This window comes from Ralstonia sp. Ralssp135, from assembly GCF_047304345.1.
Classification (GTDB): domain Bacteria; phylum Pseudomonadota; class Gammaproteobacteria; order Burkholderiales; family Burkholderiaceae; genus Ralstonia; species Ralstonia chuxiongensis.
The window spans coordinates 1-114895 of sequence record NZ_JBGLYZ010000012.1 but is presented as its reverse complement, the minus strand read 5'-3'; the positions used below and the strand labels follow the sequence as shown (position 1 = coordinate 114895).

100 protein-coding genes (1 of these 100 cut by a window edge) are annotated in these 114895 nt (G+C 63.9%); 40 read left to right on the top strand and 60 right to left on the bottom strand.

Features of this window, described 5'->3' with window-relative positions; genetic code table 11:
* Window positions 1–28, bottom strand: partial view of a LemA family protein gene (locus tag ACCD03_RS11330; RefSeq protein WP_316676173.1) — the start only. Its footprint begins 593 nt before the window's first position; only the first 28 of its 621 coding nucleotides appear in the window; its start codon is at window positions 26–28; the stop codon falls past the left edge of the window.
* Between the two features lie 225 nt (window positions 29–253).
* Between ACCD03_RS11330 and ACCD03_RS11325 the strand changes: the two genes are divergently transcribed.
* Entirely contained in the window at window positions 254–424 is a 171-nt protein-coding gene (locus tag ACCD03_RS11325; RefSeq protein ID WP_413411582.1) for a hypothetical protein, read from the top strand.
* 6 nt (window positions 425–430) lie between these two features.
* Here ACCD03_RS11325 and ACCD03_RS11320 read toward each other — a convergent pair whose 3' ends face one another.
* The 5 genes from ACCD03_RS11320 to ACCD03_RS11300 all read right to left on the bottom strand — a co-directional run bounded on the left by ACCD03_RS11320 (window position 431) and on the right by ACCD03_RS11300 (window position 5467).
* The gene (locus ACCD03_RS11320) at window positions 431–2818 is read right to left on the bottom strand and encodes a heavy metal translocating P-type ATPase (RefSeq protein WP_413411581.1); all 2388 of its coding nucleotides are present in this window, start codon (window positions 2816–2818) and stop codon (window positions 431–433) included.
* Between the two features lie 217 nt (window positions 2819–3035).
* On the bottom strand, window positions 3036–3980 hold the full coding sequence (locus ACCD03_RS11315; RefSeq protein WP_413411580.1) for a copper resistance D family protein: 945 nt from the start codon (window positions 3978–3980) through the stop codon (window positions 3036–3038).
* Window positions 3980–4348 (bottom strand): copper resistance protein CopC, encoded by a 369-nt coding sequence (locus ACCD03_RS11310; RefSeq protein WP_413411579.1) that lies wholly within the window; start codon window positions 4346–4348, stop codon window positions 3980–3982. Before ACCD03_RS11310 ends, ACCD03_RS11315 begins: the two co-directional genes overlap by 1 nt.
* Window positions 4349–4405: 57 nt before the next feature.
* Window positions 4406–4735, bottom strand: coding sequence for a copper-binding protein (locus ACCD03_RS11305; RefSeq protein ID WP_413411578.1), 330 nt, complete (start codon window positions 4733–4735; stop codon window positions 4406–4408).
* A gap of 333 nt (window positions 4736–5068) precedes the next feature.
* The gene (locus tag ACCD03_RS11300; RefSeq protein WP_413411577.1) at window positions 5069–5467 is read right to left on the bottom strand and encodes a hypothetical protein; all 399 of its coding nucleotides are present in this window, start codon (window positions 5465–5467) and stop codon (window positions 5069–5071) included.
* A 139-nt stretch (window positions 5468–5606) separates the two neighbouring features.
* Between ACCD03_RS11300 and ACCD03_RS11295 the strand changes: the two genes are divergently transcribed.
* Both ACCD03_RS11295 and ACCD03_RS11290 read left to right on the top strand, forming a co-directional pair.
* Window positions 5607–6860, top strand: a complete 1254-nt coding sequence (locus ACCD03_RS11295) for an Hsp70 family protein (RefSeq protein WP_253541590.1) — start codon at window positions 5607–5609, stop codon at window positions 6858–6860.
* 1200 nt (window positions 6861–8060) lie between these two features.
* The gene (locus tag ACCD03_RS11290) at window positions 8061–9080 is read left to right on the top strand and encodes a GGDEF domain-containing protein (RefSeq protein WP_413411576.1); all 1020 of its coding nucleotides are present in this window, start codon (window positions 8061–8063) and stop codon (window positions 9078–9080) included.
* 380 nt (window positions 9081–9460) lie between these two features.
* Here ACCD03_RS11290 and ACCD03_RS11285 read toward each other — a convergent pair whose 3' ends face one another.
* The gene (locus ACCD03_RS11285) at window positions 9461–9856 is read right to left on the bottom strand and encodes a hypothetical protein (protein ID WP_413411575.1); all 396 of its coding nucleotides are present in this window, start codon (window positions 9854–9856) and stop codon (window positions 9461–9463) included.
* 260 nt (window positions 9857–10116) lie between these two features.
* On the opposite strand from ACCD03_RS11285, the gene ACCD03_RS11280 reads away from it, so the two are divergent.
* Complete coding sequence (locus tag ACCD03_RS11280; RefSeq protein ID WP_253541587.1) at window positions 10117–10848, top strand: helix-turn-helix domain-containing protein; 732 nt, start codon at window positions 10117–10119, stop codon at window positions 10846–10848.
* 67 nt (window positions 10849–10915) lie between these two features.
* Here ACCD03_RS11280 and ACCD03_RS11275 read toward each other — a convergent pair whose 3' ends face one another.
* The gene (locus ACCD03_RS11275; RefSeq protein WP_413411574.1) at window positions 10916–11233 is read right to left on the bottom strand and encodes a hypothetical protein; all 318 of its coding nucleotides are present in this window, start codon (window positions 11231–11233) and stop codon (window positions 10916–10918) included.
* 334 nt (window positions 11234–11567) lie between these two features.
* Here ACCD03_RS11275 and arsD point away from each other — a divergent pair, with 334 nt between their 5' ends.
* The 3 genes from arsD to ACCD03_RS11260 all read left to right on the top strand — a co-directional run bounded on the left by arsD (window position 11568) and on the right by ACCD03_RS11260 (window position 17023).
* The gene (gene arsD, locus ACCD03_RS11270; RefSeq protein WP_413411573.1) at window positions 11568–11936 is read left to right on the top strand and encodes an arsenite efflux transporter metallochaperone ArsD; all 369 of its coding nucleotides are present in this window, start codon (window positions 11568–11570) and stop codon (window positions 11934–11936) included.
* 12 nt (window positions 11937–11948) lie between these two features.
* A complete protein-coding gene (gene arsA, locus ACCD03_RS11265; protein WP_413411572.1) occupies window positions 11949–13736 on the top strand; it encodes an arsenical pump-driving ATPase in 1788 nt (595 codons plus the stop codon).
* Between the two features lie 626 nt (window positions 13737–14362).
* Complete coding sequence (locus ACCD03_RS11260; RefSeq protein ID WP_413411571.1) at window positions 14363–17023, top strand: PAS domain-containing protein; 2661 nt, start codon at window positions 14363–14365, stop codon at window positions 17021–17023.
* A 145-nt stretch (window positions 17024–17168) separates the two neighbouring features.
* On the opposite strand, the gene ACCD03_RS11255 is transcribed toward ACCD03_RS11260, so the two are convergent.
* Window positions 17169–17555, bottom strand: a complete 387-nt coding sequence (locus ACCD03_RS11255) for a hypothetical protein (RefSeq protein ID WP_045203385.1) — start codon at window positions 17553–17555, stop codon at window positions 17169–17171.
* Window positions 17556–17710: 155 nt separating this feature from the next.
* Window positions 17711–18163, bottom strand: a complete 453-nt coding sequence (locus ACCD03_RS11250; RefSeq protein WP_082076019.1) for a hypothetical protein — start codon at window positions 18161–18163, stop codon at window positions 17711–17713.
* A gap of 617 nt (window positions 18164–18780) precedes the next feature.
* On the opposite strand from ACCD03_RS11250, the gene ACCD03_RS11245 reads away from it, so the two are divergent.
* The 4 genes from ACCD03_RS11245 to pdeM are packed head-to-tail and all read left to right on the top strand — an operon-like array spanning window position 18781 to window position 24747.
* On the top strand, window positions 18781–19836 hold the full coding sequence (locus ACCD03_RS11245; protein WP_413411570.1) for a ligase-associated DNA damage response exonuclease: 1056 nt from the start codon (window positions 18781–18783) through the stop codon (window positions 19834–19836).
* Window positions 19833–21479: an ATP-dependent DNA ligase gene (locus tag ACCD03_RS11240; protein WP_413411569.1), complete on the top strand. Its 1647-nt coding sequence runs from the start codon at window positions 19833–19835 to the stop codon at window positions 21477–21479. The genes ACCD03_RS11245 and ACCD03_RS11240 overlap by 4 nt, the downstream gene beginning before the upstream one ends.
* Complete coding sequence (locus ACCD03_RS11235) at window positions 21476–24091, top strand: ligase-associated DNA damage response DEXH box helicase (protein ID WP_413411568.1); 2616 nt, start codon at window positions 21476–21478, stop codon at window positions 24089–24091. Before ACCD03_RS11240 ends, ACCD03_RS11235 begins: the two co-directional genes overlap by 4 nt.
* The gene (gene pdeM, locus ACCD03_RS11230) at window positions 24088–24747 is read left to right on the top strand and encodes a ligase-associated DNA damage response endonuclease PdeM (RefSeq protein ID WP_413411567.1); all 660 of its coding nucleotides are present in this window, start codon (window positions 24088–24090) and stop codon (window positions 24745–24747) included. Before ACCD03_RS11235 ends, pdeM begins: the two co-directional genes overlap by 4 nt.
* A gap of 42 nt (window positions 24748–24789) precedes the next feature.
* Here the strand turns inward: pdeM and ACCD03_RS11225 are convergent, their stop codons facing one another.
* The 3 genes from ACCD03_RS11225 to ACCD03_RS11215 all read right to left on the bottom strand — a co-directional run bounded on the left by ACCD03_RS11225 (window position 24790) and on the right by ACCD03_RS11215 (window position 26171).
* Window positions 24790–25032, bottom strand: coding sequence for a DUF6566 family protein (locus ACCD03_RS11225; protein WP_316676211.1), 243 nt, complete (start codon window positions 25030–25032; stop codon window positions 24790–24792).
* Window positions 25032–25214, bottom strand: a complete 183-nt coding sequence (locus ACCD03_RS11220) for a hypothetical protein (RefSeq protein WP_045203391.1) — start codon at window positions 25212–25214, stop codon at window positions 25032–25034. The genes ACCD03_RS11225 and ACCD03_RS11220 overlap by 1 nt, the downstream gene beginning before the upstream one ends.
* An 87-nt stretch (window positions 25215–25301) precedes the next feature.
* Complete coding sequence (locus ACCD03_RS11215) at window positions 25302–26171, bottom strand: manganese catalase family protein (protein ID WP_045203392.1); 870 nt, start codon at window positions 26169–26171, stop codon at window positions 25302–25304.
* 142 nt (window positions 26172–26313) lie between these two features.
* On the opposite strand from ACCD03_RS11215, the gene ACCD03_RS11210 reads away from it, so the two are divergent.
* Complete coding sequence (locus tag ACCD03_RS11210; protein WP_413411566.1) at window positions 26314–27609, top strand: Nramp family divalent metal transporter; 1296 nt, start codon at window positions 26314–26316, stop codon at window positions 27607–27609.
* Window positions 27610–27642: 33 nt separating this feature from the next.
* Here the strand turns inward: ACCD03_RS11210 and ACCD03_RS11205 are convergent, their stop codons facing one another.
* Both ACCD03_RS11205 and ACCD03_RS11200 read right to left on the bottom strand, forming a co-directional pair.
* Window positions 27643–28500, bottom strand: a complete 858-nt coding sequence (locus ACCD03_RS11205) for an NAD(P)H-binding protein (protein WP_413411587.1) — start codon at window positions 28498–28500, stop codon at window positions 27643–27645.
* Window positions 28501–28637: 137 nt separating this feature from the next.
* A complete protein-coding gene (locus ACCD03_RS11200; protein ID WP_413411586.1) occupies window positions 28638–29840 on the bottom strand; it encodes a DUF2252 family protein in 1203 nt (400 codons plus the stop codon).
* Window positions 29841–30030: 190 nt separating this feature from the next.
* Between ACCD03_RS11200 and ACCD03_RS11195 the strand changes: the two genes are divergently transcribed.
* A complete protein-coding gene (locus tag ACCD03_RS11195; protein WP_413411565.1) occupies window positions 30031–30456 on the top strand; it encodes an HU family DNA-binding protein in 426 nt (141 codons plus the stop codon).
* Between the two features lie 114 nt (window positions 30457–30570).
* Here the strand turns inward: ACCD03_RS11195 and ACCD03_RS11190 are convergent, their stop codons facing one another.
* Genes ACCD03_RS11190 through ACCD03_RS11175 form a run of 4 tightly spaced genes read right to left on the bottom strand, consistent with a single transcriptional unit; the run spans window position 30571 to window position 34917 of the window.
* A complete protein-coding gene (locus ACCD03_RS11190) occupies window positions 30571–31188 on the bottom strand; it encodes a DUF2894 domain-containing protein (RefSeq protein WP_413411564.1) in 618 nt (205 codons plus the stop codon).
* A 1-nt stretch (window position 31189) separates the two neighbouring features.
* Window positions 31190–31861 (bottom strand): OmpA family protein, encoded by a 672-nt coding sequence (locus tag ACCD03_RS11185; protein ID WP_316676227.1) that lies wholly within the window; start codon window positions 31859–31861, stop codon window positions 31190–31192.
* Complete coding sequence (locus tag ACCD03_RS11180; RefSeq protein WP_413411563.1) at window positions 31858–34164, bottom strand: DUF802 domain-containing protein; 2307 nt, start codon at window positions 34162–34164, stop codon at window positions 31858–31860. The genes ACCD03_RS11185 and ACCD03_RS11180 overlap by 4 nt, the downstream gene beginning before the upstream one ends.
* A gap of 18 nt (window positions 34165–34182) precedes the next feature.
* The gene (locus ACCD03_RS11175; RefSeq protein WP_413411562.1) at window positions 34183–34917 is read right to left on the bottom strand and encodes a DUF3348 domain-containing protein; all 735 of its coding nucleotides are present in this window, start codon (window positions 34915–34917) and stop codon (window positions 34183–34185) included.
* Window positions 34918–35216: 299 nt separating this feature from the next.
* Here ACCD03_RS11175 and ACCD03_RS11170 point away from each other — a divergent pair, with 299 nt between their 5' ends.
* Window positions 35217–36362 (top strand): methyltransferase, encoded by a 1146-nt coding sequence (locus tag ACCD03_RS11170; RefSeq protein WP_413411561.1) that lies wholly within the window; start codon window positions 35217–35219, stop codon window positions 36360–36362.
* 9 nt (window positions 36363–36371) lie between these two features.
* Here ACCD03_RS11170 and ACCD03_RS11165 read toward each other — a convergent pair whose 3' ends face one another.
* Window positions 36372–37634, bottom strand: a complete 1263-nt coding sequence (locus ACCD03_RS11165) for a TIGR03862 family flavoprotein (protein WP_413411560.1) — start codon at window positions 37632–37634, stop codon at window positions 36372–36374.
* Between the two features lie 217 nt (window positions 37635–37851).
* On the opposite strand from ACCD03_RS11165, the gene ACCD03_RS11160 reads away from it, so the two are divergent.
* A complete protein-coding gene (locus ACCD03_RS11160) occupies window positions 37852–38694 on the top strand; it encodes a class I SAM-dependent methyltransferase (protein ID WP_413411559.1) in 843 nt (280 codons plus the stop codon).
* 63 nt (window positions 38695–38757) lie between these two features.
* On the opposite strand, the gene ACCD03_RS11155 is transcribed toward ACCD03_RS11160, so the two are convergent.
* Both ACCD03_RS11155 and ACCD03_RS11150 read right to left on the bottom strand, forming a co-directional pair.
* Window positions 38758–40230, bottom strand: coding sequence for a diguanylate cyclase domain-containing protein (locus ACCD03_RS11155; protein ID WP_413411558.1), 1473 nt, complete (start codon window positions 40228–40230; stop codon window positions 38758–38760).
* Window positions 40231–40313: 83 nt separating this feature from the next.
* Entirely contained in the window at window positions 40314–40502 is a 189-nt protein-coding gene (locus ACCD03_RS11150) for a hypothetical protein (RefSeq protein WP_156158365.1), read from the bottom strand.
* 295 nt (window positions 40503–40797) lie between these two features.
* On the opposite strand from ACCD03_RS11150, the gene ACCD03_RS11145 reads away from it, so the two are divergent.
* Window positions 40798–43038: a M1 family metallopeptidase gene (locus tag ACCD03_RS11145; protein ID WP_413411556.1), complete on the top strand. Its 2241-nt coding sequence runs from the start codon at window positions 40798–40800 to the stop codon at window positions 43036–43038.
* A 116-nt stretch (window positions 43039–43154) separates the two neighbouring features.
* On the opposite strand, the gene ACCD03_RS11140 is transcribed toward ACCD03_RS11145, so the two are convergent.
* From ACCD03_RS11140 to ACCD03_RS11070, 15 genes are all read right to left on the bottom strand, one after another.
* The gene (locus ACCD03_RS11140) at window positions 43155–43478 is read right to left on the bottom strand and encodes a P-II family nitrogen regulator (protein WP_045203404.1); all 324 of its coding nucleotides are present in this window, start codon (window positions 43476–43478) and stop codon (window positions 43155–43157) included.
* Window positions 43475–46624 carry an efflux RND transporter permease subunit gene (locus ACCD03_RS11135; RefSeq protein WP_413411555.1) on the bottom strand — a complete coding sequence of 1050 codons (3150 nt, stop codon included), beginning with the start codon at window positions 46622–46624 and terminating at the stop codon, window positions 43475–43477. Before ACCD03_RS11135 ends, ACCD03_RS11140 begins: the two co-directional genes overlap by 4 nt.
* Window positions 46621–47841, bottom strand: coding sequence for an efflux RND transporter periplasmic adaptor subunit (locus tag ACCD03_RS11130; RefSeq protein WP_413411554.1), 1221 nt, complete (start codon window positions 47839–47841; stop codon window positions 46621–46623). The genes ACCD03_RS11135 and ACCD03_RS11130 overlap by 4 nt, the downstream gene beginning before the upstream one ends.
* On the bottom strand, window positions 47838–49184 hold the full coding sequence (locus tag ACCD03_RS11125; protein WP_413411553.1) for a TolC family protein: 1347 nt from the start codon (window positions 49182–49184) through the stop codon (window positions 47838–47840). The genes ACCD03_RS11130 and ACCD03_RS11125 overlap by 4 nt, the downstream gene beginning before the upstream one ends.
* 113 nt (window positions 49185–49297) lie before the next feature.
* Complete coding sequence (locus ACCD03_RS11120; protein ID WP_413411552.1) at window positions 49298–49825, bottom strand: hypothetical protein; 528 nt, start codon at window positions 49823–49825, stop codon at window positions 49298–49300.
* Window positions 49826–49889: 64 nt separating this feature from the next.
* Window positions 49890–50291 (bottom strand): winged helix-turn-helix transcriptional regulator, encoded by a 402-nt coding sequence (locus ACCD03_RS11115; RefSeq protein ID WP_045203409.1) that lies wholly within the window; start codon window positions 50289–50291, stop codon window positions 49890–49892.
* Between the two features lie 76 nt (window positions 50292–50367).
* Window positions 50368–51837, bottom strand: coding sequence for an NAD-dependent succinate-semialdehyde dehydrogenase (locus ACCD03_RS11110; protein ID WP_413411551.1), 1470 nt, complete (start codon window positions 51835–51837; stop codon window positions 50368–50370).
* A gap of 26 nt (window positions 51838–51863) precedes the next feature.
* The gene (locus ACCD03_RS11105; protein ID WP_253541498.1) at window positions 51864–52952 is read right to left on the bottom strand and encodes a tartrate dehydrogenase; all 1089 of its coding nucleotides are present in this window, start codon (window positions 52950–52952) and stop codon (window positions 51864–51866) included.
* A 17-nt stretch (window positions 52953–52969) separates the two neighbouring features.
* Window positions 52970–54607, bottom strand: a complete 1638-nt coding sequence (locus ACCD03_RS11100) for an ABC transporter ATP-binding protein (protein WP_413411549.1) — start codon at window positions 54605–54607, stop codon at window positions 52970–52972.
* A 2-nt stretch (window positions 54608–54609) separates the two neighbouring features.
* Window positions 54610–55524: an ABC transporter permease gene (locus ACCD03_RS11095; RefSeq protein WP_413411585.1), complete on the bottom strand. Its 915-nt coding sequence runs from the start codon at window positions 55522–55524 to the stop codon at window positions 54610–54612.
* A gap of 28 nt (window positions 55525–55552) precedes the next feature.
* Window positions 55553–56509, bottom strand: a complete 957-nt coding sequence (locus tag ACCD03_RS11090) for an ABC transporter permease (protein WP_413411548.1) — start codon at window positions 56507–56509, stop codon at window positions 55553–55555.
* A gap of 42 nt (window positions 56510–56551) precedes the next feature.
* Complete coding sequence (locus tag ACCD03_RS11085) at window positions 56552–58171, bottom strand: ABC transporter substrate-binding protein (protein ID WP_413411547.1); 1620 nt, start codon at window positions 58169–58171, stop codon at window positions 56552–56554.
* Window positions 58172–58248: 77 nt separating this feature from the next.
* The gene (locus ACCD03_RS11080; protein ID WP_413411546.1) at window positions 58249–59538 is read right to left on the bottom strand and encodes an NAD(P)/FAD-dependent oxidoreductase; all 1290 of its coding nucleotides are present in this window, start codon (window positions 59536–59538) and stop codon (window positions 58249–58251) included.
* 33 nt (window positions 59539–59571) lie between these two features.
* Window positions 59572–60237, bottom strand: a complete 666-nt coding sequence (locus ACCD03_RS11075) for a haloacid dehalogenase type II (protein ID WP_045203416.1) — start codon at window positions 60235–60237, stop codon at window positions 59572–59574.
* A gap of 204 nt (window positions 60238–60441) precedes the next feature.
* The gene (locus ACCD03_RS11070; RefSeq protein WP_253541483.1) at window positions 60442–61923 is read right to left on the bottom strand and encodes an aldehyde dehydrogenase family protein; all 1482 of its coding nucleotides are present in this window, start codon (window positions 61921–61923) and stop codon (window positions 60442–60444) included.
* Window positions 61924–62166: 243 nt separating this feature from the next.
* On the opposite strand from ACCD03_RS11070, the gene ACCD03_RS11065 reads away from it, so the two are divergent.
* The 6 genes from ACCD03_RS11065 (at window position 62167) to ACCD03_RS11040 (ending at window position 68304) form a co-directional block, all read left to right on the top strand.
* Window positions 62167–63054, top strand: coding sequence for a GNAT family N-acetyltransferase (locus ACCD03_RS11065; RefSeq protein WP_413411545.1), 888 nt, complete (start codon window positions 62167–62169; stop codon window positions 63052–63054).
* A gap of 29 nt (window positions 63055–63083) precedes the next feature.
* A complete protein-coding gene (locus ACCD03_RS11060; RefSeq protein WP_413411544.1) occupies window positions 63084–64016 on the top strand; it encodes a 2-hydroxyacid dehydrogenase in 933 nt (310 codons plus the stop codon).
* Between the two features lie 156 nt (window positions 64017–64172).
* The gene (locus ACCD03_RS11055) at window positions 64173–65573 is read left to right on the top strand and encodes an aspartate aminotransferase family protein (protein WP_413411543.1); all 1401 of its coding nucleotides are present in this window, start codon (window positions 64173–64175) and stop codon (window positions 65571–65573) included.
* 91 nt (window positions 65574–65664) lie between these two features.
* Window positions 65665–66159: an Lrp/AsnC family transcriptional regulator gene (locus ACCD03_RS11050; RefSeq protein ID WP_039599256.1), complete on the top strand. Its 495-nt coding sequence runs from the start codon at window positions 65665–65667 to the stop codon at window positions 66157–66159.
* Window positions 66160–66229: 70 nt separating this feature from the next.
* Window positions 66230–66958, top strand: a complete 729-nt coding sequence (locus ACCD03_RS11045) for a cupin domain-containing protein (protein WP_413411542.1) — start codon at window positions 66230–66232, stop codon at window positions 66956–66958.
* Window positions 66959–66978: 20 nt separating this feature from the next.
* Window positions 66979–68304, top strand: coding sequence for an NAD(P)/FAD-dependent oxidoreductase (locus tag ACCD03_RS11040; RefSeq protein WP_413411541.1), 1326 nt, complete (start codon window positions 66979–66981; stop codon window positions 68302–68304).
* A gap of 38 nt (window positions 68305–68342) precedes the next feature.
* On the opposite strand, the gene ACCD03_RS11035 is transcribed toward ACCD03_RS11040, so the two are convergent.
* Window positions 68343–69536: a M20 aminoacylase family protein gene (locus tag ACCD03_RS11035; protein WP_413411540.1), complete on the bottom strand. Its 1194-nt coding sequence runs from the start codon at window positions 69534–69536 to the stop codon at window positions 68343–68345.
* Window positions 69533–70231: an HAD-IA family hydrolase gene (locus ACCD03_RS11030; RefSeq protein WP_413411539.1), complete on the bottom strand. Its 699-nt coding sequence runs from the start codon at window positions 70229–70231 to the stop codon at window positions 69533–69535. The genes ACCD03_RS11035 and ACCD03_RS11030 overlap by 4 nt, the downstream gene beginning before the upstream one ends.
* 312 nt (window positions 70232–70543) lie before the next feature.
* Here ACCD03_RS11030 and ACCD03_RS11025 point away from each other — a divergent pair, with 312 nt between their 5' ends.
* The 4 genes from ACCD03_RS11025 to ACCD03_RS11010 all read left to right on the top strand — a co-directional run bounded on the left by ACCD03_RS11025 (window position 70544) and on the right by ACCD03_RS11010 (window position 72761).
* Window positions 70544–70873, top strand: a complete 330-nt coding sequence (locus tag ACCD03_RS11025) for a multidrug efflux SMR transporter (protein ID WP_316676258.1) — start codon at window positions 70544–70546, stop codon at window positions 70871–70873.
* 20 nt (window positions 70874–70893) lie between these two features.
* Window positions 70894–71538 (top strand): FMN-dependent NADH-azoreductase, encoded by a 645-nt coding sequence (locus ACCD03_RS11020; RefSeq protein ID WP_413411538.1) that lies wholly within the window; start codon window positions 70894–70896, stop codon window positions 71536–71538.
* 74 nt (window positions 71539–71612) lie between these two features.
* Window positions 71613–72050 (top strand): Rrf2 family transcriptional regulator, encoded by a 438-nt coding sequence (locus tag ACCD03_RS11015; RefSeq protein ID WP_045203425.1) that lies wholly within the window; start codon window positions 71613–71615, stop codon window positions 72048–72050.
* A gap of 99 nt (window positions 72051–72149) precedes the next feature.
* Window positions 72150–72761, top strand: a complete 612-nt coding sequence (locus ACCD03_RS11010; RefSeq protein WP_413411537.1) for an NAD(P)-dependent oxidoreductase — start codon at window positions 72150–72152, stop codon at window positions 72759–72761.
* Window positions 72762–72798: 37 nt separating this feature from the next.
* Here ACCD03_RS11010 and ACCD03_RS11005 read toward each other — a convergent pair whose 3' ends face one another.
* On the bottom strand, window positions 72799–74286 hold the full coding sequence (locus ACCD03_RS11005) for an ATP-binding protein (RefSeq protein WP_045203427.1): 1488 nt from the start codon (window positions 74284–74286) through the stop codon (window positions 72799–72801).
* On the bottom strand, window positions 74283–74960 hold the full coding sequence (locus tag ACCD03_RS11000) for a response regulator (RefSeq protein WP_004631528.1): 678 nt from the start codon (window positions 74958–74960) through the stop codon (window positions 74283–74285). The genes ACCD03_RS11005 and ACCD03_RS11000 overlap by 4 nt, the downstream gene beginning before the upstream one ends.
* Window positions 74961–75193: 233 nt before the next feature.
* On the opposite strand from ACCD03_RS11000, the gene ACCD03_RS10995 reads away from it, so the two are divergent.
* From ACCD03_RS10995 to ACCD03_RS10985, 3 genes are all read left to right on the top strand, one after another.
* A complete protein-coding gene (locus tag ACCD03_RS10995) occupies window positions 75194–76513 on the top strand; it encodes an Nramp family divalent metal transporter (RefSeq protein WP_325652199.1) in 1320 nt (439 codons plus the stop codon).
* A gap of 142 nt (window positions 76514–76655) precedes the next feature.
* Entirely contained in the window at window positions 76656–77756 is a 1101-nt protein-coding gene (locus ACCD03_RS10990; RefSeq protein WP_413411536.1) for a GGDEF domain-containing protein, read from the top strand.
* Window positions 77757–77809: 53 nt separating this feature from the next.
* The gene (locus tag ACCD03_RS10985; RefSeq protein WP_413411535.1) at window positions 77810–78943 is read left to right on the top strand and encodes a mechanosensitive ion channel family protein; all 1134 of its coding nucleotides are present in this window, start codon (window positions 77810–77812) and stop codon (window positions 78941–78943) included.
* Here ACCD03_RS10985 and ACCD03_RS10980 read toward each other — a convergent pair.
* The 8 genes from ACCD03_RS10980 to ACCD03_RS10945 form a co-directional block, all read right to left on the bottom strand.
* Window positions 78933–79820 (bottom strand): hypothetical protein, encoded by an 888-nt coding sequence (locus tag ACCD03_RS10980; RefSeq protein ID WP_413411534.1) that lies wholly within the window; start codon window positions 79818–79820, stop codon window positions 78933–78935. The genes ACCD03_RS10985 and ACCD03_RS10980 overlap by 11 nt on opposite strands.
* 2 nt (window positions 79821–79822) lie before the next feature.
* Window positions 79823–81535 carry a DUF2334 domain-containing protein gene (locus ACCD03_RS10975; protein ID WP_413411533.1) on the bottom strand — a complete coding sequence of 571 codons (1713 nt, stop codon included), beginning with the start codon at window positions 81533–81535 and terminating at the stop codon, window positions 79823–79825.
* Window positions 81536–81558: 23 nt separating this feature from the next.
* Window positions 81559–82011, bottom strand: a complete 453-nt coding sequence (locus ACCD03_RS10970) for a hypothetical protein (RefSeq protein ID WP_413411530.1) — start codon at window positions 82009–82011, stop codon at window positions 81559–81561.
* 9 nt (window positions 82012–82020) lie between these two features.
* Window positions 82021–83280 carry a non-hydrolyzing UDP-N-acetylglucosamine 2-epimerase gene (gene wecB, locus ACCD03_RS10965; protein WP_413411529.1) on the bottom strand — a complete coding sequence of 420 codons (1260 nt, stop codon included), beginning with the start codon at window positions 83278–83280 and terminating at the stop codon, window positions 82021–82023.
* A 248-nt stretch (window positions 83281–83528) separates the two neighbouring features.
* The gene (locus ACCD03_RS10960; protein WP_413411528.1) at window positions 83529–85262 is read right to left on the bottom strand and encodes an NfrA family protein; all 1734 of its coding nucleotides are present in this window, start codon (window positions 85260–85262) and stop codon (window positions 83529–83531) included.
* Window positions 85259–87370, bottom strand: coding sequence for a glycosyl transferase family protein (locus ACCD03_RS10955; RefSeq protein WP_413411527.1), 2112 nt, complete (start codon window positions 87368–87370; stop codon window positions 85259–85261). Before ACCD03_RS10955 ends, ACCD03_RS10960 begins: the two co-directional genes overlap by 4 nt.
* 741 nt (window positions 87371–88111) lie before the next feature.
* Window positions 88112–89950 (bottom strand): methyl-accepting chemotaxis protein, encoded by a 1839-nt coding sequence (locus ACCD03_RS10950; RefSeq protein ID WP_413411526.1) that lies wholly within the window; start codon window positions 89948–89950, stop codon window positions 88112–88114.
* Between the two features lie 90 nt (window positions 89951–90040).
* Complete coding sequence (locus ACCD03_RS10945) at window positions 90041–90718, bottom strand: glycine zipper 2TM domain-containing protein (RefSeq protein ID WP_045203436.1); 678 nt, start codon at window positions 90716–90718, stop codon at window positions 90041–90043.
* A gap of 272 nt (window positions 90719–90990) precedes the next feature.
* On the opposite strand from ACCD03_RS10945, the gene ACCD03_RS10940 reads away from it, so the two are divergent.
* Complete coding sequence (locus ACCD03_RS10940) at window positions 90991–91923, top strand: 2-hydroxyacid dehydrogenase (protein WP_413411525.1); 933 nt, start codon at window positions 90991–90993, stop codon at window positions 91921–91923.
* 24 nt (window positions 91924–91947) lie between these two features.
* Here the strand turns inward: ACCD03_RS10940 and ACCD03_RS10935 are convergent, their stop codons facing one another.
* Entirely contained in the window at window positions 91948–93204 is a 1257-nt protein-coding gene (locus tag ACCD03_RS10935; protein WP_024977669.1) for a branched-chain amino acid ABC transporter substrate-binding protein, read from the bottom strand.
* Between the two features lie 229 nt (window positions 93205–93433).
* Between ACCD03_RS10935 and ACCD03_RS10930 the strand changes: the two genes are divergently transcribed.
* The 3 genes from ACCD03_RS10930 (at window position 93434) to ACCD03_RS10920 (ending at window position 96116) form a co-directional block, all read left to right on the top strand.
* Window positions 93434–94099: a TetR/AcrR family transcriptional regulator gene (locus ACCD03_RS10930; RefSeq protein ID WP_413411524.1), complete on the top strand. Its 666-nt coding sequence runs from the start codon at window positions 93434–93436 to the stop codon at window positions 94097–94099.
* Between the two features lie 41 nt (window positions 94100–94140).
* Complete coding sequence (locus ACCD03_RS10925) at window positions 94141–95586, top strand: MFS transporter (protein WP_413411523.1); 1446 nt, start codon at window positions 94141–94143, stop codon at window positions 95584–95586.
* A gap of 95 nt (window positions 95587–95681) precedes the next feature.
* A complete protein-coding gene (locus ACCD03_RS10920) occupies window positions 95682–96116 on the top strand; it encodes an HIT family protein (RefSeq protein WP_253541433.1) in 435 nt (144 codons plus the stop codon).
* A 9-nt stretch (window positions 96117–96125) separates the two neighbouring features.
* Here the strand turns inward: ACCD03_RS10920 and ACCD03_RS10915 are convergent, their stop codons facing one another.
* The 4 genes from ACCD03_RS10915 to ACCD03_RS10900 are packed head-to-tail and all read right to left on the bottom strand — an operon-like array spanning window position 96126 to window position 102149.
* On the bottom strand, window positions 96126–99305 hold the full coding sequence (locus tag ACCD03_RS10915) for an efflux RND transporter permease subunit (RefSeq protein ID WP_413411522.1): 3180 nt from the start codon (window positions 99303–99305) through the stop codon (window positions 96126–96128).
* An 11-nt stretch (window positions 99306–99316) separates the two neighbouring features.
* Window positions 99317–100507, bottom strand: a complete 1191-nt coding sequence (locus ACCD03_RS10910; protein ID WP_413411521.1) for an efflux RND transporter periplasmic adaptor subunit — start codon at window positions 100505–100507, stop codon at window positions 99317–99319.
* 23 nt (window positions 100508–100530) lie between these two features.
* The gene (locus ACCD03_RS10905; RefSeq protein ID WP_413411520.1) at window positions 100531–101802 is read right to left on the bottom strand and encodes a TolC family protein; all 1272 of its coding nucleotides are present in this window, start codon (window positions 101800–101802) and stop codon (window positions 100531–100533) included.
* Window positions 101802–102149: a hypothetical protein gene (locus tag ACCD03_RS10900; protein WP_413411519.1), complete on the bottom strand. Its 348-nt coding sequence runs from the start codon at window positions 102147–102149 to the stop codon at window positions 101802–101804. The genes ACCD03_RS10905 and ACCD03_RS10900 overlap by 1 nt, the downstream gene beginning before the upstream one ends.
* A gap of 193 nt (window positions 102150–102342) precedes the next feature.
* Between ACCD03_RS10900 and ACCD03_RS10895 the strand changes: the two genes are divergently transcribed.
* Window positions 102343–103017, top strand: coding sequence for a heavy metal response regulator transcription factor (locus tag ACCD03_RS10895; protein WP_413411518.1), 675 nt, complete (start codon window positions 102343–102345; stop codon window positions 103015–103017).
* A gap of 8 nt (window positions 103018–103025) precedes the next feature.
* On the top strand, window positions 103026–104435 hold the full coding sequence (locus tag ACCD03_RS10890) for a heavy metal sensor histidine kinase (RefSeq protein WP_413411584.1): 1410 nt from the start codon (window positions 103026–103028) through the stop codon (window positions 104433–104435).
* Window positions 104436–104443: 8 nt separating this feature from the next.
* On the opposite strand, the gene ACCD03_RS10885 is transcribed toward ACCD03_RS10890, so the two are convergent.
* Window positions 104444–104806, bottom strand: coding sequence for a DUF2917 domain-containing protein (locus ACCD03_RS10885; protein ID WP_045203446.1), 363 nt, complete (start codon window positions 104804–104806; stop codon window positions 104444–104446).
* Between the two features lie 252 nt (window positions 104807–105058).
* Between ACCD03_RS10885 and ACCD03_RS10880 the strand changes: the two genes are divergently transcribed.
* Window positions 105059–106015, top strand: a complete 957-nt coding sequence (locus ACCD03_RS10880; protein WP_413411517.1) for a TauD/TfdA dioxygenase family protein — start codon at window positions 105059–105061, stop codon at window positions 106013–106015.
* Between the two features lie 2 nt (window positions 106016–106017).
* On the opposite strand, the gene ACCD03_RS10875 is transcribed toward ACCD03_RS10880, so the two are convergent.
* Window positions 106018–107532, bottom strand: a complete 1515-nt coding sequence (locus ACCD03_RS10875) for a M20 family peptidase (protein ID WP_413411516.1) — start codon at window positions 107530–107532, stop codon at window positions 106018–106020.
* 301 nt (window positions 107533–107833) lie between these two features.
* Between ACCD03_RS10875 and ACCD03_RS10870 the strand changes: the two genes are divergently transcribed.
* Together ACCD03_RS10870 and ACCD03_RS10865 are read left to right on the top strand one after the other, a co-directional pair.
* Complete coding sequence (locus ACCD03_RS10870; protein WP_024977656.1) at window positions 107834–109252, top strand: PLP-dependent aminotransferase family protein; 1419 nt, start codon at window positions 107834–107836, stop codon at window positions 109250–109252.
* Between the two features lie 61 nt (window positions 109253–109313).
* Window positions 109314–109751, top strand: coding sequence for a DUF3005 domain-containing protein (locus ACCD03_RS10865; RefSeq protein ID WP_325651159.1), 438 nt, complete (start codon window positions 109314–109316; stop codon window positions 109749–109751).
* Window positions 109752–109794: 43 nt separating this feature from the next.
* Here the strand turns inward: ACCD03_RS10865 and ACCD03_RS10860 are convergent, their stop codons facing one another.
* Window positions 109795–110529, bottom strand: a complete 735-nt coding sequence (locus ACCD03_RS10860; protein WP_325651161.1) for an NUDIX hydrolase — start codon at window positions 110527–110529, stop codon at window positions 109795–109797.
* Between the two features lie 98 nt (window positions 110530–110627).
* Between ACCD03_RS10860 and ACCD03_RS10855 the strand changes: the two genes are divergently transcribed.
* The gene (locus ACCD03_RS10855; protein ID WP_413411515.1) at window positions 110628–111677 is read left to right on the top strand and encodes an SPFH domain-containing protein; all 1050 of its coding nucleotides are present in this window, start codon (window positions 110628–110630) and stop codon (window positions 111675–111677) included.
* Entirely contained in the window at window positions 111674–112606 is a 933-nt protein-coding gene (locus tag ACCD03_RS10850) for a sugar kinase (RefSeq protein WP_413411514.1), read from the top strand. The genes ACCD03_RS10855 and ACCD03_RS10850 overlap by 4 nt, the downstream gene beginning before the upstream one ends.
* Window positions 112607–112655: 49 nt before the next feature.
* Here the strand turns inward: ACCD03_RS10850 and ACCD03_RS10845 are convergent, their stop codons facing one another.
* The 3 genes from ACCD03_RS10845 to ACCD03_RS10835 are packed head-to-tail and all read right to left on the bottom strand — an operon-like array spanning window position 112656 to window position 114750.
* Entirely contained in the window at window positions 112656–113435 is a 780-nt protein-coding gene (locus ACCD03_RS10845; RefSeq protein WP_260782038.1) for an enoyl-CoA hydratase-related protein, read from the bottom strand.
* Window positions 113432–113866, bottom strand: a complete 435-nt coding sequence (locus ACCD03_RS10840; protein ID WP_413411513.1) for a MarR family winged helix-turn-helix transcriptional regulator — start codon at window positions 113864–113866, stop codon at window positions 113432–113434. The genes ACCD03_RS10845 and ACCD03_RS10840 overlap by 4 nt, the downstream gene beginning before the upstream one ends.
* Window positions 113863–114750, bottom strand: coding sequence for a serine aminopeptidase domain-containing protein (locus ACCD03_RS10835; RefSeq protein WP_413411512.1), 888 nt, complete (start codon window positions 114748–114750; stop codon window positions 113863–113865). Before ACCD03_RS10835 ends, ACCD03_RS10840 begins: the two co-directional genes overlap by 4 nt.
* Window positions 114751–114895: the final 145 nt, after the last annotated feature.

Below are 114895 nucleotides of genomic sequence, written 5' to 3'. Positions count from 1 at the left end.
CGACCAGGAACACCCAGAGACGAGTCATGCGCACCTCCTTGGACTCTGCCCAGCCAACGGAAACGGACTGTTCAGCAATCGCAACGGTCTATGCGTCATCGTAGGCGCGTGGCTCTCGCCCAGGTTGACACTCATCAAGGCTTGATGAGAGTTCGTCGCCCCAAGGCGGTCTGGGTTGGTTGACGAGGGTCAACCTGCGGAATCTCCCAAAGCCAATACTGAGAATTCGAGGTTGTTGCAATGGGCTGGCGGAATGCCAGCCGATCCGACTGACGACAAGCGCGTTGCTCGGCTGACAGTTATCAAGGATATGCTGCACCGCCTCCACTATGCCGGCAAGGACGACAGCTTGGTTCAGCCCCAGGCCGACGTTGTGTTTCCATATGACGAAAAGCATCTGCACAGCGGTGCCATCGCCAAATAGCTCGAATCAGATTTCTGTGCGCCTCAAGCGCAGGGCGTTGGAGACGACGGATACTGAACTCAGGCTCATAGCAAGGGCGGCAATCATCGGGGACAGAAGCAGGCCTGTCGCACTGTAGAGCACGCCTGCCGCCAAGGGTACGCCCAACGCGTTGTAGACGAAGGCAAAACCGAGGTTCTGCTTCATGTTTGCGATAGTGGCTTCGGACAACTGACGCGCCCTGGAAATGCCTCGCAGGTCGCCTTTGACCAAGGTGACCTGTGCACTGTTCATGGCCACATCTGTGCCGGTTCCCATGGCGATGCCAACATCGGCTTTGGCCAGCGCGGGAGCATCGTTGATACCGTCGCCGGCCATGGCAACCACGCGGCCCTCGCTTTGGAACTTGCTCACCAGCGCCAGTTTGTCCGCAGGCTTGACCTCGCCATGGAACTCGGAGATGCCGAGTTTTTCGGCGACGGCCTTGGCGGTTACCACACCGTCTCCGGTCGCCATCACGACACGGATGCCTTTCTCCTTGAGGTGCTTGAGCGCTTCTTCAGTGGTCGCCTTGACCGGGTCAGATACCGCCAGCAGCCCCGCCAGCGTCCCGTCAAGGGCCAGATACATGACGCTAGCCCCGTGCGACCGTAATTCGTCGGCAGGTTGGGCCAACATGGCAGCCGAAACTCTCTCGGCTTCCATCAGTGCGGTATTGCCCAGGGCGAGCTTCTTCCCCGCGACGGTGCCGCGCACGCCGATACCAGTGCTCGATTCGAAGTTCTCGGCCTTGTCGAGCGCCAGGTTCTGCTGGCGTGCCGCTTCTACAATCGTGGCGGCCAATGGGTGTTCGCTTCCCTGGTCCAGGCTGGCGGCGAGCCGCAGAACCTCAAGGTCAGAAAACCCATTGGCACCAATACTGCGCTCGAAGGCTGGCTTGCCTTCAGTAAGCGTTCCTGTTTTGTCGACGATGAGCGTGTCGACCTTGCGCAAGTTCTCAATGGCTGCGGCGTCGCGGAACAAGACGCCGTTGGTCGCGCCTTTGCCACTGGCAACCATGATGGACATGGGTGTTGCAAGACCTAGGGCGCAAGGGCAGGCAATGATGAGCACCGCAACGGCGTTGATGAGGCCATATACCCAACTCGGCTGAGGCCCAAAAATGCCCCAGGCGAAGAACGTGAGTACAGCAACGGTAACCACCGCAATCACGAACACGCCGGCTACCTTGTCGGCCATCCGTTGCATGGGTGCCTTCGACCGCTGTGCCTGGGCCACCATCTGCACAATCTGGGACAGGACAGTTTGAGAACCGACTTTCTCGGATTCGATCACCAGGCTGCCAGAGGCATTCATCGTGGCGCCAATCACATGGTCGCCTACCCGTTTGGTGATAGGGATGGGCTCGCCTGTAATCATGGACTCGTCAAGCGAGCTGGTGCCTTCAATGACGACACCATCGACGGGGACTTTTTCGCCTGGCCGCACGCGCAGTCGGTCGCCAACATGCACGTGGCTCAAGGGAACGTCTTCCTCGCTACCGTCTGGCTTGATGCGGCGTGCTGTTTTCGGTGCCAAGCCAAGAAGAGACTTGATGGCGGCGGAGGTTTGGGAGCGCGCCCGCAGCTCGAGTACCTGTCCGACCAAGGTCAGCGAGATGATGACTGCGGCGGCTTCGAAATACACGCCGATACGCCCGTGAGCTGCAAAGGTTTCTGGGAATACGCCCGGAGCCACCGTCGCAACCACGCTGTATACATATGCAGCGCCGGTACCAAGCCCGATGAGCGTCCACATATTCGGGCTGCGCTGGATAAATGACTGCACACATCGCTGAAAGAATGGATATCCGGCCCAGAGCACGACTGGCGTTGCCAGCACCAGTTCCACCCAGCTCTGAACAGACGCTTCCATCCAGCCATATCGATGTCCGAACATGGCCAGAATGAAAACGACAGCGGTCAGCGGCAGGGTCCACCAGAAGCGTCGCTGGAAATCTGCGAGCTCCGGATTCTCTTCCTCATTCAGCTCCGGGATAACCGGCTCAAGTGTCATCCCGCAGATGGGGCAATTGCCAGGGCGGTTCTGCCGGATTTCCGGGTGCATCGGACAGGTGTAGATGGTCCCGTCTTGGTCTTGCGCTGGTATCGCTGCTCCAGCCGGCGGCGACACATACTTCTGTGGCTCAGCAACAAACTTACCTTCGCATTTTTCGCTGCAAAAGCGATAGGTTTTGCCTTGGTGCTCGACACTGAACTGCGAATTGGCGCTGACCGTCATGCCACACACGGGGTCTTTCTCGGCCTGTTCAGTCGGCTTGGCTTCGTGCTCGTGATGTTCGTGCCCGGCGTGCGAATGGCCGCCATGATGCATGTGGCTGTGTCCCTCACCTTGAAGGTGACGATGCTCTTCCATTGCGCGCAACTCCTCTTGGTTTGAGACGCCATCGCAGGTGAATCAGCGCCGCATAACGATTATAGAAACGGTATCGTCTGTGCCTTGCTGCCGATTGGCAGGCAGCTTCGTTCTTTGACCCAAAACAGATGATTGACCTTCCTACGCAGGGAAGGTCAAGCCCGGCTGCTGCGCCGCGTCGCACGTACCCCGACGAGTCGCGCCCTCGTGATGAGCGTTACTCGGTTCCCGGCAAAGGGCTCGCGACCAGGACAGCGGCGACGAGAATGGCCACTGTCAGTACAACCGCTTCAATGCGCAGTACGCCAACAAACCGCCGGTTGGTTCGCGCGGTATCGACGGCGCTTGATTGCTTGAGCGCTGCAAGGAGGTCGGGCATCTCGAAAAAGCGGTTGTGCGCACCGAGCGCCGCCGCGCTGAAAACAAACGCAAGCTTCAACAGCAGCAGTCTTCCGTAGGTTGTGCCTAGCAAGTTGGCGGGTTGGTCAACACTTCTCCACCCGTTATATGTTCCTGTGACAACGAGCACGGCGAGCGCATAAGTGGCCGCATTCGACAGTGCCTGGACATACTTTGCGCCGTTGCTCCGGTCCGCTGCCGACTGGCCAATGAGACGAGGCATCACAATGAACGCCGCGGCATAAACGAGGCCTACCCATGCGCTGATTGCCAGCAGGTGTGCCCAATCTATCCAGACGGGCAGGCTGAATGCGCCAGCATCAACCGGATGGCCGCCGTGGCTGCGCGCTAGCGCTGCTGCTAGAAGCGCTATCCACAGTGCACCACGAAGGCTTCGCGATTGGCCCTCCCATGGGCAAAAGGCCAACGCCACCACGGTAAGCAGGAGAAGTGCTGAGGCTGCCCACGCGTACCCAAACTCGGTTGCACGCAGCATAGAGACGACGGCCGGCCACGCTTGCCAAAGCGGTGCATCTGCCATCTGGGCGCAGTGAATCCAAAAATAGAGAACGCTGGCTGTGAGCGCCGCAATGGCGGCGACCCGGAACGTCATCGCAAGCGTCAGGGTGACACCCGCTTGCCAGGCGGACGGACTACGCTTAAGCCAGCTATCGCTGAACAGAGTGCCGACAAGCACTGCAAAACCGAGGTTCTGCAGTGCCGTCAACCCAAAGCGCGCAGCGTTCAAGGCGCCTTCATCCATCACTTCACCGTGAAGTTGTACTTGCCCTTCGTTTTGTGGCCGTCGTGCGTCATGACGGCCCAGTCGACTGAATACGTGCCGACTGCGAGCTTCGGTACGCCCAGAGTTAGCGACCGGGGATTGGCGCTATGGACCTTTGCTTTTTCCGTACTGACGGCACTTCCTTTTGCGTCCGTCACACGTGCTGTACTGAAAGCTGGTTCCAACTCCTCGTTAAAGGTCATGCGCAACGGGCTGGTGACCGATGACACCGTGCTGCCGGGGGCGGGCTCGGCGCTTTCAAGTTTCCCGTGTGCGAAAGCGATAGCGGGGGCGATAGCGATGGCAGCGGTCAAGCTGACCAGTGATTTCTCGAAGTGGGCGTTCATGATTGTCCTTTAGTTGGTGGCCTATGGAAGACAGGTCGGCTCGAGCCGGCCTGCCGATTACTTGCTCTTTTGAATCTTGGCCACAGTTAGCGCGCCGTTGACCTGTTCGGCAACGAAATCAATCTTGTCGCCGACCGAGACCTGCTGAAGCATGGCTGGATCTTTGACGCGGAAGACCATCGTCATGCCGTCCATGCCCGGGTTCTCCAGAGGGCCGTGCTTAATGATCAGCTTGCCCGCCGAAGTGTCGACTTTCTTGATTTCTCCGTGTGACATCTTTTCGCTCGCTGCTGCTGCGGTGACGGTTGCGGAGCCGGCTTCAGCAGCGAATACGGGCGTCGCGGCCAAGAGGGCGAGTGACGCAAGAATCGGGGTGCAATTCTTCATGATGAGATAACTCCTAATTAGCGAGAGCGCGGTGGACGGAATGGCAGCAATTCGCAAAAAGAACTAGCCCGGCAAAACGTGAGTTGTCCCCTGGCGTCGGTGACACCCGCCGCTCTGCCATACCTGCGTTCTGTGCGTTGACGGCACGACTGGGGCCGTTAAGCATAAAGTGGCCATCTGGACAGGTTATGGTTGTTTACCTGATCGGCCACGTTATGCTTTATCGGCACGGCGCACCTTGACGAGCAAGTCCTCAAACGGTCGCAAAACCGACGGGCAAAAAAGCCGGCCAATTGCCGGCTTTTGTCTTGAACTCTTACTCTTCGGTGACCTTCAGTCCGCCTCGATACGATCCCGCGCTTCCTGCAGCAAGGTGATAACACCTTTAACGCTGCCAAGCACCTCTTGCGGGACACGCTTTCTTATCTCGCGAAGATTGATCGCCTTCCTTTCACTGAGGATGTCCTGACATGCAGCATCAATCGCGTCTCGGGCCCTTTCCTCGCTCTGCTCGCCCCGGCGTCGCATATGCTGCCGCCAGCGCTCCGCCAGCACGCGAGCCTCTTTGTTTGCGTTCTGGTAAATCTGACGTACATCGACATTGAGACGCCGCGCCGCCTCAGCCACGCCCACGGGTACCAGGTCCCCCTGCATCGCAACAAGTCGACTACGAATATCGCCCCAGCCCAACGTTCGACGCGGGGCGCGCTGCGTTGTGCGATGAGACAGCATGGCCACTTGTTTTCAGGTGTCGGCCGGCGGGAATCCGTCGCACAAAACCACTACAATAGCGCCCCTTCACCGGTGGCGCCCGCTCCTGATATCCCGTGCAGGCGCATGCCTCCGGCTGCACTCGAAAAGCCACAATCCTATGATGTCAAACGCTTGCGGCGTTGATTTCGGCACGTCCAACTCCACCGTCGGCTGGCTGAGATCGGACGCACCCACCCTGCTGCCGCTCGAAGACGGCAAGGTCACCCTGCCTTCCGTCATCTTCTTTCACGCCGAAGACCCGCTGGTCAGCTACGGCCGTGCCGCGCTGACCGACTATCTTGCCGGCTACGAGGGCCGCCTGATGCGCTCGCTCAAGAGCCTGCTCGGCACGTCGATGATGGACGACAGCACCGAGGTCATGGGGCAGGCCATGCCCTTCCGCAAGCTGCTGGCGCATTTCATCGGCGAACTCAAGAGGCGCGCCGAGCGCGCCGCCGGCCATGAATTCCGCCGCGCCGTGCTGGGCCGCCCCGTGTTCTTCATCGACGAAGATCCCAAGGCCGACCAGCTCGCCGAAGACACGTTGTCGGAAATCGCGCGCGACGCCGGCTTTGACGAGATCGCCTTCCAGTACGAGCCCATCGCCGCCGCGTTCGACTACGAGGCCGGCATCAGCGGTGAAGAACTTGTGCTGGTGGCGGACATTGGCGGCGGTACGTCGGACTTCTCGCTGGTGCGCCTGTCGCCCGACCGCGCGAAACGCCTTGACCGCCGCGACGACATCCTCGCCAACGGCGGCGTTCACATTGGTGGCACCGACTTCGACCGCGCCTTGAGCCTAGCCAGCGTGATGCCGCTACTGGGCCTGAACAGCACGCTGCGCAACGGCAAGGCGATGCCGTCCGGCCAGTATTTCGACCTGGCAAGCTGGCACACCATCAACCACGTGTACACGCGCAAGGCGTGGACGGTGGTGATGGACAATTACCGAGATGCTGCCGACACCGAAAAACTCGACCGCCTCATCCGCCTGATTCGCGAGCGCGCTGGCCACTGGCTGGCCATCCAGGTGGAAGCCGCGAAGATCGCGCTGTCGGACGCCCCGGTGGCGGAGATCGACCTGCACCGCATCGCGCCCGAGCTGAAGCAGCCCGTCACGCGTGAGGACTTCGACCAGTCGATTGGGAAGCTGGTCGGCAAGACGGTTTCGACGGTGCAGGCGATGCTGAAGACGGCGGGCGTCGCAGCGGAAACGGTCGATACCATTCTCTTCGCCGGCGGCTCCAGCGGGGTGCCGTTGCTGCGCGAGCAACTGGCGCAAGTGCTGCCGTCGGCGCGGCGCGTCGAAGGCGACCTGTTCGGCGGGATCGGTTCTGGCCTGGCGCGCGATGCGGCGCGCAAGTTTGGCTGACGGGCTGAAAGGCTGAGGGGCGGCGGGACGTTTCGAGCGTAGTCGACATGCTGACTTTGGAACCCCGCAGATGTAGCTCACCTTGAGACTGGGGTGGTCACCGGCGCGGCGAACATCCGCAGCCGGTAGGAGTCATTGATCGGTGGTACGCGGGCATAGCAGACATTGCCTCAACAGTCTGCAAACCGCTTCCGTCACTCGACGGTGTTAGCTGGTGGCTGTAACCCGCATCTAATTGTTCAGCCAATCGGGCAACACGTGTAAGGGCTGGCCACTGGTGCACCTGCTGCCTAATAGACAACGTCACTGTCTATTAGCGAACGCCAAAGTAGACCATTCGGCACCTTCCTACGACCCGAAACTCAATTCATTGGAAGGGTCGGACGCAGCTCGATTAGGGCCAAAAATTTCAGCCCCGCGCGTGGCTCTATGCCCTACTGCCTGATCCGAGCAGCAGCATGCGTCGTCATGATCCGTAGGTAGACGGTCCAATGACGAACTCGCGACTCGGGGAGCTCTGCTACGACCTCCCAAGACCCGCATTGCGCGCGCCTCAACGGGAAGAAATCCGTTTGGACAGGTTATGCCTTATTCCGTCCCGATCGGCCAAGTTATGCTTTATTGGCACGACGGCCCTTAACGTGGCGGGTCCTCAAACGGTCGTAAAACCGACGGAAAAAAAAGCTGGCCGATGGCAGCCTTTTGTCTTGCGCGCTTACTCTTCGGCAACCTTCAGTCCGCCGCGATACGTTCTCCTTCGAAGCCGCGTGCGTGACTGCGCGAACGGCTCGAAAATCATTTCTAGGAGAACTGCGGAATACTGTTCCCCCTGTGGCCGCAGACCGTTTCGAGACAAATGACGGCGCGCCCGATAGCAGAACTTGCCGCTTCGAATTGAACGGCATTTGAATTGTCAGCAGGCACTTCGAGCACGTAGTCCGCGCTTTCTCGCATCTCCTTGCCGCGCTCCCGATCAGACGAAATCGCTGACGAACTCGCACTTCAGAGGAGTCGTACGTACGACTGGACCCGGATAAACAGCGCGCGTCTGCACGCGTGCGCAACCCCACCAATTAACTACGTCGGCAGATGAACTTCAGCGCCCACGCATCAACTACACTCGACTAAAACGAGAAAGGTTGTGGCTTGCGAGTTGATATGAGATGGGCAGACTTACTTGGCGTTAGCGGAGGCCGGCACTTGAGCACCGTTGAAAGGCTGCCGGAATATGAGCAAGCGGTGTTGCGGATCTACCTGGGCCCACTATCCTTCCTGGCCTATGGAGTCGTTGCGCTCATCCAACCAACGCCTGAGGCCTACCGAACGCTATTGGCATGTCTTTTTTATGTCGCATTCAGCGTCGGTACATATTTGGCTGTCAATGCACTGTCTGGCCCATCGCGCACGCGGTTAGTCACGACCACCGTCATGGATCAGGCTTCGGTGGTGATGATTCTTGCCGCAGGAGGCCGGATAGCATTGCCCATGCTCTGGGCTTTCTTCTGGTTTTTGGTAGGCGCAGGGTGCCGCCATGGCAAACGCATGTTGGCACTCTCCTGCACTGTCGCGCTTGCTGGCATTGCGGCGCTCATGCAATGGGCACCGTGGTGGGAGGAGAATTTTTCCGCCGCGCTGGGCATCGCCTTTGGCGTTACCGCCACCTCCATATATTTGTCAGTGTTGGTCAACAGGCTTGAGAAGCGAGCCGCTACTGACCCTTTGACTGGTCTGAACAATCGCAAGAGCCTTGAGAAGGCCATCGCGCGCGTCCTTTGTGGTCAAGATGGCGAAGCGGAACGAACGGCTCTGTTACTCATTGATTTGGACGGCTTCAAACAAGTCAACGACGCGTATGGGCACGGAGTAGGAGACTTGCTGCTGCAACGCTTTGCCCAAGCCTTGCAAGCTCGCATGCGCCGGGGCGATACGCTCTCCCGCCTGGGAGGCGACGAGTTTGTTATTTTGGCGCGCGACCTTTGTAGCAAGACAGACGCGCAAGCCATTGCAGATGATGTCCAATCGGTACTGAATGCGATTCAAACCGTTGATGGGCATCCTGTTTCTGTGTCGGCCAGCATCGGCATCTATCTGTTCTCAACCGACACGCGGGGCGAGCCGCTCGACATTCCTGCCATCTTGCGTCGCGCAGATAGTGCGATGTATCGCGCGAAGACCTCCGGCAAGAACCAAACCGTGTTCACCGACGAGCGGCTCCTGTGAGATGGTGGGTGAGCGGAAAACGCGCTCGCTTCCAAATGCGATCCGCTGCCGTTGCCAGATCTCTACGGGCCCGAACAGGCGAAGACATCCACCGTCGTGGATTTCAAGTAATCCCATGAGGAAAAGTCTACTGCCCTAAGAGAGGGGTTCACTTGTGCACCTGCTGTCAAATAGACAACGTCACTGTCTATTTGACAACGCCGAAGTGGACCATTTGCCGCCTATCTACGACCCGAAGGTTAATTCACCAGAAGGGTCGCGCGCAGCTCGGACCGTCTACGTACGGATCATGACGACGCACGCTGCTTGTTCCGCTCAGGCACATGGAGCCACGTGCGCAGGAGTGAAATCTTTGGCCCGAATCGTAAGCAAGGCCGGTTCTACTGCAAGGTGTTGGAGCAACCGGACCCGTCGACGAAGAACGCTGAAGGCGCAACGGCGTCAATATCGAAGCCTTTGTCCCAAAGCATGTCCGCAGCCTGCAATTCCAGCCGAATACTCAACCAGTCGGCAACTCGACGACACGCCTCTTCGCGTTTGCGCTCACTGAAATGTGTGTAGGTCGATATCTCTGCGCCCGTGAAATGAAGCGCAAGCGTGCAATTGGCTGTGAGCCCATAAGGACCGCTGGTTTGCCATTCCGCTTCGACGTCGTAGCCGCCGGATTTTGTGCGAAATGTTCTGACAAATGCACTTCGCGGCAACGTTGCTGCGACCACGGCGCCCAACTCCCGTTCGGCGGTGCCTCCAGTCTCTTCCAGTTGTGCATGCAGCATTGCGTTCCCCGCGTTCCGAAGCAGGACAGGTATCGAGCTGTCCGAGCGTACCTGCCACATCTGCTTAGACACTGACGCGGATCAACTCCCGCGATATCTCGACACACCTGCGCAACGAATTTGGGTGCTGCGCCTGATCGATCACACCGAAAGCGCAAATGACCACACGTTTGAGGGCATTTATCCGATATCTGACGTGGCAACATGAAGTTCTGTGAGCGGCGGCCGATAACACTATTCTCATCCCCCAAATGCCCCCCATGTCCGAGAACGCCCCCAATCAAGGCTGTACCACGTGTCGGAACGGTCACCTTTGCCTTTCGCGCGGTTTGAACGCCCGTGAAGCCGCACTGGTAGAAGACATCGCACAGCGAAAAATCCGGGTAAAGAGAGGCGAGTCAATCTTCCGCTCTGGCGATCCCCTGGATGAAATCTACGCGGTGAAATACGGCACGTTCAAGCTGACGCTTGGCACAGCCGAAGGCCGCGAGATGATTGCCGCGTTCTACCTGAGCGGCGACATATTCGGCGCGGACGGCTTCGAATCGGATACCCGAACCTCAACCGCGATTGCATTGGAGGACTCGGAGGTGTGCGCCGTATCGTGGAAGCACCTTGCCGAGTTAGCACAGCAAGAAGGTGCGATTCAAAAACTGGTTACGCAGATCTTCAGCGCGCGCATCGGCCGCAAACAACGGCTGATGCTCTGTCTCGGATCCATGCGCTCGGAAGAACGCGTCGCCAGTTTCTTGCTCGATCTTTCGGAGCGTCTGAAAGAGCGGGGCTTTTCCGATCGGCACATTATTCTGCGCATGAGTCGGGAAGAGATTGCCGAGCACCTAGCCATGCAGCTCGAGACCGTGAGTCGAATTTTCAGTTCGCTCGCGCGCGAGGGCATTTTGCGAGTCAATCATCGCGAAATTCAGATATTGGACATCCAGGCACTGGCGACGGTTTCACAGGCGGGTGTTCAGAAAAATCGTGCTTTCTAAGACCATTTGCTGGCGGGTTATGCCCCCGGCGCTACCTTCGCCAGCCACTTGGGGGCTGCCCATAGCCTCAATGGTCGCGAATCCCTTCCCCTGACTGCTGCCGTTCCAGCGCAGCCCGCGTAGTCAAAACTTCATCAAAGAACGCATCGCTGTATGCGGGCAATGATCCGAACTCAGCAGCCAGCGGGATCGCCTCTTCGAGGCTTTCGTTGAACGCTTCGAGCGCGGCATCCGCGGCTGCAGGAGACAGGCAAGGCAATACCGCGTCGCGAAACTTCATCAGCACCACCATGCGCGCCGCAATTGCGCCCGTGGAAGCCAAGTTCCGCCGGAGAACTGCTTTGACTTGAATGAGCTCGTCCGGATTTTCTGGTTCGCTTGTCATAGGTCTCCCCTCCCGCACCACAAAGCTGTACGCCCTTAGAGCGCTCGCCAAACGACCGCCTTCAGTCAAGTTAAGTACGACTCGCTCTTTTGGACAGCGGACGGTCGCGCGCGAAGTTGACCCCGCTCAACTGCCGAAGAGGCAATGTCTGCACAGTTCGCTTTGCAGATCGATTGATCGTTGCTGCGTGCTTTAACCAATACATTTGCCGGCATCTTCCAAGGCGATGCACCAGAATTTGTTGCCGCTCAACACCTTGGCGCGTTGGTCGCTCCATGCTTATTTCACTGACGTGTGCCAGTGCCCCAAGACGGCTTCTTGAGATGAGGACATCATGATGAAACTGGAAATTTTTGATCCGGCGATGTGTTGCTCGACCGGCGTCTGCGGCGTCGACGTCGACCCGGTGCTGGCGCAATTCGCCGCCGACCTGAAATGGGTTGAAGGACACGGCGTGACGGTGGCCCGCCACAACTTGGGCCAGGAACCGCAAGCGTTTGCGGCAAACCCCGCCGTCGTCAAGGAGATGGAAGGTGGCATGGACCGCCTTCCGATCGTTGTCATCGATGGCCGCATTGTCTCCTCCGGCATGTACCCCTCGCGTCAACAACTGGCGCAGAAGCTCAACATTGCGCTATCGACGCAAGAGAAGCCGCGCGTCAAAGCCGGAGGTTGCGGCTGCGCGCCAGGCTCTTGCGGCTAAAGCGGAGGCGTCATGACATTGCCCTCGATCCGTACCCGTTATCTGTTCTTCACTGGCAAAGGCGGTGTCGGCAAAACCTCGCTGTCCTGTGCCACCGGCCTGGCACTGGCAGAGTCCGGACGGTCGGTGCTCATCGTCAGCACCGACCCTGCGTCCAACCTCGACGAAGTGCTGGGTGTCAGCCTTGGCCAGGTACCGACGGCCGTACCGGGCGCAAGCGGTCTGTTCGCGCTGAACGTTGATCCAGAGGCGGCTGCGCACGCTTATCGTGAGCGCATGGTGGCGCCTTACCGCAGCATCCTGCCGGCGGCAGCGATTCAGAGCATGGAAGAGCAATTCTCCGGTGCGTGCACTGTCGAGATTGCAGCGTTTGACGAGTTCTCGAAGCTCCTGGGTGACCCGGCTTCTACCGCTGAGTTCGACCATGTCATTTTCGACACGGCGCCAACCGGCCACACGCTGCGGCTGCTGACCTTGCCTTCTGCATGGGATCAGTTCATTTCCTCATCGACAGGCGGTGCCTCCTGCCTTGGCCCGCTGGCTGGTCTGGAAAAACAGAAGGCGCTGTATGCCGCAACCGTCCAGCGGCTCTCCAGTTCGGACCAGACCACCGTTGTTCTGGTGGCTCGCGCCGACGCCGCGTCATTGCGCGAAGCGAATCGAACACGCGGCGAACTCGCCGACCTCGGGATACAGAACCAGACTCTGGCGATCAACGGATTGTTCACGGATACCACCTCCGATGACCCGGTCGCGACCGCGATGGCGCAGCGCTCGGCCGAAGCATTGGCGAACATGCCTGCCGAGCTGGCTGTGCTACCGCAGACACGCATTCCCTTCCTGCCGCGCGGCACCGTTGGACTGGACGCGCTGCGGGAGATGGCTCACCCCGAGACTGTCGCGTTGCCGACCCGCCGCGACATGCCCAAAACCCGCTTGCCGCCCGGTTTGAGCAGATTGGTCGAAGACATGGCAGCCGCCGACCACGGCGTCATCATGACAATGGGCAAAGGCGGTGTCGGCAAAACCACCGTTGCTGCGGCCATTGCCGTGGCGTTGGCCCAGAAGGGGCATCGAGTCGTTTTATCAACCACCGACCCGGCCGCGCATATCGCCGCCACCATTGACGGCGTCGTACCAGGCCTGACCGTGACCCGCATCGACCCATCCCAGGAAGTGCGGCAATACACCGAAGACGTTCTCGCCAAGGCGGGCCGGCAGCTCGACGCCGGCGGGCGCGCAATGTTGGAAGAAGACCTGCGCTCGCCGTGCACCGAGGAGATCGCCGTCTTCCGAGCGTTTGCCCGCACCGTGGACGAGGGCAAGAGCGGTTTCGTGGTGCTGGACACCGCCCCCACGGGCCACACAATCCTGCTGCTTGATGCTGCCGAGGCTTATCACCGGGAAGTCATGCGTACGCAAGGAGACATGCCCGAGGCGGTGCGGCAGTTGTTGCCCCGGCTGCGCGCCGCCAGTTACACGCGGGTGCTCATCGTCACCCTGCCGGAGGCCACTCCCGTTCACGAGGCGGAGCGCCTTGCCAAAGACCTGGTCCGCGCGGGCATCAAGCCCTATGCGTGGGTCATCAACCAGTCGCTTCTGGCGAGCGGGACAACCCATCCCGTGTTGTGCGAGCGCGGGGCCTACGAGGTGCCCTTTATTCGCCACGTCGCCGACGACCTTGCACATGACTGCGCACTGGTCCCGTGGCTCGCAGAGCCCCCCGTCGGCGTCGCGGGTCTCACACATCTGATCGCCCAGAACCCTCCTGTCGAAACGGATTCATCCGCTGACGATTAACGCAAGGAAGACACGTCCCATCGCTTGGCTGCGGCGCGTTTCAACAGGGCAAGCCTGCCCAGAGCGCCGCCCCAATGCTGTAGGCCCGTTCAAACTGCATGATCAGTGAGAGGGTCTTGGGTTGTCATGATGCATCGTGCTGGGGAAGTTGGAACAGCATTGCTGGATGCGTACGCTGATCGACTTCCTGGTTGACCGGTTCGCAGTACGGCCGCTCAGAAGTGAAAGTGCACAGGCTGGCAAAAGCCAGTGAGTGGCTGCTTACCGCCAGCGAACACGCTCGCGCGACTTGACGCAGATCAAACAATTCGCTCGCCCTGCTAAGGTTTTCGTTGCTTGCGTCGATTGAAGCAGGGGCACACCACAAGCACGAGTTGCGGTGCCCGCCACCATGTCGAGGTGCAGGCAGATCTGGCGAAGAATCCATCGAGGGCCCATTCCTCTCCGCAACGGAAGAACCGCTGGCGCAGTAAATCTAGGCGCCAATCTGCACATCTGACGCAACGCGCGACCCGCGCGTATGAGTGGTGCCAGACCGAAGTCCATCTGGTCCGCAGTCGGACAGAGCCCTTGAGCAAGAAGCACTACGCATGATCCGGCCAACTCTCAAATTTCAAGCCGCGTTCTTGGCCACCATCCTCGTGGCGGCCCTGCTCTGCATCGCTTTCCTGGCCGAACGGACGAAGTTCCGCTCAGACATTCAGGTACTCATCCAGAAGCATCAACAGGCGCTCGTAAAGGATGCCGCGACTGACCTCAGGCAGCGCATGGACGATTACCTCGACATCGTTCAACGCACTGCAGCTCAGACCCGCACGGTCCACTTCGGATCTCTGCAAGACGCTCGCCGATACTTTGCGTCCATAGCGCCGACTGCCGGAATGTTTGACAGCGTGTTCCTTGTTGGCATGGACGGCAAAGTCACCGCCGTCGCCCCATACGTAGAACAGGTGGTCGGCGTCGACGTTCATGACCGCGACTACTTCAAGCAAGTCGTAGTGGTAGGACAGGCCGCCGTCTCGGCGCCGTTGCGTAACCGTATCGGCGGCGCGCCAAACATCGTGTTTGCGGCGCCGGTCTTTGACGACGCAGGCCACATGATCGGCGTGCTCTGCGCATCGTTGAGCCTGCTTCGCCCGAACTTCCTTGGCGACATGCGGACCACCCGTATCGGTGAGCACGGTTATCTATTCGTCGTTCAGCGCGGCAATGCCCCGGTATTCGTCATTCATCCGGATGACGCAAAACTCTTGGCCAATACCAGTGCGGAGCCGGACATCGAAAAGGCGCTTGCCGGACAGCCACTGGACGAGACAGCCCCGATGATCACGCTGGAGAACGTCATTGCCACGGGGTGGACGCTGGGTTCGGTCATCCCGAGAAGCGAAGTCGATGCCCCCTTCGCCGTGATGCGGCATCGACTGGGATGGGCCTCGCTGTTCCTGATTGCCCTGGTCGCATGTTCCGTCTGGGGTGGCATGCAGTTGCTGCTGCGTCCATTGCATCGGCTGCACGTGGCTTTGCGTCGGGCCGATCACTGCGAATGGGATGGGCTCACCACGCTCGACGTCGGACATGCATCCCCTGAAATCGACTCTATCGTGCGCAGCCTGCGCGCCCTCATGGGACAGGTCGTACAGCAGCGGGCGGAACTCGAAGCCGTCAACGACGCGTCCCCGCTTGGATTTTTCCGAACACGCAACGATGGCCGCACGACATACGTCAACAATGCGTACTGCAGCATCCTGGGCCTGTCCAAGGAAGACGCGCTTGCAGACTCATGGCGTGACAGGCTCGCTCCAGAAGACAAAGAGCGGGCAGAGCGCGCATGGGATGCTTCCAGGGAAGCCGGCCTCGTCTTTCGCGACCTGCAGCGCTTCTCCATACCGGGCGAGCCAGAGCGCCAGATATCGGTGACAGCTGCACCTGTTGTGGTTGACGGGGCAGCCCAAGGATATGTCGGGGTCATCGAAGACATCACACAACGTGTACGTGCCGAACAAGCAATCGGCGCACTGATGTCGATCCTGGAAGCCACGCCGGACTTCATCGCCCAAACAGACCGTTACGGGCAGCTGACCTACATCAACCCCGCTGGGCGGGCCTTCGCAGGCATACCGGCCGACAAGGCCATCAGCGAAACAACCATTACCGACTACCACCCGCCAGAAACAGTACAGTTCCTGAAGGACGTCGTGGTTCCGACCGCCCTGAGATCCGGCATGTGGATGGGGGAAACGCTTGCATACAACGCCAAGCGTGAAGTGGTTCCCGTGGCCCACACCGTCATCGTTCATCGAGACTCCGCCGGCAAGCTAGACCACTACTCCGCCCTCATGCGGGACATTCGTGCCGAAAAAGCGGCGAAGGAAGCCGTCCAACGCAACGCGGAGACTTTGCAGACCGTCACAGACGCAATGCCGGGGCAAGTGCTGTTCGTGGGCGCTGACGGTCGTTACGAGTTTGTGAACGCCGCCTATGCGAGCGAGATGGGCATGTCACGTTCGAGTCTTGTCGGTAAGACCGTTGCCGAGGTCGTGGGCCTGGCCGCTTACGAGCGCCTGCGAGAGCCATTGGAAAAGGCGCTGGCGGGTAACCCTCAAAGATTCGAGCGCGAGGAGCGCATCGGTTCCTCGCTCACGTACCAGGAAGTTCAGTATGTTCCACAGTTCCGGGCCGACGGCACCGTCATCGGCGTGCACATCCTTGTCACGGACATCACCGCCCGCAAAGAGAAAGAGGTCCGCCTGAAAGCCCTGTCGATGACGGACCACCTCACGGGTCTGCTGAACCGCGCCGGCTTTGACAACCAGATGGAGAAAGCACTTTCTTCCGACAACCGCCGCGAACTGGGCGCCCTGCTCCTCATCGACCTCGACGGGTTCAAGCGCGTCAACGACACTTACGGGCACGCAACAGGCGACGAGGTGCTGCGTGCATTTGCCGATCGCCTGCGCACCGTCACACGTCCATCCGATTTTGTTGCGCGCTTCGGCGGCGACGAATTTGCCGTCATCGTCGGGCCGGTGAACGACGACGCGTTACATAAGCTCGCCGGCCGGATCGTTTCAATTGGCGCACGGCCCTACAAGTTTGGCGAGGTCGTCATTGAACTCGGCTGCAGCGTTGGCGTGGCACGGCTGAGCCACAACGTCGATGGGGCCGTGGTGTTTTCGGCCGCAGATGACGCGCTCTATCGCGCGAAGGGCCACGGCAAGGGTCGTTACGAATTCTCCGACGACGTTGCTGTCACGGAAACCGCATCAGAGAGCAGCGAGGCTCCATAGCAACGGCGAATCTGGGTTTTTACCGCAGTCACGTGCTTCCGCTGGTGGGAAAAAATTGCCCTGCCAGCGCCTGGAAAAAACGATTCAACCTGCACCGTGGACACGGCTGCAATGACAAAGCCGGTATCGCCCTCCCATCGCGCCATCAGGACCGCTGTAGATCAACGCTCGGACGAAAGATGCCTCCCGGTACAAGCGCGCAGATATCGAAGCCCATATCGTTGTCGCCAGTCTCTTCTGCGCCCTCGAGCGCCCAGTTCGCCCAATCCTTCAATCGCCCGCAGGTACTTGCTCGAGCGTCGCTGGACTGGTGAAAGTAGACCTGCAACATCAACTCCGTCAGGTGAAATGAAAATGAATTGACCTGCTTGTCGCCCCGCGGGCCTTCTACTATCCACCACGCGTGTACATCTATTCCGCCCAGTTCATCGCCCTCAAGCCGCAAGACGGCCCGACGAGGCAGCGTTTCTGTTAGCGCATCTTGGAGTTCACGTAGACAAGTCCTTTCGGCTTCGTTGATCCGCTCGCGCATAAGGCCTCCGCATTTCCGCGCGCCCACACTCACGGGCCGCTATTCGAAGGTAGCCGCTGCGCGCTCCTATGCCTTGACGGCGCACAATCAACCGGCGTTTAGAAAGCCGATCGGTGGACAGACACACCTCAAAAACCTGTCGATAGAACTGCCGCTCAAGTCAACGGCGGCAGGGATGCGCCCCGATGGAGCGAAAAATCGTGTTCTCGGTCCTGCCGCCCCACACGAATGGCGTCTCTCTCATCAAGAAAGAAGGCGTTTGGCACGGTGAGCACCAGGTCGTAGCCCGTGTCTGCGCACTGTTCTCCGCCCTGGAATTCCAACTGGACGGACAACCATTCGCTGACCCGCCGACAGATCTCTTCCCGTCTTGGATGATTCAGTCGGCAGTACGCCTTGGCCTCAGCCACACCGAAATGCACCGCTAACGTGCATTCCTGCCGATTGCCACGGACTGTAGACATCGTCCACTTCGCTGCCACGTCGTAGCCACCGCAATTGGCACGAGCCGAATTGACGAGCGCCCCTCTGGGTAATGCACGGGACACTGAGGACTCCAGTTCCCAAAGCGTGGCGGCGACCACTTCGTCTGGTTGTTGTTCAAGCATGACGTTTCCCCGTTTTCAGCCTATTGGATGGCTTTTTCTAATAGCCATCCACGGTAAGCCGATGCTGCCCTTCGCTGGCTGATACAGATCAACCTCTAAATCTGTCGCGCAGCACGTGAGAAATGACGCTCACGGGTTTTCCGGCGCTCCAAAGCCGCCGATCGTCCTTTTTTCCCCCTCCATTGAAGAAATGGCCAACCGCCGCCGCTGCCTGGCAGCCAACCGCTCCGCGCCACCGGCGAGGAACCCTGGCATGCCGGCTGCTTCCGCCCACGGAGCGCAACGGAGGCCACGCATGCATCACGCATTACGAGTGACAAAGCGAACAGCAGCAGGTTGGCTGCTCTTCCTGGCATCGACGGGCGGCAGCGGACTTTCGCTTGCGCAGCCTACTGAGCCGCGCCCGGCATCGCCAGACGTCGCTCCAGCGGCCCTACCGAAGACCGCAAAACGCTCCTTGTCGCGATATCCGGACACCATGCCGGCCTCCGCGCCTGATCTGTCTACGCCGCAGGCCCCGGCGGCCCGGCCGACATGCGTGGCGAGCCTGCGCATAAGCAGCCATTGCGTTAATGTTGTCGCCAAAACCTGATAGGGGTCTCAAATGAGAGCGAGTGATGACCAGCGCAGCAGAACTGATCGTGACAACGCCCAAAGGCCTGTACTGCCCAGTAGGCGACTTCTACATTGACCCTTGGCGGCCGGTTGACCGAGCCGTCATCACGCACGCCCACAGTGACCACGCCCGCATCGGGCACCAGCATTACCTCGCTGCCGCGCCTGGTGCGGGTGTGCTGCGTGCGCGCCTGGGTGACGACATCCCCCTGCAGACGCTGCCGTACGGGGAATCCATCGTCCATCACGGCGTCCGGTTGAGCTTTCATCCGGCGGGGCACGTGCTCGGGTCCGCGCAGGTGCGGCTGGAATACGGCGGCGACGTGTGGGTCGTGTCCGGCGACTACAAGGTCGAGGCGGATCGCACCTGCACGCCGTTCGAGCCGGTGCGCTGCAACACATTCATCACCGAATCCACATTCGGACTGCCGATCTACCGCTGGCGGCCGCAGACCGAGATCTTTGCGCAGCTCAACGCATGGTGGCGCGGCAATGCCGAAGCTGGCCGCGCGAGCGTCGTGTTCTGCTATGCGTTCGGCAAGGCCCAGCGCATTCTGTCGGGGCTCGATACCGGCATCGGGCCAATTGTTTCGCACGGCGCCATGCTGCAGTTAGACGCCGCCTATCGGCACGCGGGCGTAGCGCTCCCACCCACGCAACTGGCGACCGACGTGCCCCGCACTGAATTGCGACGCGCGCTCGTGCTGGCGCCACCCTCCGCCCAACGCACGCCGTGGATGCGCCGTTTTGGTGACTATGCCGATGCCTTTGCCAGCGGCTGGATGCAGCTTCGCGGGGCACGCCGGCGGCGCGGCGTCGACCGCGGTATCGTGCTGTCCGATCACGCAGACTGGCCTGGCTTGCAGCAAGCCATTGATGCCACGGGCGCCACGCGGGTCTATGTCACGCACGGGCAGGTGGCGCCGATGGTGCGCTGGCTGTGCGAGCGTGGCCTGGATGCGCGCGCCTTCGCCACCGAATATGGCGACGACGGCGAAGAAGGCGATGCAGCCGAAGCACGCGACACGTCCGCGCCAGTGGAACCGCCCGCGCCATGAAAGCCTTTGCCGATCTGTACGCGCAGCTCGACGCCACCACATCGAGCAACGGCAAGTTGGCCGCACTGGTGGCCTACCTGCGCACCGCGCCCGATGCCGATGCCGCCTGGGCGGTCTACTTCCTGGCCGGCGGCAAGCCCCGCCAGTTGGTGCCCGTGCGTGTGCTCGCAAGCTTTGCCCAGACCACATCCGGCCTGCCCGAATGGCTGTTTGACGAGTGCTACCAAGCCGTAGGCGACCTGGCGGAGACGATCGCCCTGGTCCTGCCCGATGCGGATCATGCAGACGACACCAGCCTGGCCGAGTGGATGGAAGCGCGCCTGCTGCCATTGCGTGGTCAGCCGCCCGAGGTGGTGCTGCCTCGCCTTGCGGAACTGTGCCGGGGCCTTCCGCTGCAAGCGCGGCTGGTGTTGATGAAGCTGATCACGGGGGCGTTTCGTGTGGGGGTGTCAAAATTTCTCGTCACGCGCGCGCTGGCCGAAGTGGGCGGCACCGACCCCAAGCACGTGGCGCAACGGCTGATGGGCTATACCGACATCGGCCAGGCACCCACCCCCGAGCGCTATCGCGCGCTGCTGGCCGATGCCAGTGCCGATGGCCATGCGCTCGATACCGGGCACCCGTATCCGTTCTTTCTTGCGCATCCGCTGCAGGCCGACGCGCAAGCCTTCGACACACTGCTTGGCCCACCCACTGAATGGCAAATCGAATGGAAGTGGGATGGCATCCGCGCGCAACTCGTGCGCCGCGCCGACCGCGCATGGCTGTGGTCGCGCGGCGAAGAGCTCATCACCGATCGTTTTCCCGAGCTGTCCGCCATGGCGGAGGTATTGCCCTCGGGCACCGTGCTCGATGGCGAGATCGTGGTGTGGCAAGCGGGCCGCGTGCAGCCCTTTGCGCTGCTTCAGCAACGCATCGGCCGCAAAACGCTGAACGCGCGCGTGCTGCGAGAAGCACCGGCAGTGCTGCTGGCGTATGACCTACTCGAATGGCAGGGGCAGGATTTGCGCGAGCGCACGCAAAGCGAACGGCGCGCGCAACTCGAACGTGTGATTGCCGAATGCATCCATCCGGCGCTGGAGCTGTCTCCGCTGCTTCAAGGCGACGACTGGCAGCATCTTGCGCAGCAGCGTGAAGCCTCCCGCGAGCTTGGCGTGGAGGGGCTGATGCTCAAGCGGCGCGACGCACGCTACGGCGTGGGGCGCACCAAGGATGTGGGCGTGTGGTGGAAGTGGAAGATCGATCCGTTCTCGGTCGATGCCGTCCTGATCTATGCGCAGCGTGGCCACGGCCGGCGCGCGAGCCTGTACACCGACTACACCTTTGCCGTATGGGATGCACCGCCCGAGGTGCCCGAGCGCAAGCTGGTGCCCTTTGCCAAGGCGTACTCCGGCCTGAGCGACGCAGAGATCCGCCAGGTCGACGCGTTGATCCGCAAAACCACGGTGGAGAGCTTCGGCCCAGTGCGCAGCGTAGCGCCCACCCTGGTGTTCGAACTCGGCTTTGAAGGCATTGCACGCAGCGCGCGCCACAAGAGCGGCATCGCTGTGCGGTTTCCGCGCATGCTGCGCTGGCGCCATGACAAGCCCGTTGCCGAAGCTGATACCTTGCAGACGCTGGAAAGCCTGCTGCCGCCGTCATGAACGAACCCGCAATGCCCGATCTTGATGCATGGTTTGCCGCGCGCGGCTGGGCGCCAATGCCGTTCCAGCGCGCCGTGTGGTCGGCAATGGCGCGCGGGGAATCGGGCCTGCTGCACGCCACCACGGGTGCGGGCAAAACCTATGCGGTGTGGCTCGGCGCGCTGCAGCGGTTGGCGCAAGTGCGCGGGCGCGGCGGCGCGCCACCGTTGTCGGTGCTATGGCTTGCACCCATGCGCGCGCTGGCGGCCGACACCACGCGCGCATTGAACGAAGCTGCACAGGCGCTGGCACCGCACTGGACTCTGGGCTTGCGCACCGGCGACACCGGCAGCGCCGAGCGTGCCGCGCAATCGCGCCGTTTGCCCACCGCCCTGGTGACAACACCCGAAAGCCTGTCGTTGCTACTCGCGCGTGCTGACGCCCGTGAAGCGCTTGGCTCGGTGCGCGTGGTCATCGTGGATGAATGGCACGAACTGGTCGGCAACAAGCGTGGCGTGCAGGTGCAATTGGCGCTGGCACGATTGCGCGCGTGGTCGCCGGGGCTCGTCGTGTGGGGGCTTTCCGCCACGCTGGGCAACCTGCCGGAAGCCATGGATGCGCTCAGCGATGCCGGGAACCCCACCACCGGAACGCTGGTGCAAGGCCACCTGCCCAAGCGCATGGAGATTGATACGTTGCTGCCGGATGGCGTAGGCCGGTTTCCGTGGGCCGGACACCTGGGCATGGCGATGCTGCCCCACGTGCTTGAGGAGTTGGAAAGTGCCCGCACCGCGTTGGTTTTTCTCAATACGCGCTCGCAGGCGGAGCTGTGGTACCAGGCCGTCATCAATGCGCGGCCGGAATGGGCGGGGCTGATTGCGTTGCATCACGGCTCACTGGACCGCTCAACGCGCGACTGGGTCGAGACCGGGCTCAAGCAAGGCATGCTCAAGGCGGTGTTCTGCACGTCAAGCCTCGATTTGGGCGTCGACTTTCTGCCGGTGGAACGCGTCCTGCAGATCGGCTCACCCAAGGGCGTGGCGCGGCTGTTGCAGCGTGCAGGGCGATCGGGCCACGCGCCGGGCCGGCCCTCTCGCGTAACGGTGGTGCCCACGCATAGCCTTGAACTCGTGGAAGGTGCGGCCGCGCGCGCGGCCGCCATGTCGGGCCACGTGGAAGCCCGCACCTCGCCGCACAAGCCGCTCGATGTGCTGGTCCAGCATCTGGTGACGGTGGCGCTGGGCGGCGGCTTCGTGCCCAACGCGCTTCTGGAAGAAGTGCGCCGCGCCTGGGCCTACCGAGACTTGCGCGACGACGAGTGGCAATGGGCGCTCGACTTCGTGCGACAAGGCGGCCACTCGCTCACCGCATATCCCGACTACCACCGCGTCACGCCAGATGAACACGGGGTCTGGCGCGTGCCCGATGCTCGGCTCGCGCGGCGGCACCGCATGAGCATCGGCACCATCGTCAGCGATGCAACGATGACCGTGCGCTGGTGGCGTGCTTCCGGCGGCGGTGCCCTGGGGTCGATCGAGGAAGGTTTCATTGCCCGGCTGCGCCCTGGCGACAACTTCCTGTTTGCGGGCCGCCTGCTGGAACTGGTGCGCGTGCAGGACATGACGGCCTATGTGCGGCTTGCCACCGGCAAACGTGCTGCCGTGCCCCGCTGGAACGGTGGTCGCATGCCGCTTTCCACCGAGCTGGCGCACGCGGTGGTGGCGCAGCTTGATGCGGCGGCACATGCGCGTTTCGACAGCCCCGAAATGGAAGCCGCGCGCCCGCTGCTGGAGCTGCAGGCGCGCTGGTCTGCGCTGCCCACCACCGCAACGCTGGTGGCCGAAACCCTGCACTCCCGCGAGGGCTGGCATCTCTTTCTCTACCCGTTTGCCGGGCGGCATGCCCACCTCGGGCTGGCAAGCTTGCTGGGCTGGCGCGCCGCCAATCGCACGCCGGCCACGTTTTCCCTGGCGTTCAACGACTACGGCCTCGAACTCCTGTCGGCCACGCCCATCGACTGGCCCGCGTTGCTGGCCAGCGGCGAACTCTTTTCCACCCACACGCTCCTGCAGGATGTGCTGGCCAGCCTCAACGCCGGAGAACTCGCGCAGCGTCGCTTTCGTGAGATCGCACGCGTATCGGGGCTGGTGTTCCAGGGCTACCCCGGCGCGCATAAAAGCACCCGCCAGTTGCAGGCGTCGTCCGGCTTGTTCTATGAAGTGTTCCGGCGCCACGACCCCGGCAACCTGCTGCTGTCGCAAGCAGAAACGGAAGTGCTGCGCCAAGAACTGGACCTCGACCGCATTGAATCCGCCCTCATCCGCATGCGTGGTTTGCGGCTTGAACTGTGCGCGCTGACCCGGCCTTCGCCGTTCGGCTTTCCGTTGATGGTGGAGCGTTTTCGCGAGCAACTCTCGACCGAGAAGCTGGCGGATCGGATCGCGCGCATGCTGGCCGAGGTCGAGCGTGCCGCAGGCCCCGAGCCGACCGATCCAGATGCCGCAACACGGCCAGAAATCGAGACAGACGTACAGGCCGCGTTGCGCTTGACTGAGTCGCCCGACACAGCGGGCAAATCCAGCCGCCGCACCCGCAGGCCACGCAAGATATCGAAGCCGCTTCCACTGCTATGAGCGCTCCCCAAAACCTCGTCATCCACTGCGCGGGCGAGACCGTATGGCTTCTGCCCGAACGCGCGCTCTGGTGGCCCGCGCAACGCATGCTGATGGTGGCCGATGCGCACTTCGGCAAGGCGGCGACGTTCCGCGCGCGCGGCGTTCCGGTGCCTGCCGGAAGCACAGTCCAGGCTATCGCCCGCCTGGATGCCATGCTGGCGCGACTGCCCGTCGGACATATTGCGTGGCTGGGCGACCTTCTCCACGCGCGCGAGGCACAGGGCGCAATCGACGCGCTCGTCGCCTGGCGCATACGGCACGCCGACATAGCCTGCACGCTGGTCCGCGGCAACCACGACCGCCACGCGGGCGACCCGCCTGCTGGCCTGCGCTTCAACGTGGTGGAAGAGCCTTGGTCGATTGGCCCATTCGCGCTATGCCATGAGCCGCAGGTGGTGCCGGATCGCTACGTCATTGCCGGCCACGTGCACCCGGGCGTTGTCATCAGCGGACGCGGAAAAGATCGGCTCCGGCTACCGTGCTTCCGCTTTGGGCAAAGCGGAGCGCTGCTACCCGCATTCGGCGAGTTCACAGGGTTGTGGACCGCACCTGTTGCGCCGGGCGAAGCGCTCTATGGGGTGGCTGACGACCGGGTCTGGCCACTGCTCAGCTAGACGACGCAATTTGGCTGTAGGCCCAGCGCCCAGACTCACAACTCAAGGCCGGTCATGCGTGAGCAGCAGGCGGGCCTGTTCCATGCCGTCGCGAATGGCCTCGCCTTCGGTATGCCAGCCGCGCCACGTCTGGGATATTTCTCGGATTTGGAACTGCCGCTTGCCGTTTGCGACAGCAATGCGCGGCACCCACACGCCCTGCGCGTCCTGCTCCGCGCTGACTGTGACGGTATGGCCGGCACACTCGAACCGCTCCTCTCCTTCGTGCGCTGTATTACTCGTCATCATCGCCTTCCGTTCAAGAAAGGATGCGGCGGATTGACGCCCGAATACATCAGCGCGAGTGGTTGCGCGCCTGTCCCGAACACGCCGGCGGGCAAGCCACGGGCGAGGGAATACATGGCAATCACGGCAAGAGTGAGCGCTGCGATCGCAAGCAGTTCTTGCATATGCATGAGCGTCTCCATGTTTGTTCAAGCTTGAAACGGCCGGTAATTGACGCAGACGCAATGCCCAGGCCCGAGTGACGAAGCACCCGAGCCCGGGCGCGGTTGTCACGCCTTCTTTTCACCAAGCTCCGCACCGGTGGTGGGATCGACAGCCGGGTCCGAAGCCAGACGCGTCTTCATGGCTTCGAGCGCTTCCAACTCGGCATCGGTCAAATTGACCGATGCATTGCCGTCGCCACCGTCAACGGGCACCGGCGGGTCCGCGACCAGCTCAAGCCCCGTGCCGCTATTCCACGGTGCCTGCACGATGGGGCCGCCGCGCGACATTTTGAAATACGCGTCACTGAACTCCGGTACCGGCGGCAGCTTGCCCGGAGGGAAGTTGCCGTTGATGGCGTAGAGCGCCTTCTCGAACGACTTCTGGTGCGACACTTCGCGCGTCATGAGAAAGCCGAGCGCATCGCGCACGCCGGGGTCATCGCTCACGTTGATCAACCGTTCGTAGATGATCTTGGCGCGTGCTTCGGCGGCAATGTTCGAGCGCAGATCGGCCGTGGGCTCGCCTAGCGAATCGATGTAGGCGGCCGTCCACGGCACGCCCGCCGAGTTCGTCAACGACGGGCCGCCGCCATAGAGCACCTGCGTCACATGGCTGTCATTACCGGCGCCATTGAGCTTTCGATACAACTCCGCCTGCTCGTCCACCGCTTCCGCCAATTCTCCTTTCGCACCGCGATTGAGCATGGCGACGATGGTGCCGATGATCTCCAGGTGGCTCAGTTCCTCCGTCGCGATGTCGTAGAGCATGTCCTTGCGGCCTGCATCTTCTTCTGCCACGGCTTGCGTGAAGTAGCGCATGGCGGCAGCAAGCTCGCCTTGCGGGCCACCGAACTGTTCCAGCAACAGGTTGGCCAAGCCTGGATCGGTTTCGCTAACCCGAACGGTGTACTGCAATCGCTTGTTGTGCATGAACATGGGTGTTCTCCGGGAATGAGTGGGTGCCTTCATGGCGCGTCCCTTCTCCGCAACACCCGTTCCATCGCACGCCGCACGCTTGCCCTGCGCGATCAGGTACGCGCGTTGCGAAGGGCCCTGCGCCACCTATCCCGGAGATTCCATGGACGACAGTCTCGCGCTGGAACGCGACACCTCTTCTGCATCGCGATGCGTCGTCGCCCACGCGCGCGAAGCGCTGGAAGGCCGGCGACGTGGCTGGCGCACGTTCATCCCGTTTGTCGGGCCGGCTGTGGTGGTTTCAGTCGCGTATACCGACCCGGGCAACATCGCCACCGGCATTGAAGCTGGTGCGCGATACGGGTATCAGTTGCTCTGGGTTGTGCTCGCATCCAGCGTGGTGGCGATGCTGTTCCAGATGCTCTCTGCACGGGTGGGCATTGTGACGGGCCAGAATCTGGCGCAGCTCTGTCGCACGCATTTGCCGGCTCCTGCCGGCCTCGGCATGTGGCTGATCAGCGAGCTTGCGGCCATGGCGACCGACCTTGCGGAGTTCGTCGGTGCCGCGGTCGGCATCGCGCTCCTGACGGGAATGCCGTTGCCGCACGCCATGGTTATCGCCGGTGTGCTGACCTATCTGCTGCTGACGTTGCAGGCGCGCGGGTTCCGCCATGTCGAGCTGATGATCGGCGCGCTGGTGGCCGTGATCGGTATCTCTTACATCATCCAAGTGTGGATCTTGCCTGTTTCGTGGACGGCCGCGCTCCGGCAAACCCTGGTGCCTACTGCGCTGCCTCCCGATGCGTTCATGTTGGCGGCAGGCATCGTCGGGGCCACGGTGATGCCGCACGCGCTCTTTCTGCACTCGGGGCTGGTCAATGCGCGTGTGCGCCCGCGCTGTGCGTCGGAGACGTCGCAACTGCTTCGGTATTCCAACCGCGAGGTGGTGGCCGCGCTAGCCGCTGCCGGCTGCATCAACCTGGCCATGGTGATGGTGTCGGCGGGCGCGTTTCACGGCACACATGCGGAGGTGGCCGGCATTGAGGATGCCTACGTCACGTTGGCGCCGCTGTTCGGGGCATCGGCCGGGCTGGTGTTTCTGATCGGGCTGATCGCGTCGGGGTTGTCCAGCTCAGTGGTCGGCACACTGGCAGGGCAGATGGTGCTGCAGGGTTTCCTGCGTGTGCGCTTGCCGGTGTGGATGCGCCGGCTGATCACCATGGTGCCTGCGTTCATCGTTATCGGGGCGGGTATGGATGTCACGCGAGCCCTTGTGCTCAGCCAAGTCATTCTGAGCATGGTGGTGCCGTTTCCCATGGCTGCCCTGATCTGGTTAGCGCGCCGGCCCGACTTGATGGGACAGCATGTAGCCGGTCACGGTCTGGTTGTGCTGGCTACGGTAGGCGCCGTGCTGGTGGCGGGGTTGAACCTTGCGCTTCTCGCCCATCTCGTCGCATAGCAATGTGCGACGGTGCTCATTTCGGCGGTCTGATCACGCGTGCGCCGCCTGCACTGCCGCCGCTGCAATGAAATCTGCCAACGAGACATGGCCGCGCACAACGTCGCCCGACATGTCGAAACCCTCGTCCAGAGTCACGGCGGTCATCCGTACGTAGGCGCGGGCAGCTTCATCGGAGAAGCCAAGCCCTTTGTAGATCGCGTCCCAACGGTCGCGCGGTGCAACCTCCACCGCCACGCCACGGCCAAGTGTGCGCGCCATGGCCTGTGCAACATCCCGCGGTGTGTAGCGCTGCGGGCCCTCCACATAGCGCACACCTGCGTCGTCAACTGGTGTCAGGAGCCGCGCCGCCGCTGCCTCGCCCAGGTCGAGCGGGGCCACCATTGGCATCGGCATGTCTGCGGGGAACATGCTCGGCAGCTTGCCCGTCTGCGCAACTGTCTGAAGCAGGCCGGCCCAGTTGGTCATGTAATAGGCGCCACGATTGATTGCGGCCGGAATTGACTGGCGACGCAAGCCCTCCTCCAACTCCCACAGCGTCGTCAGATCGCCGATGCCCTGCCCGGGGCGCGCGCCATAGGTTGACGCGGCCACCACCTTCTCCAGCCCTGAATCCTCCAGCGCGGCGAGGATGTTGGCGATCGTCCGGCGCTCCGTCGCGTCGGTGTCGCCGGCAACATCCGCGGGTGGGTTGAGCAGAAATGCGCGCTGCCCGCGCCGGAATGCCGCCCTTAACGAATCGACGTCCTCCACGTCGGCCATCGCGACCGCCGCGCCTTTTTCCCGCCAATGATCTGCGCGCTCCGGCCGCCGGGTCAGGATCGTCACCTGCTCCCCTCTCGCCAGCAGCGTTTGCGCAACGGCGGCCCCCACGTGTCCGGTTGCACCCATTACCACGTACATCGCGCGTCTCCTTGAAGTCTTGGCTGCGTACCGGAGCAGCCCATTGCCATCGATAACTTGCGATGGTCTGAATGCGTCGCCAGCAGCGTTTGTGCCCGCCAATGGATGCGTGGCAGCAAATCAGATCAATTAGCCCAGGCGCGACAGTGCTCAAGATACTGGCACTCGTGCAGCCCAAGCAGGTCGACAATCGAAGACCACAGCCAGAACGGCGCATTGATGGACCGTCCGTGACGCGCCGTCAACTCGCGGTGCCAGGCCATGGCGATATCCCTCGGCATCTGGCTGCCGTGTGCGAGGCCCACGATGTTGCCCAGATAAGCAGCCAATACCGTGGCGTCCTTGTGCTCCAGCTTGTCGACAGACAACTTCATATCTTGCGGTTGAAGCTCGCGCATGAAAAAGCTGCTGCCGAGCATGCGTCCCCATGCCATGCGATCGCCCAGGTCGGGAGAGAGACGCCGCGCGCCCGTGACCACGCGCTCGCCGTTGATCCGGGGCATATCGCCTGCGGAGGCACTGGGCGCTGCGGCTTTTCCCGACTCCTTGATGTCAATCAGCCGATACCGCGGCCCACGATCCTGGTCGACCGCGAGCAAGACGGCATAACGCCGCTGCCCGAGCGAGCTGCACCCTTTGACCCAGTACGCCGCATCCACGATGCTGACCGAGGCTTCCCCGGGCATCTCGTAAAGGCGCGCCACCAAGGCAAGCACCTCGTGCTGGCTCACGAGTTGTTTCAGTTCGCGCCGTTCTTCTCGTGAGAGCGGCCAGAAATGGCGCCCGAGAGGAATGGCGGGGGACGTGCCGTCGAGCCGGTCCTTGGCCAGTTCTTTCCACGTGCGCGCTGTCGCTGCCTTCATGGCGGTGCGCACGGATGCGGGGCGCGGCGGCAGGTGCTGCGCCGCATCCGGATCGATGCCGTGCAGATAGCCCGCCATCAGCGCTTCCACCATTCGTGCAGTCACGATGCCCGGCAGGTCGGATCCGCGAGCGGCCGTCGCCAGTGACACGCCAAGCCGGATCAGATCGTGTGCGGGATTGCCCAGTACCGTCTGGTCCAGATCCCGAATTTGTATGCGCGTGGCGCCGGAGGCATCGCCGATGGGGCCGAGGTTACCGACATGGCAATCGCCGCAAATCCAGATGACGGGCCCCTCGGGGAACGTGTGCGGCTGCACCTCGCTCAGCCACTCGTAAAACTTCACGGTGCTGCCGCGAACATACGCATGGGTCGAGCGCGTCATCTTGGATTGACGCAGCCAGGCGAGCACGGGCGCGCGATTTTTGGGGCGCACCACGCTCCGCGATGATTTTCGTTGGGCCATGCTTGTGCCGACTTGGAGTGTCTCAACTGGTTGATGAACGACCAAACCGCATGCAATAAGCATTCCCTGGCCCCCGAACAGGCGAGATAACGCCTCCACGGTGCTGAACCTTTGCTATGCTTGCTCGAAGCGCGCTGCACAGCGTTGCTTCCATTGAATGGTCAACTTTACTCAACCATCTATTCTCACTATGGCCACCAAAACCAAGACCGCTGCCAAGACCGCTGCAAAGAAGGCCTCGCCGGCTAAGAAGGCCGCTCCGGCTAAGAAGCCTGCCGCAACGGCGCCGACCCTCAAGCCTTTGAAAGACACGTTCACCAAGGCGAGCCTGGTGAGCCATCTGGCTGAACAAGCTGCCGTCGACGCCAAGGCGGTGAAGGCGGTGCTGCTCCATCTGGAGAACACCATCGTGGCTTCGCTGCACAAGAAGGGCGCCGGTGAATTCACGCTGCCGGGCCTGTTCAAGGTGACGTCGGTCAAGGTGCCGGCAACCAAGCGCCGCTTCGGCAAGAACCCCTTTACCGGCGTCGACCAGTGGTTCGAAGCCAAACCGGCAACCGTGCGTGTCAAGGTCCGCGCCCTGAAGAAGGTCAAGGACGCAGCGGTCAACAGCTAATAGCCCGCCGCAAAGAAAAAGGGAGCCTTGGCTCCCTTTTTTGCGTGCCTGCTGGTCAAAAGAACCAGCAGTGATATCGATGTCACATCTCCGACTGATTGACCGCTGGAATTCCTAGCGCGCCTTACCCCGCGCCTTGCCGCCGCTGCGGGCAGCCTCGTGGCCGCCAGCAGCCCCGTCCCCGCTCATTCGCTCCAGCCAGGAAAGCGCGTCGACATACGACAAAAACTGCCGCAGATAATCGGGTGACACCTCGCGCATCAATAGAAGTGACCGACGCACCAGACTGCTCGAATTCAGCGGACCAGCATTTACCGGCACCTTGTCCAAGGCGTCGCGCAGCTGTTTCTCGGCGCTCACGCGGGACCAGGTGTCCCGCACGTCCTCAAGAATCTTCAGCTCCGGCAATGCTTGCAGATGACGTGCAGAACGGCCTTCTGCAACACTGCCGACATTCGTGCGTTCACGGCTGGCAATGTCACGCAGCAGTTCGGCCAGCGCGCTGCCGGCAGGCGCGTCTGAGTCGGTCGCATCGGCCGTCGCCGCCGCCCGGTCGACGTCTTCTGCATAGGCAGCGACCAGCTTGACCAACCGCGCTTCGAGCATGCCCCGCACCTCGCCGGTTTGACCGGACGTGCGCCGATGCAGCGCCTCGATGAAGCAAAAGCGCACGCGGTCCAGCCGGTCCGCGCCGCTTGCGCGCCAACTGTCGAGCGTGGCTTGCGTGGACAAATCAGTGCGACTCACGGCGTCCACCGTTGGAAGCGGCCTGCCGTGGGACGGGCGCGATCTCCACACGCCGGTTCTTCGCGCGGCCGACGTCGTCCGCGTTGGAACTCACAGGCTGCTGCGAGCCAAACGCTGCTGCAAACACGCTGGACGCGGGAATGCCTTCGTCAATCAGCGCGCGCGTCACGGTCAAGGCGCGCTTGGCGGACAGCTCCCAGTTATCTGCAAACAGGCGGTTGCCGGCACGCACCTGCTGGTCGTCGGAGAACCCGCTCACCATCAGGATCTCTTCACGCGATGTGAGATACGCGGCCAGCGGCCCCGCCAGGCTCTTCATCAGCGCACGGCCCTCGGGTTGCAACTGGTCGGAATTGATCGCGAACAGCACATTGCCATTGATGCCGATACGCCCGTTGACAAGCGTTACGCGCCCGGCCGCCAGCGGGCCAGCAAGCGCCTGTTCCAGCGTCTTGCGGCGCTGGGCTTCGGCCTCGCGCTGCTTGACCTCGCTCTCCAGCTTGGACGACAGCTCCAGTTGCACGCCGATCACGCCCACCAGGATCAGCACAAACGCGCCCAGCAACACCGACATCAGGTCACCAAACGCGGCCCAAACCGGCGCGGCGGCCTCAATGCCGCCTGCGCCATCTACGCCGCCGTCAATCTCGTCGCTCATGCCGCGTCGGCCCCGGCCAGTGCGCGCTGGTCACCCAGCCGTTGCAGGTCTTCCAGGATCTGCTTCTGAGACAGCATGCTCAGGTCGATCACCTCGCGCGCCTGCGCCACGTAATAGGCAAGCTGTTCGTCGCTGCGCGTGAGCGACTTGTCGAGCGCGGCTTCAATGCGCTGGAGCTGGGCTGCAAGCTTGTCGTTCGACTCGCCAAACAGCTGCACAGCCGCACCAAAGGCCTCGCCCAGGCTCGCTACCTCGACCGCGCTGCCGGTCACCTGCGCGGCCACCGCGCCGAGCTTGCCGGTCTCGGCTTCCACCCGATCGGTAAATCGCACGCCCACGCGCTCCAGCAGATCCGCCGACGTTGCTACCAGCGCATCGACCACTGTGCGCTGCTCGGTCGATGCATGGTTGACCGCATCGAGCAGCGTTTCGAGCGTGCCCAGCAGGCGCGCACGCTCGTCCAGCATGGCGGTATCGCGCACCATGCTGTCGGACAGTTTCTGGCGCAGCTCGGCCACCACTTCCGCTGCCGCCTTGGGCGCTTCCGATGCGGCCTGCACCAGGCGAGAAATCTCGCTGATCGTGTTGTTGGCGTGCGCCTGCGTTTGCGCAGAGATGTCGCGCGCGGTTTGCGCCAGCGCATCGCAAATCTGTTGCTGACGGCTCGCGGTATCGGCGCCTGTTTTCTCCCAGGCCTCGCTCAGCTTGGCGGCCATCGTGCCGAGCGCATCGGTCCAGGCCGCCAGACGCTGCGCGTCGCGCGCTTCCAGCGCAGCTTGCAGCGTGGCATGCGACTGGCGCGACGCCTCCTGCTGCGAAGCGATATCGCGCGCGGTCTGCGCCAGCGCATTGCAGATCTCTTGCTGGCGATTTGCCGTATCGGCGCCCGCTTTCTCCCACGCCTGGCTCAGCTTCTCGCCCGTGGCGCCGAGCGCCTCGGTCCAGGCAGCGAGACGTTGCGCGTCTCGTGCTTCCAGCGCAGCTTGCAGCGCGGTATGCGACTGGCGCGACGCGTCTTGCAACGACACGGCGTGTTGCTCGAACGTGGCGGCAGCGGCCTCCAGCGCGCGCTGATTCTGGACGGCGAATTCGGTATGGGCGTGTTCTTGCCGGACAAGCGCATCGCGCCAGGCCGCAGCCAAGCCGCTTGCCGTGGCCTCCAGTCGGTCGGTTACGCCATCGAGCAACCGCTCCGAGCGTTGCTCGAATGTTTCAGCAAACCGGTCGAGCGAGGTCCCAACCTGGCCAACCAGGGCTTCGCTGGAACGTTGATGCGCCGACAGGGCGTTGTTCCAGATGCCGGAAACCGTCTCGGCCGTGGCTTCAAAGCGGGTCGACAGGCCGTCGAGCTGACGCTGCACCGCGTGGGTGACCGTTTCCTGCAGCGCAGCCGATTCACGCGCGAGCCCAGCCATCGTCGTTTCCACCACAGGCTGCAGCGCGGCGCTGGCAACGCGTGCGCTCTCCGCTGCGCTGTCCTTCAACGACTGGCCCACGGAAGACGCAAGCTGGCTGTATGTGGCTTCCGTCTTGTCGAGAAATGCCTGCTGGGCGGCGATCTGTCGCTCGCTGCTGGCCGCGCCCTGCTGCTCCAGCGACGCCATCATCGCCTGCAACCGGTCAACCAGCGCGGGCATCACATCGGATTGCCGCTGCAGAAGCTTGAACGTCTCTTCACGCTGATGCGCGTGCGAATAGATGCGCAGCGTGGTCGCGATCTTTGCGTCGAGCGCCTGCACGGCCTGCAGCCGCTCGCGCCGGCACAGCGCCGAGAGCAACCCCAGCATGGCGGACGTCGCCACGCCGGCAATCGAGGTCCCGAACGAGAACCCCAACCCCTTGATCGGGGCGGCAAGCGATGCGCGGATCGCCTGCAAGTCCGTCGCGCTCTCCAGCGCCGCGCCCGTGCCCTTGAGCGTCACCACCATGCCAAGCAGCGTGCCCAGCATGCCGAGCAGCACCAGCAGGCCCACCAGATACGGCGTCAGCGCGGGCGCAGGCAGCGCGACGCGCTCGCCTTCCACGCGCAGGCGCACGGCATTGCGCAGGCTCGGGTGCAGTTGTTCGAGCCAGGCGGCCAGATTGGTGGGTGCCTCGGACAGTCCTGCCGCGGCCTGCGTGACCGTGCCCGTGGCGTGGCGATAGCGGCGCAATTCCAGCGCGCCGGCCACGTAGGCGGCACCAATCACCAGCGTGACAGCCAGCGCGAGCAAGTTGCCACCAACGAGGTAACCGCCGGCAATCCACCCCAAGGCCGCGAGCCCGACAAAGAAAACGATGAGATTCAGGTGAAGTCTGGACATGAATGGTGTCTGTCCCGCTTAGCGGGGGCGAAGGGCTGCAAGCAACCCGTCGACCGGTTGAAAACGAACATCGAGCTCGGCCAGGAGCACGCTCTGCATATCTTTGCGGAACGCATCCAGCCAGGCGCGGGATGTGGATTGGGTGGCCTGGCCCTCTGCGGGCAACTGGGCCTGCCGCTGCTGCTCGGCCGCGCGCAAGCGCTCGAAGTACGGCCCCAGCATCGACGGAATGGCCCCCAGCAACGAACGTTCGCGGCCTGCGAGCGCTTGCTCCATGCTGGCGTCCAATACCGCAAGTCGCGCGAGGTCGGGCGTCCTGGCAGCCAGTAGGCGTCGCAGGCGGCCACGCAGGTCGCCAATTTCCAGCTCCATCGTCTGCTGCATCAGCACGTAGCGCTGCCGGAAATCGGCATAGTCGACCACCAGCGGCGCCGAAGGGCTCTGGATCGGCGCGCGTGGGCCCGTCCTGGCATCAGGCGCACAGCTGGACGCGATGGATTTCGCCAGCGCTGCACGGACACGGCCTGCGATGGTCTCGGCGTCTGGGCCCACGGGCCGCATGCCTGAGGTAATGGCGGGCGGCGTCGCGCTCAGTGCCGACGAAAGCGTGATGGCATCCGTCCAACTGAGCCATTGGCTCAACCGGTCGGAAAGTGGCTGCGCGGATGCGGAAACGTCAACGTCCGTCAGGCGAGCAAGAATGCGGATCAGCGCAGGGCCGCTGAGCGCCCTGCGTTGCTGGACGTGCGCCATGCTACGAGTGCCGAAAAAAGGCTGGAGTTTACACTGCCAGCCTCGTCGGAAAGCCGTCTTCGGGTGGCATAAGCATCACTTCTCAAGAAGAATCGCAGCGATCAGTCGGCTCGCCGGCGATATAGGGCCGCATCCTCCAGCGCATAGCGCGGCATTGGGCCTTTCCTGACATGGGTCTCCGCCGAAACCGCGTCAGTCCAGCGCTGCTCCGGTCACAGGTCCGCATTTGTGCGATCACGCCGACAGCGGTATCGTGTCGCCCACTACCGCACCCTCCCCCGCATTCCTCCCATATCCCCGTGACCGATCACCCTACCCTCACCTGGACCGACGACCGCCCTGACGCCACCAGCGACGCCGTCCATACCGCCGTCTGGCACTCCGAGGCCGGCAATCCGCCGCCCAAGCGCGTGGTCGTTGCGGACGATCGCACCACCGCCGATGCCGCCTACCGCCTCGCCTGCGAGGGCACGGCACTGCTCTGGCAGGGCGATTTCCAGAACGCGCGCCAACTGCTGCAGGCCATGTCCCGCCGCACAGACCGCAAACCACGCAAGGAAGCCACCTCGCCCATCGATGCGTTCAACCTGCACCGGCAGGCGCAATCGCAGCGCGCACGCACGCTCGGCATGCTGCTGATTCCGCTGGATGCGGATTACGCCATCCCACTGCGCCGCGCGCCCGACATGCGCGAAGCCTGCACGGAGGCCTACGGCACGGGTAGCGCCGCTTCCGTCGTCTCGCTGCGTGAGCTACTCGGCCTGATCGGCGCACATGAGTGGCGCAAGAAAGGTGTCGAGATTCCCGCGCTCGGCGGTGAGCGCGTTCACCCGCACTACGGCGTGTTCTCGCCGGTGCGGGGCGAATACATCGATCTGGTGGCGAAGGCGCCGTTGCCTTCAAAAGCGCTGGCATTCGACATTGGCACGGGCACGGGCGTGCTCGCGGCGGTGCTGGCCAAACGTGGCGTGAAGCGCGTCATCGGCACGGATCAGGACCCGCGTGCCCTGGCCTGCGCCCGTGAGAACGTGGCGCGCCTTGGGCTGCAAACCCAGGTCGATATTGTTGAGGCCGATCTGTTTCCCGAAGGCCGTGCGCCGCTGATCGTGTGCAACCCGCCGTGGCTGCCGGCACGGCCAAGTTCGCCCATCGAGCGCGCTGTTTTCGACCCAGACAGCCGCATGCTGCGCGGCTTTCTGGATGGGCTGGCCGCGCACCTGGAGCCCAACGGCGAAGGCTGGTTGATCCTCTCAGACTTTGCCGAGCATCTGGGCCTGCGCACGCGCGATGCGCTACTGGCGATGATCGACTCCGCCGGCCTGCAGGTCGCGGGCCGTGAAGACATCAAGCCGAAGCACCCGAAGGCGAGCGATGAAAACGACCCGCTCTATCAGGCCCGCGTTGCCGAAGTGACGTCGTTGTGGCGCCTGAAGGCGCGCCAATAGGCCAGCAATTCAGCGCGCCATCGTCGCCAGGTAGTCGAGCGCGCCCTGCCCCGCAGCGGCGCCGCTCGCAAAGCACGCCGTCAGCAGATAGCCGCCCGTCGGCGCTTCCCAATCGAGCATCTCGCCCGCGCAGAACACGCCGGGCAGACGCTCGATCATCAGCTTCGCATCCAACGCTTCAAACGCGACGCCGCCTGCGGTGCTGATCGCCTCGTCAATGGGTCGGGTGCGGGTGAGCCGTAACGGCAGCGCCTTGATGGCTTTGGCCAACTGGGCAAGATCGGCAAATGCTTCCTTGCTCAGGCACTCGCGCAGCAACCCGAGTTTCACGCCCGTGATGTTCAGCTTGCTTTGCAGATGGCTCGACATCGAGCGCGCGCCGCGCGGGCGCATCAGTTCATCGGCCACGCGTTGCGCGCTCCAGCCCGGCGCAAGGTCAAGCCAGATCGTCGCGCCGCCATCTGCAGCCACAGCATCACGGATGGGAGCTGACAACGCATAGACGAGACTGCCTTCAATGCCCGTCTGCGTGACCACAAACTCACCCTGGCGGAATTGCAGCGCCCCGTCAGCGCCCGACGGCAAGCCGATGGCGACCGACTTGACCGGCTGCCCCGCAAAGCGCTCCTGGAAATGCGCGCTCCAATCAGCATCGAACCCGCAGTTGGCGGGCTGCAATGGCTGCACCTGCACGCCGCGCGCCTGCAGCAAAGGCACCCAAGCGCCGTCAGAGCCCAGGCGAGGCCAACTGCCGCCGCCCATGGCCAACACCACGGCATCGGCTTGCACGAGGCGTTCAACATCGGTGGTTGCAAAACGCAGCACCTGGGCGTGGTCCGACGGCTCAGCCCATCCCACCCAGCGATGCCGCATGTGCAACTGCACGCCGGCCTCGCGCAGACGGTGCAGCCATGCGCGCAGCAATGGCGCAGCCTTCATCTCGGTGGGAAACACGCGGCCCGAACTGCCGACAAACGTATCGATGCCCAGCCCATGGATCCACGCACGCAGGGCGTCGGGGCTGAAGCGGCCAATGAACGGCGCAAGCGCCTCGCGCCGCGTGCGATAGCGGTCGAGAAACGCGTCGATCGACTCCGAATGCGTGATGTTCATCCCCCCGATGCCCGCCAGCAGGAACTTGCGTCCGGCCGACGGCATGGCGTCGAACACCTCCACACGTACACCGTTGCGCGACAGGACTTCAGCGGCCATCAGCCCGGCAGGGCCGGCGCCGATGACGGCAACGAGAGGGACTTTCGGTGTTTCAGACATGCGGCGGTGGATGGCTTACGCGGGGCGGACAAGCGGGGCGCTATTGTCACATCCTGAATGGGCGCGGGCAAACGAGGTCATGCATGACGCCCCTTTAGGGTGCGCTTGCCGTCGCCCGCCCCGCTTTTCGGTAAACTGACGCCCTCTTTCCGCTTTTTCTCCGCGCCGCCGCACCGAATCCCCTTCCGTGCGACATGTCGCCCAGGCTGTCCTGACGATGTCCAACAAGACCCACGAAATCCGCCCCAACCAGTCGATCGAACTGCTCAAGGAACTGCACATCCTGACGCGCGACGGCAAGATGAACCAGGACAGCCGGCGCAAGCTCAAGCAGGTCTATCACCTATTCCAATTCATCGAGCCGCTGATGGCCGACGTGCAGCAAGCCAAGGGGCATGTCACGCTGGTCGACCACGGCGCGGGCAAGTCTTACCTCGGCTTCATCCTGTACGACCTGTTCTGCAAAGAGCAACCCGGCGATAGCACCTCGCACATCTATGGCATTGAAACGCGTGAAGAGCTGGTCGCCAAGTCGACCGAGCTTGCCACGCGCCTGGGCTTCGAGGGGATGTCGTTCCTGAACCTGTCGGTAGCGGAGTCGATCACGTCTGACCGGCTGCCGGCGACCATCGACATCGTGACCGCACTGCATGCGTGCAATACCGCCACGGACGATGCGATCCGCTTCGCGCTGGAGAAGAAGGCGCAGTACATCGTGCTCGTGCCGTGCTGCCAGGCGGAGGTGGCCGGCGTGCTGCGCAAGAACAAGGGCAAGTCGCTCGGCAATGCCCTGACGGAAATCTGGCGCCACCCGCTGCACACACGCGAATTCGGCAGCCAGGTCACCAACGTGCTGCGCTGCCTGCAGCTTGAAGCGCACGGCTATCAGGTCAGCGTGACGGAACTCGTCGGATGGGAACACTCGATGAAGAACGAGCTGATCATCGCGCAGTACAAAGACCTGCCGCGCCGCCGCCCGACCGAGCGGCTGAACGAGGTGATCAGCACGCTGGGGCTGGGGGAACTGCACGAACGGTTTTTTGCGCCGGCTGGCGCCTGAAGAGAGGCGCGGCGGCAGCGCAATCTGTCAGTACATCGGCGCCGGGGCCAGATCCCGTGGCGGTTATGCCGGGCGTCTGCCTTCGTGCTGGATCCGCTTGTCTTCGTACATGGCGACATCGGCTTCGCGCAGCGTTTCTTCCAGGCGCCCGCCTTCGTGGCAGGTGGCGCAGCCCATCGAAAAGCCGAGCACCGCGCCCGGATAGAACTGGTTGTTGAGTTCGACCAGCTTACGCAGGCTTTCCACCAGCGCCGCACCAGCCTGTGCGTCGGCGCCGGGCAGCAGCACGGCAAACTCATCGCCGCCAATGCGCGCGGCGTGTGCGGGCTTGTCGATGGCCTTGCTGAGCACTTCGCCGGCGCGGCGCAGTAGCGCGTCGCCGGCGGCGTGGCCGAGCTGGTCGTTCACGCTCTTCAAGTCGTTCAGGTCGATCATGATGACCGTGACCGGGAAAGGGCCCTTGCGCTCCAGCCGGTTGATCTCGTCTACGTAGAACGAGCGGTTCTTCAGCTTGGTCAGCACGTCGTGCTTGCCGAGATATTCGAGGTACGACTCAGCCTTCTTGCGCGCGGTGATGTCGGTGAGCGCCAGCAGCACCATGTCCCAATCCTTCTCGCGCCCGGGGAAGACGGAGAACTGCAGGTGGATGTTCAGCGTGTTGCCATCGAGCCCATAGTTGATGACCTCGCGCTGCTGGAAGAGCCTGCCGTCCCACAGGTCAATCAATTGCTCGCGAAAGTGCGAGCGCATGTCGTCGCGAAAGATTTCCGGCAAACGGGCAAGCAAGTCGTTGCGGTTGCGTGCCTTGAACATCTCCAGCGTGAAGCCGTTGACGTCGAGCACCTGGATCTCCTGCATACAGCGCTCGACAAACTCGGGATGCACGTCGGTAAAGGTCCGGAAATCGGTGATGCCCTGCATGCGCACTTCGTCCAGCAACATCTTGATGGTGCTGAAGTTCTCCACCCACAGCGACACCGGCGCGTGCTCGAACACGCCGCGCGCATAGAGCTGGCTGGCCGCGGCACGGCGGCGGGCATCTTCGAGTTCGGTGATGTCGTCCACGGCCACAAGCACGCGGTCCCATGGCTGATCGTGATCGGGCAGGACGACGCCCTTGAGCAGGATGTCGAGGCGGCGGCCGTCGAGCGTGTAGTTGACGCTGCGGCTCTCGAACGACGGCTCGCCAGACCAGAGCTGAACGAGTTCGCCCACGTGGGCTTCGAGCATGTCGTCGCGCAGCACGTCGGCCAGGCGCGCGGTCAGGGTTTCGGCATCCGGGGCGGCGTACATGGACAACGTGCGCCGGTTCACGCGCAGCACCTTGATGCAGGCGGAACACGCCGCCACGCGTGATGCGTCCTCTTCCAGAAAGCGCTGCAGATCGGTCACGCCGGCGGCGCGCCATTGGGCAAAGAGGCGGTGCAGGTCGCTGTAATCCTCCAGCCACAATGACGTGGGGGTGACATCGAAGAAATCGATCAGGTTGACACCCACAGCCGCCGGGCTGCTGACGCTATCGGACGCGGATTGCATGAATCGCTCTACGGAAAACAGAAAACACTTTGCAAACCTTGCAAGCGTAACGGCTTTGTGTAACACCGCGCACAGCACCGGCCTCATCCGGAAGGATTACCCCCAGGCAGGCGATCCTCATTCAACTGCTGCAGCGCAATACCTTGCCGAATACCGAGAAAGTTCCCGTGCGGGATTTTCCAATCCCGCCCCGTATTTAGTTTTGCTTTATCTGACGTTGTAAAAATAGCCGCTTCAATTTTTAAGAAATTTTCACGAAGAGAGAAACGCATTTCATTTTTTCAACGCGCTTTGCAGAAGTCACCCAGCGCCCCGGGAAGTAGCCGCAGCTTTGCGCATGCGCATGCCAAAAACTGCAAATTCTCCGGCATCTTCCCTTGCACGTGATTTAAAAAACTTCGTCTCGATTCGCAGGCCGTTTCCTCCAGAATCCGTGCATCCCGTGCGCGGGTTGTGATTTGCACCGCGCAAGAAACGGGTAATTCCTTGTCCCGATTCTGCGGCCTGCCCCCACATTTTCTTTTGAGCCCTGGGCCGCCGATTCGTTTCCACCTCAGGAGAAATGCAATGCGGGATTCGACAACCCACCGTCGTACGGCCACGACACACGCCGGAAGCGCCCACGGCGCCCGGACACGTCGCTCGTTCAAGCTGGCACTTGTGGCCCAGGCTGCGGCCGCGCTGATTCTGGCCGCGTGCGGCGGCGGCGGAGATGACGCGCTCACCCCGTCCGGCGGCAAGCTGGACGCAAACGGCTCGCAGCAGCAGGGCAATACCAATACGGGCAACACCAACGCGCCGGCGCCCGCCGTGGATGCAACGGTGCCGCCGGTGGAACTGCCGGACTACATCAGGCCCGTCAACTACAAGCTGTGGTTCCGCCCGAGCGCAGACCTGAACAGCTTCTCGGGCCGGGCCGACGTGGAGATCAAGGTCACCAAGCAGACCGGCGCCGTGACGCTGGCCGTGCGCGACCTGAAGCTCGACGCCTCGCGCCTGACGCTCACGCCCACCTCGGGTAACGGGGCATCGCGCGTGCTGGTGCCGATTCCGCAATCGCAAGGCGCGTTCTACGATCTGCGCGACCCGACCGGCGACATCAAGCCCGGCAACTACGTGCTCCACATGGAATGGACGGGCACGATCAACTTCACCAAGGCTGAAGGCATCTTCAAGCTGGGCCTGCAGGCCGCAACGGGCGAGAGCTCTGACGCCATCGTCACGCAGGGCGAATCGAACTTCGCGCGCGAATGGTTCCCGAGCTGGGATGAGCCGGCCTTCCGCAACACGTTCGAGGTGACGGCGGAAATTCCGGGCGACTGGAAGGCCGTGGCCAACGGCAGGCAGACCGGCGCGACCAAACTTCCGGATGGCTATCAGCAGGTGTCGTTTGCCAAGACGCCGTCGATGCCGGCATACCTGCTGTTCTTCGGCGGCGGCAAGTTCGACATCCTGGAAGACCAGTTCACCAACCCGCTCGATGGCAGCAGCATGCGCCTGCGCTGGTGGGTACCGCCTGGCGAGGCGCACTCGGCGGTGGCCGGTATGCAGTTCACGAAGGAAGCGCTGAACCACTATTACAACTACTTCCAGATCCCGCTGCCGTTCGACAAGATGGACACCATCGTCGCCAACGACAGCTACGACAACAAGAATGCCGGCTTTGGCGGCATGGAGAACTGGGGCGCCATCTTCGAGTTTGCCGACCAGGTCCTGGTGCCGCCCGATGGCGCGCCGACGACCATCCACTCGATGGGCAAGGCGCGCTCGTTCGTTGTCGTGTCACATGAACTGGCGCACCAATGGTTTGGCGACCTGGTCACGCTGGACTGGTGGGACGACATCTGGTTGAACGAATCCTTCGCCAACTGGTTCGAGAACGTCACCAAGATCACGCTGCATCCTGAGTTCCAGGGCAACACGTGGGCCAACTACGCGGCGGTCAAGCAACGCGTGATGACGCTGGACCTGCAGCCGACGGCCGTGCCCGTTCAGCACAACCTGAGTGACAACGGGTCGATGGACTTCCTCGACAGCTTTGCCTACAACAAGGGCGGCCATGTCTTGCAGATGATCGAGAACTACGTCGGCAAGGACGCCATGCGCAAGGGCCTGCAGAGCTACCTGAACAAGTACAAGTTCGGTAACGGCACGCCGCCGCGCCTGTGGGCAGAGCTGGAAGCGGCCAGCGGCAAACCGGTGGGCAAGGTTGGCGACAGCTTCGTGCGCCAGACCGGCATGCCACTCGTGACCATCGATGCACAGTGCAATCCGGCCACCAACCAGAACGTGCTGACGATCACGCAGAAGGCCTTCCCGAACAAGAACGTCTATTCGGGCTACCAGTGGAACGTGCCGCTCACGCTGGCCTATGGCGACAACTTCGGGCAGACGCAGACCATCGTGCTCGACCAGCAGACCGCGCAGGTCACTCTGCCGACGTGCTCGGCCGTGCTGGCCAACCCGTCGGGCCTGGACTACTACGTGACCAACTACAGCCCGACGCTGTGGAGCACGCTGCTGGCGCAGGCCGGTGCCATCAACAACGACGCCGCCAAGACCAACATCGCGGGCGATGCCACGCAACTGTATAACGCGCAGCTCATCACCAAGGCGCAGTACGACCAGATCGTCGGCATCAAGAACTTCCAGCCTGCGGTGGCAACACTGGCCGCCCAGTCTGTGAAGCCGACCGGCTCGCTGCGTCCGCAAGCGGTGCAGTTGCAGGAAATGCAGTCGATGGATCGCCCAATCCACAAGTTCCGCTACGAAGGTCTCATGAAGCATCTGACCGACATCAAGCGGTAAGCGCCAAAGCAAACGGGCCGCTTCCCGTGTCTGTTGGGAAGCAGCCCGTTGCATCGTTGGCTCCTGATTTCCGGCGGACAGAGTCCGCCGTTTTTCATGCGCGCGTTACACGATTCTCAACCGGTGCGATGCAGGAAAGTGGCCTGAATCACGTCGGTCATCCAGATCGCGCTGTCGCCGGTCTGGCCGTGCTCCAGCACCTTGACGGCGCTCTCGAACAGCACGCTGGCGAGCGCGTCCGACGCAACGATATCGATGCGCACGCGCGGCACGAACTCCGTCAAGTCTTCCTTGATGGAATGCGCGCCGGCCTGGGACGCCGCCGGCGGATAGGCGTTCACCTCGCCCACCGTCATGCCCGGAAAGCCCGGGCAACTGCGCAGCGCTTCATGCATGCGTTCCAGCAGTTGCGGGCGCACTACGATGCGAATTTCCTTCATGCCTTAGCCTCCTCATCAAACCATTTGTACAGCGTGGGCAGCATCACCAGCGTGAGCAGCGTGCAGGTCAGCAGACCGCCGATCACGACGATGGCCAGTGGCCGTTGCACTTCAGAGCCGGGCCCCGTGGCAAACAGGAACGGGATCAAACCCAGCATGGCCACCGTGGCCGTCATCATCACGGGGCGGAAGCGCATGCGAGAGCCCAGCCGTACGGATTCCTCCACCGACATGCCCTGCTCGCGCAAGCTGCGGATCGTGCTGACGAGCACCACGCCATTGAGCACCGCGATGCCCCATAGCGCCACGAAGCCAACCGATGCCGGCACAGACAGGTATTCACCCGTGACAAACAGGCCGATGATCCCGCCCACCGAGGCAAACGGCAGCACCAGGATGATCAGCGTGGCGTAGCGCACTGAGTTGAACAGCAGAAACAGCAGGAAGAAGATGGCGGCCACCGTAATCGGCACGATCACCTTCAGGTGGCCCATGGCGCGTTCCATGTTCTGGAACTGACCGCCCCACTCCAGGTAGTAGCCCTCCGGCAGCTTGACCTTCTGCGCCACCGCAGACTGCAGCTCGGCCACGAAGCCGCCCAAGTCGCGGTCGCGCACATTCACGCCCACCACCACGCGGCGCTTGCCCAGTTCGCGGCTGATCTGCGCGGGGCCGTCGGTCACATCAATGCGGGCGATGCTTTCCAACGGCACCTGCGCCCCGTTGGGTGCAGCCACGATCAGGTTGCGGATGGCCTCCACGCTGCCGCGATATGTCTCCGGCAGGCGCACCACCGCGCTGAAGCGGCGCTCGCCTTCAAAGATTTCCGTGGCTTCCTTGCCGCCGATGGCGGTCTCGATCACGTTGTGTACATCGGCCGCGTTCAGGCCGTGACGCGCAATCGCCTGGCGGTCGATTGCGATCTGCAGATACTGCTGGCCCGTAATGCGCTCGACACGCATGTCCTGCGCGCCCTGGATGCCCTGCGCCACCTTGGCAATCGCCTCGGCCTTTTCGCGCAGCGTGTTCAGATCGTCGCCAAACACCTTGATGGCCACATCCGAACGCACGCCAGTCACCATCTCATCCACGCGGTCGGAGATCGGCTGCGCCATGACGATCTGCACGCCGGGCAGCACCTGCAGCGCCTTGCGCATCGCTTCGGCAATGTCGTCCTGATTCCAGCCCTTCGGCCATTCGTCGCGCGGTTTCAATGACACGATCGGCGTCGATTCGTTCTGGCCCTGCGGATCGGCCGGAGACTCGCCACGGCCCACGCCCGAGACCGCCGACTTCACGCCCGGCACCTGCATCACCAGGCGCATGGCTTCCATCTCCATGCGAATCGACTCTTCCAGCGAGATATTCGGCGCACGATTGATGCCAGGCACCACCGAGCCTTCCTTCATCTCCGGAATGAACGCAGTGCCCAGGAATGGCATCAGCGCGCCGGTAGCGAGAAACACCGCCACTGCCACGATGACAGTCTTGCGGCCGTTGTTCAGGCTCAGTTCCAGCAACCGCAGATACGGTTTTTTCATCTTCCGAATCAGCCATGTATCGTGTGCATCGTGCTCGGCGTGCGGGTCATCGCTGTGTTCGCCCTCTACGTGTTTGTGCGCCTTGGGCTTGAGCAGATACGACGACAGCACCGGCGTCAGCGTCAGCGACAGCACCAGCGAGAAGAACAGCGCAATGGCAATCGTGAAAGCCAGGGGCGCAAACATCTTGCCTTCCATGCCCTCCAGCGTCATCAGCGGCAGGAACACCAGGATGATGATGCCCACGCCAAAGATCACGGGCGTCGCCACTTCCGTCACGGCATGCAGGATGATGCGCGCGCGGCTCTCGTTCGGATCACGCGGCTTGGCGAGGTGGGCGAACGCGTTTTCCACCACCACCACGGAGCCGTCGACCATCAAGCCAATCGCGATAGCCAGCCCGCCCAATGACATCAGGTTGGCCGAGATGCCGAGCTTGTTCATTGCAATGAACGTCAGCAGCGGCGTGAGGATCAGCGTGCCGACCACGATGAGCGACGAACGGATATCACCGAGGAACAGCAGAAGCACGATCACCACCAGCACCACGCCTTCGGCCAGCACCTTGATGACGGTCTGCAATGCCGAATCCACCAAGTCCGAGCGCTCGTAGTACGGCACGATCTTCAGCCCATCGGGCAACATGCCGTCGTTGTTGATCGCCTTGACGCGATCCTGGATGCGAGCGACGACTTCCTTGGCGTTGCCGCCGCGCATCATCATCACGACGCCGCCAACAGATTCCGTCACGCCGTTCTTGACCACCGCCCCTGCGCGCACCGCCGTGCCGATCTTCACCTCAGCCACATCGCGAATCGTCAGCGGCGTGCCGTTGACCTCCTTGAGCACAATGGCGCCGATATCGTTGGTGTCACGCACCAGGCCCACGCCGCGGATCAGATATTGCTCGGCAAAGTGCGGCAGCACACCGCCGCCCGAGTTGGCGTTGTTGGCGGCCAGCGCCTCGAACACCTGCTTGACCGTCACGTTGTGGTGGCGCAGGCGTTCCGGGTTGACGAGCACCTGGTATTGCTTCTCGTAACCACCCTGCGAGTTGATCTCGGCCACGCCCGGAATCGAGCGCAGCAGCGGGCGCACCACCCAGTCCTGTGCGATGCGGCGCCGGGTGAGTTCTTCGACCGAGAGTTCCTTGTCGCCGTCATCCGGTTTGTCGAGCGTGTATTGGTACACCTCGCCCAGGCCCGTAGACACGGGGCCGAGCACCGGCGTCACGCCTGCGGGCATGCGCGACTGCACCTCGATCAACCGCTCCATCACAAGCTGGCGCGCGAAGTACACGTCGGTCTCATCGGTAAAGACGAGCGTGATGAGCGACAGGCCCGGCTTGTTGAGCGAGCGCATCTCAGTAAGCGCCGGCAAGCCGGTCATGGCCATTTCCACCGGCACGGTCACAAAGCGTTCAACCTCTTCCGGCGAGCGCCCCGGCGCCTCCGTGGCGATCTGCACCTGCACGTTGGTCACGTCCGGAAACGCGTCAAGCGAGAGCTTGCGTGCGGCGTCAAACCCGAAGAACAGCAGCACGGCAGCGATCACGGCCACCACGAGCCGCTGCTTGAGCGCGCCGCGAATCAATGCGTCGATCATGCGCCCTCCATCTCGGCGCGCTTGCGCTCGTTATTCAGATGGAAGCCGCCTTCAACGACGATGGGCTGACCGGCCTGCACGCCGGAAACGACCGGACGCACGCCGTTCGATTCATCGCCCAGCTTGACCGGCGTGAGCTGGTAGTTCGTATCGCTGGTGCGCACGAACACGTAGTCGCGGTTGTCTTCGCGCACCACGGCGGAGGTCGGCACCACCACACGTTCTTCCGGGCGCGACTGGATGATCAGCGTGGCCAGCATCGACGGCTTGAGCGCGCGCTCTGCGTTGTCGACTTCGGTACGCACCGTGACCGTACGCGTTTGCGGGTCAACAATGTCCGACACCCAGATCAGCTTGCCGACAATGCGGTCACCCGCGCCGGTGTCGATCTCCACGGCCTGGCCCGCACGCACGCCGGCGGCAGCATTCTCAGGCACTTCACCCACCACCCACACGCGCGACAAGTCGGCCACGGTAAATAGCTCGTCGGCCGGCTGCACCACCTGGCCGCGCGTCACCTTGCGCTCCACCACCGTGCCGCTAATGCTCGCCACCACGGGCGAGATCGACGACATGCCGCCCGTGCGCATCTTCGCAAGCGTGCCGGGCGACACACCCATCACGCGCAATTGGTCGACGGCCGCGCGCACTTCGGCATCGGCCATCGCCAGTTCGCTCTGGCGCTTCTGCAACTCGGCCGAGCCGATCACGTCGGCGGCCAGGAGCAGCTTGGCGCGTTCCAGCGCACGTGCCTGCAAGTCACGCTGCGCAGCGGCCTTCTGATAGGCGAGCTGCGCGGCGCCCAGTTCGGTGCTGTGCAGCTGCGCCAGGATGTCGCCCGCCTTGACGCTCTGGCCCGGCGTGGCAACCAGCTCGGTCACACGACCCGTGACGGTGGCGCCAATGCGGGCAACGCGTTGTTCGTCAAATGCGATCTGCCCCGGCACCCGCAGGCGTTCCGCAATCGGATGCTTGCCGACCGGCGCCACCTTCAGGCGCTGCACCAGCGTGGGTTGTGCAACCACGAGATTCGGATCGACGGCCTGTTGCGCGGCTTTGGCGTTGTCGACGGCGTCTTTGCCGCATGCGCCCAGCAACAACATCGCCGCCAGGGCAACGCCGGCCAGCCGGATCGAAGAAGAGAAGGAGGAAGGTGCGTTCATGGTGAGGCTGGATTCGTAAGTTCGGGAGGCAACGCGGCAGATCGGGCGTGTCATTGGGCCTCCGGCCGCAGGCGGTCAAGTTCGACGGCGGCGGTGCGCAGGTCTGCGCGTGCGGCAATCAGGTCGTTACGTGCCTGGCGAAAAACGCGCTGGGCATCGAGGTAATCGAGAATCCCGCGCTCGCCGTGGCGGTATGCGGCTTCGGCCACGCGCAGCGCCGATTCAGCCTGCTTGATGACGCCGGATTCGAGCGCGCTGACTTGCGACTCTGCAATCTCGTATTGGCGATAGGCGGATTCCACCGCCTGGCGCACACGCAACTCGCGGTCGCGCAACATGGCGCGAGCGCGTTCACGGGCGGCCACGGCTTCGCCCACCGGGCCTTCACGTCGGTCGAAGAGCGGAATCGACATCACCAGGCCCACGCGGCTGTCCTGCAGATCGGGCTGGCGATCGACCGACCCGCGCAATGCGAGTGAGGGCCAACGCTGGCTGCGCTCGTGCGCCAGCCGGGCTTCGGCCTCGCGCACGGCGGCGCGGTCGGCTTCCAGCTCCGGATGCGTGGCGAGGACCGTACTGACCAAGTCGGCCAGAGGCGGCAGATGCGCCACGGAGGGCGTCTCCGCTCCGGCATCGACATCGAACGTCAACGGCAGATCGGCGCCCACAGCGCGGCGCAGTTCCGCCAGCGCCTGTTGCACGCGCAGTGCAGCGGCCTGTTCGTTGCGCTGCGCGTTGAGCAGCTCCGCGTCGCCACGGATGAGTTCATAGCGCGGGGCTTCGCCGGTTTCCACACGCACGGCCACGCCACGGCGAATCTGCTCGACCAGCGTCACGTCTTCACGCGCGTTGCGTTGCTCGGCCTCGCGGCGCACCACGTCGTAGAAACGCAGCTTGAGATCGGCCTCCACGTCGCGCGCCTGCGATCGGGCGGTCGCCTGCGATGCCTCGTACGCAGCATCGGCGGCTTGCGTGCGGGCGGCGCGCTGCCACGGCAAATCGAGCTTTTGCGTGATCGATACGCTATTGGTGCGGCCTTCCGCCGCACCCGGCATGCGGGCACGCTGGCGGCCGGCCATCGCTTCCACCTCGGGGTTGGGCCAGGCACGCGCGGTGGCAATGCCCGCCTGCGCAGCCTGCACCTGGGCCTGCGAAGCGGCGAGCGCCGGGTGGTTGGCGCGGGCCAGCTCCAGCAACTGCGGCAAGGTGTAACGCGGCTGCGGGATGGCCTCGTCAGCGCGGGCATTGGCGGTCTGGGCACCACGTGGCGAAGGCGCCGGGGGCGCGGCGTTGGCGTGGACGGCAATTGCAGCCAGCACAGCGGAAAGAACAGCACGTCGCGACGCGCGCGCACCCGCTACGGGGCGCGGGGTGGCCGCATCCTGATTGGACAACATCCGAAATCATCCTGAAAAAGAAGAACAGGCAAGCGCAAACGTCCAGCCGGTCAACAGACCAGTTGGCGCAGCACTAGCAACTCAAAGGGATGGTTTCCGGCGAATGCCGGAGATCAGGCGCGTGCGGGCGGACGCAGCATAGGAGCCGGCGTGGGGCCAGCCTGGAACGGAGGAAGAGAGACGCGGACGCGCGCGACACGCAGGCCGGGCATCAACGCCATGGGAGGCGGCGGCAGCCAGAGTTCTGGTGCGTCGCTGGGGTGATCAGGGGCGGCGGCGCTGCTCGTGGGCATGTCCGGCGCATCGGATGCGTGCGCAACCCAATGCTCAACGCTGAAGCATTGGCCGGGCTGCTTGACCGCCTTGCCGAGCGCGACCTTGATGGCGCGCTCGAAACCCTTGTTGGATTTGGCTGCCGGCAGTGCATCGCCTGGGATGTCGTCGACCACGGCTTCGATGGCTTCCAGCGCGTCGTCCGCAGCCTGGCCATCAGGGAAATGCGTGGCCGAGAACACCGAGACCGTAAACAGCAGGCACCAGATCGTGACGATCCAACGTACGCCGCGCACGCGTGACAGCACGCCCCGCGCGGTGGCGCGAAACAACGTCGGCAATGCGGTGGAAAGATTCGTCACAAACATGGGCCCCGAATACTATCGGAAAAATGCTGCATCCGCACACAACGTCCGGCAGATCGCGCAGATGTCAATCGGAATCGACCTGACTTTTTCGAATCCGTTCCATTTCGGGCCAATGCGCGCGCACCCAATCGTCCAGACCGACGAGCGTGCGGTTGAGCGACTCGCCTAGCGGGCTGAGCCGGTATTCCACGTGCGGCGGCACGCTGTCGTAGATCGTGCGCAGGATGAGGCCGTTGGCTTCCAGCTCGCGCAGCGTTTGCGTGAGCATTTTTTGCGAGATGCCCTCGCCCACGCGGCGCAGGAGTTCGTTGTTGCGAACGGGGCCGTTTTCCAGCGCGGGGAAGATGCGCAGCGCCCATTTGCCGGCCACCAGTTCCAGCGCGCGCGTGGACGGGCAAGCGCCAACGGTGCTTTCAGGGTGGCCTTCCGGCGATGGAGATGAGGACGGGGCCATGTTATCGGCCATGGGGCCTCCGGGGCACGATTGGGATACGCGTGACCGTACCGCCAATCGTGGTGGCCTGCAACGTGCCCCGGTCAGCTCAGTCGAGCTGCCCCTGGCAGACGTACTTGGTGTGGAGGTAGTCGTCCAGCCCGTGAACGGAACCTTCCCGGCCGTAGCCAGATTCCTTCACGCCCCCAAACGGTGCGGCCTCAGCGGCCAGCGCGCCTTCGTTGATGCCGACGATGCCGGTCTCCAGCGCTTCAGCCACGCGCCAGATGCGACGCACGTCTTGGCTGTAGAAGTAAGCGGCCAGCCCAAACGGCGTGTCGTTGGCGGCGGCAATCACCTCATCTTCGGTGGTGAAACGCGTGAGCGGCGCTACGGGGCCGAAGGTTTCTTCGCACGCGCAGGCCATGGTGGCGTCCGCGTTGACCAGCACCGTCGGTGCGTAATAGTTGGCACCAAGCGCGGTCAGGCGTGCGCCGCCGGTCAGGACCTTGCCCCCCCTGGTGACGGCGTCCTGCACGTGCCGGTCGATCTTGTCGACCGCGCGCGCGTTGATCATCGGGCCGATCTGCGAAGTCGCGTCTGTGGCCGGCCCGACTTTGAGCGCTGCAACGCGTGCGGCCAACTTGGCGGCAAACGCATCGTGCACGGCGTCGTGCACGAACACGCGGTTCGGAGACACGCAGGTCTGCCCGCCGTTGCGGAACTTGGCTGCCATGAAGCCTTCGACAGCCGCATCGATATCAGCATCTTCGAACACGATAAAGGGCGCATTGCCGCCAAGTTCGAGCGAGAGCTTCTTGAGCGTGTCGGCACTGCGGCGCGCCAGATGCTTGCCGACCGGCGTGGAACCCGTGAAGGTGATCTTGCGCACGCGGGCATCGTCCAGCCAAACGTCCACCACTTCAGGCGTTCGCTCGCGCGAGGCGGTCACGATATTGAGCACGCCCGGCGGAACACCGGCTTCCTGTGCCAGCCGCACCAGGGCGAGTGAAGTCAGCGGCGTATCTTCCGCGGGCTTGCAGACAACGGTGCACCCCACAGCCAACGCAGGCGCGATCTTGCGCGCGATCATCGCCGCCGGAAAGTTCCACGGTGTGATGGCCGCCACCACGCCCACCGGTTGCTTGAGCGCAAACATGCGCCTGCCCGGCACGGGTGTGGGAATGACTTCGCCGTTCATCCGCGTGGCCTCTTCGCCAAACCATTCGATGTAGCTCGCGGCGTAGGCCACTTCGCCCTTGCCCTCGGCAAGCGGCTTGCCCTGCTCCAGCGAAATCAGCTTGCCGAGATCATCCTGATGCACGAGCACCAGATCGTTCCATCGCTTGATGATCTGCGCACGCTGTTTGGCGGGTACTTTGCGCCAGGCCGGAAAAGCGGCATGCGCGGCATCCAATGCAGCACGCGCCTCGGTTGCGCCCGAATCTGGCACGCGGGCGATAACGTTGCCGGTGGCGGGATCGGTTACATCCAGCAGCGGGCCGGCGGCAGCGGTCCATTCGCCGGCGATGTAGTTGGCGTTGCGGATCAGGTCGGTGCGGGTCAGCGTGAGAGACATGGTTCAGATAGAGGGAATGTCGGCGATCAGGCAGCAGCAACCAAAGAGGCAATTGCCTCGCCCACTTGCGTGGTGTTGGCCGTACCACCCAGATCTGGTGTGCGAGGGCCTTCCTTCAACACGGTTTCGATGGCCGTGACGATAGCGTCGTGCGCTGCCCGGCCTGCCCCCTGCCCTTGTGTCAGAAAATCGAGCATCAGCGCACCCGACCAGATCATCGCGATGGGGTTGGCGATGTTCTTGCCGTAGATGTCCGGCGCCGAGCCGTGCACCGGCTCGAACAGCGACGGGAACGTGCGATCCGGGTTCAGGTTGGCCGACGGCGCAAGGCCAATCGTGCCGGTCGTCGCGGGGCCAAGATCGGACAGAATGTCGCCGAACAGGTTGGTGGCGGCCACCACATCAAAGCGACCCGGCTGCAGCACGAAGCGCGCGGTCAGGATGTCGATATGTTGTTTGTCCAGCGTGACGTCGGGGTAGCTTTGCGCGACTTCATCCGCGCGCTTGTCCCACCACGGCATGCTGATGGCGATGCCGTTGCTCTTGGTGGCAAGCGTCACGTGCTTGCGCTCGCGGCTCTGTGCGAGGTCGAAGGCGAACTTCAGCAGCCGCTCTGCGCCCTTGCGCGAATAGACCGATTCCTGGATCACGATCTCGCGGTCGGTGCCTTCGTACATGATGCCGCCGAGCGATGTGTATTCGCCTTCGGTGTTCTCACGCACGACGTAGTAATCGATGTCGCCCGGCTTGCGGTTGGCCAGCGGGCACGGCACGCCTTCAAACAAACGCACGGGGCGCAGGTTGATGTATTGATCAAACTCGCGGCGGAACTTGAGCAGCGAACCCCACAGCGAGACGTGATCGGGCACCGTGGCCGGCCAGCCAACCGCACCGAAGAAAATCGCATCCATGCCCTTGAGCTGCGCCTTCCAGTCGTCAGGCATCATCTGGCCGTGCTGCTGGTAGTAATCACAGCTGGCCCATTCGATGGTGTGGCACTCCAGCTCGAAGCCAAAGCGCTCTGCCGCGGCCTGGATGACGCGCAGGCCTTCGGGCATGACCTCCTTGCCAATGCCGTCTCCGGGGATGATCGCGATGCGGAATGCGGGAATCATGTCGTTCCTTTCTTTTGTTAGACGGAGACCGCCACGGACTGAGCCGTCGTACGGTCTCGCTCATCAAGCCAGCCTTGGCGCAATTCGGGCACCGAGTTAGCAAGTTGCACGTAGTACGGATGGTGCGGGCCACGATCGAAATCGGCACGCGCCACCTGCGTGAGCTTGCGGCCGTGCTGCATGACGACGATCTCGTCGCACACCGCGCGCACCGTGTGCAGATCGTGGCTGATGAAGAGATACGACACGCCCAGGTCGCGCCGCAGGTCGGCCATGAGGTTGAGCACGGCCGCCCCGACCACGGTGTCGAGCGCGGAAGTCACCTCGTCGCAGAGGATCAGATCGGGCTCGGCCGCGAGGGCACGCGCAAGGTTCACGCGCTGCTTCTGACCGCCCGAGAGCCCGCCCGGCAGCCGCTGGGCCACGCTGTGCGGCAAGCGGACGAGATCCAGCAGCTCGCGAATCCGCCGCTGCAACGCCTCGCCCTTCAACCCCTTATAGAACTGCAGCGGCCGCGCCAGAATGCGCTCGATGGTGTGTGACGGGTTGAGCGCCGTGTCGGCCATCTGAAAGACGATCTGGATGCGGCGTAACGCGTCGGGCGAACGTTTTGCCAGCAATGGTTCAAGCGCCTTCCCGTGGAACACCATGCTGCCCTCGCACGGCGCAATCAACCCAGCAATGGCACGCGCCAGCGTGGTCTTGCCCGAGCCAGATTCACCGATAACGCCGATGGCCTGCCCGCGATAGAGCTTGAAGCTGATGTCGTCAAGGATCCGCGTGGCGGGTTGGCCCTTCGCATCGAGCGGGCCATAGCCGGCGCTGAGACCATCCACGTCGAGCAGCAATTCGCCTTCGCCCATGCAGTGCTCTGCCGGGCGCGCCTTCGGACGCGCCGCCGCCAGCAAGCTCTTGGTGTAGTCGTGATCGGGCGTGGAGAGGATGCGCGCGGTCGGGTTGATCTCCTGCATCTGGCCGTCACGCAGCACCAGGATGTGGTCGGCCATCTGTGCCACCACGGCAAGGTCATGGCTTACGTAGACGGCCGTGGCGCGGCGCTCGCGCACGACACGACGAAACGCGCGCAGCACTTCGATCTGCGTGGTCACGTCCAGCGCGGTGGTCGGCTCATCCAGAATTACCAGATCCGGATCGATGATGAGCGCCATGGCGGCCATGAGCCGCTGCAACTGACCGCCTGACACCTGATGCGGATAGCGCTCGCCAATGGTCTCGGGGTCGGGCAATGCCAACTCGCGGAACAACTCCACGGCCTTGGCCTCGGCTTGCGCGCGGGACATCGTGCCGTGAATGCGCGCGGGCTCCACCACCTGATCCAGGATCGTGCGCGATGGGTTGAACGACGCCGCTGCACTCTGCGCGATATAGGCGACGGTGCGCCCGCGCAACGCACGTTGTTCGGCGGCTGACAGGTGCAGCACGTCAATGTCTCCAATGCGCACGCTGCCCGATGCAATCGCACAACCCCGGCGCGCATAGCCCATCAGCGCCAGCGCGGTGGTGGTCTTGCCGGAGCCCGACTCGCCGATCAAGGCGAGCACTTCGCCAGGCTGAATGGCAAAGCTGAGATTGTCTACGAGGGTCTGATCACCTGCGGTGATGCGCAGGCCTTCCACGACGACGGACGCGCCCATGTTCAACGCCCTCCGCGTTGGCGGGCCCAGGAACGATCCCGGCCCGGCAGGTTGTCGATGACGATGTTGACGGCGATGGTCAGGCTTGCAATGGCCAGCGCTGGCACGATGACGGAAGCGCCCGCATCAGGGAGCGCGCCGATGTTCTCGCGCACGAGTGAGCCCCAGTCGGCCGACGGTGGCTGAATGCCAAGGCCGAGGAAGCTCAGGCTGGCCAACAGCAGCACGACGTACACAAAACGCAGGCCCAGATCGGCCAGCATGGGCCCGAGGATGTTCGGCAGAATCTCGCGCAGCATGATGTACAGCGTGCCCTCGCCGCGCGTGCGCGCCACGGTCACGTAGTCCAGCGCGTTGATGTTGACCGCCAGCGAGCGCGCAATGCGATACGCACCCGGCACGTAAATGATCGCAGCTGTCATCACCAGCATCGTCACCGAAGAACCGAAACCAGCCACCATGAGCAGCGCAAACATCTTGCTGGGGATGGCGGTCAGCGTATCGAGCACGCGGCTCACTGTGGCATCAACCGCGCCGCCCATGGCGGCGGCAAACAGCGCGAGCACCGTGCCCGTTCCGCTGGCCAGCACGGTCGCCACGAGCGCGACGCCCACCGTGTAGCGAGCGCCTTCCACCACCCGGACGAACATGTCGCGGCCGAGGTAGTCGGTGCCGAACCAGTGGGCCGCGCTCATGGGCCCGAACACGTCGCCGTTGCCGTCACCACTGGTGATCAGATGCGCGGGCAGCAGTGTCGGGCCGACCGCGGCCGCGAGCAGCCAGAACACCAGCACCGCCAGGCCGATAAGGCCCGTGACACCGAAGCCGCCCAGCAGGCGCCGTATGGAGCGGCGCGGCGCGGGCGGCGCAGGAGGCGTGCCGGCGGGCAACGTTGGGGAAGTTGGCGTGGGTTCCATCGTCAGGCTCTTGTTCATGGGATCAGCATTAGCGATGGCGCAGGCGCGGGTTGGCGACAATGCCCAGCACATCGGCAGTGGTCACGAGCAGCAGATAGCCCGCACAGAAGATCATGGCGCAGGCCTGCACCAGGGGCATGTCACGCTGAGATACGCCGTCGACCATCAGCTTGGCGATACCTGGATAGTTGAAGATCGTCTCGATGATGATCACGCCGCCCAGCAGGTACGACAGGGACAGCGCCACCGCATTGGCGATTGGCCCCACCGCGTTGGGCAACGCATGCGCGAGCACCACGCGCATCGGCGAAGCACCTTTCAACCGGACCATTTCGATGTACGGCGCTTCGAGCTGGTCGATGACCGCAGCGCGGCTCATCCGCATCATCTGCGCGACGATTACGCAGCACAGGCTGAGCACCGGCATGGCGAAGGCCTGCAGCATCTGGCCGAGCGACTCGATGTCGTTGACATACGACAGCGCGGGCAGCCAGCGCAGCTTGACGGCGAACACCAGCACCGCGAGCGTTGCCACCAGAAACTCCGGCACCGACACCACGGCCACAGAGGCAGTGGAGGCCAGCCTGTCGAACCACGAGCCGCGCCACACCGCCGAGGCAATGCCAAGGCTGAGCGCGATCGGCACCGAGAACAGCGCCGTCACCGCCGCCAGCAGCAGCGAGTTTGGCAAGCGACTTGCCACGAGTTCGGCCACCGGCATCTGCGTGGTGGTCGATTGCCCGAGGTCGCCGCGCGCAATGCCGGCCAGCCAGTGCACATAGCGCTGCGGTGCCGGCACGTTCAGACCCATCTGCGCGCGCAGTGCAGCCAGGGCTTCGGGCGTGGCGTCCTGCCCCAGCTGCTCTTGCGCAGCGTCGCCGGGCAGCACAGCGGTGATCGAGAAGACGATGACCGACACCGCCAGCAACGACAGCAGCGCCAGCAGGACACGCCGCATCAGCAGCTTGAGGATGACTCGATTCATGGCAGCACCTTCATCACCTTGTGCAAGAACGCCGGCACCCCGTCAGGCTTCAAGCCAGACGTTTTCCGCAAACGAGTAACCCATCAGGCCACCCAGCGGGATCGGCGCCAGGCCCTTGAGCTTGGTCGTATGCCCGTCGATGCTGGCCAGGAACAGCGGAATGCCGATGCCGGCCTCATCGTGGATCATCGTCTGCATGTCTGCATACATCTGCTTGCGCTTGGCGACGTCCGTCTCGGCACGGGAAGCCGTGAGCAACTGATCGAACTTTGGGCTCTTCCAGCGTGATTCGTTCCAGGCAGCGTCGGATTTAAAGAACTGCGTGAGGATGGTATCGGCGCTCGGGCGCGGGTTGACGTTGCCGAAGCCCACCGGGCTGCTGAGCCAATGGTTGGACCAGTAACCATCGGCCGGCATGCGCTTGACGTCGAGATCCAGACCGATGCGCTGCCCGGTCTGCTGCAGCACCAGGGCAATCTCCACGGAATACATGGCCGCCGGCGAAGCCACAACAGGAATCTTGCCGGTCACGCCCGACTTTTGCAGGTGGAACTTAGCCTTGTCAATGTCGAACGCCCGCTGCGGCAGCTCCTTGAAATAGAAGCGGTTGGTCGGGTCGATCGGCTGGTCGTTGCCAAGCACCGCGTAGTCCAGCGCGATGGTCTTCTTCATCTGTTCGCGGTCGAACAGGTACTTCATCGCCATCACGAAATCGGGGTTCGCACCCGGGCCCGTATCCTTGCGCATGATCAGGTCAGAGTATTGGCCCGATTGCGTCGCGAAGATCGCGTAACCCGGCGTGCTCTTGACGCGCGCCACGGCGCGCGGGTTGACAGAGGCCACCAGGTCCATCCCGCCCGATAACAGCGCGTTGACCCGCGCGCTTTCGTCGCCGATGCCGACGAACTCGATTTCGTCGAGATACGGTTTGCCCGGTTTCCAGTACCCCTCGTTGCGTACGACGACCGTACGGACGCCGGGCTTGAACTCCTTGAGCTTGTAAGGCCCGGTGCCGATGCCAGCGCTGAAATCCGTGGTGCCGTCCTTGACGATATGGAAGTGGAAGGTGCCCAGGATCACCGGCAAATCGGCGTTCGGAGCGGTCAACACCACCGTGACTTCGTTCGGGCCGGTTGCCTTGACGCTCTCGATCTGGTCGGCCAGCACTTTGGCCTTCGAGGCGGTGGCCGGATCTTTGTGGCGCATGACGGAATACACCACGTCCGCCGGGGCCAGCGCCTTGCCATCATGGAAGGTCACGCCCTTGCGCAGCGTCAGCACCCACGTCTTGGCATCCGCCGTGTGGTACGACTCGGCCAGCGCAGGGCGCGGCGTCAGGCTGCCGTCGAGCACGAACAGGCTGTTGTAGACCATGTTGCAGCGCACGTAGTCGTTCTGGTTCGACTGCTTGGCCGGGTCAAGCGTGTCGCTAGCTGCAGCCGTGGCCGCCGCCACGCGGATGCGCCCGCCACGGCGCGGCGTCTGTGCATACGCGCTCACAGCTGTGCCCGCCAAACTGCCGGCCAGCGTGGCCTGCATGCCGCCTGCCATCAGCATCTTCAACACGTCGCGTCGCGAGGCACCGCGCTTGAGCGACTCCATCACGCGCAGGCTTTCGGCGGGACCGACAAGGTTCTCGAACTCGTTACGGCTGTCGCTCATGGTGGGGCTCCTGATAAATCTGAAGGGATGGCGTTGCGATCGTTGGAAACAGCGGAAGACTGCGTTTGCTGCGTAGCTCAGGCAAATCGGTCCTTGAGCTGGTAATACATGCCCACCGCCGGCAAAAACCACGGCGGGCCAAAGTGACCAGGAATGGCGCTCCACGTGCGATCTCGCCATGGGTTGGCGGCAGCGTCGCCGGCCATGACCGCAGCCATGCGCTCGCCCATGTGTACGGACATCTGCGTGCCGTGGCCGCTATAGCCCATGGAATAGAACAGGCCTTCGTGCTCACCGGCGTGCGGTAGCCGGTCTTGTGTCATGTCGACGAGGCCACCCCAACAGTAATCCAGGCGCACATCGCGCAACTGCGGGAAGGTCTCCGTCAGGCCGGCGCGCAGGATCTCCCCGCTCACCGCATCCTGCTGTGGGCTCGACACTGCAAAGCGCGCGCGACCGCCGAAGACCAGCCGGTGATCCGGCGTGAGCCGGAAGTAGTGGTGGATGTTGGCCACCGTCACGTAGGTGCGGCGCGCGGCCAGCAACGCATGCGCACGCTCCGCACCCAGCGGCTCGGTGGTGACGATAAAGCTGCCGATTGGCACGATGCGCCGGCGCAACCAGCCGAACGTGCCGTAACCGCCATGACGCGACGCGCCGGTAGCGAGCAACACTTGCTTGGCCTCGATCGTGCCACGCGTGGTGTGGAGGCGATGCATCTGCCCCTGCACGCGCTCGATGCGCTGCACACAGGTGCGCGTATGGACTTGCGCGCCCTGGCGTTGTGCCGCAATGGCCAGGCCCTGCGCAAAGCGGCCCATGTGCATCTGGCCACTGCGCTTGTAGAGCAGGCCACCATGAAAGCGATCGCTCTGCACTTCAGCACGCACGCGGGCGGCATCGAGAATCTCCACGTCCGCATCCACACGATCTGCGATCAAGCGATCGGCACTACGCTGCAGTGCATCCATCTGATGCAGCCTGGTGGCAAGTTTCAATTTGCCGTTGCGTTGAAAATCGCAGGCGATGCCCTCGTCACGCACAATGCGTTCAACCGTATCCACGGCTGCATCGTAAGCGTGATACCAGGCGCGGGCGCGGTCCACGCCCACCTTGGCAGCCAGGTCGGCGTAGTCCACCGCCAGGCCGTTGTTCACGTGGCCGCCGTTGCGGCCCGACGCCTCGGGTGCCACCCTCTCGCCCGCTTCCAGCACGACCACACTGGCGCCGCGCCGCGCCAGCGCCAGCGCTGCCGACAACCCCGTGAAACCACCGCCGACGATCACCACGTCTGCCTGCGCGGGCAGATCGCGCACGTCCAGCGCCTGCGCGGGCACCGAGTCGTTCCAGTAGGAGTCGAGTTTCATGGAGGTCATGTGGGGTGACGATGGAGACTCTGCTTAAAGGCCGACAACACCGGGTAGACCGCTGATGTCCTGAATCTCGGTGTAACGGTACGCGGGGTTGCCCGGGCCGTGGCCGCGGTTGACGAACACCTTGTTGACAATGCCAAGATCGTCGGCCGACATCAGGTCGTAGCGCAGGCTGGACGACACGTGCAGCACGTCTTCCGGGTTGCAGCCCAGTGAATCGAACATGTATTCGAAGGCCTTCAGGCGCGGCTTGTAGGCCTGGGCCTGCTGCGCGGTGTACACGCGGTGGAACGGCGCACCGAGCATCGCCACGTTCTTCTGGATCTGCGCGTCGTCTGCGTTGGAGAGGATCACCAGCGGGATTTCCTTGGCGACCTTGGCAAGACCTGCCGGCACGTCAGCATGCGGGTCCCAAGTTGGCACGGCGTCGTAATAGGCCTGGCCGTCGGTGTCGAAGTACTGGATCTTCCATTTCTTGCACAGGCGGCGCACGGCGTTCTTCAGCACCACCTCGTACGGTTGCCAGTCGCCCAGCACCTCGTCAAAGCGGTAAGCCGTGAAGTCGGCAATGAACTGCTCCATCTGCTCGGCCGGAATGCGATCGGCAAACAGCTCGCGCGTCATCTCGCCCATGCGAAACCGCGTGAGCGTGCCATAGCAGTCAAAGGTGATGTACTTGGGGCGGAAAGTCATGGTCTGAAGTCCTAAGGTCCTGAAGGTCGCTGCTTTTATGCAGTCTTTGCAGCACGGTTATGACGAAATCATTGAAGCACGCAGACTCGCAACGGTTGTAGGGAAATGCGCCGTCTCACGTGAGAAAGCTGCTGTTTCCGATGGCACTCGCGGCATGCCATGCGGTCTGCACCGCCGGCGTGCCGCACGCACCGCCGAGGCACGCTAGTGCGTCGCAGCAAAATCGATCAGCACACTTTTGAAGCGCAGGTTGGCCTCCACGGCTTGCCGGCCCAGATCCTTGCCGATACCCGATTGGTGATAGCCGCCCGTGGGGATCACGAAATCTGCGCTGCGCCCGTAGCGGTTGATCCAGACCGTGCCCGCCGCGATGCCACGCATGGCTCGCAGCGCGCGTCCGATGTCTGCGGTGTGTACCCCGGCGGCCAGGCCGTAGTGTTCGTGCGCCGCGAGTGCCAGGCCTTCCTCTTCATCGTCGAAGGTCTGCACCGTCAGCACCGGGCCGAAGATTTCTTCCTGCACGGCCGGGCTGTCGGCGCGCACGCCTTCGAGCAGCGTGGGCTGGAAATATGCCCCGCCAGGCCCGTCGCCAAACAGGCCGCCGCCGCAGCGCACTTGCGCGCCAGCATCGCGCGCACGTTCCACGATGTCGAGAATGCGCGCCGCCTGGGCTTGCGAGATGATCGGCGGCAGCGTGGCCGTGTCATCCCAGGTGGCGCCAGGCCGCAGCGCGGCAAAGCGTGCGGTAATGCGCTCGATCAATGCCTGGGCAATGTGCCGTTGCACGATCAGGCGCGAGCCAGCCACGCACACTTGCCCAGCGTTGCCGGTGATGGCACCCGCGACAATGCCTGCCAGCCGGTCGATATCGGGCGCGTCGTCAAACACGAGTTGCGGGCTCTTGCCGCCCAGCTCCAGCGTGACGGGCTTCGGACCATGCGACGCACAGGTCGCCATGATGGCTGCGCCCGTGCGTGTTGAGCCGGTAAAGGTCATCTTGGAGATCAGCGGATGGCGCGTGAGCGCGTCGCCGGTAGTGCGGCCATCGCCCTGCACCACGTTGAACAGCCCCGGCGGCACGCCGGCTTCGATGGCCAGTTCTGCAAGTCGGATGGCGGAATACGGCGTCAGCTCGGATGGTTTGAGCACGACAGCGTTGCCGGCTGCCAGCGCCGCACCGACCTTCCACGAGACCATCACCAGCGGGAAATTCCACGGTGTGATCGCGCCGACCACGCCATAGGGTTCGGCCACCACCATGCCCAGGTTGTCGTGCCGCGTGGCTGCCACGTCGCCACCGAGCTTGTCGGCGTATTCGGCAAAGAAACGCAGGCCTTCGGCGGTGAATGGCACGTCCCAAGCTGCGGCATCGCGCAGCGGGCGGGTAGAACACACCGCTTCAAGTGGCGCCATGTGCGCCACGTCGGCGTCGATCAGATCGGCCCAGCGGCGCAGCACACGCGCCCGGTCACGCGGGGCGCGACGCGCCCAGTCAGTCGTACGCCAGGCATGCCAGGCGTCTTGCACGGCAGCATCCACGGTGGAGGCGTCAGCCAGTGGCAATTCTGCATGCACTGCGTTGTCGGACGGGCGACGCACGGTAATGCGGTCCGCATCGGGCACAAGCCTGCCGCCGATGAAATGGCCCGAGGGCACGCGGATGGTATGGGGATCAAATTTGGCCACGAAATTGGGGGGCGCCGAAAGTCCTGCACCCGTATCGAAATGAGGTCATTGATGCTAGGCAGGAAGGCTCGGCATTTGGTTTCGTAACGGGGTGCGCTACCGCATCGAATTGCGAAACCGACACCCCCGACAGACGATGCTTGCAAATTGCGGGCAAACCCCAATTCGATCTGGCTCCGCGCCGCGATGTCGTCCAAGATAAGTGCCGGTGCCACCCTCATCCCTCGCCGGAAGGAACCTCCCATGTCTTCCTCGTCCGTACCTGCCCAGAACCTTCCCGCCGACGACGGCGTGGTGCTGCGCCCCATGACTGCCGACGATCTGCCCCAGGCACATGCCCTGTCGGAAGAGCAGCGCTGGCCGCACCGCCCGGCCGACTGGGCGCAGAGTTTTGCGCATGCCGAAGGCATCGTCGCCGAGCGCGACGGCGAGATCATCGCCACTGCACAACGTTGGCGCTGGGGGCCGCGCCACGCCAGCATCGGGCTGGTCATAGTGACGCCTGCATGCCAGGGCAGGCGCATCGGCCATCGCTTGATGAGCGCGCTGCTCGATGGTCTGGACAACCACACCGTGCTGTTGCACGCCACCGCCGAAGGGCGTGGCTTGTACGAACGACTGGGCTTCGTGCGCACCGGCGAGATCCGCCAGCACCAGGGCATTGCGCAACCCACGCCGCTGATCGCCCTGCCCGCCGGCTGGCGCCTGCGCCCCGCCGGGCTCAATGAATCTGAGGATTTGCGCCGGCTCGACGCCCAGGCGCGGGGCATGCCGCGCGACGCATTGATCGACGATCTGCTCGCCAGCGCAGATGCCTGCGTCGTGCTGGACGACGACGGCGAGGCGCGCGGCTTCGCAATGCTGCGCCGATTCGGTCGCGGCCATGTCATCGGCCCGGTGATCGCCCCGGATGCCGAAAGCGCCAAAGCGCTGATCGCGCATCTGGCGGGTGTCAATGCCGGCCATTTCACACGCATCGACATCGATTTCGACAGCGGCTTGGCCGAATGGCTGGAAAGCATCGGCCTGCTGCGCGTGGATGCGCCCACTACCATGGTGCGCGGCAAGCCGCTGACCACACCGCCCGGCGCACCCGCGCTGTTTGCCATCGTGACCCAAGCAATGGGTTAACCCCCGAAATACTGCGCCGACCGCTCATCTTGAAGACCACGTTCCTCTACAAGTCCGACCCTGTTCGCGGCCGGCAATGGGCGGAGGTGTTCCGCCAGCACGCGCCGGACATCGACTTTCGCATCTGGCCCGACATTGGTGACCCGCTTCGGGTGCGCTTTCTTGCGGCTTGGGAGCCGCCCGCCGATATCACTTCGCACTTCCCGCATCTGGAGGTGCTGTTCTCCTCGGGTGCCGGAGTCGATCAATTCAACTTTGCGGTGCTGCCCCCCACGCTGCCCGTGGTGCGCATGGTGGAGCCCGGCATCGTGCGCGGCATGGTCGAGTACGTCATACATGCCGTGCTGAGCCTGCATCGCGACATTCCCGCGTACCGCCGCCAGCAGCAGGCGGAGCAGTGGCGCCCGTTGCCGGTACTGCCAGCCAATGAACGCCGCATTGGTGTGCTGGGGCTCGGTTCGCTGGGGCAGGCCGTGCTCACCCAGTTGCAAGGGTTCGGCTTCGATTGCGCGGGCTGGAGCCGGTCGCGCCATGCAATCGACGGCGTGCAGTGCTTTGCCGGGCAGGAGGAACTGGCGGCGTTCCTGGCGCGCACCGACATCCTCATCTGCCTGATGCCGTTGACAGATGCCACTCGCGGTGTGCTCAACGCAGCGCTGTTTGCGCAGCTGCCGCAAGGTGCCGCGCTGGTCCATGTCGGCCGTGGCCCGCAGCTTGTGAATGACGACCTGATTGCGGCGCTTGATAGCGGGCAGCTCAGCGAAGCCATGCTGGACGTGACCGACCCCGAGCCGTTGCCCGCCGGCCATGTGTTGTGGCACCACCCATGCATCCACATCACGCCGCACATTGCCAGCATGACGCAACCGCTTTCCGCAGCAGCGGTTGTGATCGACAACCTGCGCCGCTTCGCTGCGGGCGAACCCATGGTCGGGCTGGTGGACCGCTCGCGCGGCTACTGAAACCGCAGGTAAAACGTCGCGCCGCACGATCTGCTGCTGCGCGCCGAACAACAGCAGCCCGCTGCGTTCTGCCCACGGAAAGCAGCACCAAGGCAGGGTTCGCTCGGCCTACTCTTGAGTCCATTGATTGCCTTCACTGCCCGTACGGACTCTGCCATGACCCAGCTCACCGATCTGCCGCAGCTTGCCTCGCTTGACGCCATCGACCGCGCACACCTGATCCACCCGGTCGCATCGTGGCGCACCCACGAGCAACGCGGGCCGACCGTGCTGACATCCGGGCGCGGTTCATGGCTGACCGACGCGCATGGCAACGAATTGCTCGATGCCTTTGCGGGCCTCTGGTGCGTCAACGTCGGCTATGGCCAGGAGAGCGTGGTGCAGGCTGCCGCCGAACAGATGCGCCGCCTGCCCTACGCCACGGGCTATTTTCATTTCAGCAGCGAGCCCGCCATCCGCCTAGCCGACAAGCTCGTGCAGATCACGCCGCGCTCGCTCAATCACGTCTATCTCACGCTCGGCGGCTCGGAGGCGGTGGACGCGGCGGTGCGTTTCATCGTCCAGTACTTCAACGCTGTCGGCAAGCCGACGAAGAAGCATTTCATTTCGCTGGAGCGCGGGTACCACGGCTCTTCGTCCACGGGCGCGGGGCTGACGGCACTGCCGGCGTTCCATCGCGATTTCGACTTGCCGCTGCCGACGCAGCACTACATCCCGTCGCCCAACCCATACCGTGCGGCCAACCCGGCGGATGCGCAGGGCATCATCGCCGCGTCGGTGGCGGCGTTGCGTGCCAAGGTGGCAGACCTGGGCGCAGACAACGTCGCAGCGTTCTTCTGCGAACCGATCCAGGGCTCTGGCGGCGTGATCGTGCCACCCAAGGGCTGGCTCAAAGCCATGCGCGACGCCGCCCGCGAGCTGGATATTCTGTTCGTGGTGGATGAGGTCATCACCGGTTTTGGCCGCACCGGCCCCATGTTTGCCTGCGATGCCGAAGGCGTCGATCCCGACATCATGACGATGGCAAAGGGGCTCACGGCGGGCTACGTGCCGATGGGTGCGACGCTGATTTCCGACCAGATTTACGCGGGCATTGCCGACGGAGCACCCGCCGGCGTGCCCATCGGCCACGGTGCCACATATTCGGCCCACCCAGTCTGCGCCGCGGTGGCGCTGGAAGTGCTGCGCCTGTACGAAGAAGGCGGCATCCTTGCCAATGGCCAGCGCGGCGCGGCCACTTTTGCGGCCGGGCTGGACGGTCTGCTTGCGCACCCGCTGGTAGGCGACTCACGCCATCGTGGCCTGTTGGGCGCGCTGGAGCTCGTGAGCGACAAGGCTTCCAAGCGCGGCTTTGACTCCGCGCTTGGCCTGCCCAATCTGATTGCCTCGGCTGCCTATGGCAACGGCCTTGTGTTCCGGGCGTTTGGCGACAACATCCTGGGCTTTGCGCCCGCGCTGACCTACACCGAAGACGAGTTCGCGCAACTCTTCGCGCGCCTGAAAAAGACGCTCGACAACGTATTGGCCATTCCGGCCGTGCGCGCCACGCTCGCCTGATGCAACTGGTGGCAACCCGCCGCAACAAGCTGACACAAGACACGCTGGCTGCCGCAGAATCGGATCTATCTTCCACGCCTTCGCCCCTGCCATGACCGAAGCCCTCAAGATCGATCGTCTGGACCTGCGCATCCTCGCCCAACTGCAGAAGAACGGACGCATGACCAACGTGGACCTGGCCGATGCCGTGGGCCTGTCGCCCAGCCCGTGCCTGATCCGTGTCAAGCGCCTGGAGCAGGCGGGTTACATCTCTGGCTATGGCGCGCACATCCGCCTCGAAAAGCTGGGCGATACGCTGACCGTCTTCACCGAGGTCACGCTGTCCGACCACCACCGCGAAACCTTCGTGCGTTTCGAGGCGGCCATCCGTGAGGTGGACGAGGTGCTCGAATGCCACCTGCTCTCGGGCGGCTACGACTATCTGCTGCGCTTCATCACCCGGGGCGTCAATCACTACCAGGAAGTGATTGAAGACCTGCTGGAGCGCAACATCGGCATTGCCAAGTACTTCAGCTACATCGTTATCAAATCGCCATTCATCAAAACGCACTGCCCGATCGAACGGCTCTTTCCCAACCAACGCTGACGCTACCCCGTACCTGAGGCTGCCGCCGCTCGAAACCACGGCCGCTTCGATACGGTAAGAAGCCACCCGCATGACGACCGCTCTGATGCTGCACCGCGCCGATGGCGCCCCTCTCTCGACCACGTTCCGGCCAGCCGCCCTGAGCCCCGACGATCCCTTCGCGCAAGAACGGGAAATCGCCTGGGAAGGGCCAAACGCCATGAGCGCCGGCCGAGCAAGCTTTGTTGGCGAACGGGATGTCGCGCGCTTTCCGCATACCGAGACGCTCGCCGTCGTCGATGGCGAGCTGACGCTCACGGCACCGGGCTCGGCACCGCAGGTGATCGGCCGGGGCTCTGGCGCGGTCATCGCATCTGGCACAGCCGTGCGCATCGAGGCTGCCGCAGGCGTTCGATTCGTGTTCTGCGCCGCGGCCTGCGATACGTCTACAACGCCCACGACGCCGAGGCTCATCCCGCTGCACGCGGATGCGGACTTCAAGCCGTCAGGCAGCCCGGCTCCCGAGGTGCTGATTGGGCCTGCCCCGCAGTGCCGTAGCGACAACGTCTTCACCGACGAGCAAACGCAGTACCGCGCAGGCACCTGGGATTCGACGCCCTACCACCGCATCGTTCGCGCGCATCCAGTGAACGAGTTCATGTACGTGCTGGATGGCGGCGTGCAGTTCGCTGGCCCGGATGGCAGCGTGGTCTCCGTGAGCACCGGAGATGCCATCTTCGTGCCGCAGGGCACCTCCATCGGATGGCAGAGTACCGAGCGCGTCGCCAAGTTCTACGTGGTGCAGAACGCGCAGGCCTGAACGAACGAGGAAAACGATCCATGTCCCAGCCGTTGCGCCTCATCGAGAGCGCCTCCTCCCTTCCAGCGCAAGCCGACGTCGTCGTGATCGGCGGCGGCATCATTGGCGTCTTTGCTGCCTACTACCTGGCCAAGCGCGGCGTTTCGGTGGCCGTGGTCGAAAAGGGCCGCATCGGGGCCGAACAGTCGAGCCGAAATTGGGGCTGGTGCCGACAGCAAAACCGCGATGCGCGTGAACTGCCGATGGCCACCCGAAGCCTCGAGCTATGGGAGCGGTTTGCCGCAGACACGGGGGAAGACACAGGTTTCCGCCGGTGCGGCTTGCTCTACCTCAGCAACGACGAAGACGAACTTGCTCGCTGGACGAAGTGGCGCGATTTCGCGAGAACGGCCGGCGTGACCACACACATGCTGAGCAGCCGGGATGCCTCCGAGCGTGGCCGCCTCACCGGCCGCGCGTGGAAGGGCGGCGTGTTCTCACCGAGCGACGGCACGGCGGACCCCGCCAAGGCGGCGCCGTCCGTGGCGGCTGCGCTCATGAAGCTCGGCGGCACCGTGCACCAGAACTGCGCCGCACGGGGCATTGAAGTCGAGGGCGGTCGCGTGAGCGGCGTCGTCACCGAAGCAGGAACCATCAAGACCCGCACCGTAGTATTTGCAGGCGGTGCCTGGGCATCGTCGTTCTGTCGTCAATTGGGCATTCGTTTTCCGCAGGCGACCGTTCGCCAATCCATCGTGCGTGTCACGGGGGTGACTGAGCCAGTGCCTGACGCCTTGCACACCGCACGCGTGTCCATCACGCGCCGCAGCGATGGCAGCTACAACCTGGCCATCAGCGGGCGCGGACGCGTGGACCCGACCGCACAGCTGCTGCGCTTCGCGCCGCAATTTCTGCCAATGTTCGCGAAGCGCTGGCGCAACGTGTTCCCCGGCGGGTTGGAAGGCATTCGCGCGGGCCACGAAACACTTGCTCGGTGGCGGCTCGATGCACCCACGCCCATGGAGCGCATGCGCATACTCGATCCACGGCCGGATGCGGCGGCTGTCAGGCAAACCTATGACCGCGCCGTCGAACTGCTGCCGGTGCTCGGCCAAGCGGGCATCGCCAATGCCTGGGCCGGTTTCGTGGACAACACGCCGGACGGCGTGCCCGGCATCGGAGAAGTGCCGGAGATTCCCGGATTCATCCTGGCCGCGGGCTTCTCAGGCCACGGGTTCGGCATCGGCCCCGGCGCCGGCCATCTGATCGCCGATCTGGTGACGGGTGAAAAACCGATCTTCGACCCTGCTCCCTACAACCCGGCGCGCTTCAAGCACTCGGCCTGGGGCAAGGTGGCGGATTTCTAAGGCTGCAATACCGGGAGCGTGACACGCATGGCCGCGGTTCAAGAAGCAGATGGAACCGCGGCCAATGCGCGGCGGGCAACTTCGCAGAACCAGCGCACGCCCAGCGGCAGCGCGTCGTCGTTGAAGTCGTAGCACGGGTGGTGCAGCGGGTATTCGCTATCGGGGCCGGCATCCGCACGGCCTTGACCGAGCCAGAGATAGGCGCCGGGCTTGCGCTGCAGCATGAACGCGAAGTCTTCGGAGGTGAATGCAGCGTGTGGCGCCTCTGCAGCCTCCAGGCCGATCGCCTGCGCCGCGTCCAACGCGAGCATCGATTCGGCCGGCGTGTTGATGGTGGCCGGGTAATAGCGGCGGTAATCCACCGCCACCTGCGTGCCGCTGCCCAGCGCGATGCCATTGGCCGTGTCCCGCAGCGCCGCCTCGATGCGATCCTGCGATACAGCATCAAAGCTGCGCACGGTGCCGGTGATGCGTACTTCGGGCGGCAGCACGTTATGGCTGTGACCGCCTTCGATGCGCGTGACGGACAACACCGCCGATTCACTCGGATCAATACGGCGCGACACGATGGTGTGCAGTTGCGCCACAAGCTGGCTGGCGGCGAGGATGGCGTCCGGCGTGTGGTGCGGTTGGGCCGCATGCCCGCCACGCCCGCGCACGGTGATATCGAACCGATCTGCCGCCGCCATGATCGGGCCCGGCCGCGTCTGCGCATGTCCGAGCGGCAGATCCGGCCAGTTGTGCAGCGCATAGACGGCATCGCATGGAAAACGCTCGAACAGGCCATCTTCAATCATCCGGCGCGCACCAGCCTGGCCCTCTTCGGCAGGCTGGAAGATGAAGTGGACGGTGCCGTCGACGCCCGTACGCGCAAGCTGGCGCGCAGCGCCAATCAGCATGCTGGTGTGCCCATCATGCCCGCAGCCGTGATGCTTGCCCTGTGAGCGGCTCGCGTGCGGTGATCGGCCCAGTTCCACCATCGGCAGCGCATCCATGTCGGCGCGCAGCGCGACACTGCGGGTGCCGCGCCCGCCGCGCAGCGTGCCGACCACGCCGGTACCGCCAATGCCCTCTTCCACCGCCAGACCCAACACCCGCAGCGACTGCGCGACGATGCCTGCCGTCCGATGTTCTTCGTAGGCGAGTTCCGGATTCGCATGCAGGTCGCGGCGCAGTGCCACGAGGTCTGGCAGCAGATCGGCGACCGGTTCCGCAATGGCGTCGCGCTTCACTCGCCGGCCTCGACCGCGTCGGCCAGCTGGGCCAGCGTATGGAAGTGGTAATCGGGCACGGTGTGCTCCGACTCGATGGTTCCGCCCGAGTCCTTCATGCCGTGTCGGCGTTCGATCCAGCAGGTGGTGATGCCCAGTCGTTTGGAGATGCCGATGTCGTGGTACTGGCTCTGCGCCACGTGCAGGTTGTCGGCTTGCTTGAAGCCCCAGGCACCTTCGTAGCGGCCGCGTGCGTAGGCGAAGTACTGCGCATCGGGCTTTTCGCAGAGGGCATCGTCGCAGCTGAGCAGCAGGTCGAACGGTGCGCCCAGCGTCCGCTGGAAATGTTCGAGCGCCCAGGACTGCGCGTTGGTCATGGTGACGAGCTTGAAGCGCTTGCCCAACCGCTGCAGCGCCTCCACCGAGTCGGGAAACGCTGGCCATTCGGCCACCGAATCGCGAAAACCATGCGCCAGCGCGTCGCTATCGGGCAGGCCAAGCTGTTGCGCCACGATGTGCCAGCACGGCACGAGATCGTCGGGATACCACTCGGTCTGGCCGCGTTTGCGTGCTGCCCGATAAGCGCCCAGAAAATCCTCGTCGGTGACCCTGCTGTCGGGCACCGCACGGCGCAGGTAGGCAAGCATGCCGCCCTCGAAGTCGATCAACGTTCCGACGACATCGAAAGTGAGCACTTTGAAATCCCGAAGGGCCATGACAACGCTCCTGAATGGTTGGACGCCAGAATGAATTGAAGGGTGGCGGCAAGCCGCCTTGCATGGCGTCTAGCTTAGGAGCAGCGGCGCCAACGATGATGCCGATCGCGCGCCGCGGCACGGCAGCGAATTGCGTTTTTGCCAACTTGGCGCGCAGATCGTTTGGTGGGCTGGCCCGGGGCGCCGATACCCGCACCACGCCTGGTGGTTACCTCCAGGTGCGTATTTGTTGCCACGTCGCCCCATCCCTACTCTGGCTGCATCGCAACGCATCTGCTTACCAACCGGACAACGAACATTCCTGGAGGCCTCATGCTTCAAACCGCCTGGCTCTGGCTGCTGGCAGCCGGCGCTGTTGAGATCGCCATGGCGATCTCGCTCAAATTTGCGCAGGGGTGGACGCGCCCCATTCCCAGCGCGCTTGGCATCGTGGCGGCGCTCGCCAGCGTCTTCCTGCTCACGCATGCCATGCGCGGCCTGCCCGCCGGCACGGCCTACGCCATCTGGACGGGCATCGGCTCGGTGGGGGTAACCCTGCTCGGCATCGTGCTGTTTGGCGAGAGCATGCAGCCCGCGCGCCTGGCCTGCATCGGGCTGGTGATTGCCGGCACCGTCGGCCTCAATTTCTTCAACGCAGCCTAAGACCGCATCAGGAGCCCGTCATGACCCGTCTGCTCTATATCGAAGCCTCTCCCGTGAAAACGCTGTCCCATTCCATCGACATGGCAAAGCAGTTTCTCGATGCCTACCGCAGCACGCACCCAGGCCACGAGATGGACACGATCGACTTGTGGAGTAAGGACGTCGACCTGCCTGAATTCGACGCCGACATGATCGGCGCCAAGTTTGCAGTCCTGCACACCCAGAACGCCACGCCGGAACAGCGTGCGCAATGGCAGCGCGCGGTGGCGCTGTCGCAACGCTTCAATGCGGCAGACCACTATCTCTTCTCGGTGCCGATGTGGAATTTTGGGGTGCCCTATCGGCTCAAGCACTTCATTGATGTGGTGACCCTGCCGGGGCAGAACTGGAACTGGTCGCCGGCCACCGGCTATCAGGCGCTGCTCTCGGGCAAGAAGGCGGCCCTCATCTACGCCAGCGCCGGTGCTTACGCCGCGCACGCTGAAGGTGCGAGCGAATCGCCGGACGACTTCCAGAAACCTTATCTTCGCCGCTGGCTGCGCTTCCTGGGCATTGAAGACGTGACCGAGATCAGCGCAGCACCCACGCTCACCACGCCCGACGTGCTGGCGGCCGCCAAGGCAGACGCCAAAGCACGCGCCGCCGCACTGGCATCCGTCTTCTGAAGTGCTCACCTACTAACAGGGTTGACCGCGTCTCAAAGTGTATCTACCATAGTTACACTTTTGCGTTCACCACCATGTCTACCAGCAGCCGCTTCGCCGTCGCCGTGCATATCCTCACCCTGCTTGCCAGCGCAGAGGGGCCGGTGCCGTCGTCGCTGATTGCGGGCAGCGTGGGAACCAACCCAGCGCTCATTCGGCGTCTGGTGGCGCAACTGGCCGACGCCGGTTTCGTGACCTCGCAGATGGGCGCGACGGGCGGCGCCACGCTGGCACGGCCGGCAGACCGCATCACGCTGCTGGACGTCTTTCGTGTGGTGGAATCTCCGGTGCTGATTGCGCTGCCGCCCAATGCACCCAACCCGGCGTGCGAGGTCGGCCGCGAGATCACCGGCGTGCTGGAACGTGTGACGGAACGCGCGCAAGCCGCGCTGGAAGCCGAGCTTGCCGCGCAAACCATCGCAAGCATCCTCAACGAGGTGGGACACGCACAACGCCGCCGCCGTCGAGCCTAGCCGGGCCGCCACGTCGGCCTATTTTTTTACCCCTATATGTAACTGCATTAATTACATATAACGTTTCAACCGCTCGAACCATTCCATAAGGAGTTGACTATGAAGATCGCAATCATTGGCGCCACGGGGCGCGTGGGCACCCGCCTGATCGACGAAGCACTGCGCCGCGGTCACGAGGTGACCGCCATTGCGCGCACGGCATCCAAGCTGCCCGCACGTGCCGGCCTGACCACCAAGGATGTAGATGTCACCGACCAAGCTGGCCTCGTGGCCGCACTCGCTGGCAACGATGTGGCCTTCAGCACGGTGCGCTTTCTGCAGGCAAGCGCCGACCAGATCGTTGGTGCGGTGAAGAAGGCGGCCGTGCCGCGCCTGCTGGTGGTGGGTGGCGCCGGCAGCCTGGAAGTGGCCCCGGGCGTGGCGCTGATCGACACGCCGCAGTTCCCCAAGGAGTACTTTGACGAAGCCTCGGCCGGCCGCGATTTCCTTAATGCGCTGCGCAAGGAAACCGAGTTGAACTGGACGTTCGTGTCGCCGTCGGCCATCTTCGAACCGGGCGAGCGCACTGGGCACTTCCGCGTCGGCAAGGACTCGCTGCTCGTGGATGCCAACGGCAAGCCGTGGATTTCGATGGAGGACTACGCGATCGCCTTCCTCGATGAAACGGAAAAGCCGGCGCACCCGCGCCAGCGCTTCACGGTCGGTTACTGATCAGCGGCAGGTGGACGGCAGTGCCGGCGCGCGCCAATCAATGGCTGGGCGTGTCGGCCATGCCGGGAGGCGCATCATCGGGCTCGATCGGCTCGGGCGCGGAATCCAGCGCTGGCAGGCGGATCACGATCGCGCAGCCTCTGCCGTCCGCGTGGGCCAGGCCGTCTTCGATGGCCACCGAGCCATTCCCCAATTCCACGATACGGCGCACGATCGCCAGGCCCAGGCCGCTGCCCTGCGACTGGCTGGTGCGTGGGCGGTAGAAACGCTCGAATACGCGATCGCGCTCGTCAGGCGGGATACCGGGGCCGGAGTCTTCAATGCGCAGCTCGACCATCGGCACGCCTGCCTGCTCGATGCGCTTGACGGCCAAGCGCACCTCGCCGCCGTTGGGCGTCTCGCGCACGGCGTTGTCGAGCACGTTTTCCACCAGCGTCGCAGCGTCTTCATGCGAAACCGACACCCACGCCTGGTTGGCGCCGTCGTACGACAGCGTGATGTTGCGACGCTCTGCGCGCGAGGCCTGCTGGATCACGCCGCTGCGTGCACAGCCCGCCAAGTCGGACAACGCGCCCTGCGCAAGCTGCGCCTCCACGCGGCGTGCATCCAGCCGCGCAATGGCGAGCAGCTTGGCGAGCGACTGCGTTGCGCGTGAAATACCGCGGTCGAACTCGCGTAGCGCGGTAGAACGGTCGTCTTCGCTATCGGAGTGCGACACGACATACGCCTGCGCCTGAATGGCCGCGAGCGGCGTGCGCAGTTCGTGCGCGGCATCGGCAAAGAAACGGCGGTCCGCCTCGATGCCACGACGCACGCGCGCGAACAGCCCGTTCAAGGCATCGACCAGCGGTTTCAGCTCGGCGTGCTCGACGCTCTGCACGGGATCGAGGTCGGCAGAGTCACGCGCCTCAACCTGGCGCGTGAGCGTGCGCAGCGGCTTGAGGCCCTGGTGCGCCGCCCAACCAACCATCACCATCAATGCGCTCGCCAGGATGGCCAGCGCCACCGCCACCTCCTGGAAGAGATCGCGAATCGCGCGTTCGTAGGCGGTCAGGGGCTGCGCCACGGTAGCCGAGATCTTGCCGTCGACGCTGTCGACCGTATAACTGCGCCACGGCTTGCCCTCCAGCATGACCTCGACAACGGTGTCGTGCGTCTTGCCGCACGGCATGGTGGGTGCACCCGGGAAGGCGGTGATGACGTGGCCCGCGCGATCGCACAGCACGTAGCGGAATTCGCCCGGCAGGATGTTGGGCAGCGACAGCCCCAGCTTGATGTCGGTGAGGCGGCGCAGGAATTCTTCGCGGCGCGGCACATCATCCATGTTGAGCGTGGTGAGGTCCGCATAGGCCTGCGCCGACATGCGCAGGTCGCTCACCACCTGGCGGCTGTTGGTGCGCGAGATTTCCAGATGCGCGATGACGAGCTGCACCAGCAGCATCAGCACCAGCGCGAGCAGGATCAGCACATACAGGCGGAACGACAGCGAGCGAACCCGCAGGATGGCTGGAACCGCCAGCTTCATTGGGCGGCCCCGCGGTTGCCACCGATCATGTAGCCGACACCGCGAATGGTCTGGATGGTTTCGTTGCCGAGCTTGCGGCGCAGGTGGTGGATGACGACTTCCAGCGCGTTGGCGCTCACGCTGTCGCCCTCACGGTAGAGCGCGTCCATGAGCGTTTCGCGCGGCACCCAGCGGTGGGCGCGGCGCACAAGTTCAAGCAGCAGTTGGTATTCGCGTGGCGTCAGCTCGATGACTTGGCCCTCTTGCGTCACACGCTTCTGCGAGGGCTCCACCACCAGGTTGCCGACGTTCCACTGGTTGGTGCTCTGCCCCGCATGCCGGCGCAGCACGGCGCGCAGGCGGGCGATGAGTTCATCCACGGGAAACGGCTTGACGAGAAAGTCGTCCGCGCCGGAATCCAGCCCCTTGAGCCGCTCAGACAGCGCATCGCGCGCGCTGGCGATGATGACGGGCACGTCGCTGTGCGCGGCACGCAGTTCTTCCAGGAAGGTATGGCCCTCACCATCGGGCAGTCCAAGATCGAGCACGATGGCCTCGAAAGTGTTGGTGGTGATCCATTTCTGCGCGTCGACCAGGCGGCGCACCCAGGTCGCGTTGTAGCCGGCCTGACGCAGCGCGCGGGCCAGCGCCGTGCCCAACGGCAAATCGTCTTCGATAAGGAGGATGGCGTTCATGCGCGGGAATCTCGGCGGCGGTAATGACGGTAAACGGACAACCGGCGCGTGGAAAACAGGCGCCGGCGAAGCTCGAAATCTACCGCAACGGACTGAGCTTTGCCTTAAATGTGTGGAGACACGTGACGAGAAAGTCGCCCCACCAACACATATCGGGCGCGGTTTCAGACGTGCGGCGTTGCGTTTAGCTATCATTCCGAAATTCCGATTGCATTTTCCTTAGCAACACGCGCATGTTCCGCCTCCCCACGACCGCCACCGCCCCGTTCTGCCCATCCGAGGTGCGCGGCACCGTTGCCGTGCCGCCAGGCTTGCCGCTGTGGAAGAAGCTGCTGCGTTTTGCGGGACCGGGGCTGCTGGTATCGGTCGGCTATATGGACCCGGGCAACTGGGCGACTGACATCGAAGCCGGTTCGCGTTACGGCTATGCGTTGCTGTTCGTGGTGGTGCTCTCCAGCTTGGCGGCCATGGTGCTGCAATGTCTGTCAGCGCGGCTGGGCATCGTCACCGGCATGGATCTGGCGCGCGCCTCCCGCAACCGCTATCAGCCCGGCGCATTGCGGGTGCAATGGCTGCTGGCAGAGCTGTCCATCATTGCGTGCGACTTGGCTGAGGTACTGGGCTGCGCGCTGGCCTTCCACCTGCTGCTGGGCGTGCCGATCCTTTGGGGCGTGGCGCTCACCGCGCTGGACACGCTGATCGTGCTGGGCCTGAAGGGCAAGAACTTCCGCCAACTGGAAGCCATCGTGCTGGGGCTCATTCTTACGATTGGGCTGTGCTACTTCGTTGAACTCGTGCTCATCAAGCCGCACTGGCCGTCAGTGGCAGCCGGGCTGATGCCCTCGTGGCAGGCGGTGAGCCAGCGCGAGCCGCTGTATCTGGCCATCGGCATCCTCGGCGCCACGGTGATGCCGCACAACCTGTACCTGCACTCGTCCATCGTGCAGACGCGCATGACGGCCAACACCGAAGATGCCAAGCGCGAGGCCATCGGCCTGTCGCGGCTGGACACGATCGCGTCGCTGGGCCTGGCGCTGCTGGTGAACGGCGCAATCCTGATCCTGGCGGCAGCGGCATTCAACGCGCACGGCCATCAGAACGTGGCCGACATCGAGGACGCCTACCACCTGCTGGAGCCCATCGTCGGAACGGCGCTGGCCGGGCTGCTATTTGGCATCGCGTTGCTGGCGGCGGGGCAAAGCTCAACCTTTACCGGCACCATCGCGGGGCAGGTCCTGATGGAGGGCTTCCTCGACTTGCGCATCCCCTGCTGGCAGCGGCGTTTGATCACGCGGGCACTGGCGCTGGTCCCCGCGTTCATCGGCGTGGCGATGCTGGGTGACCACGCCATCGGCAAACTGCTTGTCATCAGCCAGGTGGTGCTCGGCCTGCAACTGCCGTTTGCGATGCTTCCGCTGATCCGCATGACGGGCGATCGCACGCTGATGGGCGTGTTTGTTAACAGCCGGTTAACGTCTTGGCTGGCGTGGGGGCTGTTCATCGTCATCAGCGTCGCCAATGTGTGGCTGGTGTGGCAAGTGCTGGCAGGCTGAGACACACATTGCGGGATTCACCCCACTAAAAATCCGCGCACGCGGTTGCCTGCCGCCATTAGAATGCGCGCTTTGTTGCGCAATTCGGCCCCGCCCGCGCCCGCATCATCCCGTCGCGCCAGAGGGTCTCTCTTGCCCTGCCTTGAGCGCGAACCTGCCTACCGCCTCCGACCTGCCCGACGCACGCACACCCTCGCGTGACTATCAGGCGCGCCATTTTGTGCCGATGATCATCGCGCTGAGCAAATGCGGCGTGCTCGGTTACGCCTTCGCGATCGTGCTGGGTTGGTCGGTCGGGCTACTGCATCGGCCGGAGCCGCTGCTTGCGCTGCTCCTGCTGCTGATGGCGATCGTGGTGGTGGCACAGCGGTATCGGCATACCGGCATGTGGGGGCTGCTGGCGCTCACGCACCTGCTGGCAGAGGAAGTGGCCATCATCGCGTTCGGTCATCAGGCGGGGCTCCAATGGGTACTGCCGGCGTTCTATCTGATGCCGCTTGCCACCAGCCCCGCGTGGCTCAACCGGCGCGACTTCTGCATCGCCATGGCGCTGTGCACGGCCGGGCCCATCGTCGCGCTGCTGATCGCGCCAGACCCCCCCACGGCAATCCACCACGGCTGGCTTGGATTGGTGCTCTATCTGCCAATCTGCATGGCTGCAGCCGCCGTCATTCACCACTACCTGCTGCGCGCCATGGCGCGGCACTTTGCGGCCGAACGCAGCCTGGCCGATCGCGCCAACACCGACCACCTGACCGGCATGCTCGCACGGCAACGCTTCTTCGAGCTGGGCACCTTTGCGGTAGAGCGCGCGCAACATCATGTCGAGCCGCTGTGCGCGCTCTACCTCGACGTCGATCACTTCAAATCCATCAACGATACGTGGGGACATGCCGCCGGTGACGAGGCACTCGTCGCGCTGTCTGATGCGCTGGCTGGCGTGCTGCGCCCGGCTGACCTGTTCGGCCGGCTGGGCGGTGACGAGTTTGCCGTGCTGCTGCCGGGTTGCGGCCTGACCGGCGCGCTTGCCGTGGTGGACAGGCTCAAGACGGCGGTGGCCGGCACGCAAACACCCGCGGGGCCGCTGACAGTGAGCGTGGGCGCCGCTCCGCTACGCCCCGGGCAGGACTTGGCACACCTGCTGGCCGATGCCGATCTCGGCCTGATGGAAGCCAAGCGTCAGGGCCGCAACCGCGTGTGCGTACCGACCGACGCGGAGCCGAAGGCAGCGCTGCGGCAGTAAGGCAGGCACGTTATGTGCGGCGCAGCATCCGTGTTTTCTGCACGGAGATGCCCATGGAGTGGCTCAACACCCACACCTTCCTGCGCGTACCGGCCCGCGATTGGGCCGCCGCCGCATTTACTGTGATCGCTGCATATGTGGTGCTGTCCAGTGTCTTGCACCTGATCTGCAACCGGTTTGACGCGCGCGCGCGCCGTACCGGCTACCGCTTCGACATTCTCGTCACGGCGGTGCTACGCGATACGCATCCGCTGTTCATTGCGCTGGCAGCATTACTTGCCGGCTCGTACTTCATCGATCTGCCCACGCGCATTGCCAACAAGCTCGACCACATCTGGTTCGTCATCATCGGTTTCCAGATTGCCCTGTGGCTCAACCGCGGCGTGAAGCTGTGGGCGCGTGACCGGCTGTCGACGCAGACCCACGCCACGCGCAACCCGGTGATCACGTCCATGACGGCGTGGGTGCTGCGCTTTGCGCTGTGGTCAATGCTGCTGCTGGCCATTCTGGCCAACGTGGGCATCAACATCACCGCCTTCGTTGCCAGCCTGGGTGTGGGCGGCGTGGCGGTGGCGCTGGCGGTGCAAAACATCCTGAGTGACCTATTTGCCTCGCTCGCCATCGGCCTGGATAAGCCGTTCGAGATCGGAGACTTCATCGTCTTCGAATCGATTGCCGGCACAGTGCAGCACGTTGGCCTCAAGACCACGCGCATCCGCAGCCTGTCGGGCGAGGAGATCGTCGCTTCCAACACGGCGCTGCTCAAGAGCACGATTCACAATTACAAACGAATGTCGGAACGACGCATCGTCTTCACCTTTGGGGTGACCTACGATGCGCGCGCTGCGCAGCTGCAGAAGATTCCGGACATCGTGCGCCGTGCGGTGGAAGCCGCCGGCAACACGCGCTTCGATCGCGCGCACTTCAAGGAGTTTGGCGAGAACGCGCTGAACTTCGAGGTCGTGTACTTCGTGACCGATCCGGACTTCAACCTATATATGGATATTCAGCAGCGCATCAACCTGACGATCCTGGAAGGGCTGGAAAATCTCGGCACCTCGTTCGCACTGCCCACACGCACGATCCAGCTCGTGCGTCGTGACGGCGAGCCGGTTGAACCCGAAGACCTGGCAGACCGCAAATCAACCGCAAACACCCAGCGCGTGAGCGCGCGGGCTAGCGGCTGACCGCCACGGGCATGCTGAGAAACGCCGCATCGAGGCTGCGCCAAAGCGGCCTTGAGCGCGGCACCATGTCCTGGCGGAAGTACCACCAGAAGTAGCCGCCGACAAAGCGAGGATGGGTGACCGCGAGCCCGTAGTAGTGCGCGACGAGCGCCGGCTTGCGTGCGGCATGTCGCGTCCCGACTTCTCCAAAACCCAGCGCGGCATGCGAAAACAGTCCGCCTAGCCTGGTGAACACGGCGTTCCAATCGGGCGGCGGGATCTTGCAGTCGTCTTCATAGAAGCTGATGAAGACGTAATCGAGACCATCGCGCAGGCGCAGCGGCACGTTACGTTGCACCCACTCGAACATCGCGCGTGATGGCTGCTCGGCACAGCCCTCGTTGTAGTAGAGCGTGAGCGCCGTGCGGCCGCCGCCGGCTTTGATGGCCTCATAAGCCGCCATGGTCTTGTCGATCACATCGCGTGTGGGCCCGGTCCATTCGCCGTTGATCTCGTTACCGACTTCCCAGACGTCGACGTTGCTGCCAAGCGTGTGCAGGTAAGCGGCGGCACGCTCGCGCAGTTGCGGTGTGGTGTATTGCTTGAGTGCGGAGGAGTCCACCAGTTCGCCCATCACATACGCGACGTCCCGGATGGCAGCCACCGCCCCAACGTAATGCGGCGCATCCATGCCTTCATCAAAGACGACGCGCACAGTGGGCGTGCGCGAGAGATGCGACAACGCGTCCACCACGGCAGGCACGTTGTCCACCGCGTCAACCGTCACGCCATACAACGGCACAGCGCCGGCAGGCATTTCGCCCACCGGCCCTGCGGCCTCAGAGGATGCGCTCAATGCCAGCATGACGGTCGCCAGTAACAAGCGCATCCGCCTCACCGTCACTTCACCGTGCTCGCGTCAGCCCAGGTGTACCCCATGCCGGTGATACCGGTGATGATGGTCTGGAAGTCGGTATAGCCCGGCGTGCCAAGATCCGGCTCCAGCCAGAACGGATGGAAGAAGAACGAGGCAAAGCCGTCTCGTACCACCTGCGCATACGTCGCATTGGTCAGGATGTCCTGTGCGGTGTACGTCAGGCATGACGACGGATCGATATTGCAGATGTTGTATTCCACGTTGCCCAGGTTTTCCGGAATGATGCGCTGGTTGTAGTAGTCCTTCTGAATGATGTAGGGGAAGAACTGGCCGACCGAAAAATCATGTCCGGCGGTGGTCGAGTTCAAGGTCTGCGGGTTATCCGATGTGTAATACACCACGCGCTGATACGTGTTTTTGAAGTACTGCGGCACCGCCTTGATGGACAACGGAGACGATTGATAGTGCGGTGCCTCCCAGGCAAACGGCGCATAGCCGTTGAGCTGGAATTCCAGCAACCCCGAAGACAATCGCCCGGCTGCCCATTGCGTCGAGTCCTCGTTCACAGGCCGGTTTTGCGTGGCGAGCCAGAACTCGAAGTCGTTCGCGCTGACGGCGTTGATGAGGTTCGGGATATTGCTGTACTGGTGCGTGTAGCCGTGCATCAGGATCTTCCCCCCACGTGGCAACGCATGGTTCAGCGCCGACTTGAGCCCCGTCGCGTTGACCAGGTGGATCGTCTGCGACACGCCGCCGTTGTAGACACCGTTCGGGTCCTTGTACAGCGGGATGGTAGCGATCGAGAACGGAATCTTCTTGCTGTAGAGGTAATCCGTCAGCGTGTTGATGGACGTCACGGTATTGGTGGCGTTGACGTCTTCCAGGCGCACCAGCGCGCGGTGCAGCGTAGGCGCGTTGGTACCCAGGATGTCATGCAGCATGTCGCACATCGCTAGGTAGCGGTCGCGTGGGCCGATATACGAGAACGGCATGTCGGCCACATACCAGAAATTGCCCGACCGCATGATGTATGGCGCCGTTTCCTGCGTCACCGAATTCGTGATCGTCACCACGCTGCTCGCCTTGGTCGGGTCAGCCACGGAAGTCACGCCAATGTCAGGATCAGCGCTGATGGCGCCGGTCGTAGCATTGAAGGCGTAGTACTTGGTCATGGTCTGGTTCTTGTACGACACCGTATCGAAAAAGCCGGGGTTCGGCGCACTCGTCGACGGTGCCGCGTTCATGCCGCGCAGACCGACAAAATTGATGCCGTAACGCGACGTGAACGGATACGCCGTGTTCCAGGCAAGTTCCCACAGGTTGTATTTGAACCAAACCACGGTCTTCTGCGTGGTGGTCACATCTGAAAGGAACGCCGCCGGTATGGGGTTGTTGTAGTAACTCCCCATGTAGAAGATGGCGGTGTACTGCTCTGTCATGCCAGCCGTGTAGTTCTGCACGGGCAGCATGGTGATGGTGGTGTTGAAGTGCGCGAGCAGGTTGTACAGCATGATCGCGTACGCCTTGCCCAGATTGGTGTACTGGTCGTTGGGCGGCGCGTCGTACAGCACCAGCATCGGGGCCGGCGTGCTGGTTGTCGTTCCACCCACCGTCACGCAGATGGGCCCAAGGCCGATCGTGCAGGTTGCGGCCTGTGCTGGCGCTGTCAGCGATATGCCAAGCAGGCCGCCCGCAAAGACGAGCGCACACAGGAACTTACGTAGCAATGTCTTCATGATGACTCTCCGACTCATGGCAATCATGGGCGATAGAACGAGCCGTCCGCTTGGCGGTAGAGCCCGAGGTTGAAGTTGGGGCCACGATCGTGGCCACGGTCTGTACCTGCCGTCTCGTTTTCCGGCGTGCCGGGGCGGACTTCGGTCATGACCGCCGGGCGTGGCGGTGGGATGACCTGTCCGTTCTCGTCCATGACGCCATAACCGTAGGCGCGGCCGCCTCCAGTCACGGGCCTGGTTGTGATTGCTGCCACAACCGTGGGTTGCATGGGTTGCGCAGCCGTGACCGTCGCCCCGGAAGACGCGGGCGCTGGGGCTTTCTTGTCTGTGTCGGTACCGGGGCTGCCCTCGCCCGTCGCGCCGGTCACGATGGCGGGTACACCGCCATCACCAGCCCACGGCGGCGCGACAAGCAGCCACCCGGCAACAAGTGCGGAGGCAACCAACACACCGCCCCCGATTTGCTTCGCTTTCATCAAAGCCTCCTAACCGTTCAGGCGATGCTGGGTTGACGACCCTTGCGCGGTGGCACGCGCCGCTTCCAGATCGAAGATTTCGGCCTCGGTGGCCGGTTTGCGAATGAGTTGCGGGCCGCGCGCCACCATTTGTGGCTGCGTGGTGAAGGCTTTCTTCAGCGCATCGACAATGCGCCGACAGGCGTGGCCGTCGCCGTAGGGGTTGTGAGCCTGCGCCATGCGCGCGTATTCGGTGGTGTTGGTGAGCAGCGTTTCTGCTTCATCGACGATACGTTGCGTATCGGTGCCCACCAGCCGCGCGGTGCCCGATGCCACGGCCTCTGGTCGCTCGGTGGTGTCGCGCGTCACCAGCACCGGCTTGCCCAGCGCGGGCGCCTCTTCCTGGATGCCGCCGGAATCGGTGACGATCAGGTAGGCGCGGTCCATCAGGTAGACGAACGGCAGGTAGTCCTGCGGCGCAATCAGGTGAACGTTGTCATGGCCGGAGAGGATGGCGTTGACGGGCTGCTGCACGTTCGGGTTCAGGTGCACCGGATACACAATCTGCACATCCGGATGACGCGCCGCCAGCACGCGCAGCGCCACGCAGAAGTTCTCGAACGGCTCGCCAAAGTTCTCGCGGCGATGGCCTGTCACCAAGATCATCCGACGCCCGGCCTCCAGGAACGGATAGCGCGCCGCCATCTGGGCTGACAGCGTGGCGTCGTCGTCAAGCCGCTGCTTCACGGCCAGCAGCGCATCGATGACGGTGTTGCCGGTCAGCGTGACCTGCTCAGGGTCGATGCCCTCGTCCAGCAGGTTCTGGCGCGATTCGGCCGTGGGCGCAAAGTGCCAGGTCGTCACGGAATCGGTGACGCGCCGGTTCAGCTCTTCCGGCCATGGCGACCAGATGTTGCCGGTACGCAAGCCCGCTTCCACATGCCCCACCGGAATGCGCCGGTAGAACGCGGCCAGGCTTGCCGCCAGCGTGGTTGTCGTGTCGCCGTGGACGAGCACGGCATCGGGCTTGTAGGCATCGAGCACGCCGTCGATGCCACCCAACACGTTGGACGTGATGTCGGACAGCGTCTGCCCGGGCCGCATCAGATTGAGATCAAACTCCGGAACGATGCCGAAGAGTTCCAGCACTTGATCCAGCATCTGTCGGTGCTGCGCGCTTACGCACACCGCCGACGTAAAGCCTGCCTCGGCCTGCAATGCCTGCACCAACGGCGCCATCTTGATGGCCTCCGGGCGCGTGCCGAACACGGTCAAAATTTTCCCTGTCATGATTCCCCCCAAGTCATCTGCATCGGCGCACGCAAAGCGCGACGACGAACGTGTCGCTTCTGACGTCGGCGCAGACTTCGCCAATGAGCGAAGGCCGTGCCAACCGTCCCGCTTTGACGCGCCAAGGCGTTGCGACGCCATCCTTCGGACGCCGCTGCCGCTCCTCTTTGTTACCCGTTTCCCTCGGCGGTCAAAAACGTTTCATCTGCGACACCTCTGACTGGGGTCTGCTTGAATCCGGTGTTGCCTTAGAACCAAAGAATGGCTCGCGCGACCACCCCCTTTGCTCGATCCGCGTGCGTCAACGGCAAGCGGTATTGCACGGTCAAATCCAGCCAACTAGCCGGCGCTGCGTAGTGCGACTCCCGAAACCAATAGCGGAAGTTGATGCCTGGGCCAACACCCAGGGCAAGCCGCTGCCCGATCGCCTTGTTGTCGTGATCGCCCGCCAGAACGACATGCGGATAGACGGTCAGGCGATCGCTGATTGAGTTGAGCAACCACGTGTGTCCGTAGCGCATTTCAGTGCTGACGATCATGCGGCCCTGGTTAAGGAAATACGCGCCCTCGCCGTACACCTGCCACGTCTGCCAGCGCGGCTTGGTGACCTGCAGATCAAGCCCCTGATCCGTCGAAAAACCAATGCGCAGCAGCGTGTCGTTGGTTGTCAGTTGCCCGATGCGGAAGAGACGTTCGGCGGTGAACACCAGGTTGATGTCCTTGATCGGCTTGTAGCGTGCGCCCACCGAGCCTTGCGCGGTTGGCAGGCCGGTGTTGCCGTTGCGGTCGTACACGCTGTCGTAGCCACGCGCGAAGAGCTGGAAGACGCTGCCATCCCGATAGCCGATACCTGGCGGCTGCCAGTAAACCTCCGCGCCAGCCTGTGCTGCGCTGACGGTGTTGGGCAGCCCAAACGCCGAAGTCTGATACGCGCCCGAGACCACCATGCCGACGGTGCGCTGCATCTGCTCGACTTCGCGCCGGTAGCCGAAGCGGCGGTCTGGCTGGAGGCGGTCGTCGCCGTTGCCACCGGTGTCGCTCTTGGCATCGGCATCGGCGTGGTCAAGGCTTTCCCGAAAGAGCTTGATGGCGGTCGGGTTGTCGCCCAGGCGCTTTGCTGCGTAGGCGGCATCGGCGTAGTGGGTCCAGGTGCCCTCGCCCGTGGCGAAGCCACGCTGGAACGCTGCCAATGCAGCGCGGTCGTCACGCGCACGCAAGTGGCTGTAGGCCTCGTTCAACTCGCGCTGGCCGATCACGCGCGGATCATTGGCGGACGTGGCTTCGCCCTGCGCTTCCGGCGCCATCGCCTGCGCGAGCAGCGCCTTGGCGTAGCGCTGGCGCGCCGGGTCCGTAGCGTGTTCGGCGGCCAGCGTGGCCGCCTGGGTTGCGCCATCCCGGTCGCCCAATTGCAGGCGTGACTGCGCGATGCGCACTTGCACGTCGGCATCGGGGTCGTCCTTCATGCCGCTGAGCGCATCGAGCGCGGCCTGCGGATGCTTGGCGGAAAACGCGCTGTCCGACCAGGCCAGATGCAGGTTGCGCTGCTCCTGCGCGGTCCAGTCGGTGCCTTGCACGGCGCGCGCAAAGTCCCGTTCAGCGACAGCGGGGTCGTTGGCTTTCTGCGCGAGGAACCCGTGCTGCGCGTACACGCGTGGCTCGTCGGGATACTTCTGCAGCAGCGCGTCAGCCTGCGCGCGCGCCGCACCGAGCTGGCCCTTGCGCGTGAGCACATCCAGCAGCAACAGGTTCAGTTGCAGGCTGTCAGGCTGCACGGCCAATGCCGCACGCGTGGCGGCTTCGGCATCGTCGAGCTTGTTGGCGTCGATGGCGTGATAGGCCCGGTCGGCGCGAAAGTAGGCGTCGGGCTGCAACGGCGCAGGCTGCTCTGCCAGCGATACGCCGTGACACAGCGCCCACACTGCCGCGGCAATCGGCCAGCGCAGATGGCGCACGGTTAAACGGTTGGCTCTCTCTTGTGTCATGCCACACCTCCCGCAACAGATGGGTTCGGCCGCGGGTCTGGCCCAGGGGGCAGGTCCGGCGGCACAGGAATCGGGGGGATGGTGGAAGCCTCGGGTGCGGGTGCCGTGCCGGCTGCAACACCTGGGCCGGCGCCCGTCATGGATTCAACGGCCAGCATGGCCGAATGCGCCGCCGGGCCGAACACGACCGTGGTACGGCGGTTGGGATCGGCCATCTGCGCCAGCTCGGCCGACATTTCGTGATCGCACGCCATGAAGCACGCGACCTTGCGGCCGGCCGCACGGGCCAACTCTTCCAGCACTTCGCCGTCGGGTAGCTCCGACACGGCGATGTTGAGCGAACCGTCTTCGCCAATCGAGAATGGCACCACGTGATGCCGCACAGCCAGGTCACGGGGCAGGCAATCGGCCAGCGCACCGAGCACCACGTTGGTCAGGCTTACGCGCGGCAGGTCAACCTGCTCGGCCAGCGCATCGGCCAACGTATCGGGCGTCACCAGGCCCTGCTCGATCAGCACTTGCCCAAGCCGCCGCCCGGTCTGGTGCTGAATGGCGAGCGCGGCATCCAACTGCTCCTGCGTGAGCACTTCCCATTTGACGAGCGTCTCGCCCAGCTTGCAACGGGTACGGCCCAGCGCGTCGTTCGACAGATAGGTGTGCTGCGTCTTGTCCCAGGCGATGGGCTTACCGGTCAGGCAGTAGATCAGGAAGATCTTCCACGCGCGACATACCGAGAAAAAGTTGATGAAGTTGTTCACCACCAGCCGGGGCAAACACAGCACGCCTTGCAGCGGGCCATTGAGCCGACCGACAAAGTACACGCGCTGCGCCAGCCGGTTGAACAGCAGCGCGGCATTGACAGCCAGCAGGTCCTGCATCCAGAAGCTGCCGACCACGAACGTGCCATCCGGAATCGTGACCACGCCTTTTGCCATCAGTGCGCCAAGCGCCAGATAGTTGAGCGAGAGGACATACGCGAGGATCGAGAACAGCGCCGTCAGCACGCCCTTGCGGTCCCGGAAGAACATGTAGCGTGTGATGAGGTTGCCGTTCCACCCCATCTGCAACCACCCCTGGAACGCAATGCCGAGCACCCAGCGCGCGCGCTGGCGGTACGCCGTTCGGAACGTGCTCGGAAAATACTCGCGCGTGGCCAGCAGTTGCGGGCGGGCACCCTTGCGCCGCCCAAAGCGCCAGCGCGTGCGCGTCTTGCCCTGGGCATCTTCTGTGGGTTCTGTGTTCTCGCAGATCGGAAAATGCACGAACGCTTCGCGCATGCCCAGTTCGCGCAGCCGGAAGCTAAAGTCGTAGTCTTCGGTGAGCGTGCTGGTGTTGAACGGAGAATCACCGCGCACCTTCATCACCGCCTCGATCGCACGGCGGCTGTAGCACAGCGCCACGCCCGCCCCGGGCACCGTTCCAGTCAGCGCCTGGCGCGCCACCAGGTCTTTCTGGTGCGTCTCGGAAAAATCATCCATGTACGTACCGGCCACCCACTCGTACCACTTGCGCTCAAGCGATAGCACCGGCAACTGCACGAGATCCTGATCGCGGATGAAGTAGTTGAAGTACTTCAGCTCCAGTGGGTGGATCACGTCTTCACAGTCGTGCATGATCACGCCCGCAAAGCGGATGCCGTGGCCTGCCTCGTGCCGGATGATGGTCTGGATGATGGTGTTCAGGCAGTCAGCCTTGCACGTCGGGCCATCGTGCGTGACGGCTGCGCGCACCACACGGCCCGGATAGCGCCGCACCATGCGCTCGACTTCGGTGGTGGTTTCCGCATCGTTGCGGTACGCACCGGCAAAGATGATGAAGCGCGTGTACTCCATCGTCGCCAGGGTGTTCTCGACCATCTTGGCGATGACGTCGTACTCCTTCCACGCCGGCACCATGATCGCGAGCCATTGCTCTTCGCGCTCGCGCAACGATTGCGCCGAGATCGTGACCGGCGTGCGCCCACGCTGCGGCCACAGCCACAGTTCCCGCACCCAGTAAAAGGCGTCCAGGAAAAAATCGTCGGCGGTGCTGATGAAGATGACGAGTGTGGTCGCCACCGTCAAGGTGTTGAGCAACGCCAGGTAAAGCTCCCATGGCAGATCGCTCATGGTTTCTCCCCTGCTCCCACCCGACGGGCGCGTTGCCAGTGTCCGGCGTACCTTCCGCCTTGCGCTGCGGCGCTCATACTTCCCCCAAGGTCTTTTCGACGTGCGGCGCAACCGCTTTGCGCCGTGGCATCCGACCCAATCACCTGCTGTCGATCGGGTTGATGCGTCGCCCTCTAGCCTGCTTCCGGCGGGGGAGAACGCGAGGACCATACCAACGCCCGCCAAAGCGCACGGCTATGCGGTGCAGCGCACCACAGACGTCTTCCAACACGCGCTGGATACGTCGGGTTGTTGCATGGGTGAACGCAAGATGCGGGCGGCGAGGGTGGCAAGATCAACGCCACGGCATGCAACGCCATCTAATGGGCTGGGACATTCGTCCGGGCAGCGGACAAGGCCTCCCTACGAATGACGGAGGCGCAGAGCGGTCAGGTGCAGGGTGTTTGGGTTAAGCGAGCGTGGAGCGCACCAGAGCGGCACGGTGCGCATGTTGCCGCATGCACTTCGGTGCGCAACGGGACGCGGCTCGCAAAGCCTTGTGCATAAAGGATCCGCCAGAGGGATCTCACACCGCTGGCATGCCGACCACGCAGGCTGCCTAGGCGAGCGCTACGTTGTCGCGCGAATCGCAATGCAGGCCGACAACATCGGCCCAAGCAATTCCGCAAATCGGTTACAGCGCTGAAACACGAAGCCGCGCTCGGGGCGCGGCTTGTTGAGATGAACGCTTCGACTTCTGCGTCAGAACTGTTCCCAGTCGTCGGCATCGTTGGAGACCGCAGCCAAGGCAAGCTTGCCAGGCTTGGGTTCGGCTGCCATGGCAGGCGCGGCCTTCGCGTTCTGAACCGGCGCAGCGGCCGGCCTGACCGGCGCAGCCGGGCGCTTGTGTGTCGCACGCACCGTCGCCGCGGCAGGTTTGCGTGCCGCCGGTTTAGCGACCGGGCTGGGCACGGCAGATGTGGCCGATGCAGCCGACGCGGCAGGCGCCGCCTTTGCAACCACGGGCGCCAGCATAGGTTCAGTGTGCACACCCGCTGCAGGTAAGCGGAACGACGCCACCGCCTCGCGCAGCACGCCGGCCTGCTCTTCCAGCGATTGCGCAGCAGCAGCAGCCTCTTCCACCAGCGCTGCGTTCTGCTGGGTCACCTCGTCCATCTGCGTGACGGCCTGGTTGACTTGCTCGATACCGGCGCTTTGCTCGTCCGATGCAGAGCTGATTTCGCCCATGATGTCGGTCACGCGCTTGACTGCCACAACCACTTCGTCAATCACCGCGCCGGCTTCGGTCACCAGCGTCGAGCCATTCTCAACGCGGCCAACCGAATCGCTGATCAACTCCTTGATCTCCTTGGCTGCCGTGGCCGAGCGCTGCGCCAGGCTGCGCACCTCACCCGCCACCACCGCAAAGCCGCGGCCCTGCTCGCCCGCGCGCGCGGCCTCCACGGCCGCGTTCAGCGCCAGAATGTTCGTCTGGAAGGCGATGCCTTCGATCACGCCGATGATGTCTGCGATCTTCTTGCTGCTGTCATTGATGCCAGACATCGTCTCAATCACGCGGCCTACCACCTCACCGCCCTTGACTGCGATGTCCGATGCATTGCCCGCAAGCTGGCTGGCCTGACGCGCGTTGTCGGCGTTCTGGCGCACGATGCTCGTCAGCTCTTCCATGCTCGACGCCGTTTCTTCCAGCGACGAAGCCTGTTCTTCCGTGCGTTGCGACAGGTCCATGTTGCCGGCCGCAATCTGCTTGGTGGCGCTGGCGATGGATTCGCTGCCGCCGCGCATCGTCACGATGGTACGGATCAGGCCATGCTGCATGTCGATGAGACCCTGCGTGAGCGCGCCCATTTCGTCCTTGCTGCTGACGGTGATGCGCTCGGTCAGGTTGCCCTGCGAGATCGCGCTGAAGTGGCCCAGCATCTTTGACAGCGGCACCGAAATCGCGCGATGCAGACCGAATGCGCAGCCCAGCGCTGCAGCAATGCCCACCACGATGGCGCCGACGATCAGCATCAGAAATGCGTGCGAGCGAGCGACCGCGCCTTCGTAGGCCGTCTTGGCCTGCTCCGCCTGGCTGCGATCCAGCACGTCAACGGCCGCAGACAGCGCCACAAACTGCGGCGGGATGATCGTCATGACCACCTTGTCTGCGGCAGCGGCATCGTGCGCGCGCAGGGCGTTCATCAACGGCTCGATGCCATCGCGGAACAACGCGGTGCGTTTGGCTTCAACATCGGCGGCCAGCCGCGCTTCCTCCGCCGTCATGGGCAGCGCCTTGTATTGCTTCCACGCGCCCTCCGACTTGGCGCGGTAAGCGTTGGCCTTTTCGATGATGGCCGGCACGTCGGCCGCATCCGGATGGAAGACAGCCCGATCGAGCGTCGTGCGCACGATCGCGGCATTTAGCTGCGCCTTGCCCATCAGCGATGCCGAAGCGAGCTGATTGGAGTAGATATCGTTGATATTTGCGTCGGAGGCGCGCATCCCGATCACGCCAATGGTGCCGGTAATCGCCAGCAGCAAGGCGAGCAGCGTCAGCGCTGCGTTGAGACGGAAACGGATGGAAAGTCGATTGAGCATGGGAATCACCGCGGGGTTATCGCCTCCGCTATATCGGTCGGCCCGCGCTGTTTCTGAAGCCAGCGCGGGCACCTCCCATGCAGGATGTGGCTAGTAAGGCACTGCCATGTTGTTTTCGATGCGGGCGCGATCACCCACGCGCAGTCCGTTCGGGTTGTTTTGCGTGAGCGTCACGCGCGAGTTGTCATTCAGCCGCATGGTCACGCGGTAGGTCTGGCCGACCACCGTGTTGCCTTCCACGGCGTTGCCCGCCATGGCGCCCGCCACCGCGCCGCCGATGGTGGCCACGGTGTTGCCGCGGCCGCCGCCAACCTGGTGGCCAAGCAAGCCGCCCACCACGCCGCCGAGCACGGCACCGACGCCGCTCGACTGGCCGCGCACGGGCACGGCTTCGACGTATTCAACGACACCGTAACGGTTATCCGCGGGCGCTTGATAAGACTGATCGCCGTTGTTCGGATACGGCGAATAGTTCGGTTGCGAGTAAGTCGGCTGGGGCTGCGAATAGGTCGGCGCCGGCTGCTGCGGATAGGGCTGCGGCGCGTTCGGGTCATAGCTGCCGTAGCCGCTGCTGTAGGTGGTCGAGCCGATGCTGTTGCCGTAGGTATTGCTGCCCGCGGCATAACCCGCGCCATAGCCCGCGCCGTAACCGGGGTATGCCGGCGCAGTCACGCAGCCTGTCAGCCCCGCTGCCACGGCAGCCAATGTGGCCACTGTCACCCAACGCGCTACGCGCCCTGCACGGTCCGACTTGTTCGTTGCTTGCATGATCAATCCCGTCTTGTGAACAAGGCGTCTGGGCCGGACCAGCAGTCTGCTCTGCGGCCTGCGGCCATGCGCCTCTTGCCGCAAAGTCTATGCCGCAGCCCTGCAAACCCGTGCAACCAAACCCGCTCATCGGTAACGGGGTGTAACCGCATGGCGGCCGTGGCTTTCAGCAAGGCGGCTGGGCGCGCGTTATCATCGCCAAGCGCCGTGCGACGCACCTCCTTGCCGACCGGGCCTTGCCCCATTCATGCGGCTCGCCTCCTCTCCTGACCATGCAACCGACCCTGCTGCTCCTCATTGCGATGACGCCCGAGAACGTGGCGCAGATCGCTGAACATTTTCACGTCATCCATGCACCGACCCGCGCCGAACGCGATGCCGCCATCGCGCGCGACGGCCAAGATGTCCGCATCGTGCTGACCAACGGCTCGACGGGCCTGACCGGAGCGGAAATTGCCGCGATGCCAAAGCTGGAACTCGCGTGCGCGCTGGGCGCCGGCTTCGAAAACATCGATGTGGAGGCCGCCCGCGCACGTGGCGTAGCGGTGGCCAACGGCGCCGGCACCAACGACGCCTGCGTGGCCGACCATGCCTTTGGCTTGCTGCTGGCCACCGTGCGTGGCATTCCCAAGCTGGATCGATCCACACGCCACGGCGTCTGGCGCGACGACATTCCGCTGCAACCGGGTGTTTGCGGCAAGCGCCTGGGCATCGTCGGCCTGGGCACCATCGGGCTGCAGATCGCGCGCCGCGCTGCCGGTTTCGACATGCAGATCGGTTATCACAACCGCAAGCCGCGCGACGGCGTGTCGTATCGCTACTTCGATGCGCTCAAGGACATGGCGGAGTGGGCGGACTTCCTGATCGTTGCCACGCCGGGCGGTGCGCAGACCAAGCACCTCGTCAACCAGACGATCCTGGAAGCGCTGGGCCCGAACGGCTACGTGGTCAACATTGCGCGCGGCAGCGTGGTCGATACGGCCGCGCTGGAAGCGGCCATCCGCTCGGGCAAGCTGGGTGGCGCAGGGCTGGATGTGTATGAGAGCGAGCCCAAGCCGCCGGCCGGGCTACTGGACCTGGAGCAGGTCGTGCTGACGCCCCACATTGCCGGCTGGTCGCCGGAATCGGTGCAGGCTACGGTGGATCGCTTTCTGGAGAACGCCCGCGGGCACCTGGCGGGCACAGGGGTGGTGTCCCCGGTGTAAGCCAGGAACACCACCATCACGCGATTACGACGCCGGACGCTTCATCTGGCACGACGTCGGCTGGGCCGCAAGGTGCGGTTCCAGCGTGACGTCGGTACGCCAGCCGTAGCCGGTGTTTTCCTGGTCGTACTTGATCTTCTTGCCGTCGGCCTTCACCCAGGTGGTCACGTACAGCGTCTGCTGCGCCTGGTGGTCGGTCTTGCGCATCTCGATCGGGCCGTTGAGGCCGTCGACCGTCATGCCTTCCATCACCTTGGCCACCTTGGCAGGCTCGGCTGAACCGCTGGTCTTGATGGCCTTGGCCAGGAAGGCGATGCCCGTGTAGACATCGGCGTTGAAGAAGTCGTCGTTGTACTTTTTCTTGAAGCCGTCGAGCACGGCGCTCGTCTTGGGGTTGCCGTCGTTCGGCGCGAAGTAGCTGATGACCTTCACGCGATCCGCGCCTGAGGCGCCCATCGCCGTTGGCACACCGGTCGTACCTGCGTAGTACGTATAGAAATTGGTGGTGAGCCCCGCGTCCTTCGATGCGCGGATCAGCAGTGCCAGATCGCTCCCCCAGTTGCCCGTGATGACCGTATCGGCGCCGGACGCACGAATCTTCGCAACATACGGCGAGAAGTCCTTCACCTGCGCGAGCGGGTGCAGATCTTCACCCACCACCTGGATGTCCGGACGCTTGCGCTTGAGGTACTCCTTGGCCGCGCGCGCCACCTGGTGGCCGAACGAGTAGTTCTGGTTCAGCAGATAGACCTTCTTGATGTTCTGGTCCTTGGCGAGATAGCTCGTCAGGGCCTCCATCTTCATGTCGGAGTTGGCATCCAGACGGAAGTGCCAGTAGTTGCACTTGTTGTTCGTCATGTCCGGATCGACCGCCGCGTAGTTCAGATAGATGATCTCCTTGCCCGGGTTGCGGTCGTTGTACTTGGCGATGGCGTCCTGCAGCGCCATGCCAACGCTGGAGCCGTCGCCCTGCGCGACGTAGCGGATGCCCTGATCGGTGATCTGCTTGAGGATCGTCAGGCTTTCTTGCGGCGAAACCTTGTTGTCAAAGCCGACGACTTCAAACTTGGTGCCATTACCGCTCCAGTTCTGCTGGTTGGCCAGATCGGCCGCGTATTGCCAGCTGCGCAGCTGGTTCTGGCCCAGCGCGCCCATCAGCCCGGACAGCGGATCGATCCACGCGATCTTGACGGTCTCGGCGTGGACGGTGCTCGGGCAAAATGCGCCCGCGAATGTGCCAACTGCTGCCGCCGCGCACAGCGCGAGTCGGAATGCCTTCATGCAAATGTCTCCTGATGTCTTATCGTTTGACGCCGTGCAGAAGGCATCGTCGAGCATGGTTCTTGCACTAAACCGCAAACCAAGGCTTACGGTAGCTCGATCCTTCCATACACAAACGTATGTGCATGGTAGGAGTGCGTTTGTTGCCGTGTCAACCCGCGCAAACCTGGGGGGCTCAGCACGATTTAAGCGCTGGACAGCCCCGCCAGCGGGGCTAGAATCCGCCTTCATGCCCAAGCCATCCCCGCAGATCGACGAACGCGACGAAGCCGTCGAAGTCGATGCCGACTCCGCCTCCCCCACTGCGCCGCGTGCACAGCTCACGCCTGACGACTGGGTGCGCGCCGCCACCGACCTGCTTGTGACAAAGAGCATCGATGCCGTGCGCGTGGATGTGCTCGCCAAGCAGCTGGACGTGACGCGCGGCAGCTTCTACTGGCACTTCAAGAACCGCGACGATCTGCTGCACCAGGTGTTGCAGGACTGGAGCGAACGCACGCGCGTGGGCCCCAAGCTGGAGCGGCAAAACCCGTCGGTGCAGGGGCTCGTGCGCGATCTGCTCGCACTGCCGTTTCGCGGACGCAGCGCCCGCCGCACGGCCATGATCGAATTCGCCATCCGTGCCTGGGCGCGGCGCGACCCGATGGCGCAAGAAGCCGTCGAAGCCGTCGACGAGCATCGTATGGATTACTACGTCCAACATTTCCAGGCGATCGGCTTTGCGCGCAAGGACGCCAAGACGCGCGCCTTCATGCTGTACGCCTACCAACTTTCCGAAGCCTCGCTCTGGCACCAGGGCAGCAAGCCCGACAAGGACGCGCGCCGCCGCTTCTTTGAAGACACGCTGCTCGCGGGTGCACCCTCTGACGGTTCGGCGGCGCCGTCGCGGGAATAAATCGTGCTGCATGGGGCGCATTCCACTTTGAGTGCGCCGCGATGCCCGAATCGCCAGCCTTTCACACATCCGACCTGCCCAGCCGGCTCGATCGCCTGCCCTGGAGCCGCTTTCACACGCGCATGGTCATTGCGCTGGGTATTACGTGGTTGCTAGACGGCCTGGAGGTGACGCTGGCCGGCGCTGTGGCGGGCGCCCTCAAGCAAAGCCCCTCGCTGCATCTCACCAACGCGCAGGTCGGCATTGCCAGCAGCGCATACCTGGTCGGTGCGGTGTTCGGCGCACTGCTGTTCGGCTGGATGACGGATCGACTGGGCCGCCGCAAGCTGTTCTTCATCACGTTGGGCGTCTACATCCTGGCCACGCTGGCGACAGCGTTTTCGTGGAGCTTTGCCAGCCTCGTCGTGTTTCGCGTGCTCACAGGCGCAGGGATCGGCGGTGAATATGCGGCCATCAACTCGACCATCCAGGAGCTGACGCCGGCACGCGTGCGCGGCTGGACGGATCTCGCCATCAACGGCACGTTCTGGATCGGCGCCGCGGTGGGCGCAGGCGCGTCATTGTGGCTGCTGGACCCGGCGCACATGAGCCTCGACACCGGCTGGCGGCTGTGCTTCTTCATCGGCGCCCTGCTGGGGCTCATCATTCTGGTGATGCGTTTCTGGATTCCGGAAAGCCCGCGCTGGCTCATCACGCGCGACCGGCACGAAGAAGCGCAAACCATCGTGCAGGACATCGAAAGCGAAATCGCCGCGCGCGGCCATCGCTTCGATACCGCGCCGCTGCCAGCATTGCGCATGCGCAGCCGCAGCCATCCACGCTTGATGGAAGTCGCGCGCGTGCTGTTCGTGCAGCACCGGCAACGCGCGCTCGTGGGCCTCGCGCTGATGGCGGCACAGGCATTTTTCTACAACGCGATTTTCTTCACCTACGCGCTGGTGCTGACCGATTTCTATGACGTGCCCGCAACGAAGGTCGGCACATATCTGTTGCCATTCGCACTGGGCAATTTTCTCGGGCCGCTGCTGCTGGGGCGATTGTTTGACGCGGTGGGCCGGCGCACGATGATTGCCGCGACCTACGCCATCAGCGGCGTGCTGTTGCTGGTGAGTGGGGCGCTGTTCAAGGCGGGTGTGCTCGATGGCACCACGCAGACCATCGCGTGGACCGTGGTGTTCTTCTTTGCATCGGCCGCCGCCAGCTCGGCGTACCTGACGGTGAGCGAAACCTTTCCGCTCGAGGTGCGCGCGCTGGCCATCGCGCTGTTCTATGCCGTGGGCACGGGGCTTGGCGGCGTGGCCGGGCCGGCGCTGTTCGGCTGGCTGATCGATACGCACTCGCGCAGTGCCGTGTTCGGCGGCTATGCGTTTGGCGCGGTGCTGATGCTGCTGGCCGCCGCTGTGCAGGCTTGCTGGGGGACAGCGGCCGAACGCAAACCGCTAGAACACGTGGCTGCGCCGCTGTCGGTGGACGACAGCCCGGCTTGATCTGCGCCAAACCTGCGCCATGCGCGCCGTCGCCGGTCGCCTATATACTTTCGCGCAGCGCTTTCCCGTGCATTTCCCGCTTATTGGAGACACCCATGCCTGACGCGACTTACGACAACCAGAATATCTTCGCCAAGATCCTGCGCGGCGAGCTGCCCTGCATCAAGGTGTACGAAGACGACCACACGCTTGCCTTCATGGACATCATGCCGCAGGCCGACGGCCACGTGCTGGTGTTGCCCAAGGAAGGCGCGGCAGAGCTGTTCGACCTGTCGGACGATGCCGCATCGGCCGCCATCCGCACCACCCGCAAGCTGGCGCGCGCCGTGCGTGCTGCGTTCACGCCGCCGGGCATCGCAGTCTTCCAGCTCAATGGCAGCGCTGCCGGCCAGACGGTGCCGCACGTGCACTTTCACGTGCTGCCGCGCTACAGCGATACCCCGCTGCAACCGCACGCCCGCGTGCAGGCCGACAGCGACAAGCTCAAGGCCCACGCCGAGAAGATCATCGCCGCACTGCAAGCGGAATAAGCGCCGCCGTTACGGCGTAGCAGACGGCACTGCCGAATCTGCCTGCGCCGTGGCGCCTTCTCGCCCATCCTCCCGTCGATAGGCCAGCCGGTACAGCACCGGCAGCACCAGCAGCGTCAGCGCCGTCGACGACAGAATCCCGCCAATCACCACCGTCGCCAGCGGCCGCTGCACCTCCGCGCCCGTGCCGGTTGCCAGCGCCATCGGCACGAAGCCGAGCGACGCCACCAGCGCCGTCATCAGCACCGGGCGCAAGCGTGTGAGCGCACCCTCACGCACGGCCTCGTCGACCGACTGGCCGCTCTCGCGCAAGCTGCGGATGAAGCTCAGCATCACCAGCCCGTTGAGCACTGCTACGCCCGACAACGCGATGAAGCCCACCGCCGCTGAAATCGACAGCGGAATACCGCGCGACGCCAGCGCCAGAATGCCGCCCGACAGCGCAAACGGAATGCCCGAGAACACGAGCAAACCATCCTTCAGATTGCCGAACATCATGAACAGCAGCGTGAGCACCATGGCCAGCGCCAGCGGCACCACGATCTGCAGGCGCTCAGTGGCTGACTGCAGCTGTTCGAACTGCCCGCCCCACGCCATCCAGTAACCGGCCGGCAGACGCACCTGCGCATCGAGCACCGCCTGCGCCTCTTCCACAAACGAGGCAATATCGCGCCCGCGCACATTGGCGCTGACGACGATGCGGCGCTTGCCATCTTCGCGGCTGACCTGGTTGGGACCCGTGGCCTCGTTGAGCGTGGCGACATCCGACAGCGGCACGTAGCCCTGGCCGTTCGGCAACGCCAGCGGCAAGCGGCCCAGTGCAGCCGGGTCGCTGCGTGAGGTTTCCGGCAGGCGCACGACAATGCCGAAACGACGGTCGCCCTGGAAGACCGTGCCCGCATCCTTACCGCCGATGGCTGCGGACACCGTGTCCTGAATCGCCCCGATCGAGAGGCCGTAGCGCGCAGCCTTGTCACGATCGATGTCGACGTTCAGGAACGGCAGCCCGCCGGTCTGTTCGATCTTCACCTCCGTTGCGCCGGTCAGCTTGCCGAGCTGCGCTGCAATGATCCTGGCCTGCGCTTCCAGCACGCCCATGTCGTCGCCGAAGAGCTTGACGGCCACATCGCTGCGTACGCCGGAGATCAGCTCGTTGAAGCGCAACTGAATCGGCTGCGAGAACTCGTATGCATTGCCGGGCAGTGCTTCCACCGTGGTACGAATGTCGGCGAGCAATTGGTCACGGTTGCGGCGTTTGCCGTCGGGGCCGGCGGGCCAGTCGCGCTCGGGCTTGAGCATGATGTAGCCGTCGGAGATGCTGGGCGGCATCACGTCAGTCGCGACTTCCGCCGTGCCGGTGCGCGCGAAGACACGCTCGATCTCGGGAAACTTCGCCTTGAGCGCGCGCTCGATCTGCATCTGCATGTCCAGCGATTGCGCGAGGCCCGTGCCCGGCACGCGCATCGCCTGGATGGAGAAATCGCCCTCGTTCAGGTTGGGGACGAACTCTGCGCCCAGGCGGGTGGCAGCCACCAGCGAGACCGATACGGCCACCGCTGCAAAAGTCAGCACCACGGCGGGCGCGGCCAAGACGCGCTCAAGCAGCGGCGCATACATGCGGCGCGCCCAGCCCATCAGGCGGTTCTCTTTCTCAGCCACGCGTTCGCCAATGAACAACGCCACGGCAGCCGGCACAAACGTGATGGAAAGAATCATGGCCGCAGCCAGTGCCAGCACGACCGTGATCGCCATCGGGTGGAACATCTTGCCCTCCACACCCGAGAGCGCGAAGATTGGCAGGTACACCACCATGATGATGATCTGCCCATACAGCAGCGGGCGACGTGCTTCTCGGGCGGCTTCGAACACCTCTTCAAAGCGCTCGGCGCGCGTGAGCGGTCGACCGCGCGATTCCTGCGCGTGCGCGAGGCGCCGCACGCAGTTCTCGACGATCACCACGGCGCCGTCAACGATGATGCCGAAATCCAGCGCACCCAAACTCATCAGGTTGGCGCTCACCTTGGCCGACACCATGCCGCTGAACGTCATCAGCATCGACAACGGAATCACCAGTGCGGTCAGCAAGGCTGCACGCAGGTTGCCCAGGAAGAGGAACAGCACCGCCATCACCAGAATCGCGCCTTCCAGCAGGTTTTTCTTGACCGTGGCGATGGCCTTGTCGACGAGCACCGTACGGTCGTACACAGACTCCACACGAATGCCCGCTGGCAACGTCTTGCGAATCTCCTGCATGCGCTTGCCCACCGCCTGCGAAACGGTGCGGCTGTTCTCGCCCATCAACAGAAACGCCGTGCCCAGCACCACCTCGCGCCCGTTGCTGGTAGCCGCACCCGTGCGCAGTTCGCTGCCGCTTTCGATGGTGGCGACGTCACGCAAGCGCACCGGCGTGCCGTTGGGGCTGGCGAGCACCACGTTTCCGATGTCGGCCGCATCACGCAACTGACCGGGCGCGCGCACAAGGTATTGCTCGCCCTTGCGTTCGATATAACCAGCGCCGATGTTGGCGTTGTTGCGCTCAAGCGCGGCCACCACGTCGGCCAACGTGAGCTTGTACGAAGCCAGGCGTTCCGGGCTTGTTGCCACCAGGAATTCCTTTGCGAAGCCGCCGATGGTGTTGACTTCCGTCACGCCCGGCACGTTGCGGATCTGCGGACGGATCACCCAGTCCTGCAACTCGCGCAAGTCTGCGGGGGTGTAGGCAGTGCCGTCGGGCTTGCGTGCGCTGGCATCGGCCTCCACGGTCCACAAGTAGATTTCGCCCAGGCCGGTGGAGACGGGCCCCATGCTTGGCGAAATGCCATCGGGCAATTGCTCTTTCGCGGCTTGCAGGCGCTCGCTCACCAGTTGGCGCGCGAAGTAGATGTCGGTGCCTTCCTTGAAGATCACCGTCACCTGCGACAGGCCGTAGCGCGAGAGCGAGCGCGTCTGCTCCAGCCTCGGCAAGCCGGCCATGGCGGTTTCCAGCGCATAGGTGATGCGCTGCTCGGTCTCCAACGGAGAATAGCCCGGTGCCGGGGTGTTGATCTGCACCTGCACGTTGGTAATGTCAGGCACCGCATCGATGGACAAGCGCGTGTAGCTGTACGCGCCAAACGCGGCGGCCGCCAGCACGGCCAGCAGCACCAGCCAGCGCTGAGCGATGACGGTGCGCAAGAGGCGTTCAAACATGGCGCCTCCCTTTAGTGGCCGTGGTCGGCGGACTTGCCGGCTTCGGCCTTCAGCACGTAGCTGTTGGCTGCGGCGTAGTGCGTGCCGGCGGGAAGACCCTCCAGGATTTCCGTCCAGCTGCCGTCAGTGCGGCCTGTCTTGACGGGACGCACTTCAAAGCCGGTCGGCACGGGCACGAACACCGACGGCTTGTCATCCACGGTCTGCACGGCATCGGCGCGCACCGCCACGGGCACCTGCACACGCCCCGATTCAACCGACACGTTGACGAACATGCCCGGGCGCCATGCCAGCTTGGGGTTGTCGAGCGTCACGCGGGCGGGCGCGGTGCGGGTCTGCTCGCCCAGCAATGCGCCAACGTACGAGACCTTGCCTTGCACGGCGGTGCCGGTGGCCGTGGCGCGCACGGTGGCCAAGGCGTTGGCCGTGACCGCCTCCAGATCCTTGGCAGTAACGGAGAAATCCGCCCACACGGTGCGCAGATCAGCCACGGTAAACACGGCCGTTTCCGCCTGCACCGCCTCGCCCTGCGACAGGTGCTTGGCCACCACCACGCCATCAAACGGTGCACGCAGCTCGAAGCGATTCAACGCCGAACCCGCTGGCGCGGCACCAATGGCCGTCAGCTTTTGGCGAGCGTTGTCCGCCGCAATGCGGGCTTCCTGCAGCGATGTACGCGCCTGCTGGTAATCCTGTTCGGCGGCGATGCCCTGCTCCCACAAGCGCTTTTCGCGCGTGTGCGTTTCCTGCGCGAGCGCAAGGCGTTGCTGGGCCGCCTGCAGTTCGCTGCGTTGATCCGACAGCGCGGGGCTGGACAGCACGGCCAGCAGTTGGCCGCGCGCTACCGGTTGGCCAAGCTCCACCGCTACCTTCTCCGCCACGCCTGCCACACGGGGGACCACGTGGGCGGTGCGGTCTTCGTTCAGGCGAATTTCACCGGGCAGGACAACCTCCGTTCGCAGCTCGGCAGCGCCTGCGGTTTCCACGCCGATCTTTGCATTGGCGATGGCTTCGGCCGTCATGGCAAGCGTTTCGGCGTGGTGTGCCTCGGCCTGCTCGGTGGCGGCGGGTGCAGGTGCCGCCTCGGCCTCGGACGTCGCAGCCTGGCGCGCACCCATGCCGAACCACAGCCCGGCAGCGGCCAGCGCACCCAGCACGACGATGAGCGCGATGGCGCGCCGTTGTTTCGGTGGAAGTGTCATGTCAGCAGAAAGAAAGGGCCGCACTACCGGCCGAGGATGCGATCGATTCCGGCGGCCGCCTGATGCGCGCGGGACAGCGCGGCCAGGTATTGCGCGCGCGCCTGGAACAGCGTGCGCTGGGCGTCCAGCACATCGAGGAAATTGAACTTGCCGGCATCAAAGCCGATGCGTGCGGCGTCATACGCGCGCTGCGCACCGGGCAATACGTCTTGCCGCAGCGACTGCACGGCGGCGCGGGCCGCGTCGAGCCGCGCCACGTCCTGCGCGAGCGTGGCGTTCTGCTCAAGCTGCAGCGCACGATAGTCTTCAAGCGCCTTGTCGGCCAACCGCTGTGCTTCGAGCTGGCTGCCCTGGTTGCGATCAAACAGCGGCAAAGGCACAGCAATGCCGAGCACCGCCATGTTGTTGTTCGCGGCGCTGTCGCGCTTGGCGCCCACCGTGAGCGTCACATCGGGCACGCGCTTGCTGCGCTCCACGTTGGCGAGCGCCTGGCGCCGGTCGATCTCCATACGGGCGCGGATGGCGCGGGGCGAGTTTTCCAGCGTGCCGGTCGCTTGGCGTGCCTCTGGCGGCACGACGGGCAACGTCTCTGCGCTGCCATCGGCTTGGGGCGCCGCAGAAGGCGAGCCCCAGAAGGCCGCCAATGCGCGCTGGGCGACCAGCAGCTCGGCATTCGCGTCACGCAGTTCGATGGCGGCACTTGCGCGGGCCACGCCAGCCTTGGTTTGCTCCACCGGCGACACTTTTCCCGCCTGCACGCGCCGCGCAGCGGCGGATTCGGCCTGGGCCGCCAACGCATCCGACGCCTGCGCGAGCACCAGGCGCTCCTGCGCAATCACGAGGTCGAAGAAGGCCCGCGTGACATCCGCACGCAACTCGGCCTGCAGCACGGCGGCATCTTGCGCCGTGGCGTCTCGGGCGATTTCTGCGGCGCGCGTACGGGCACCGCGCTTGCCGCCCAGTTCCAATGGGATATTCAGTTGCGCCGTCATCGTGGCGCGGTCGCGACGAACGTCTTCTGTCGTGAAGGCGGCTTCGGGATTGCGCAGTCGGCGGGCTTGGTCGAGCGCGCCTTCACTGGCGGCCACTTCATAGCCGGCTGCGGCCAGCGCCGGATGCGACTGCACCGCGCGTTCAACGGCTTGCTGCAGCGTCACGCGTTCGGATGACGCAGCCGCAGACCCACCGGGCATAGAAAGCGCCACCGGAGCGACGGGCTCAGTCGCCGCTGCGGTGGCCAACGGGGCGGCCAGAAGACACAAAAGGACCGCCCCGGCGGGCTGGAAACAGCGCATTACGCAATCGCGCCGTCGGTGTACGGATCGCGTGCGCCAGTCTTTGCACCATCGGTGTAGGGGTCACGGGCGCCGACGCGGGCATCGAGCACCGTTTGTGCTGCACCGTCCGTGTACGCATCGCGGGCGCCGGTTTTGCCGCCGTCGGTGTAGGGGTCACGCGTACCGGACTTGGCGCCATCGGTGTACGGGTCACGCGCGCCGGCCTTGGCCAGCGGCGCGGCCATCGACTTGATCTGCGGAGCGCAGCAGGCATTCTGATTGTCTTGCGCGGCCACGGCCGTGCCGGTTGCCAGCATTGCGGCCAGTGCAGCCAGGGGAAGCACGCGTTGGAATCGGATCGACATGAGAATCTCCTTCAAAAGGCCTGACATCAGCAAACAGGAAAGGGGGGCGATGTCAGTGGGGCCAGTCTAGGGAGCGGTGCACCACGCGGGCATGACTCGAAGATGACAAACTTGTCATCTTTGTGCCGCCGTCTGGGGTTTTGGCATATCGTGGCGGCACTGGCGGGGCATCAAGCGCACGCCATTTTTCATCATGCGACTGCTGATTGTTGAAGACGAGCCCAAGGCGGGCGATTACCTCCTCAAGGGACTGACGGAATCCGGCTTTGTGGCTGACCTTGCCCGCACGGGCCCTGATGGTCTCTTCCAGGCCATGGAGCATGACTACGACCTGATCGTGCTCGACATCATGCTGCCCGGCATGGACGGTTGGCAGGTGCTGCAGGAACTGCGCCGCCGCAAGAGCACGCCGGTGCTGTGCCTGACCGCGCGCGACGAACTGGCCGACCGCCTGAAAGGCCTGGAGCTGGGCGCAGACGATTACCTCGTCAAACCCTTCGCCTTTGCCGAACTGGTGGCGCGTGTGCGCACCATCCTGCGGCGCGGCCCGCTGCGCGAAAGCGAGATCCTCGAAATTGCCGACCTGACGATCGACACGATCAAGCGCCGGGTGACACGCGCAGGACAACGCATTGACCTGACCGCCAAGGAATACGCGCTGCTGCATCTGCTGGCACGCCGCGCGGGGGAGGTGCTATCGCGATCGCTGATCGCCTCCCAGGTGTGGGATGTGAATTTCGACAGCAACACCAACGTGGTGGATGTATCGATCCGGCGACTGCGCGCCAAGGTGGACGACCCGTTCGAGCACAAGCTGATCCACACGTTGCGCGGGATGGGCTACGTGCTGGACGCGGTGGATCGCTGATGAGGCCGCTGATGCGCTGGCCTGCATCGCTTGCCAGCAGGCTTGTGCTGGCGTTTGTGGTGGTGGCATCCGTCACGCTCACGGCGGCCGGCACGTATCTGTACTTCGCGCTCAACGCGCAACTGCGCGTGGCTGACGATGCAATGCTGCTCGGCAAGATCACGCAGCTTCGCCATTTGGCCAGTGAGGCGCTCAACGCCGACGATCTGGCGCGCACCGCGCACCGCTATACCGATGTGGTGTCGGGCCACGATGGGCTGATCCTGCGCATTGCTACGCCCGAAGGCCGCACGCTCGTTGAGGTGAACCCCGAGGGCGAACAGGTGACGATGCCGCCGGTGGTTGCGGCTGCGGTGCCGCCGTCGGAGTCTTCCGTACAGACTTGGACGTCGATGACGGGCATGGCATCGCGCGCCGTGGCTGCGGAGGCATGGCTGGGGCAGAACACCGCAAAAGTCATCGTGCTGGTCGCGCAGGATGGCGACAGCCGTGCAGCATTGCTGACCAAATACCAGCGCCACATCGTGTTTGCTGTGATCGGCGGTGTGGCAGCGGTGGCGCTGCTGAGCCTGTTGCTCGTGCGCGGCACGCTGCGCGGGTTGGCACGCATCGGCAATCAGGCAGCGGCCGTGGTGCCGAGCCAGCTTGATACGCGCCTCACGCTGCAGGGCGCGCCACGTGAGCTGGCCGACTTGCTGGCTTCACTCAACGCCATGCTCACGCGCCTGCAGGATGGCTTTGCGCGGCTCTCGCAGTTCTCGGCAGACCTGGCGCATGACTTCCGCACACCGCTGGCCAATCTGGTGGGCCAGACTGAAGTGACGCTCGCCCACCCGCGCACGGTCGAGGAATACCGCAGCGTGCTCGAATCCAACCTGGAGGAATATGCGCGCCTGTCGCACATGATCGAAGACATGCTGTTCCTGGCACGCGCGGACCACGCACGCGTGGCGCTGGCCATCGCGCCGCTGGATGCACGGCACGAGGTCCAGGTGCTGGTCGACTACTTCGAGGCGGTAGCTGCTGACCGTGACATCACCATCGACGTACGCGGCGATGCGCAACTGCGCGCAGATGCGACGTTGCTGCGCCGGGCGATCAACAACCTGCTCGACAACGCGCTGCGTCACACGCCCGCCGGAGCGCGCATCGATGTGGCGATCGAGTTGATGCCGCAGGGCATCGCAATTGCCGTGAGCAACCCGGGGGCAGGCATTCCGGCCCCCGCCCTGCCGCTGCTGTTCGAGCGGTTCTATCGGGGCGACCCCTCACGAGCGCAATCCGGGGCGCAGTCAAGCCAGTCCACCGGGTTGGGACTGGCCATCGTCAAAACCATCATGGACCTGCACGGCGGTAGCGTGCAGGCCAGCAGCCCGCCGGGTGGGCGGACCGAGTTCCGGCTCGTGTTTCCGGCTTGACGCGAGGCTTAGGTGCCAATCCGCTGTGCCGACGGCGTACGCGCAGCATCTTGCCCGTCGTCACGCAGAATCTGCCGATACGCAGCCACCACCAGCAAACCGATGAAGCGCAGCAGGCGGCGCGGGGCGTTGATGTCTTCGGTCACGGCAAAGCGCGCCGGCGTGCCGTCAACCGGTTCACCGGAAAGCCAGAAGCGCACGCCCGCCGGTACATCGATCGACTGGCCTGGCTTGAGCCAGATGTCCTGCCGCTGATGCTCTTGCGTGACCCACAACAGCCCGGCTTGTGCGGCGATGGTTTGGGCCCGTGCCGACCGCCAGCTCACCGGCACGCCCGGCCGGTCCAGTTCGAAGATTCTGATTTCGCGCATGATTGAGACTCCTGTGCCGGGGTTCGTGGGGGATTTTTATGGGGACTGCGGATCGGCACGGGTCCATCTTGCGCGGCAGCTCAAGCCGTTGACATGAACAGTTGTGAACAGTTTGGCTGAACTGTTCAGCATCTTTCGCGAACAGTTCAGTGCAGTGACGGACAGAACTGCATTTGGATATGTCAAACCGTTCGTTTTCCGTTGAGCGCCGGCTGGCTAGCATGGTCCATCGCCATTCCTGACGGAGCTGCCATGCCACACGACCACAATGCCGCCATCGACACCACGTTTGGCACCCTGCGCGTACGCCGGGTGGCCGGCCACATCGGCGGGGAGATTCTCGATCTCAAGCTCGACGCGGATCTGACGGAAGACGCGTTTGCGAGCCTGTATGCCGCGCTGCTCAAATACAAGGTGTTGTTCTTTCGCGACCAGCAGCATCTGGACGACGACGAGCATCAGGCCTTTGGCAAGCGTTTCGGCCGCATCGTCGCCCACCCGACCGTGCCGGCACCCACCGGCACGCAACTATTTGAACTCGACGCATCAAAAGGCGGTGGCCGTGCCGATTCGTGGCACACCGACGTGACGTTTCTCGATGCGTTTCCGAAGGTGTCGATCCTGCGCGCGGTGACGATTCCCGCTTACGGCGGCGACACTGTCTGGGCCAACACCGCCCGCGCCTACGAGCAGTTGCCCGACCCGCTCAAGCAGCTTGCCGAGCAACTCTGGGCCGTGCACACCAACGATTACGACTACGGCGCCGAGCGCACGCAGATTGACGGCGCACGCCTGCGCCATCACCGCGAGGTGTTTACCGCCTCGGTATATGAAGCCTCGCACCCGGTGGTGCACGTGCACCCCGAGACCAGCGAACGCGCCCTGCTGCTCGGCCACTTCGTCAAGCGCTTCACCGGCTTGGCGGGCAGCGAATCGACGCGGCTGTTCGAGCTGCTGCAGAACCGCGTGACGCGGCTCGACAACACCGTGCGCTGGCAATGGCGCCAGCACGACGTCGCCATCTGGGACAACCGCGCCACGCAGCACTACGCCATCAACGATTACGGCAACCAGCCGCGCTTGGTACGCCGCGTGACCGTGCACGGCGACACAGCCATCTCAGTAGACGGCAGCCGCAGCACGCAACTGCGCCGCCCCGAAGCCACCAACGACGCGCACATCGACACGCTGCTGGCGGCCTCGCACTGACATCAAGCCCCAGCCGCCTGCTGCACCAACCGGTGGTAGAACCGGATCAGCTCCACCAGATTGGCTTCGGTGATCCGCTCGTTGGTGCCGTGAAAGCGCGGCAAGTCTTCCGGCTTGGCGCGCACCGGCGAGAACCGATACACATGGTCGGCAATCTCGATCATGTGACGCGAATCCGTCGCACCGATCATCAGCCCCGGTGCCACGACCGTTGCCGGGAACAGTTCGCGCACCGTCTTGTTGATCAACTGATACGACGCCGATTGCGTGGGCGACACCGGCGAGGCCTCGCTCGAACCGGGCAGCCGGCTCAGTTCGAACTTGCCGTTGGGCGCCGCCGCCTTGGCGGCATCTTCCACGTGCGCGGTGACGGAAGCGATGGTGTCGCCAGGCAGCAGGCGGAAGTTGACCGTGGCCTCGGCGCGGCCGGGCAGCACGTTGTCCTTGTTGCCGGCCTGCACGATGGTCAGCGCGGTGGTGGTACGCAGCATGGCGTTGGAGCTGGCCGACGCTTCCAGCTGCTTCTGCACCAGCGGCCCGAACAGCCACAGGTTGGACAGCGCCACGCGGCTGAAACCCTGCATCTCAGGCGCCAGCGTTGCAAACATCTCCTGCGCAACACCGCGAATGCCGGCGGGCAATTGATCGTCATCCAGCCGCTTGAGCGTGGCGCTCATCATGGCGATGGCGCTCTGCCCGTGTGGTGGCGGCATCGACGAATGCCCCGGCGTGGCCCCCACCTTGAGTTGCACGGAGAGAAAGCCCTTCTCTGCCACGCCGATCAGCGCCGCAGGTTTGGTGAGCCCCGGCAGCACGCCTTCGGTAATCAGCAGGCCTTCGTCGATCACGAAGTCGAGACGCTCGCCGCGTGATTTGAGCAGCGCAGCGATCTGCTTGGCACCGCGCTCACCGCCCACTTCCTCGTCGGCGCCAAAGGCCAGGTGGATGGTGCGGCGTGGCTTGAAGCCGCTGGCGGCCAGCAGCTCGATGGCCTCCATCTGCGAGATCAGGTTGCCCTTGTCGTCCCACGCGCCACGGCCCCAGACCATGCCGTCTTTCACCACGCCGTCGAACGGCGGCTGGGTCCAGTCGCCTTCGGTGCCAGGGGCGATGGGCACGACGTCCTGGTGCGCCATCAACATGATGGGCTTTAGCGACGGGTCGGAGCCCTTCCAGGTGTAGAGCAACGCAAAGTCGCCCACTTGCTCACGCTGCAGCACGGCATGTGCCTTGGGATAGCGCGCCTCAAGCATGGCGTGCAACTGGCGGAACTGGTCGGCGTTCAGTTGCGCATCGGTCGCGCTCGACACGGTGCGTGCGCGTACGGCTTCGGCTAGGTGCGCCGCAGCGGCTGGGCCATCTACTGCGATCGGCGTGACAGCGGGCACATCAAGCTGGCGCGAGCTGTGCCGCCACGTGTTGAACGCCACGTAAGCGGCCACCAACACCACAACCGCAATGACCAGGCGCAACAGCCGCCCGATGACGGCTCCACGGCGTTTGAACGACGTACGCATTTGTCTCCTCTCCTTTGAAGGTGCATGGCCTTCGCCCGATTTATATGCGCCGGGCGTAATGCGCCAGTATCGCCGCAGTCGCTTGTATTCGGTGGGCTTCCGAATGCGGCCTCAAAACGCGCGAAAGAAAGGGCCGCCCCCCCTTTTCACGGAGCCAGCCAGGCGCATCGTCCCGAGGAGAATGCGGCCCGCCGCGTGATAACCCGCACCATCGCGTTCCGGCGTGTTTGGCTACAATGCCTGAACAGTACTGAACAGTTGGCCGCATCTGTTCATAAGCTTTCAGACTCGCCTCTACGCCATGAAACTCCTCATCGATGCCACCACCCGCGTGCCGATTGCCGACCAGATCGTGGCCGGCGTGCAGGCGTGGATCCGCGACAACGACGTGCGCCCCGGCGCCAAGCTGCCATCGATCCGGCAACTGGCGGCCGATTACGGCATCAGCCGCTTCCCCGTGATCGAGGCGTATGACCGATTGGTCTCGCTGGGCCTGCTGGACTCGCGCCACGGCTCGGGCTTCTATGTGGCCGAGAGCAACCTGACCGGGCGCGACGGGCGCGGCTGGTCAGACCCGCGCCGGGCAGAGGCTGAGTCCAAACACATCTTCGAGCAGTTCAGTTACCCCGACGGCATGCTCAAGCTCGGCGGCGGGTTCGTGCCGGCCGACTGGCGCGATGTCGACGGCCTGACGCAGGCCATCCGCCAGGTCTCTCGCACCGACACGCACGCGGTGATCGACTATTCCTCGCCACTTGGCAACATGGCGCTGCGCCATCAGGTCATGATGCGAGCACGCCAGCTTGGTATCCAGGCGGAACTGCCCAATGTGTTGATCACCGCCGGCACGAGCCAGGCGATCGACCTTGTGATGCGGCACCTGCTCAAACCCGGCGACACGGTGTTTGTGGAAGACCCGGGCTACTACACCGTGTTCGGCCTGCTGCGTTTGCATGGTGTGAAGCTGGTCGGCATTCCGCGCCGGAGCGACGGGCCCGACGTGGAAGTCACGGAAGCGATGCTGCGCGAACACCGGCCCAAGCTGTTCTTCATCAATAGCGTGCTGCAGAACCCGACCGGCTCGGTCGTGTCGCCGCCGGTCGCGTTTCGGCTGCTTGAGCTGGCGCGGCGCCACGGCTTCACGTTTCTGGAAGACGATATCTTTGCCGACCTGCAAGCCGATCCGACCGCGCGGCTGGCAACGCTGGACCAGCTCGACCAAGTGATCTACGTGGGCGGATTTTCGAAGACGGTGTCGGCGTCGCTGCCGGTGGGCTACCTGATTGCCAAGCGCGAGCTGGTGCATGACCTGACCAACGTGAAGATGCTCACCAGCGTGGGCGGCTCGCGTTTTGCCGAGGCCGTGGTGAGCACGTTGCTCGAGCGCGGTGCCTATCGCAAATATGTGGAGCGGCTGCGCCAGCGCGCGGGTGACTCCGTCATCGCGTCGCTCGATGTGCTGGCCGATGCGGGCTGGGAAGTGTTTCACCATCCCTCGGGCGGCAACTTCCTGTGGGCGCGTGTGCCGCATGTGGAGGATTCGCGCGATCTGGCGGCCACCGCAGAGAAGCACGGCGTGACGTTGGCGCCCGGGCATTACTTCCGCCCGAACCTGGAGGTATCGCCATGGGTGCGCATCAATAGCGCGTACGCAACGGAACCGCGTGCGGTGGCGTTCCTGCAGGAGGCAGGCAAACGGGCCACCCGCAAGCGCGCATAGACGCTGCGCTGGCATGACGGTTGCGGCAGGTTTGCCGTCCGCTCTCACTCAGGAGCCCGTTATGCCCTCCGAAAAGTTTCGCTCTGCCCGCCCGCCGCTGCGTGAAGTCGGCAAAGCAGGCACCACCTATATTCAAGGCCCGAGCCCGGCCGACCCCGTGCAGCAGGCATCACAGCGCATCCGCTCTGTAGACGCCGCCGGCACCGAAGCCTCCGGCAGCACGATCGACACGGACGGCAAAAGCCAGGAGGCGGTCAAAGACTCATCGCCGTGGCAAGACAACGTCATCTATTCCAACGCGTCGTTGGCCAACACCAGGCCCGAGCCTGATCCGGAAGCGCCGATTGCCGGCATCGACAGCCGCCGCAGCCACGGACAGCCAACGGTAGCGCCCGACAGCGGACACAAGCTCGTGCACCGCGGAGTGGTTGACGAGACCGTGCGCAACGGCACGCGCGCGGCGCAGCGATTTTCTTTGGAAGACGACGAGCAACCTTAGCCTGGTGCGCCGCCCCCCTCTGTCACGGCACCCGTCACCCCGCTCAGGTATTTGAATCCCCCGCGCGCGGGCTGAAGGTGCGCGGAAAGACGACCGGCGCGCTACGGTCAATCAGCCGGTAGCCCTTGGCGGGGCGGTACGAATCGCCTTCTGCCACCCCCGCCTCTTCCAGAAAATTGGCCGACAGCATTCGGGTGCGGAAGCCGCTTTTGTCGACCGGACGGCCGAGCACGATCTCATACATGCGCTGCAACTGCGGCAGCGAGAACGGCTCGGCCAGCAGAAACGCCGGCAACGACGTGTATTCGACCTTGCTGCGCAAACGCTCGACGGCAGTGCGCAGGATTTCCGCGTGGTCGAAGGCTAGCTCTGGCGCGCGCAGTACATCGTCCACCGCAAACCATGCCACGTCAGCCGCATTGGCGCCCTTGGCAAGCATCACGCCCTGCGCCGGCATCAACGCAAAGTAGACGTGCGTGGCCGACCAGCCGCGCGGGTCGCGCGTGGCCCCGCCCCAACTGCCCAACTGCTCCAGATACGGGCTGCCCACGCCGGTCTTCTCCAGCAGCTTGCGGCGCGCGCAGTCTTCCAGCGTGGCGTCGACGGCCGTATCGACAAATCCGCCGGGCAGCGCCCATGTGCCGGGAAAGGGCTCCCCTTCGGCGTTGGGGCGCTGAACGAGCAGCACGCGCAATACGTCATCCAGCACCGTGAAGATGACGACATCCACGGTGGTGAACGGCAGTGGGAAGGACTTGGCAGACGATCGGGTGGCCATGACGAATCACAAATTTCTTGACGGCCTCAATAGTAAGTTGTATTGTCCAACCAATACAAGTTGTACTGTACAACTCAATCACAAAAAGGGAGGTCACCATGTTCGGCATCCGTTTCATCAAGTCGCAGCCCACCGTTCACCTCATGCAGTTCCGCGCAGGTAAGGTCGTGCGCGAAGGCTCGGGCCTCTCGTTCTTCTATTACGGCCCGACGACCACGCTGGTGGCCGTGCCGGTGGCCAGCCAGGACCGCCCGTTCATCCTTGAACTGGTGACGGCCGATTTCCAGAGCGTGACCGTGCAGGGTCAGGTGACGTACCGCATCAGCGATCCGCGCCGCACCGCCGCGATGATGGACTTCTCGCTCGCCAAGAACGGTCAGAGCTACGTGTCGGAAGACCCGACGCGCCTGGGCGACCGCGTGGCGCAGCAAGTGGAGGTAATCGTGCAGCAGGCCGTGCAGGCGATGGAGCTGAAGGCAGCGCTGCGCGCATCGGCGGCCATCGCGCGCACCGCACAAGCCGAACTGGCGGCGCAGCCTGAAATTGCTGCGTTGGGGCTGGAGATCCTGGGCGTGTCCGTCATGGCGGTCAAGCCGACGCCCGACATTGCCCGCGCGCTGGAAGCCGAAGCACGCGAGTCCAACCTCAAGGCCGCGGACGACGCCGTCTATCTGCGCCGCATGTCGGCCGTGGAAAACGAACGCGCCATCCGCCAGAACGAGCTGGACACCGACATCGCCGTCGAGCAGAAGAAGCGCCAGATTCGCGAGACGCAGATGGAAGCCAAGGCCACCTTGATGCGCAAGGAGAATGCCCTGCGCAATGAGCAGATGGCCGCCGATGTGGAACTCGAAGGTCAGCGCAAGGCCTTCGTGGCCGGCCAAGCCGAGAACAGCCGCACGCTGGCCGAAGCCGAGGCCTATCGCGTGGCCGCCGTCATGCAGGCGCTGGAAAAGGCCGACCCGCGCATCGTCAACGCGCTTGCTGCGGCCGGCATGCAGCCTGGCCAGCTCATCGCACAGGCCTTTGGCGGCATTGCCGAACGTGCCGAACGCATCGGCCAGCTCAACGTGTCGCCAGAACTGCTGCAAGGGCTGATGAATGCCTCCACCGGCACAATCGGCACAACAGGCAGGGCCGCATCATGAGCACCGATGGCCGCAAGGTCGTGCTGGTGACGCGCCGCACCCGGCTTGAAGAACTGGTGGCGCGCCACCATACGCTGGCGCAGGCAAAGTTCTATCTCGAACACCTGGGCGCCGACTTTTCCGACTACGTGGCCGAGAACGCCGCCTACGCGCGCAGCCTGGAAATTACGGTGCGCGCGCTGGAAGCCTGGGGCCGCTACCAGGTGGTGGACCGCGGCTACCTGCCCAACTTCATCTTTGCGCCGGACGACATCATCGTGGCGCTTGGGCAAGATGGGCTGGTCGCCAACTCGATGAAGTATCTCGACGGCCAGCCGCTGATCGGCCTGAACCCCGAGCCCGGCCGCTGGGACGGCGTGCTACTGCCCTTCGAGCCGAAAGACCTTGGCACCGTGCTAGCCGACGTGGCGCGCGACAAGCGCCCTACCAAAGCGGTGACGATGGCCGAAGCGCGTCTGTCCGACGGGCAGGTGCTGCGCGCCGTCAATGACCTCTTCATCGGGCCGCGCACGCATGCGTCTGCGCTGTATGAAATCGAGCTGGGCGAGCGGCGCGAAGCGCAATCGTCGTCGGGGATCATCGTCGCCACGGGGTTGGGTTCGACGGCGTGGCTGAAGAGCATCGTGACCGGCTCGATGGGCGTTGCGCGCGCCATGCATGCGGGCGGCGATGGCTTCCGCTACGAACCCGAACCGTGGGACACCCCGCAACTGACGTTCGCCGTGCGCGAGCCGTTTCCGAGCCGCGCATCGCAGGCCACGCTCGTGTTCGGGCATGTGGATGCGGACCAACCGCTCAAGCTGCGCTCGCGCATGCCGGAGAACGGCGTGATCTTTTCCGACGGCATGGAAGCCGATTACCTGCGCTTTACCGCCGGCATGGAAGCGACGATTTCGGTGGCAGCCACGCAAGGGCGATTGGCGGTTTGAATGAAAAAAGGCGGCCGGACCAGGGCCGCCGAAGGAGACACCGCCGCGCTCAGTGCGCCACGGCGTTGAAATTGGGCGGCCGTCGATCGACGAACGCCCGGAAGGCTTCATGCGCCTCCGGAGACTTCAGGCGCTGCGCAAAGCAGGCGCTCTCCGCATCCATCTGCTGCTTGAGCAGTTCGGCATCGCGCATCAGGCGCTTGGTTTCAGTCAGGGCGCCCAGCGGCTGGCGCGCCAATCGCGCCGCAATGGCCTCCGCCTCCGTGCCGAGCTGATACAACGGCACCACCCGATTCGCCAAACCCCACGCGAGCGCCGATTCCGCGCTCACCGCATCGCCCAGCGCGAACATCTCGAACGCGCGCACATGGCCCAGGCGCGCGGGCATCAGCAGGCTCGATGCCGCTTCCGGCACCAGCGCCAGATTGACGAACGGCGTGGAAAGCTGCGCGTTGTCCGCCAAGAGCACGAAGTCGCAATGCAGCAGCATAGTCGTGCCGATACCGACCGCGCGGCCCTGCACTGCGGCCACCAGCGGGCGCGTGGCACGTGCCAGCGCATGCAGGAAGCGGATGACGTTGCGTTCGCCATCGCCCTTGCCACCGGTCATGGCAATCGATGCGAATTCGCCGATGTCGTTGCCGGCGGAGAACATGTCGCCTTCAGCGCGCAGCAGCACCACGCGCACGGTGTTGTCGCGCTCGGCGGCGTCCAGCGCATCGGCCAGCGCGCCGTACATCGCGTCGGTCATGGCGTTCTTCTTGTCGGCGCGTGCCAGGGTGAGCGTCAGCACGCCATCGGCGGTGCGGCTCTGGATGTGTTCACTCATTGCTCGTCTCCGTTGGGGAACTTGGTTTGCAGGCTGGCGAGCCAGCGTGCGACAACATCGATCTCGGCGTCGGTAAAGCCTTCGGTCAGCCGCGCATTCAGCTCGGCCAGGCCGTTGCGTGTTTCTGCCAAGGCTTCACGTCCGGCGGGCGTGATCCAGAGCTGCCAGGCGCGGCCATCCTTGGCATCGGCGCGGCGCTCGATCAGGCCGGCGTCGGAGGTACGATCGACCAGCCCGCTCATCGCAGAGGGGCCGAGGTCCAGCGCGGCACCGGCTTCGCGCATCAACGCGCCGTCGTTCTTTTCCAGGAAGAACAGCAGGCCAGACTGCGCGGCGGTCACACCCTCGGCGGTGCGCGTTTGAATCCAGCGCTGCAAGCGGCGTTGCCCGACGCTGATCAGATAGACAAGGCGACGATCAGGCGCGGTCATGCGGCCACCGCTTCAGCGCGCGTGGCTGCAGCTCGCTCGCTCAGCCAATCCACCAGACCTGGCCACAGCGTGGCGGCGAACTGCGCGCGGAAGAAGCCCATGTGCCCCACCGCGCCACCGGCCTGCGCGGGCGCGATCTGCCGGCGTTCGACCCACGTGTTCGTGAAATGCATCGTCAACGCGTTGATGGCGGCGGGCGTGGCCCACGGGTCGTCGTCAAAGCCATAGACGAGCACCGGATGCGTCACGCGGTTGAAGCGCTCGATAGCGCCGAGCGTCGGGTCGTCGAAAAAATAGCGCTGCATGCCAGCCCACGCGCCCCATTCGATGGCGACGCCGCCCGGCAGGTCTTCGCCCATGCCCATGCGCTTGCCGGGTACGTAGCCGATCAGCCGCGCCATCAGTGGCCCAACGCCGCGCAGGATCAGCTCCACGCGCCAACGTTCGCCACGTTGACGGATAAAGCGCGAGTTGCCCGTGTGGCAGGCCACCTGCACAACGCCCGCGACATCCCAGTCCGCACTGCACAAGCCGATGGCGTGACCGCCCACCGAATGCCCGACGGCGAGTTGCGACAGCTCCGGGTAACGAGCCCTTGCCCATCGCATCACGCCTTCGGCGTCGAGCAACGCCCAGTCGCGCATGCGGGCAGCAAAGCGGCGCAGGCTCTTGGGCCGGGATGCGCCGATGCCGCGGTAGTCATACGTGATGGTGTGGAAGCCGCGTTCGGCCAGAAACTTGGCGAACGCTTGGTAGATGCGTTGCGGCACGCCCGTGGCCGGATGCATGACCACCACGCCCTGCGGCGTGCCGGCGGCCCTCCAGAGCATGGCGCCCAGCGGGTAGCCGTCGGTGGCGGGAATGGTGTGCGGTGTGCTGTCCATGACGTGGGGTTTTTTTTGGTAAGAAATGTTTTTATTTTTTTTTGGAAAAAAAAAAAGAGTGAAACACGGGAAAAAAAAATAAAATGTTTAAAATTATGAGTAGGGATATTTTAAAAAAAAAGTAAAAAGGGTGGTATTAAAAAAA

Bases quoted from the DNA above. Each gene is read 5' to 3' on its own strand.
- ACCD03_RS11325 (WP_413411582.1), top strand. From the start codon at position 254: ATGCCAGCCGATCCGACTGACGACAAGCGCGTTGCTCGGCTGACAGTT.
- ACCD03_RS11320 (WP_413411581.1), bottom strand. From the start codon at position 2,818: ATGGAAGAGCATCGTCACCTTCAAGGTGAGGGACACAGCCACATGCAT.
- ACCD03_RS11315 (WP_413411580.1), bottom strand. From the start codon at position 3,980: ATGGATGAAGGCGCCTTGAACGCTGCGCGCTTTGGGTTGACGGCACTG.
- ACCD03_RS11310 (WP_413411579.1), bottom strand. From the start codon at position 4,348: ATGAACGCCCACTTCGAGAAATCACTGGTCAGCTTGACCGCTGCCATC.
- ACCD03_RS11305 (WP_413411578.1), bottom strand. From the start codon at position 4,735: ATGAAGAATTGCACCCCGATTCTTGCGTCACTCGCCCTCTTGGCCGCG.
- ACCD03_RS11300 (WP_413411577.1), bottom strand. From the start codon at position 5,467: ATGCTGTCTCATCGCACAACGCAGCGCGCCCCGCGTCGAACGTTGGGC.
- ACCD03_RS11295 (WP_253541590.1), top strand. From the start codon at position 5,607: ATGATGTCAAACGCTTGCGGCGTTGATTTCGGCACGTCCAACTCCACC.
- ACCD03_RS11285 (WP_413411575.1), bottom strand. From the start codon at position 9,856: ATGCTGCATGCACAACTGGAAGAGACTGGAGGCACCGCCGAACGGGAG.
- ACCD03_RS11280 (WP_253541587.1), top strand. From the start codon at position 10,117: ATGTCCGAGAACGCCCCCAATCAAGGCTGTACCACGTGTCGGAACGGT.
- ACCD03_RS11275 (WP_413411574.1), bottom strand. From the start codon at position 11,233: ATGACAAGCGAACCAGAAAATCCGGACGAGCTCATTCAAGTCAAAGCA.
- arsD (WP_413411573.1), top strand. From the start codon at position 11,568: ATGATGAAACTGGAAATTTTTGATCCGGCGATGTGTTGCTCGACCGGC.
- arsA (WP_413411572.1), top strand. From the start codon at position 11,949: ATGACATTGCCCTCGATCCGTACCCGTTATCTGTTCTTCACTGGCAAA.
- ACCD03_RS11255 (WP_045203385.1), bottom strand. From the start codon at position 17,555: ATGCGCGAGCGGATCAACGAAGCCGAAAGGACTTGTCTACGTGAACTC.
- ACCD03_RS11250 (WP_082076019.1), bottom strand. From the start codon at position 18,163: ATGCTTGAACAACAACCAGACGAAGTGGTCGCCGCCACGCTTTGGGAA.
- ACCD03_RS11245 (WP_413411570.1), top strand. From the start codon at position 18,781: ATGACCAGCGCAGCAGAACTGATCGTGACAACGCCCAAAGGCCTGTAC.
- ACCD03_RS11240 (WP_413411569.1), top strand. From the start codon at position 19,833: ATGAAAGCCTTTGCCGATCTGTACGCGCAGCTCGACGCCACCACATCG.
- ACCD03_RS11235 (WP_413411568.1), top strand. From the start codon at position 21,476: ATGAACGAACCCGCAATGCCCGATCTTGATGCATGGTTTGCCGCGCGC.
- pdeM (WP_413411567.1), top strand. From the start codon at position 24,088: ATGAGCGCTCCCCAAAACCTCGTCATCCACTGCGCGGGCGAGACCGTA.
- ACCD03_RS11225 (WP_316676211.1), bottom strand. From the start codon at position 25,032: ATGACGAGTAATACAGCGCACGAAGGAGAGGAGCGGTTCGAGTGTGCC.
- ACCD03_RS11220 (WP_045203391.1), bottom strand. From the start codon at position 25,214: ATGGAGACGCTCATGCATATGCAAGAACTGCTTGCGATCGCAGCGCTC.
- ACCD03_RS11215 (WP_045203392.1), bottom strand. From the start codon at position 26,171: ATGTTCATGCACAACAAGCGATTGCAGTACACCGTTCGGGTTAGCGAA.
- ACCD03_RS11210 (WP_413411566.1), top strand. From the start codon at position 26,314: ATGGACGACAGTCTCGCGCTGGAACGCGACACCTCTTCTGCATCGCGA.
- ACCD03_RS11205 (WP_413411587.1), bottom strand. From the start codon at position 28,500: ATGGGTGCAACCGGACACGTGGGGGCCGCCGTTGCGCAAACGCTGCTG.
- ACCD03_RS11200 (WP_413411586.1), bottom strand. From the start codon at position 29,840: ATGGCCCAACGAAAATCATCGCGGAGCGTGGTGCGCCCCAAAAATCGC.
- ACCD03_RS11195 (WP_413411565.1), top strand. From the start codon at position 30,031: ATGGCCACCAAAACCAAGACCGCTGCCAAGACCGCTGCAAAGAAGGCC.
- ACCD03_RS11185 (WP_316676227.1), bottom strand. From the start codon at position 31,861: ATGAGCGACGAGATTGACGGCGGCGTAGATGGCGCAGGCGGCATTGAG.
- ACCD03_RS11180 (WP_413411563.1), bottom strand. From the start codon at position 34,164: ATGTCCAGACTTCACCTGAATCTCATCGTTTTCTTTGTCGGGCTCGCG.
- ACCD03_RS11175 (WP_413411562.1), bottom strand. From the start codon at position 34,917: ATGGCGCACGTCCAGCAACGCAGGGCGCTCAGCGGCCCTGCGCTGATC.
- ACCD03_RS11165 (WP_413411560.1), bottom strand. From the start codon at position 37,634: ATGTCTGAAACACCGAAAGTCCCTCTCGTTGCCGTCATCGGCGCCGGC.
- ACCD03_RS11160 (WP_413411559.1), top strand. From the start codon at position 37,852: ATGTCCAACAAGACCCACGAAATCCGCCCCAACCAGTCGATCGAACTG.
- ACCD03_RS11155 (WP_413411558.1), bottom strand. From the start codon at position 40,230: ATGCAATCCGCGTCCGATAGCGTCAGCAGCCCGGCGGCTGTGGGTGTC.
- ACCD03_RS11150 (WP_156158365.1), bottom strand. From the start codon at position 40,502: ATGCGTTTCTCTCTTCGTGAAAATTTCTTAAAAATTGAAGCGGCTATT.
- ACCD03_RS11145 (WP_413411556.1), top strand. From the start codon at position 40,798: ATGCGGGATTCGACAACCCACCGTCGTACGGCCACGACACACGCCGGA.
- ACCD03_RS11140 (WP_045203404.1), bottom strand. From the start codon at position 43,478: ATGAAGGAAATTCGCATCGTAGTGCGCCCGCAACTGCTGGAACGCATG.
- ACCD03_RS11135 (WP_413411555.1), bottom strand. From the start codon at position 46,624: ATGATCGACGCATTGATTCGCGGCGCGCTCAAGCAGCGGCTCGTGGTG.
- ACCD03_RS11130 (WP_413411554.1), bottom strand. From the start codon at position 47,841: ATGACACGCCCGATCTGCCGCGTTGCCTCCCGAACTTACGAATCCAGC.
- ACCD03_RS11125 (WP_413411553.1), bottom strand. From the start codon at position 49,184: ATGTTGTCCAATCAGGATGCGGCCACCCCGCGCCCCGTAGCGGGTGCG.
- ACCD03_RS11120 (WP_413411552.1), bottom strand. From the start codon at position 49,825: ATGTTTGTGACGAATCTTTCCACCGCATTGCCGACGTTGTTTCGCGCC.
- ACCD03_RS11115 (WP_045203409.1), bottom strand. From the start codon at position 50,291: ATGGCCGATAACATGGCCCCGTCCTCATCTCCATCGCCGGAAGGCCAC.
- ACCD03_RS11110 (WP_413411551.1), bottom strand. From the start codon at position 51,837: ATGTCTCTCACGCTGACCCGCACCGACCTGATCCGCAACGCCAACTAC.
- ACCD03_RS11105 (WP_253541498.1), bottom strand. From the start codon at position 52,952: ATGATTCCCGCATTCCGCATCGCGATCATCCCCGGAGACGGCATTGGC.
- ACCD03_RS11100 (WP_413411549.1), bottom strand. From the start codon at position 54,607: ATGGGCGCGTCCGTCGTCGTGGAAGGCCTGCGCATCACCGCAGGTGAT.
- ACCD03_RS11095 (WP_413411585.1), bottom strand. From the start codon at position 55,524: ATGGAACCCACGCCAACTTCCCCAACGTTGCCCGCCGGCACGCCTCCT.
- ACCD03_RS11090 (WP_413411548.1), bottom strand. From the start codon at position 56,509: ATGAATCGAGTCATCCTCAAGCTGCTGATGCGGCGTGTCCTGCTGGCG.
- ACCD03_RS11085 (WP_413411547.1), bottom strand. From the start codon at position 58,171: ATGAGCGACAGCCGTAACGAGTTCGAGAACCTTGTCGGTCCCGCCGAA.
- ACCD03_RS11080 (WP_413411546.1), bottom strand. From the start codon at position 59,538: ATGAAACTCGACTCCTACTGGAACGACTCGGTGCCCGCGCAGGCGCTG.
- ACCD03_RS11075 (WP_045203416.1), bottom strand. From the start codon at position 60,237: ATGACTTTCCGCCCCAAGTACATCACCTTTGACTGCTATGGCACGCTC.
- ACCD03_RS11065 (WP_413411545.1), top strand. From the start codon at position 62,167: ATGTCTTCCTCGTCCGTACCTGCCCAGAACCTTCCCGCCGACGACGGC.
- ACCD03_RS11055 (WP_413411543.1), top strand. From the start codon at position 64,173: ATGACCCAGCTCACCGATCTGCCGCAGCTTGCCTCGCTTGACGCCATC.
- ACCD03_RS11050 (WP_039599256.1), top strand. From the start codon at position 65,665: ATGACCGAAGCCCTCAAGATCGATCGTCTGGACCTGCGCATCCTCGCC.
- ACCD03_RS11045 (WP_413411542.1), top strand. From the start codon at position 66,230: ATGACGACCGCTCTGATGCTGCACCGCGCCGATGGCGCCCCTCTCTCG.
- ACCD03_RS11040 (WP_413411541.1), top strand. From the start codon at position 66,979: ATGTCCCAGCCGTTGCGCCTCATCGAGAGCGCCTCCTCCCTTCCAGCG.
- ACCD03_RS11030 (WP_413411539.1), bottom strand. From the start codon at position 70,231: ATGGCCCTTCGGGATTTCAAAGTGCTCACTTTCGATGTCGTCGGAACG.
- ACCD03_RS11025 (WP_316676258.1), top strand. From the start codon at position 70,544: ATGCTTCAAACCGCCTGGCTCTGGCTGCTGGCAGCCGGCGCTGTTGAG.
- ACCD03_RS11020 (WP_413411538.1), top strand. From the start codon at position 70,894: ATGACCCGTCTGCTCTATATCGAAGCCTCTCCCGTGAAAACGCTGTCC.
- ACCD03_RS11015 (WP_045203425.1), top strand. From the start codon at position 71,613: ATGTCTACCAGCAGCCGCTTCGCCGTCGCCGTGCATATCCTCACCCTG.
- ACCD03_RS11010 (WP_413411537.1), top strand. From the start codon at position 72,150: ATGAAGATCGCAATCATTGGCGCCACGGGGCGCGTGGGCACCCGCCTG.
- ACCD03_RS11005 (WP_045203427.1), bottom strand. From the start codon at position 74,286: ATGAAGCTGGCGGTTCCAGCCATCCTGCGGGTTCGCTCGCTGTCGTTC.
- ACCD03_RS11000 (WP_004631528.1), bottom strand. From the start codon at position 74,960: ATGAACGCCATCCTCCTTATCGAAGACGATTTGCCGTTGGGCACGGCG.
- ACCD03_RS10995 (WP_325652199.1), top strand. From the start codon at position 75,194: ATGTTCCGCCTCCCCACGACCGCCACCGCCCCGTTCTGCCCATCCGAG.
- ACCD03_RS10985 (WP_413411535.1), top strand. From the start codon at position 77,810: ATGGAGTGGCTCAACACCCACACCTTCCTGCGCGTACCGGCCCGCGAT.
- ACCD03_RS10975 (WP_413411533.1), bottom strand. From the start codon at position 81,535: ATGAAGACATTGCTACGTAAGTTCCTGTGTGCGCTCGTCTTTGCGGGC.
- ACCD03_RS10970 (WP_413411530.1), bottom strand. From the start codon at position 82,011: ATGAAAGCGAAGCAAATCGGGGGCGGTGTGTTGGTTGCCTCCGCACTT.
- wecB (WP_413411529.1), bottom strand. From the start codon at position 83,280: ATGACAGGGAAAATTTTGACCGTGTTCGGCACGCGCCCGGAGGCCATC.
- ACCD03_RS10960 (WP_413411528.1), bottom strand. From the start codon at position 85,262: ATGACACAAGAGAGAGCCAACCGTTTAACCGTGCGCCATCTGCGCTGG.
- ACCD03_RS10955 (WP_413411527.1), bottom strand. From the start codon at position 87,370: ATGAGCGATCTGCCATGGGAGCTTTACCTGGCGTTGCTCAACACCTTG.
- ACCD03_RS10950 (WP_413411526.1), bottom strand. From the start codon at position 89,950: ATGCTCAATCGACTTTCCATCCGTTTCCGTCTCAACGCAGCGCTGACG.
- ACCD03_RS10945 (WP_045203436.1), bottom strand. From the start codon at position 90,718: ATGCAAGCAACGAACAAGTCGGACCGTGCAGGGCGCGTAGCGCGTTGG.
- ACCD03_RS10940 (WP_413411525.1), top strand. From the start codon at position 90,991: ATGCAACCGACCCTGCTGCTCCTCATTGCGATGACGCCCGAGAACGTG.
- ACCD03_RS10935 (WP_024977669.1), bottom strand. From the start codon at position 93,204: ATGAAGGCATTCCGACTCGCGCTGTGCGCGGCGGCAGCAGTTGGCACA.
- ACCD03_RS10930 (WP_413411524.1), top strand. From the start codon at position 93,434: ATGCCCAAGCCATCCCCGCAGATCGACGAACGCGACGAAGCCGTCGAA.
- ACCD03_RS10925 (WP_413411523.1), top strand. From the start codon at position 94,141: ATGCCCGAATCGCCAGCCTTTCACACATCCGACCTGCCCAGCCGGCTC.
- ACCD03_RS10920 (WP_253541433.1), top strand. From the start codon at position 95,682: ATGCCTGACGCGACTTACGACAACCAGAATATCTTCGCCAAGATCCTG.
- ACCD03_RS10915 (WP_413411522.1), bottom strand. From the start codon at position 99,305: ATGTTTGAACGCCTCTTGCGCACCGTCATCGCTCAGCGCTGGCTGGTG.
- ACCD03_RS10910 (WP_413411521.1), bottom strand. From the start codon at position 100,507: ATGACACTTCCACCGAAACAACGGCGCGCCATCGCGCTCATCGTCGTG.
- ACCD03_RS10905 (WP_413411520.1), bottom strand. From the start codon at position 101,802: ATGCGCTGTTTCCAGCCCGCCGGGGCGGTCCTTTTGTGTCTTCTGGCC.
- ACCD03_RS10900 (WP_413411519.1), bottom strand. From the start codon at position 102,149: ATGTCGATCCGATTCCAACGCGTGCTTCCCCTGGCTGCACTGGCCGCA.
- ACCD03_RS10895 (WP_413411518.1), top strand. From the start codon at position 102,343: ATGCGACTGCTGATTGTTGAAGACGAGCCCAAGGCGGGCGATTACCTC.
- ACCD03_RS10885 (WP_045203446.1), bottom strand. From the start codon at position 104,806: ATGCGCGAAATCAGAATCTTCGAACTGGACCGGCCGGGCGTGCCGGTG.
- ACCD03_RS10880 (WP_413411517.1), top strand. From the start codon at position 105,059: ATGCCACACGACCACAATGCCGCCATCGACACCACGTTTGGCACCCTG.
- ACCD03_RS10875 (WP_413411516.1), bottom strand. From the start codon at position 107,532: ATGCGTACGTCGTTCAAACGCCGTGGAGCCGTCATCGGGCGGCTGTTG.
- ACCD03_RS10870 (WP_024977656.1), top strand. From the start codon at position 107,834: ATGAAACTCCTCATCGATGCCACCACCCGCGTGCCGATTGCCGACCAG.
- ACCD03_RS10865 (WP_325651159.1), top strand. From the start codon at position 109,314: ATGCCCTCCGAAAAGTTTCGCTCTGCCCGCCCGCCGCTGCGTGAAGTC.
- ACCD03_RS10860 (WP_325651161.1), bottom strand. From the start codon at position 110,529: ATGGCCACCCGATCGTCTGCCAAGTCCTTCCCACTGCCGTTCACCACC.
- ACCD03_RS10855 (WP_413411515.1), top strand. From the start codon at position 110,628: ATGTTCGGCATCCGTTTCATCAAGTCGCAGCCCACCGTTCACCTCATG.
- ACCD03_RS10850 (WP_413411514.1), top strand. From the start codon at position 111,674: ATGAGCACCGATGGCCGCAAGGTCGTGCTGGTGACGCGCCGCACCCGG.
- ACCD03_RS10845 (WP_260782038.1), bottom strand. From the start codon at position 113,435: ATGAGTGAACACATCCAGAGCCGCACCGCCGATGGCGTGCTGACGCTC.
- ACCD03_RS10840 (WP_413411513.1), bottom strand. From the start codon at position 113,866: ATGACCGCGCCTGATCGTCGCCTTGTCTATCTGATCAGCGTCGGGCAA.
- ACCD03_RS10835 (WP_413411512.1), bottom strand. From the start codon at position 114,750: ATGGACAGCACACCGCACACCATTCCCGCCACCGACGGCTACCCGCTG.